107 protein-coding genes, 1 tRNA gene, 1 pseudogene and 1 riboswitch (2 of these 110 running past the window's edge) are annotated in these 115,343 nt (G+C 41.8%); of the genes and pseudogenes, 28 read left to right on the top strand and 81 right to left on the bottom strand.

Translation table 11 applies throughout. The features are described 5' to 3' along the window. The 4 genes in view from FNK51_RS02500 to mobA are tightly spaced (at most 24 nt apart) and all read right to left on the bottom strand, a layout consistent with a single transcriptional unit that may run on beyond the window. Positions 1 to 908, bottom strand: partial view of a MoeB/ThiF family adenylyltransferase gene (locus tag FNK51_RS02500; RefSeq protein WP_141992331.1) — the 5' portion only. It extends 112 nt beyond the left edge of the window; only the first 908 of its 1,020 coding nucleotides appear in the window; it begins with the start codon at positions 906 to 908; the stop codon falls past the left edge of the window. A 24-nt stretch (positions 909 to 932) separates the two neighbouring features. Next, positions 933 to 1,166, bottom strand: coding sequence for a molybdopterin converting factor subunit 1 (gene moaD, locus FNK51_RS02505; protein WP_141992332.1), 234 nt, complete (start codon positions 1,164 to 1,166; stop codon positions 933 to 935). Then, the gene (locus FNK51_RS02510) at positions 1,159 to 1,623 is read right to left on the bottom strand and encodes a molybdenum cofactor biosynthesis protein MoaE (protein WP_098370229.1); all 465 of its coding nucleotides are present in this window, start codon (positions 1,621 to 1,623) and stop codon (positions 1,159 to 1,161) included. The genes moaD and FNK51_RS02510 overlap by 8 nt, the downstream gene beginning before the upstream one ends. Beyond that, positions 1,613 to 2,248 carry a molybdenum cofactor guanylyltransferase gene (gene mobA, locus FNK51_RS02515; RefSeq protein ID WP_141992333.1) on the bottom strand — a complete coding sequence of 212 codons (636 nt, stop codon included), beginning with the start codon at positions 2,246 to 2,248 and terminating at the stop codon, positions 1,613 to 1,615. The genes FNK51_RS02510 and mobA overlap by 11 nt, the downstream gene beginning before the upstream one ends. Positions 2,249 to 2,621: 373 nt before the next feature. Between mobA and pdxK the strand changes: the two genes are divergently transcribed. The 3 genes from pdxK to bshB2 all read left to right on the top strand — a co-directional run bounded on the left by pdxK (position 2,622) and on the right by bshB2 (position 4,684). Then, a complete protein-coding gene (pdxK, locus tag FNK51_RS02520) occupies positions 2,622 to 3,449 on the top strand; it encodes a pyridoxine/pyridoxal/pyridoxamine kinase (RefSeq protein ID WP_181762157.1) in 828 nt (275 codons plus the stop codon). A 124-nt stretch (positions 3,450 to 3,573) separates the two neighbouring features. Next, the gene (locus tag FNK51_RS02525; RefSeq protein ID WP_076368396.1) at positions 3,574 to 3,921 is read left to right on the top strand and encodes a YojF family protein; all 348 of its coding nucleotides are present in this window, start codon (positions 3,574 to 3,576) and stop codon (positions 3,919 to 3,921) included. Between the two features lie 97 nt (positions 3,922 to 4,018). Then, entirely contained in the window at positions 4,019 to 4,684 is a 666-nt protein-coding gene (bshB2, locus tag FNK51_RS02530) for a bacillithiol biosynthesis deacetylase BshB2 (RefSeq protein ID WP_098370231.1), read from the top strand. A 149-nt stretch (positions 4,685 to 4,833) separates the two neighbouring features. Here bshB2 and FNK51_RS02535 read toward each other — a convergent pair whose 3' ends face one another. Together FNK51_RS02535 and FNK51_RS02540 are read right to left on the bottom strand one after the other, a co-directional pair. Further along, positions 4,834 to 6,039, bottom strand: a complete 1,206-nt coding sequence (locus FNK51_RS02535; protein ID WP_141992334.1) for an MFS transporter — start codon at positions 6,037 to 6,039, stop codon at positions 4,834 to 4,836. 15 nt (positions 6,040 to 6,054) lie between these two features. After that, positions 6,055 to 6,477, bottom strand: coding sequence for a MarR family winged helix-turn-helix transcriptional regulator (locus FNK51_RS02540; protein ID WP_141992335.1), 423 nt, complete (start codon positions 6,475 to 6,477; stop codon positions 6,055 to 6,057). 144 nt (positions 6,478 to 6,621) lie between these two features. Between FNK51_RS02540 and FNK51_RS02545 the strand changes: the two genes are divergently transcribed. Then, the gene (locus tag FNK51_RS02545) at positions 6,622 to 6,927 is read left to right on the top strand and encodes a hypothetical protein (RefSeq protein ID WP_141992336.1); all 306 of its coding nucleotides are present in this window, start codon (positions 6,622 to 6,624) and stop codon (positions 6,925 to 6,927) included. 180 nt (positions 6,928 to 7,107) lie between these two features. Here the strand turns inward: FNK51_RS02545 and FNK51_RS02550 are convergent, their stop codons facing one another. From FNK51_RS02550 to FNK51_RS02650, 21 genes and pseudogenes are all read right to left on the bottom strand, one after another. Further along, entirely contained in the window at positions 7,108 to 8,199 is a 1,092-nt protein-coding gene (locus tag FNK51_RS02550) for a PQQ-dependent sugar dehydrogenase (RefSeq protein ID WP_286178548.1), read from the bottom strand. A 26-nt stretch (positions 8,200 to 8,225) separates the two neighbouring features. Next, a complete protein-coding gene (locus FNK51_RS02555) occupies positions 8,226 to 9,092 on the bottom strand; it encodes a Cof-type HAD-IIB family hydrolase (RefSeq protein ID WP_098370235.1) in 867 nt (288 codons plus the stop codon). A gap of 166 nt (positions 9,093 to 9,258) precedes the next feature. Beyond that, positions 9,259 to 10,377, bottom strand: coding sequence for a PRK06851 family protein (locus tag FNK51_RS02560; RefSeq protein ID WP_141992337.1), 1,119 nt, complete (start codon positions 10,375 to 10,377; stop codon positions 9,259 to 9,261). A gap of 88 nt (positions 10,378 to 10,465) precedes the next feature. Further along, positions 10,466 to 10,942, bottom strand: a complete 477-nt coding sequence (ybaK, locus tag FNK51_RS02565; RefSeq protein ID WP_063234213.1) for a Cys-tRNA(Pro) deacylase — start codon at positions 10,940 to 10,942, stop codon at positions 10,466 to 10,468. Between the two features lie 97 nt (positions 10,943 to 11,039). Further along, on the bottom strand, positions 11,040 to 12,584 hold the full coding sequence (gntK, locus tag FNK51_RS02570; RefSeq protein WP_141992338.1) for a gluconokinase: 1,545 nt from the start codon (positions 12,582 to 12,584) through the stop codon (positions 11,040 to 11,042). A 22-nt stretch (positions 12,585 to 12,606) separates the two neighbouring features. After that, positions 12,607 to 12,726 carry a GntT/GntP/DsdX family permease gene (locus tag FNK51_RS27495; protein ID WP_141992339.1) on the bottom strand — a complete coding sequence of 40 codons (120 nt, stop codon included), beginning with the start codon at positions 12,724 to 12,726 and terminating at the stop codon, positions 12,607 to 12,609. A gap of 14 nt (positions 12,727 to 12,740) precedes the next feature. After that, complete coding sequence (locus FNK51_RS02580; protein WP_141992340.1) at positions 12,741 to 13,010, bottom strand: GntT/GntP/DsdX family permease; 270 nt, start codon at positions 13,008 to 13,010, stop codon at positions 12,741 to 12,743. Positions 13,011 to 13,202: 192 nt separating this feature from the next. After that, positions 13,203 to 13,367, bottom strand: a complete 165-nt coding sequence (locus tag FNK51_RS02585; protein WP_141992341.1) for a GntT/GntP/DsdX family permease — start codon at positions 13,365 to 13,367, stop codon at positions 13,203 to 13,205. 110 nt (positions 13,368 to 13,477) lie between these two features. Next, positions 13,478 to 14,176 carry an ATP-binding protein gene (locus tag FNK51_RS02590; RefSeq protein ID WP_141992342.1) on the bottom strand — a complete coding sequence of 233 codons (699 nt, stop codon included), beginning with the start codon at positions 14,174 to 14,176 and terminating at the stop codon, positions 13,478 to 13,480. Further along, complete coding sequence (locus tag FNK51_RS02595) at positions 14,173 to 14,667, bottom strand: ECF transporter S component (RefSeq protein WP_141992343.1); 495 nt, start codon at positions 14,665 to 14,667, stop codon at positions 14,173 to 14,175. Before FNK51_RS02595 ends, FNK51_RS02590 begins: the two co-directional genes overlap by 4 nt. A 2-nt stretch (positions 14,668 to 14,669) precedes the next feature. Beyond that, on the bottom strand, positions 14,670 to 15,254 hold the full coding sequence (locus FNK51_RS02600; RefSeq protein WP_098370242.1) for a cob(I)yrinic acid a,c-diamide adenosyltransferase: 585 nt from the start codon (positions 15,252 to 15,254) through the stop codon (positions 14,670 to 14,672). Positions 15,255 to 15,268: 14 nt separating this feature from the next. Next, positions 15,269 to 15,643 carry a bifunctional adenosylcobinamide kinase/adenosylcobinamide-phosphate guanylyltransferase gene (locus FNK51_RS02605; RefSeq protein ID WP_260397938.1) on the bottom strand — a complete coding sequence of 125 codons (375 nt, stop codon included), beginning with the start codon at positions 15,641 to 15,643 and terminating at the stop codon, positions 15,269 to 15,271. A gap of 5 nt (positions 15,644 to 15,648) precedes the next feature. Continuing rightward, positions 15,649 to 16,266, bottom strand: a complete 618-nt coding sequence (locus tag FNK51_RS02610; RefSeq protein WP_141992344.1) for a histidine phosphatase family protein — start codon at positions 16,264 to 16,266, stop codon at positions 15,649 to 15,651. Next, positions 16,224 to 17,015: an adenosylcobinamide-GDP ribazoletransferase gene (gene cobS, locus FNK51_RS02615; RefSeq protein WP_098370244.1), complete on the bottom strand. Its 792-nt coding sequence runs from the start codon at positions 17,013 to 17,015 to the stop codon at positions 16,224 to 16,226. Before cobS ends, FNK51_RS02610 begins: the two co-directional genes overlap by 43 nt. Beyond that, positions 17,012 to 17,587: a bifunctional adenosylcobinamide kinase/adenosylcobinamide-phosphate guanylyltransferase gene (locus tag FNK51_RS02620; RefSeq protein ID WP_141992345.1), complete on the bottom strand. Its 576-nt coding sequence runs from the start codon at positions 17,585 to 17,587 to the stop codon at positions 17,012 to 17,014. The genes cobS and FNK51_RS02620 overlap by 4 nt, the downstream gene beginning before the upstream one ends. Then, positions 17,560 to 18,633: a threonine-phosphate decarboxylase CobD gene (gene cobD, locus FNK51_RS02625; protein WP_141992346.1), complete on the bottom strand. Its 1,074-nt coding sequence runs from the start codon at positions 18,631 to 18,633 to the stop codon at positions 17,560 to 17,562. The genes FNK51_RS02620 and cobD overlap by 28 nt, the downstream gene beginning before the upstream one ends. Continuing rightward, positions 18,608 to 19,573 (bottom strand): adenosylcobinamide-phosphate synthase CbiB, encoded by a 966-nt coding sequence (gene cbiB / locus FNK51_RS02630; RefSeq protein ID WP_141992347.1) that lies wholly within the window; start codon positions 19,571 to 19,573, stop codon positions 18,608 to 18,610. The genes cobD and cbiB overlap by 26 nt, the downstream gene beginning before the upstream one ends. Continuing rightward, the gene (locus tag FNK51_RS02635; protein WP_141992348.1) at positions 19,570 to 21,042 is read right to left on the bottom strand and encodes a heme ABC transporter ATP-binding protein; all 1,473 of its coding nucleotides are present in this window, start codon (positions 21,040 to 21,042) and stop codon (positions 19,570 to 19,572) included. The genes cbiB and FNK51_RS02635 overlap by 4 nt, the downstream gene beginning before the upstream one ends. Before the next feature lie 6 nt (positions 21,043 to 21,048). Then, a complete protein-coding gene (locus FNK51_RS02640) occupies positions 21,049 to 22,104 on the bottom strand; it encodes a FecCD family ABC transporter permease (protein ID WP_286178549.1) in 1,056 nt (351 codons plus the stop codon). Further along, positions 22,067 to 23,032 (bottom strand): ABC transporter substrate-binding protein, encoded by a 966-nt coding sequence (locus tag FNK51_RS02645; protein WP_141992421.1) that lies wholly within the window; start codon positions 23,030 to 23,032, stop codon positions 22,067 to 22,069. The genes FNK51_RS02640 and FNK51_RS02645 overlap by 38 nt, the downstream gene beginning before the upstream one ends. Positions 23,033 to 23,212: 180 nt before the next feature. Continuing rightward, positions 23,213 to 23,387, bottom strand: a riboswitch (cobalamin riboswitch). A gap of 86 nt (positions 23,388 to 23,473) precedes the next feature. Beyond that, a pseudogene (locus FNK51_RS02650) lies at positions 23,474 to 24,351 on the bottom strand (polysaccharide deacetylase family protein). Positions 24,352 to 24,549: 198 nt separating this feature from the next. Here FNK51_RS02650 and FNK51_RS02655 point away from each other — a divergent pair. Continuing rightward, positions 24,550 to 24,623: transfer RNA gene (locus tag FNK51_RS02655), tRNA-Arg, on the top strand. Between the two features lie 284 nt (positions 24,624 to 24,907). Continuing rightward, the gene (locus tag FNK51_RS02660; protein WP_286178557.1) at positions 24,908 to 25,843 is read left to right on the top strand and encodes a tyrosine-type recombinase/integrase; all 936 of its coding nucleotides are present in this window, start codon (positions 24,908 to 24,910) and stop codon (positions 25,841 to 25,843) included. Positions 25,844 to 26,185: 342 nt separating this feature from the next. On the opposite strand, the gene FNK51_RS02665 is transcribed toward FNK51_RS02660, so the two are convergent. Together FNK51_RS02665 and FNK51_RS02670 are read right to left on the bottom strand one after the other, a co-directional pair. Further along, complete coding sequence (locus FNK51_RS02665) at positions 26,186 to 26,458, bottom strand: hypothetical protein (protein ID WP_141992350.1); 273 nt, start codon at positions 26,456 to 26,458, stop codon at positions 26,186 to 26,188. 618 nt (positions 26,459 to 27,076) lie between these two features. Next, entirely contained in the window at positions 27,077 to 29,065 is a 1,989-nt protein-coding gene (locus FNK51_RS02670; RefSeq protein ID WP_141992351.1) for an acyltransferase family protein, read from the bottom strand. A 616-nt stretch (positions 29,066 to 29,681) separates the two neighbouring features. Here FNK51_RS02670 and FNK51_RS26345 point away from each other — a divergent pair. Together FNK51_RS26345 and FNK51_RS26350 are read left to right on the top strand one after the other, a co-directional pair. Beyond that, positions 29,682 to 29,846 carry a hypothetical protein gene (locus tag FNK51_RS26345; RefSeq protein ID WP_179891000.1) on the top strand — a complete coding sequence of 55 codons (165 nt, stop codon included), beginning with the start codon at positions 29,682 to 29,684 and terminating at the stop codon, positions 29,844 to 29,846. A 13-nt stretch (positions 29,847 to 29,859) separates the two neighbouring features. Next, positions 29,860 to 30,009, top strand: a complete 150-nt coding sequence (locus FNK51_RS26350; RefSeq protein WP_181762158.1) for a hypothetical protein — start codon at positions 29,860 to 29,862, stop codon at positions 30,007 to 30,009. Between the two features lie 47 nt (positions 30,010 to 30,056). On the opposite strand, the gene FNK51_RS02675 is transcribed toward FNK51_RS26350, so the two are convergent. Beyond that, on the bottom strand, positions 30,057 to 32,249 hold the full coding sequence (locus FNK51_RS02675) for a DNA topoisomerase III (protein WP_141992352.1): 2,193 nt from the start codon (positions 32,247 to 32,249) through the stop codon (positions 30,057 to 30,059). 233 nt (positions 32,250 to 32,482) lie between these two features. Between FNK51_RS02675 and FNK51_RS02680 the strand changes: the two genes are divergently transcribed. Then, entirely contained in the window at positions 32,483 to 34,033 is a 1,551-nt protein-coding gene (locus FNK51_RS02680) for an ABC-F family ATP-binding cassette domain-containing protein (protein ID WP_141992353.1), read from the top strand. 111 nt (positions 34,034 to 34,144) lie between these two features. Here the strand turns inward: FNK51_RS02680 and FNK51_RS02685 are convergent, their stop codons facing one another. The 4 genes from FNK51_RS02685 to FNK51_RS02700 form a co-directional block, all read right to left on the bottom strand. After that, complete coding sequence (locus tag FNK51_RS02685) at positions 34,145 to 35,092, bottom strand: ATP-grasp domain-containing protein (RefSeq protein ID WP_063234229.1); 948 nt, start codon at positions 35,090 to 35,092, stop codon at positions 34,145 to 34,147. Positions 35,093 to 35,183: 91 nt separating this feature from the next. Next, positions 35,184 to 36,371 (bottom strand): class I SAM-dependent methyltransferase, encoded by a 1,188-nt coding sequence (locus FNK51_RS02690; protein ID WP_286178550.1) that lies wholly within the window; start codon positions 36,369 to 36,371, stop codon positions 35,184 to 35,186. Between the two features lie 33 nt (positions 36,372 to 36,404). Beyond that, on the bottom strand, positions 36,405 to 37,313 hold the full coding sequence (locus FNK51_RS02695; RefSeq protein ID WP_141992354.1) for a phosphotransferase: 909 nt from the start codon (positions 37,311 to 37,313) through the stop codon (positions 36,405 to 36,407). Between the two features lie 15 nt (positions 37,314 to 37,328). Beyond that, on the bottom strand, positions 37,329 to 39,026 hold the full coding sequence (locus FNK51_RS02700) for a DEAD/DEAH box helicase (protein ID WP_141992355.1): 1,698 nt from the start codon (positions 39,024 to 39,026) through the stop codon (positions 37,329 to 37,331). A gap of 296 nt (positions 39,027 to 39,322) precedes the next feature. Between FNK51_RS02700 and FNK51_RS02705 the strand changes: the two genes are divergently transcribed. Continuing rightward, the gene (locus FNK51_RS02705; RefSeq protein WP_141992356.1) at positions 39,323 to 40,615 is read left to right on the top strand and encodes an NCS2 family permease; all 1,293 of its coding nucleotides are present in this window, start codon (positions 39,323 to 39,325) and stop codon (positions 40,613 to 40,615) included. Positions 40,616 to 40,700: 85 nt separating this feature from the next. On the opposite strand, the gene FNK51_RS02710 is transcribed toward FNK51_RS02705, so the two are convergent. The 12 genes from FNK51_RS02710 to FNK51_RS02765 form a co-directional block, all read right to left on the bottom strand. After that, on the bottom strand, positions 40,701 to 41,237 hold the full coding sequence (locus FNK51_RS02710; protein WP_141992357.1) for a serine O-acetyltransferase: 537 nt from the start codon (positions 41,235 to 41,237) through the stop codon (positions 40,701 to 40,703). 10 nt (positions 41,238 to 41,247) lie between these two features. Next, positions 41,248 to 42,369 (bottom strand): glycosyltransferase, encoded by a 1,122-nt coding sequence (locus tag FNK51_RS02715; RefSeq protein WP_141992358.1) that lies wholly within the window; start codon positions 42,367 to 42,369, stop codon positions 41,248 to 41,250. Next, entirely contained in the window at positions 42,366 to 43,649 is a 1,284-nt protein-coding gene (locus tag FNK51_RS02720; protein ID WP_141992359.1) for an O-antigen polymerase, read from the bottom strand. The genes FNK51_RS02715 and FNK51_RS02720 overlap by 4 nt, the downstream gene beginning before the upstream one ends. Then, on the bottom strand, positions 43,646 to 44,923 hold the full coding sequence (locus tag FNK51_RS02725) for an oligosaccharide flippase family protein (RefSeq protein ID WP_141992360.1): 1,278 nt from the start codon (positions 44,921 to 44,923) through the stop codon (positions 43,646 to 43,648). The genes FNK51_RS02720 and FNK51_RS02725 overlap by 4 nt, the downstream gene beginning before the upstream one ends. Before the next feature lie 59 nt (positions 44,924 to 44,982). Beyond that, positions 44,983 to 45,693 carry a WbqC family protein gene (locus FNK51_RS02730; RefSeq protein ID WP_141992361.1) on the bottom strand — a complete coding sequence of 237 codons (711 nt, stop codon included), beginning with the start codon at positions 45,691 to 45,693 and terminating at the stop codon, positions 44,983 to 44,985. After that, positions 45,694 to 46,320 (bottom strand): PIG-L deacetylase family protein, encoded by a 627-nt coding sequence (locus FNK51_RS02735; protein WP_179891001.1) that lies wholly within the window; start codon positions 46,318 to 46,320, stop codon positions 45,694 to 45,696. It abuts the gene before it with no gap. Further along, the gene (locus FNK51_RS02740; RefSeq protein WP_141992362.1) at positions 46,320 to 47,297 is read right to left on the bottom strand and encodes a Gfo/Idh/MocA family protein; all 978 of its coding nucleotides are present in this window, start codon (positions 47,295 to 47,297) and stop codon (positions 46,320 to 46,322) included. The genes FNK51_RS02735 and FNK51_RS02740 overlap by 1 nt, the downstream gene beginning before the upstream one ends. Beyond that, positions 47,287 to 48,411: a DegT/DnrJ/EryC1/StrS family aminotransferase gene (locus FNK51_RS02745; RefSeq protein ID WP_181762159.1), complete on the bottom strand. Its 1,125-nt coding sequence runs from the start codon at positions 48,409 to 48,411 to the stop codon at positions 47,287 to 47,289. The genes FNK51_RS02740 and FNK51_RS02745 overlap by 11 nt, the downstream gene beginning before the upstream one ends. A gap of 93 nt (positions 48,412 to 48,504) precedes the next feature. Further along, positions 48,505 to 49,677, bottom strand: coding sequence for a glycosyltransferase family 4 protein (locus FNK51_RS02750; RefSeq protein ID WP_181762160.1), 1,173 nt, complete (start codon positions 49,675 to 49,677; stop codon positions 48,505 to 48,507). Between the two features lie 176 nt (positions 49,678 to 49,853). Next, positions 49,854 to 51,569 (bottom strand): right-handed parallel beta-helix repeat-containing protein, encoded by a 1,716-nt coding sequence (locus FNK51_RS02755; protein WP_141992365.1) that lies wholly within the window; start codon positions 51,567 to 51,569, stop codon positions 49,854 to 49,856. 465 nt (positions 51,570 to 52,034) lie between these two features. Next, positions 52,035 to 52,577 carry a hypothetical protein gene (locus tag FNK51_RS02760; protein WP_141992366.1) on the bottom strand — a complete coding sequence of 181 codons (543 nt, stop codon included), beginning with the start codon at positions 52,575 to 52,577 and terminating at the stop codon, positions 52,035 to 52,037. A gap of 8 nt (positions 52,578 to 52,585) precedes the next feature. Then, a complete protein-coding gene (locus FNK51_RS02765; RefSeq protein WP_141992367.1) occupies positions 52,586 to 53,782 on the bottom strand; it encodes a ParM/StbA family protein in 1,197 nt (398 codons plus the stop codon). A 1,215-nt stretch (positions 53,783 to 54,997) separates the two neighbouring features. Here FNK51_RS02765 and FNK51_RS02770 point away from each other — a divergent pair. From FNK51_RS02770 to FNK51_RS02780, 3 genes are all read left to right on the top strand, one after another. Then, complete coding sequence (locus FNK51_RS02770) at positions 54,998 to 56,518, top strand: FAD-dependent oxidoreductase (RefSeq protein ID WP_141992368.1); 1,521 nt, start codon at positions 54,998 to 55,000, stop codon at positions 56,516 to 56,518. 109 nt (positions 56,519 to 56,627) lie between these two features. Beyond that, positions 56,628 to 56,822, top strand: a complete 195-nt coding sequence (locus tag FNK51_RS02775; protein ID WP_076368446.1) for a YwbE family protein — start codon at positions 56,628 to 56,630, stop codon at positions 56,820 to 56,822. Between the two features lie 195 nt (positions 56,823 to 57,017). After that, positions 57,018 to 57,620: an SIMPL domain-containing protein gene (locus tag FNK51_RS02780; protein WP_181762161.1), complete on the top strand. Its 603-nt coding sequence runs from the start codon at positions 57,018 to 57,020 to the stop codon at positions 57,618 to 57,620. 56 nt (positions 57,621 to 57,676) lie between these two features. Here the strand turns inward: FNK51_RS02780 and purU are convergent, their stop codons facing one another. Next, entirely contained in the window at positions 57,677 to 58,579 is a 903-nt protein-coding gene (gene purU, locus FNK51_RS02785; RefSeq protein ID WP_141992370.1) for a formyltetrahydrofolate deformylase, read from the bottom strand. Between the two features lie 473 nt (positions 58,580 to 59,052). On the opposite strand from purU, the gene FNK51_RS02790 reads away from it, so the two are divergent. The 4 genes from FNK51_RS02790 to FNK51_RS02805 all read left to right on the top strand — a co-directional run bounded on the left by FNK51_RS02790 (position 59,053) and on the right by FNK51_RS02805 (position 63,214). After that, a complete protein-coding gene (locus FNK51_RS02790) occupies positions 59,053 to 59,832 on the top strand; it encodes a transporter substrate-binding domain-containing protein (RefSeq protein WP_098370270.1) in 780 nt (259 codons plus the stop codon). Between the two features lie 26 nt (positions 59,833 to 59,858). Then, positions 59,859 to 60,524 (top strand): amino acid ABC transporter permease, encoded by a 666-nt coding sequence (locus FNK51_RS02795; protein WP_098370271.1) that lies wholly within the window; start codon positions 59,859 to 59,861, stop codon positions 60,522 to 60,524. An 11-nt stretch (positions 60,525 to 60,535) separates the two neighbouring features. Then, a complete protein-coding gene (locus FNK51_RS02800) occupies positions 60,536 to 61,276 on the top strand; it encodes an amino acid ABC transporter ATP-binding protein (RefSeq protein WP_141992371.1) in 741 nt (246 codons plus the stop codon). Positions 61,277 to 61,561: 285 nt separating this feature from the next. Next, a complete protein-coding gene (locus FNK51_RS02805; RefSeq protein WP_098370273.1) occupies positions 61,562 to 63,214 on the top strand; it encodes a glutamine--tRNA ligase/YqeY domain fusion protein in 1,653 nt (550 codons plus the stop codon). A gap of 63 nt (positions 63,215 to 63,277) precedes the next feature. On the opposite strand, the gene FNK51_RS02810 is transcribed toward FNK51_RS02805, so the two are convergent. The 9 genes from FNK51_RS02810 to FNK51_RS02850 form a co-directional block, all read right to left on the bottom strand. Next, entirely contained in the window at positions 63,278 to 64,132 is an 855-nt protein-coding gene (locus FNK51_RS02810; protein WP_141992372.1) for an STAS domain-containing protein, read from the bottom strand. A gap of 22 nt (positions 64,133 to 64,154) precedes the next feature. Continuing rightward, the gene (gene msrB, locus FNK51_RS02815) at positions 64,155 to 65,114 is read right to left on the bottom strand and encodes a peptide-methionine (R)-S-oxide reductase MsrB (protein WP_141992373.1); all 960 of its coding nucleotides are present in this window, start codon (positions 65,112 to 65,114) and stop codon (positions 64,155 to 64,157) included. Between the two features lie 155 nt (positions 65,115 to 65,269). Next, positions 65,270 to 66,454 (bottom strand): NupC/NupG family nucleoside CNT transporter, encoded by a 1,185-nt coding sequence (locus FNK51_RS02820; RefSeq protein ID WP_098370276.1) that lies wholly within the window; start codon positions 66,452 to 66,454, stop codon positions 65,270 to 65,272. Positions 66,455 to 66,716: 262 nt separating this feature from the next. Beyond that, on the bottom strand, positions 66,717 to 67,181 hold the full coding sequence (locus FNK51_RS02825) for a hypothetical protein (RefSeq protein ID WP_181762162.1): 465 nt from the start codon (positions 67,179 to 67,181) through the stop codon (positions 66,717 to 66,719). Between the two features lie 127 nt (positions 67,182 to 67,308). Beyond that, positions 67,309 to 68,547 (bottom strand): sensor histidine kinase, encoded by a 1,239-nt coding sequence (locus FNK51_RS02830; RefSeq protein ID WP_141992375.1) that lies wholly within the window; start codon positions 68,545 to 68,547, stop codon positions 67,309 to 67,311. 10 nt (positions 68,548 to 68,557) lie between these two features. Beyond that, positions 68,558 to 69,229, bottom strand: coding sequence for a response regulator transcription factor (locus FNK51_RS02835; protein WP_034316054.1), 672 nt, complete (start codon positions 69,227 to 69,229; stop codon positions 68,558 to 68,560). Positions 69,230 to 69,339: 110 nt separating this feature from the next. After that, on the bottom strand, positions 69,340 to 70,509 hold the full coding sequence (locus FNK51_RS02840) for an ABC transporter permease (RefSeq protein ID WP_286178552.1): 1,170 nt from the start codon (positions 70,507 to 70,509) through the stop codon (positions 69,340 to 69,342). Next, positions 70,457 to 71,197 (bottom strand): ABC transporter ATP-binding protein, encoded by a 741-nt coding sequence (locus FNK51_RS02845; RefSeq protein WP_098370280.1) that lies wholly within the window; start codon positions 71,195 to 71,197, stop codon positions 70,457 to 70,459. The genes FNK51_RS02840 and FNK51_RS02845 overlap by 53 nt, the downstream gene beginning before the upstream one ends. A 1-nt stretch (position 71,198) precedes the next feature. Continuing rightward, complete coding sequence (locus tag FNK51_RS02850) at positions 71,199 to 72,167, bottom strand: efflux RND transporter periplasmic adaptor subunit (RefSeq protein ID WP_141992376.1); 969 nt, start codon at positions 72,165 to 72,167, stop codon at positions 71,199 to 71,201. Between the two features lie 268 nt (positions 72,168 to 72,435). Between FNK51_RS02850 and FNK51_RS02855 the strand changes: the two genes are divergently transcribed. Both FNK51_RS02855 and FNK51_RS02860 read left to right on the top strand, forming a co-directional pair. Further along, a complete protein-coding gene (locus FNK51_RS02855; protein ID WP_141992377.1) occupies positions 72,436 to 72,774 on the top strand; it encodes a DUF485 domain-containing protein in 339 nt (112 codons plus the stop codon). Positions 72,775 to 72,788: 14 nt separating this feature from the next. After that, entirely contained in the window at positions 72,789 to 74,327 is a 1,539-nt protein-coding gene (locus FNK51_RS02860) for a solute symporter family protein (RefSeq protein WP_141992378.1), read from the top strand. 118 nt (positions 74,328 to 74,445) lie between these two features. Here the strand turns inward: FNK51_RS02860 and FNK51_RS02865 are convergent, their stop codons facing one another. The 3 genes from FNK51_RS02865 to FNK51_RS02875 form a co-directional block, all read right to left on the bottom strand. Beyond that, positions 74,446 to 74,895 carry a threonine/serine exporter family protein gene (locus FNK51_RS02865; protein WP_174524181.1) on the bottom strand — a complete coding sequence of 150 codons (450 nt, stop codon included), beginning with the start codon at positions 74,893 to 74,895 and terminating at the stop codon, positions 74,446 to 74,448. A gap of 16 nt (positions 74,896 to 74,911) precedes the next feature. Further along, positions 74,912 to 75,667 (bottom strand): threonine/serine exporter family protein, encoded by a 756-nt coding sequence (locus FNK51_RS02870; protein WP_063234332.1) that lies wholly within the window; start codon positions 75,665 to 75,667, stop codon positions 74,912 to 74,914. A gap of 283 nt (positions 75,668 to 75,950) precedes the next feature. Continuing rightward, positions 75,951 to 76,757 carry an alpha/beta fold hydrolase gene (locus FNK51_RS02875; protein ID WP_141992379.1) on the bottom strand — a complete coding sequence of 269 codons (807 nt, stop codon included), beginning with the start codon at positions 76,755 to 76,757 and terminating at the stop codon, positions 75,951 to 75,953. A gap of 166 nt (positions 76,758 to 76,923) precedes the next feature. On the opposite strand from FNK51_RS02875, the gene FNK51_RS02880 reads away from it, so the two are divergent. Together FNK51_RS02880 and FNK51_RS02885 are read left to right on the top strand one after the other, a co-directional pair. Then, positions 76,924 to 78,186: a dicarboxylate/amino acid:cation symporter gene (locus FNK51_RS02880; RefSeq protein ID WP_141992380.1), complete on the top strand. Its 1,263-nt coding sequence runs from the start codon at positions 76,924 to 76,926 to the stop codon at positions 78,184 to 78,186. Positions 78,187 to 78,321: 135 nt separating this feature from the next. After that, complete coding sequence (locus tag FNK51_RS02885) at positions 78,322 to 78,993, top strand: lysoplasmalogenase (protein ID WP_141992381.1); 672 nt, start codon at positions 78,322 to 78,324, stop codon at positions 78,991 to 78,993. Between the two features lie 84 nt (positions 78,994 to 79,077). On the opposite strand, the gene FNK51_RS02890 is transcribed toward FNK51_RS02885, so the two are convergent. The 3 genes from FNK51_RS02890 to gltC form a co-directional block, all read right to left on the bottom strand. Next, on the bottom strand, positions 79,078 to 80,277 hold the full coding sequence (locus tag FNK51_RS02890) for a class I SAM-dependent rRNA methyltransferase (RefSeq protein ID WP_141992382.1): 1,200 nt from the start codon (positions 80,275 to 80,277) through the stop codon (positions 79,078 to 79,080). A gap of 110 nt (positions 80,278 to 80,387) precedes the next feature. Further along, positions 80,388 to 81,380, bottom strand: a complete 993-nt coding sequence (locus tag FNK51_RS02895; protein WP_141992424.1) for a PTS sugar transporter subunit IIC — start codon at positions 81,378 to 81,380, stop codon at positions 80,388 to 80,390. 409 nt (positions 81,381 to 81,789) lie between these two features. Next, positions 81,790 to 82,692 carry a glutamate biosynthesis transcriptional regulator GltC gene (gene gltC, locus FNK51_RS02900; RefSeq protein WP_141992383.1) on the bottom strand — a complete coding sequence of 301 codons (903 nt, stop codon included), beginning with the start codon at positions 82,690 to 82,692 and terminating at the stop codon, positions 81,790 to 81,792. A gap of 158 nt (positions 82,693 to 82,850) precedes the next feature. Here gltC and gdhA point away from each other — a divergent pair, with 158 nt between their 5' ends. Continuing rightward, positions 82,851 to 84,233, top strand: coding sequence for an NADP-specific glutamate dehydrogenase (gdhA, locus tag FNK51_RS02905; RefSeq protein ID WP_141992384.1), 1,383 nt, complete (start codon positions 82,851 to 82,853; stop codon positions 84,231 to 84,233). A gap of 203 nt (positions 84,234 to 84,436) precedes the next feature. Here gdhA and rbsB read toward each other — a convergent pair whose 3' ends face one another. The 12 genes from rbsB to FNK51_RS02965 all read right to left on the bottom strand — a co-directional run bounded on the left by rbsB (position 84,437) and on the right by FNK51_RS02965 (position 99,076). Beyond that, on the bottom strand, positions 84,437 to 85,357 hold the full coding sequence (rbsB, locus tag FNK51_RS02910; RefSeq protein ID WP_137017767.1) for a ribose ABC transporter substrate-binding protein RbsB: 921 nt from the start codon (positions 85,355 to 85,357) through the stop codon (positions 84,437 to 84,439). A 15-nt stretch (positions 85,358 to 85,372) separates the two neighbouring features. Then, a complete protein-coding gene (locus FNK51_RS02915; protein WP_141992385.1) occupies positions 85,373 to 86,317 on the bottom strand; it encodes an ABC transporter permease in 945 nt (314 codons plus the stop codon). Position 86,318: 1 nt separating this feature from the next. Further along, positions 86,319 to 87,800, bottom strand: coding sequence for a sugar ABC transporter ATP-binding protein (locus FNK51_RS02920; protein WP_141992386.1), 1,482 nt, complete (start codon positions 87,798 to 87,800; stop codon positions 86,319 to 86,321). Between the two features lie 18 nt (positions 87,801 to 87,818). After that, positions 87,819 to 88,211, bottom strand: a complete 393-nt coding sequence (gene rbsD / locus FNK51_RS02925; protein WP_034316088.1) for a D-ribose pyranase — start codon at positions 88,209 to 88,211, stop codon at positions 87,819 to 87,821. After that, positions 88,208 to 89,092 carry a ribokinase gene (gene rbsK / locus FNK51_RS02930; protein ID WP_141992387.1) on the bottom strand — a complete coding sequence of 295 codons (885 nt, stop codon included), beginning with the start codon at positions 89,090 to 89,092 and terminating at the stop codon, positions 88,208 to 88,210. The genes rbsD and rbsK overlap by 4 nt, the downstream gene beginning before the upstream one ends. Next, complete coding sequence (locus tag FNK51_RS02935) at positions 89,089 to 90,075, bottom strand: LacI family DNA-binding transcriptional regulator (RefSeq protein ID WP_098370295.1); 987 nt, start codon at positions 90,073 to 90,075, stop codon at positions 89,089 to 89,091. Before FNK51_RS02935 ends, rbsK begins: the two co-directional genes overlap by 4 nt. 616 nt (positions 90,076 to 90,691) lie before the next feature. After that, positions 90,692 to 92,503 carry an IucA/IucC family protein gene (locus FNK51_RS02940; protein WP_141992388.1) on the bottom strand — a complete coding sequence of 604 codons (1,812 nt, stop codon included), beginning with the start codon at positions 92,501 to 92,503 and terminating at the stop codon, positions 90,692 to 90,694. Positions 92,504 to 92,525: 22 nt separating this feature from the next. Beyond that, entirely contained in the window at positions 92,526 to 93,854 is a 1,329-nt protein-coding gene (locus FNK51_RS02945; RefSeq protein WP_141992389.1) for a lysine N(6)-hydroxylase/L-ornithine N(5)-oxygenase family protein, read from the bottom strand. Next, on the bottom strand, positions 93,829 to 94,413 hold the full coding sequence (locus FNK51_RS02950) for a GNAT family N-acetyltransferase (RefSeq protein ID WP_286178554.1): 585 nt from the start codon (positions 94,411 to 94,413) through the stop codon (positions 93,829 to 93,831). Before FNK51_RS02950 ends, FNK51_RS02945 begins: the two co-directional genes overlap by 26 nt. Beyond that, positions 94,403 to 96,205: an IucA/IucC family protein gene (locus tag FNK51_RS02955; RefSeq protein ID WP_141992390.1), complete on the bottom strand. Its 1,803-nt coding sequence runs from the start codon at positions 96,203 to 96,205 to the stop codon at positions 94,403 to 94,405. The genes FNK51_RS02950 and FNK51_RS02955 overlap by 11 nt, the downstream gene beginning before the upstream one ends. A 2-nt stretch (positions 96,206 to 96,207) precedes the next feature. Further along, entirely contained in the window at positions 96,208 to 97,716 is a 1,509-nt protein-coding gene (locus FNK51_RS02960; protein ID WP_260398161.1) for a pyridoxal phosphate-dependent decarboxylase family protein, read from the bottom strand. Positions 97,717 to 97,723: 7 nt separating this feature from the next. Next, on the bottom strand, positions 97,724 to 99,076 hold the full coding sequence (locus FNK51_RS02965) for an aspartate aminotransferase family protein (RefSeq protein WP_141992391.1): 1,353 nt from the start codon (positions 99,074 to 99,076) through the stop codon (positions 97,724 to 97,726). 257 nt (positions 99,077 to 99,333) lie between these two features. On the opposite strand from FNK51_RS02965, the gene FNK51_RS02970 reads away from it, so the two are divergent. The 5 genes from FNK51_RS02970 (at position 99,334) to pepT (ending at position 105,996) form a co-directional block, all read left to right on the top strand. After that, positions 99,334 to 100,017, top strand: a complete 684-nt coding sequence (locus tag FNK51_RS02970; RefSeq protein ID WP_141992392.1) for a polyphosphate polymerase domain-containing protein — start codon at positions 99,334 to 99,336, stop codon at positions 100,015 to 100,017. 35 nt (positions 100,018 to 100,052) lie between these two features. Then, the gene (locus FNK51_RS02975; protein WP_141992393.1) at positions 100,053 to 100,748 is read left to right on the top strand and encodes a DUF4956 domain-containing protein; all 696 of its coding nucleotides are present in this window, start codon (positions 100,053 to 100,055) and stop codon (positions 100,746 to 100,748) included. Between the two features lie 69 nt (positions 100,749 to 100,817). After that, complete coding sequence (locus FNK51_RS02980) at positions 100,818 to 102,554, top strand: CotH kinase family protein (RefSeq protein ID WP_141992394.1); 1,737 nt, start codon at positions 100,818 to 100,820, stop codon at positions 102,552 to 102,554. Positions 102,555 to 103,132: 578 nt separating this feature from the next. Then, positions 103,133 to 104,596: an alpha-amylase gene (locus tag FNK51_RS02985; protein ID WP_098370303.1), complete on the top strand. Its 1,464-nt coding sequence runs from the start codon at positions 103,133 to 103,135 to the stop codon at positions 104,594 to 104,596. A gap of 164 nt (positions 104,597 to 104,760) precedes the next feature. Further along, positions 104,761 to 105,996 carry a peptidase T gene (pepT, locus tag FNK51_RS02990; protein ID WP_141992395.1) on the top strand — a complete coding sequence of 412 codons (1,236 nt, stop codon included), beginning with the start codon at positions 104,761 to 104,763 and terminating at the stop codon, positions 105,994 to 105,996. 65 nt (positions 105,997 to 106,061) lie between these two features. Here pepT and FNK51_RS02995 read toward each other — a convergent pair whose 3' ends face one another. Continuing rightward, the gene (locus FNK51_RS02995; protein WP_141992396.1) at positions 106,062 to 108,131 is read right to left on the bottom strand and encodes a catalase; all 2,070 of its coding nucleotides are present in this window, start codon (positions 108,129 to 108,131) and stop codon (positions 106,062 to 106,064) included. An 873-nt stretch (positions 108,132 to 109,004) separates the two neighbouring features. After that, a complete protein-coding gene (locus FNK51_RS03000; RefSeq protein WP_141992397.1) occupies positions 109,005 to 110,453 on the bottom strand; it encodes a DEAD/DEAH box helicase in 1,449 nt (482 codons plus the stop codon). Between the two features lie 296 nt (positions 110,454 to 110,749). On the opposite strand from FNK51_RS03000, the gene FNK51_RS03005 reads away from it, so the two are divergent. Then, entirely contained in the window at positions 110,750 to 111,082 is a 333-nt protein-coding gene (locus FNK51_RS03005; protein ID WP_063234288.1) for a heme oxygenase, read from the top strand. A 61-nt stretch (positions 111,083 to 111,143) separates the two neighbouring features. Here FNK51_RS03005 and rlmN read toward each other — a convergent pair whose 3' ends face one another. The 5 genes from rlmN to FNK51_RS03030 all read right to left on the bottom strand — a co-directional run. After that, positions 111,144 to 112,211: a dual-specificity RNA methyltransferase RlmN gene (gene rlmN / locus FNK51_RS03010; protein ID WP_098370308.1), complete on the bottom strand. Its 1,068-nt coding sequence runs from the start codon at positions 112,209 to 112,211 to the stop codon at positions 111,144 to 111,146. An 81-nt stretch (positions 112,212 to 112,292) separates the two neighbouring features. Continuing rightward, positions 112,293 to 112,772, bottom strand: coding sequence for a 23S rRNA (pseudouridine(1915)-N(3))-methyltransferase RlmH (gene rlmH / locus FNK51_RS03015; RefSeq protein ID WP_098370309.1), 480 nt, complete (start codon positions 112,770 to 112,772; stop codon positions 112,293 to 112,295). Positions 112,773 to 113,161: 389 nt separating this feature from the next. Further along, positions 113,162 to 113,323, bottom strand: a complete 162-nt coding sequence (locus tag FNK51_RS03020) for a CxxH/CxxC protein (RefSeq protein WP_065310847.1) — start codon at positions 113,321 to 113,323, stop codon at positions 113,162 to 113,164. A 176-nt stretch (positions 113,324 to 113,499) separates the two neighbouring features. Beyond that, positions 113,500 to 114,711, bottom strand: a complete 1,212-nt coding sequence (locus tag FNK51_RS03025; RefSeq protein ID WP_098370310.1) for a S1C family serine protease — start codon at positions 114,709 to 114,711, stop codon at positions 113,500 to 113,502. A gap of 286 nt (positions 114,712 to 114,997) precedes the next feature. After that, positions 114,998 to 115,343, bottom strand: the end of a protein-coding gene (locus tag FNK51_RS03030; protein WP_141992398.1) for an MBL fold metallo-hydrolase. Its footprint extends 449 nt past the window's final position; 346 of the gene's 795 nt are visible here — the last part of the coding sequence; the start codon falls outside the window, past its right edge; it ends in the stop codon at positions 114,998 to 115,000.

The following is a 115,343-nucleotide window of genomic DNA, read 5'->3' on the forward strand; positions in this document are numbered from 1 at the left end:
GAGAGAAGAAATGGATTGAATTTCACCAAATAGCCGCTGCCGTCCAGATCTTTGGCTAGTTTCTCGAGTTGCAGTTCCAAAGGATTTGGCGGTCTTACCTGTACAGTATCCCTCCCGCAAAGAACAGCCGTTTTCGTTGCATTTTCCTGTGTTAAAAAGGGGTATGTCCTCTGCTCCCCGCATGAGAGACAATCTTTCTTTTTCGCTTTTGTCAATTTAACGGTTTGGTATTGATTTCTCCACAGATCAAAAGAAACAAGTGCAGGACGTACCGATTCCCAATCCTCAACAAGGATTTTCAAAGCTTCGGCAGTTTGGTGTGCCACTACCATCGTTACAGCCGGTGATATGATTCCTCCTGTGTCACAGGTCATTCCTTGAATGGGGATTGCTTTAAGCAAACAGTGCAAACATGGAGTCTGTCCGGGAAGGATCGTCAAAGTCATGCCAACACTCCCCACACATGCCCCATAAATCCACGGTATATGAAGCTTTTGTGATAAATCATTAATGATCATCCGTGTCTCAAAGTTATCGGTTGCATCCAATATCAAATCAACATCACCAAGCAGCTGTTCGAGGTTCTGGGCAGTTGCGTCCATGATGATGGCATTCACTTCAACTTCATGATTGATATCAAATAAATGACGCTTTGCCGCTTCTGCTTTTGGCAGTTTCTCCTCGACATCCCGTTCCGTATACAATTGTTGGCGCTGTAAATTACTGGTCTCGACATAATCCCTGTCGACAATGGTAAGCTTCCCTACTCCTGCCCGAGTAAGGGCCTCGGCATTAGCAGATCCCAAAGCACCCGCACCAAGAAGCAAGACATGCTTCTTCATAATTTTCAATTGGCCCCCTTCACCAATGGGGGCGAATAAAGTCTGCCTTGAATATCGCTCTTTCACCGTGAACCCTCCCTTCCGAACGCTTTAGCCCCCACTTACTGGTGGAATGAAAGCAACTGTATCTCCATCAGATAGTAGCGTGTCATCATCGGCAAATTCTTCATTGACCGCCGTCATGACGGTTTCTAGACCTCCCAATTGAAAATCCACCTTCATTTTTCCTTTTAGCTCCGCCACACTCATTCCATTTCCTTCTATAGAAAGGGTCTCTTTGCCTAGCTCATCTTTCAATTGGGCAAATAAAAGTACATTAATCATCAATATCCCCCTCTTCCGGTTTCCCCGATGGATATGGAACGGTTTCCAACTGGTTTCCTACCCATGTCTCCCCATCTTCCCAGTGTTCTTTTTTCCAGATCGGGACGATTTCTTTAATTCTTTCAATCGCATACCTATTCGCCTCATATGCATCATTTCGATGTGGCGTACTAACGGCAATAACCACTGCGATATCCGTGATTTCAAGTTTACCTACACGATGGGTGATCGCCGTTTCTGCATCAGGCCAACGTTCCTTGATCTCAGATCCGATTTGCTCCAATTTCTTGATGGCCATCGGTTCATACGCTTCGTAAATTAAGAAGAGAGTCTTTTTTCCTTTCGTCATTTCCCTCACTGTACCAATAAAGGTCGTGACGGCACCTGCATTCCGCTTGACTACTTTATCAAACACTTCCTGGATGACAATCGGCTCTTTTGAAATATTATAATTCATGTCTACCATCCTTTATATATAATTCAGTTTGATCAATATAACCTGCCTCTTGATAATCTTCCATCGTATTCATATTGAAAAAAAGATATTGAAAATGTTCAGGATTCTCGCAATATAACTTAAAGTCGGTTTCTTTCATGACTTTCACCGAAATCTTTTCCAAAAATAGACTCATTTTTAATTCATGTTTTAATAAACACTCCGTCAGTACAGGAAGACACCTTTTATGGTAAACAGCAAAAAGCGGCTGGAGCCTGCCATTTATTTCTGGAACGACAGCATCGAATTCAGGTTCATAATGGGAAATGATATCCTTTATGGCATCTGCACTCACAAATGGCATATCACAGGCTGCAATGAATTGAAGCTCCGTTTTCGATGAGGTCAACCCTGCATGCAATCCGCCAAGTGGTCCTTGACCTTTATGTAAATCCGGAATTAGCGGAAGTTGCAGAAAATGATATTCTTCAAATGTATTCGTAATGACCATGATGTTTTCTGACACCTTTTTCAATTCGGATGCCACTCTTGAAATGTTCACAACGCCACCTATGGTCAACAGGGCCTTATTCACTCCCATACGGCTTGATTTCCCACCAGCTAAAAGCAACATTGTCCATTCCACAAGAATCTCCCTCCCTTTTTTGGGTTTAATCCAGCATCGAACGGTAAAGCTATACTAAATGTGTCCACTATATTTAAATATTATTTTAAATCAACTTTGAAAATAATGACACCTTCTCAAACTTTGCTTTATATTTCAAAAGATGGAAAGTAGGGTCCAAAGCAAAAAAAGCAGGCTACCCGTCCATCCGATTTCCTGAATTCCAGGTCCGAAAAATGACTTATGCAAGGCCATTGCACTTCTTTCTCTAAGACACTCATATTAGGGTGAAAACTAAGTTTTACATAAAAGAAATTTTGGTATATTCTAAAAATAGGATATTAACTGGTATGCTGATAATATCGATATCTAATTCTCCTGAGGAGGTCACATAATGACTATGAAAAGAGCTATGACAGTTGCCGGATCTGATTCGAGCGGCGGCGCGGGTCTTCAAGCAGATTTAAAGACATTCCAAGAATTCGGGGTTTACGGTATGTCCGCTTTAACGACAATCGTGACGATGGATCCGAAGAATGGCTGGTCCCATAATGTATTCCCTACACCGGTAGAAGTTTTGGAAGCCCAAATCGAAACGATTTTATCAATCGGCATTGACGCAATGAAAACGGGAATGCTTGGATCAGTGGAAATCATTGAACTTGTTGCCCGTAAAATAGACGAGTTGAAGCTGGACAAAGTCGTAATCGATCCAGTTATGGTATGTAAAGGTGAAGATGAAGTATTGCACCCTGAAACGGCCGTAGCTCTGCGTGAACTGCTTGTTCCACGTGCAACTGTAGTCACGCCAAACCTGTTCGAGGCCGCTCAGTTAGCGGGAACTGCGCCTATCAAGACGATTGATGACATGAGGGCTGCAGCTGAAAAGATTCATGCACTTGGTGCAAAATATGTCTTGATCAAAGGCGGTAATAAGCTGGATCTTGATAAAGCCATCGACCTTTTATATGATGGAAAAGAATTTGAAATCCTTGAATCAGAAAAAATCGAAACGACCAATACACATGGTGCCGGCTGTTCTTCTTCCGCAGCTATTGCAGCTCAATTGGCTGAAGGGAAAAGCCCGCGTGAGGCTATCCTCATTGCTAAAGACTTCATTACCGAGGCGGTTCGCCATTCTTGGAAGATGAATGACTATGTTGGACCTGTCAATCATGGTGCATACCATAAATATGGAATTGCGGAAAAAACACAAAAATAAAACATCAAGATTAATGGCTGCTCAAATTCATCGAGCGGCCTTTTTCGCTTTTTTTGCTTTTATTTAGTAAAATAGAAAGAAGGAAAAGCTTATCTAGCCGCCCAGTTAAGGAGGAAATTATAGAATGAAACCTATAGACCGTACAGAGGTGCAAAATGCCATTGATTCTTTCGCCGGACAAGATGTATATCTTCACCTTGAAACGACAAATGGCGCCTATGCCACTCATGTAGATGAAGCTTTCTTTTCGGCAGGTGCTTATATTCGTAATGCTTTTATACAGTATGAACATGGGAAGATTGTTGGGGATGGACCCTACCGCATCGGCTTGAAGCTCAATATTGGCTGGGTATATGCAGAAGGCGTTAACCACTTCGAATTGGATGAACAGGGGAGATTGCTATTGGCAGGCCTTGATTTTTCCGGAAAGCTTGCTGTCTCCATGCAGCTCAGTCCCACTCCCTTTGAATGATGACAACTTGCTTGATATATATCATATAATTCCGATGAAAACTCCCATTCACCGATAACCATACTCACTGTAAGTAGAACGGAAGGAGAAATATACCTTGGAAAAAGAACGCCATGTATTAGTTATATTCCCACATCCCGATGATGAAGCCTTCTCGGTCTCCGGAACGCTTGCCCTTCATAGAGAAGCGGGCACTCCTGTCACCTATTTATGCTTAACTTTAGGAGAAATGGGACGTAATTTAGGAAACCCTCCATTTGCAACAAGGGAATCGCTCCCTAAAATTCGTAAAAAGGAATTAATCGATGCAGCAAATGCGATTGGCATCCAAGATTTACGCATGCTTGGATTGCGCGATAAGACGATTGAATTCGAAGATGATGAAAAGCTGACATCATTATTTACCGATGCCATCAATGAATTGAATCCTTCATTGATCATTACGTTTTACCCAGGATACAGTGTCCATCCAGACCATGAAGCGACGGCACGGGCTGTGGTTCGAGCCGTGGAAAGAATGGAAGAGAAAGAGAGACCTAAACTTCATTGTGTCGCCTTCTCAAATAACTGCATTGACGAATTGGGACAGCCTGACATCATCCAGGATATCTCTGCCGTCGAAGAAAAAAAGGTAGCTGCATTCACTGCCCACCGTTCGCAAACACAGGCAATGGTGATCGATTGGAAAGAGAAATTCGAAAATCAGGATGCGGATTTTCTAGACTGGATTCGCAAAGAACGATTATGGACCTATAAATTTTAAAGAAACCGCCAATAGGCGGTTTTTTTGTTTATGGCATAAAAAAAAAACGCCTGTGGATTACAGGCGGAGAAAAGGGGGATACTTTGGAAAATCAATCATAATATTAGCATCCCCAAATTTTTTCATTTTATACAATCATATTCAAAAAATTAGGCAGACAAGCGTTCCTCATGCTGCATTTTCGTTCTTGCCGAGGCTTTTTTTCCATGTGCCAAGAAATAAATGCCAATAAGTACGAATGCAAAGATCGACATTCCTATGAATAACCCTTTGAACCCTGTAAATGGAATAAGGAATCCCAATAGGAATGGGCCAACACCAATACCGAAGTCATACATTGTAAAAAACGTGGATGTGGCTAATCCCATCCGATTTGATGAGGCTTCCTTAATCGAAATCGCTTGACAGCTTGATTGGAACGTACCATACCCCACTCCGATAAAGGCGCCGGCAATCAGAAGCGTGATACCATGATGGGATTGGCTGAGGATGACCATACCGACGGCAAATAGTAAGAGCGATGGGTAAATAACTGCATTTTCCCCCTTCACATCAAACATCCGTCCTGTAAACGGACGGGACGCCAAAAGGAACACAGCAAATACGACGAAGAAAAAACTTGCCGCATCCATTAAATCCATTTCCTTTGCAAAAGACGTTAAATAGGACAAGATGCTCGAATAGGTAAATCCGGCAAACCCGATAAAAATGGAAATGGGCAGTGCCCTTTTCTCAAAGTAATCACTGATTTTAAATCCTTTTTGTGGTGAAACTCCGCTCTGTTCCCCTTCAGGCACATTCATGAATAATGAGGCAACTAAAGAAAATGCGGCAAATAAGGAGGCTGCATAGAAAATGATGGAATAACTGAAATGCTGTGTTATCAGCAATCCAATAAACGGACCGAATGCCATTGCCAAGTTTGTACTCATGGCAAAGTAACCAGTACCTTCCCCGCGTCTCTCATTCGGAATGATATCTGCAGCAATCGTTCCAGTTGCGGTAGTGGCAAGGCCAAAAGCAAAACCGTGAATAAGCCGGTCGATCAATAAGAGGGATAAACTGTTCACCAGGAAATAGCCTATGGATGCAACCAGGAATAGAACCAATGATCCAAGCAACATCTTTCTGCGGCCGATCTTGTCAATTTTTTTCCCTGCAATCGGTCTGACAAGCACAGCCCCGAGAACAAAAATACTTGAAGCAAGTCCCGCTTGTGCTTGCGACGCATGAAAGTTATCCATCGTGTAAATGGTCAATGTCACCATCAAGACATAAAAAGTTAAAAATAAAAAAAAGTTCGCAGACGAAACAATCAGGAAATCTTTCGTCCACAATTTCGGTTTTTGATTCATTTCAATCCTTCTTCCTTACTCTTGTTTTAATTTCTCCTTCAGGAAAATCAACGTTCGTAACGTTGCCTCTCGATCCTCTTCAGCCAAACCGCTCATTAATTGAAGTTCAAATTCTTCAACTACCTTTTTGGCCTCGTGATAAGTCCTTAAACCTGAATCCGTTAACTGTATTCTCCGTTCCCGCTTATCTTTTCCTGGGACTTGTTCAATCAAATCAAGTTCTTCCAACCGATTTACCGTCCTGGTTACCGTCGGTTTCTCAACATCTAGATATGTGCTTATTTCAACAAGTGTAGAACAGCCAAACTGACTCAGATAATATACAATCGACCATTGGGAATGATAAAGATCAACCTTGGCCAATTGTTCATTTAACTTTTTGGTAAATGACCTCGAAAATTGTAAGTTATGATGAAAAAAACCATTATTAAAGGACAAAGGTATTCCTCCTACAAAGTAGTTACCTAGGTAACTATACACCTATTCATTAGAAATGTCTAGCTTTCGGCTGTACGAAAATAATCGTATGCACACCGCTTCCTCAGCTTCTCCATTGCTTCCGGGACAAAATTCAGGAGGTTCATGCTTTTAATTGGAAGTTTGGAGCGAATACTCGTGAATTCCGCGCTTTTACTCGTGAGTTTCGAGCAAATACTCGTGAATTGCACGCTTTTACTCGTGAGTTTGGGCGTTACTCGTGAATTTCATGCTTTTGCTCGTGAGTTTCGAGCGAATACTCGTGAATTCCGCGCTTTTTCTCGTGAGTTTCGAGCAAATACTCGTGAATTGCACGCTTTTTCTCGTGAATTTCGAGCGAATACTCGCGAATTTCATGCTTTTACTCATGAATTTGGAGCGAATACTTGTGAGTTTGGCGAAACGGTATAGTCAAATCGGGGCCATGCCATGCTCTTCGTGGTCGATGCTTCGAGGCTATAAACAAAAAGGAAACCCCGCTATTAAAAAGCGAGGCTTCCGATATTTGATCTTTGCGTTGCGGAATGATTTCATTCGAAAACTATTTTGAATCACACAAATACCACATCTCCGAGCTTCTCATTGATAACTTCAGGGCATATTCCCTTTTAGGCTAGATAGTGGCAACCGATAAAGTTTATCATCCTTTTCATCAGGATTTCCTCGGCCGTCCGTATTATTGCTTATGAAATAAAGAAATCCTTCATCAACGAATACATCACGTATCCTTCCTGAGCCCGTAATGATATCAGTCAGTTTTCCGCTTTTTACATCATAACTCTTAAGCGCTTCACCCCTTAAGGCTGCAAAATAGAGCTTTCCGTCAAAATAGGCCATGCCAGATGGAGCCCATGTATTTTCACCGGAATGAACCAATGGTGTTACCATATCAGGTTTTTGCTCATCGCCCTCTATATCTGGCCAGCCATAGTTCTTACCCGGATCAATTTTATTTAATTCATCGTGTGCCGAATCTCCGTGTTCACTTTCATATAACTGTCCTGCTTCATCCCAGGCGAGACCTTGTGGATTGCGGTGACCATATGAATAGACGTATGAATTCCCGAAAGGATTATCTTTCGGAATGGTGCCATCCAGGTTCATGCGCAGAATTTTCCCGCCTAAGGAATCTAGGTCCTGTGCGATTTCAGCCTTTCTTGCATCGCCTGTTGTTGCGTATAGCTTATCGTCCGGTCCAATCTTGATCCTGCCGCCATGGTGGTAGTCCCCGCTTGGTATTCCGTCGATTAAGGTCTCCATCTCCTGCCATTTATCATCATTTTTTTCTAAAATGACGATTCGATTGATGGGATCCCCGCCTTCTTCATAGGTATAGTAGGCGAAAGCTTGCCCGCTTTTAGAGAAATCGGGAGCTAGCAAAAATCCAAGCAACCCAGCTTCCGCTTTAGCTGACAATGTCTTTTTAAGGTTGACCTTTTGCCGTGTCATCTTATCCTTGTCCCACTCAACGATGGTTCCTGCCCGCTCTGACACATACATTGTGTCCCCATTCTTCTGGATCGACCATGGGGCCTGCAGGTTCGTTATCAGAACATCCGGATCCTCCCCTAAAGTGCCCGTCACTTCTTTGTCAGGATTCGGCTGGGTTTTGCTGTCGCCATTCATGTTACAACCAGTTAAAATCAATGTAGCCATAAGGAAAAAAAAGAACAATTTTTTCAAATTCTTTCCCCCTTCGATTCATGAGTTTAATAGGCTGACTGTTTAAGTACCTTTAAAATGGCCTCCGCGACACCGGCTTCATCATTCTTGCCTGTTACTTCATCACACAGTTTTTTAATTTCGAGCGGGGCATTTCCCATTGCGACAGACAAACCTACCCGTTCAAACATGGATACATCATTATAATTATCCCCAATAGCCATCGTTTCCTGCATCGAGCCGGATTTTCCATTCACATATGTTTCAAGTGCCGTACCTTTTTGTGCTGTTTCACTCATGATTTCCACATTTTCACGCCCCGATGAAGTGACTGTAACTCCATGTCCTTTCAATTTCGAAGCAATTTGATTTAATAAAGTTAAATCCTTTGAGAAGCTGAGAATTTTATAATATTCCTCATTCGAACGGCTGAATAACTCGGAATAATCGGAAATGGAAGTTACCTGTCCAAGCTGTAAACGTTGCTCCGCATATTTCCGCATACTCTCAGGGTCAATGTCAGGATTCGCTGTAACGAATACATCAACCAAAACAGATATTGCGTTTTCATAGTCTTTGGAATAAATTCCTTGACTCGTATATATTTCGAAATAAATCCCTTGTTCTTCGAGGAATCCAGCGACCATTTTAGCAGTGGCAGCCGACATTGGATTGGAAGCGGCAATTTTTCCTTCCTCCGTGAAGAGGGCAGCACCATTTACACAGATGACAGGGCAAACGATGCCTGCTTCATCCAAGGCAAACCTAGCTTCCACATAAGATCTTCCAGTAGCAATGATCACTTCCACACCCTCGCTTTGCGCCTTCTGGATGGCATGTTTATTTTCCTCACTGACCTTTTGCATTTTGTTAAGCAATGTTCCGTCCATATCAATCGCAATCGTCTTTATCAATTCAATCGGCCCCTTTTTTCAATATAATCCCTATTTTAACCGAAAGATCGCGGATAAACACGTTTAACAAACCCGTATATATTCTTGGTGTGACTTCAGTCATTAAAAAATTCTATTATGTATATAAATAAACTGCACCTAATTAAGATAGGTGCAGTTTGTTTTCTTAATGTAGAATCGTTTTTCTATCGACATCTTGGGCCCGTTCAACAATCTGTTCGTGGATGTCTTTTTGAATGTCATCGATGGCTGTAAAATCCATTGCTTTTACATAAATCTTTTCGAGTTCATCATGCAGATCTTTTGCCTTAGCGAGATTTGCTGTCGCTTCATTCATTTTCGTCCGGTACCTAGTGGAAACATCCTTTAACTGTTCGGCATATATTTCATCTGTTCCTGGCAGGATGGCCGTTTTATATATATCAATGATTTCATCCCCTCCACTACTAGGGAAATATTCATGAGGGGATGTGCTGTCAAATATGGCGATCCCAACCTCCCGGACGATTACCATGTCCAAGCTATGCGGATCGAAACCACAATGATATATTTCCACATCAAAGCCTCTTTGCTCCGCAGCCTTTGCAATCTTCTTCAGCATCGTTGATTTACCGGAACCTGGACGTCCCTTTAAAAAGTACCGTTTTTGTATTCCCTCAGTAATATTGGGGATGAAATCAACTGCACCCGTTGGTGTAGCTGCACCTAAGAATCGGTGACGAACATCCGACTTCTTATTAAGGACGATATCTCTATAAAAGCCTTCTATCAATTTATTGGTCAACCCATTCAATTTTGCGAAATCAATATTTGCCTTATAAATGTCTTCCCATTCATCATGAATCTTCAATGCTTCAGCGAATAGGGCATATGCCTTCTCGAAACTCTTGCTTCTCGCATTCGTCAACTTTATGATGGCCGCTCTTTCAGAAGCCAGCTGCTGGGAGTTCCAGGCAGCTCCTAGATTGACATATTCCTCAATGGCCCCTGGTGCCTTCGGTTCAATCACATGCGGCGCAGTCCCATCCACGATCCCGATTTTCAAAGCCGGTATGATTACTCCATCAATGGAATTATTATCGGACGAACAATGTAAATACTCGATGTCATAGCCTTTATCCAGCCATTCTTGGCCGATTTTTTTCATAATGGTCGATTTACCGGAACCAGGTCCGCCTTTTAATATGAATAATCTTTCCAGACCTTTTAAATTGGAATCATATAAACTATAAAAACCTTTAGCCGTATTGCCTCCAGCAAAATAATTCATCACTTTTCCTGTCACTTTCACACTCTCCCTCACAATACAGATGTAACTTCAAGACAGCGTATGAAGAAAAGGCCCAATAGGTGAATACCTAAAGGCAAACAGTTTATTTTATTAGGGCTACAGATTCCGCTTGTGTGACTTCCAGGAATTCTGACGGTTTTAATACGATCTGTGTACCGATTTTCCCTCCACTTACGATGATTTCAGGCAGGTTTGTTGCACTTTCATCAATAAAAGTCGGGTATTGCCTTTTCATTCCGATCGGGGAACAGCCTCCCCGAATGTACCCTGTGTATTTTTGCAGATCTTTAACCGCAAGCATTTCAATTTTTTTTGCACCTGCGGCCTTCGCTGCTTTTTTCAAATCCAGTTCGGTTGCGACAGGGATGACAAATACGTAAAGCTGCTGCGGTCCGTTATGGGTAACAAGCGTTTTGAAAACGGTTTCCGGCGCTTTTCCAATCTTGTCCGCAACAGTGATCCCGTCGATTTTTCCATCGCGGGCATCATAACTCATCATGCCATACTCTATACGTTTGTTATCAAGAATTCGCATTGCATTCGTTTTACTGGCTCCCATAAGAAAATTCCCCTTATCGTTTTCTACCATCTTACCATTTTAAATACCGGGCAAAAAGAAAAGCACAGTGCTTATTCATCTGTGCTTTCCCTAAAAATTATTCTAAATGGCGTCTTTGGAAATCAGCGATCCTCTTGTAGTCACCTTCCAATTGCCTGCTCACGGATAAATAAATCGACATTAATTCTTCATACACTTTAACGTTCTCTTCGATCGGGACAAGTTCATTCGTTTCACCAACCATACCCTCAACCTCATCAAGGCTTTCGATTTCGCCTAAAGCGTATAATCCAAGAACGGCGGCACCTAAGCTCGAACTCTCAAAGCTTTCAGGAATTGTCACGTTTTGATTGAATATATCAGCCATGATTTGGCGCCAGAGCTTCGAGCGGACAAATCCGCCGCTTGCATGAATCTTCTCGGGGGCACCAGTCAACTCCTTTACAGCAATAAGGACACTGTACAAGTTATACATCACACCCTCCAGCACTGCCCGGACCATATGGTCACGAGTGTGATGAAGCGCCAATCCAAAGAAGGAGCCCCTTGCATCGGCACTCCATAATGGTGCCCGTTCCCCTGCCATATACGGGTGGAATATCAACCCATCAGAACCAGGTGCAATATTAGAAGCCATATCCGTCAGAATTTCATAGGAGTCCTGTCCCGAAGCCTTCGCTTTTTCGATTTCCACACGGCCCAATTGATCGCGAGCCCATCGGAAAGTGATTCCCCCGTTGTTGACCGGTCCGCCGATTACCCAATGATTCTCAGTAAGGGCATAGCAGAATGTCCTGCCTTTGGGATCGGTAAGCGGCCGGTCACTGACGGTCCTTACCGCACCGCTCGTTCCGATTGTCACTGCCAGAACGCCTGGCTTGATTGCGTTTTGCCCTAAGTTGGCAAGCACGCCGTCACTCGCGCCAATCACAAACGGGGTACCAGCATGAATGTTCATTTTTGCGGCTAATTCCTCACTTAAGCCTGAGAGGATATGCGTTGTAGGGACAAGCGTCGGCAGCTTGTCAGCCCCAATTCCAGCAATGGCAAGTGCCTCTTCATCCCACTTCAGGTCATTCAAGTTGAACATGCCCGTTGCAGAAGCGAGCGAATAATCCATCACATACTCATTGAAAAATTTATAGATGATGTATTCTTTAATTCCTATAAATTTTTCCGTTTCGTTAAAAATCCCGGGATGCTCATTTCTTAACCACATTACTTTCGTGATTGGCGACATTGGGTGAATGGGTGTTCCCGTTCTGTGATACAATTGCATCCCCTGTTCCGAAGCCTTCAAACTCTCCGCATAGGCAACACTTCGATTATCTGCCCATGTAATGCTATTCGTCAGCGGGTTGCCGTCTTTACCAATTGCGATCAAGCTATGCATCGCCGAACTGAACGATATGAAGCCCAGTTCTTGCTTTTCTATTCCGCTTGCAATCATGACCTCGCCTATTGCAATGATTACCGCTTTATAAATTTCCTCGGGATTTTGTTCCGCAACGGAAGGAGTTGGACTGTGAAGAGGATATCCCCTCGAACAAGATTGGACAACCTCCCCCCCTTTTGAAAAAAGAACGACCTTCGTACTCGTCGTACCAATATCGATTCCCATCATATAACCTGATTGTCCCATATTTACATCAAGCTCCTTTCTCTTAAACAATTGAATTCAATAGTAAGATTAGGATAAGTGAAACGACTGATATAATCGTATCCATAACCGTCCAAGACTTTAAAATTTGCGCGCCTGTTAAATTAAAAAGCACTTTGATCATCCAAAATCCTGGCTTCACCCCAATTCATTTTCAAATGCACCGCCGGCTCCAATAATCAAGATGATGGATGCAGTTGGGGCGGGGCAGGCGGCCCTGAATTGGTTTAGTTCTACTTTATTAAAACCTCTAGCGTAACCTAATGTAAAGAATGAAGCCACCACAGAAACCATGAAGGCGATGATTGGTTTTCCAATGAAGGCAATCCAATCATTCAATATAGTATCTTCACCAAACACAGCACTGAAAGCTCCTATTAATAAGACCGGCATTAAAACCGCGATCAAGGTTAGCCGAAACCTGGGTGCTCACGGTTATGTATATTGGAGAATTGATCCGCTAGCCCCGCGGGTGCTTGTACATCTATTCTTTTAAATATGCAGGAACCAAAAGCAGGTCCAGCTATCATAGGAATTCCGATTTTCACCGACTCGCATCGCCTTTCCAAGCATGGTACCTAAACTGACAATGAGTGCTATCTAACCAAAAATATTACCTGCCCCTGTCTGAACAGCATCTGCAACATCCGGAATATCCATACGTGCGATGATCCCTAAAATGACGGAGGCGAGAAGTAACGCAATAAATGGGTGCCACTTTACTTTGGCATGATAATGATCAAGAAAACTAAACATCTTATTCATTAATACACGCTAAATCAGGAAAGGAATCCATAAAGGTAAGCTCTCAAAGAAAAAGGCATCGAACCAGTTCATTGTGAACTAAACTCGATACCTGATCCAGTCATGAAATATCATTCACCAATAAAAAGAGGACCGGATCGTTGCTTGATTTCTTCCTCCAGTTGTTCAGGATAAGCAATGAGGAAGCAGGTGGACGGTCCTGATGATTTTGCAATATCGACTTTATTACTGATATGCACAGATACACCTTCACCACATTGATCCAGATGCTCCCATTCATATGCTATCCCTTTGGAGCCGACTGGAAGTGCCTGAACATCTTCCATTTCACATAAGCTTTTATATAAAGATAACGGCGCGACCCAATCTTGCTGTTCCATTACTTCTTCTCCAACGAGCGGCCTGCCGATCAGAGCTATTTTCCGTAAAGGATGCTGCTTTTTAACGGATTCATTCGCTCGTTTACCAATCACCATAAGTCCAAGTGCTGATTGAAGAAGCGGCATGTTACTTTCAGTGCTGCCTGTAATGGGGAGATCCTCCATTCCCAGTTCATTCAGCCCTTTCCTGACACCCCTGGTCAAGTCCTCCCAGGCTTGATCACCGCAGAAATTATTTAGAACGACGGATACTGGACTCCCGCCAACGCCCAAACATTCCATGACGGCAACCCGAAAGGAATAATATCCAACGACCTCATAAGGGACATGGACAAGATCTTTTTCCTTCAGGCCGATCCCGCCGCTATTATCACTTGAAATAATCAATGAATCTGATTCGGAGAATGGCAAAATCAATGAATCACTCATTCTGCGAGTCCATCTTTAAAAATCATTTTTTTCAAGACAGGCTCCAAGCGTGGCAGTAAAAGGGCAGCCAATACTACATTTACCGCCGTCGCTGCCGTCAATCCCGGAACCAATAACGTGTAAAAACCAGGGCTGATCAGAAATGCGAAAGGCAGGGCTAAAACGAAGGCATTACCGATAAAGAAGAGGAAAAATGCGCCTATTTTTTTTCCGTTTGTATATAAAATGCTAAACATCCATGTCAGGACTGCCATCTCGACCATGATCAAAAAGTGGAATGGCCCTAGTGGCATGCCGCCGAATAACGCTGAAATGATATGACCAAGCCCAGCTACAATAGCCCCCGATACCGGGCCAAGTATGACAGCCGCCAAAAGGGCCGGAAAACTATCCAAAGCGATACTCCCGATCGGGGAAGGGATTTTAATCATTGCCCCTACAGCCGATAAGGCAATGAATATAGCAATTGCACTAATTTTTCTTACATCCATGTTTACTCTTTTTCCTTTCTTTTCCCTCCACGGAATACATTTGCGCTGCGGATATATTCCACATCTTTCACACCAAGACGGAAGTTGATCACACGTGCAACAGCAAAGAAGTAATCCGACAAACGATTTAAATATTGAAGTGATAATGGTGAAACGGCCGCACCAGACTTGATCAATGAAACGACCAAACGTTCCGCCCTTCTTGTAACGGTACGGGCGATATGAATGGTTGCAGCCGCTTTTGAGCCGCCAGGCAGGATAAACTTTTCCAATTCCGGCGCTTCAAGTATGAAGGCATCTATTCGTTCTTCCAAATAGGTAATGGCCTCCTCCGTCAGCTTTTGTGGGGCCTTCTCGGAAACGGTTGCCAAATCACCGCCGCAGTCAAACAACTCATGCTGGATCTTTTCTAGATCGGCCAGTACATCCTTAAATATCGCTGAATCCAATTCTGTCACCGCAAGACCGATATAGCTATTCACTTCATCCACCGTTCCATAAGATTCAACACGGATATCATCCTTATCAAGCCGACCTCCGATTACGCTTGTTTGTCCCTTATCCCCTGTACGTGTATAAATTTTCATCCCAATTGCCTCCTCTACTTTATTCGCTGGTTAATTCCATACCAGATGATATCAACGCGACTGGATATGGATGCTACATCTTGAAAGACCCATCCGCAGGCATCGCGCCATCTGCGATCTTTTGCTTCGATCGGGACAATGCCTTTGGAAATATCAGAACCGATCACAATGCATTTGTGTTCATCCTTTTCTTTCTCCCATATTCGCCAATCAGCCATGATTTCCTTCCATCTTTTTCGAATCGAATCTGAATCCATCTTTTCTGCATCTTGTTGAATCCATGCATCCAATCCTTGCAATACAACAGTCTTGCCTTGAAAATCAATCAATTCCGGCTGTTCTTTTCGATAACCGGATAGCCAAAGGACATCATTTTCCAAACCATACAATTGCTTTACCCATTTAGTTTTCCCATTATAGGCGCCTCCTGTAACAAAGTGCAGCGTTCTCCCCTCCTTAAGCTTTCCCGATCTTCCCATATCAGCTCATATCCCCTGCCATGGGAAATTCCCCAATCAAAAAAGGACTTTTCCTTCGGGGCATAGCGGACCAATAAATCACGAATTACCCCTCCATGTGTCATTAGGGCAATTCGGTTCTCCTTACAGGCAGTCAACTGGTTCCAGCCATTATTCACTCGCTCGGAAAATGCCGGATAGCTTTCACCCCCGGGCACAAGGGCTTCCATGGGACGTTCCAGCCAATTAAGATAATCTCGATCTGTCTTCAACTCATGATACGTCCGACCTTCCCAACTGCCGAAGTTCATTTCACGGAACAAAGGGTCTTTGACCGGAACTGCATTTGGAAACAGCAGTCGTGCAGTTTCCACACAGCGGAGCAAATCACTGCTGTGAATTTTTTCATACATTGGATAAGAGCCTCTCAATTCCAGTATTTCCTTTTCTCCTTTGACGCTTAATGGGGAATCCGTCCAGCCTAAATAGGCCTTTCGCTCATTTGCTTCCGTCAGCCCATGGCGAAGTAGTGTAATAGCCACAATATCAGCCATAACCAAAGCTCAACCCCTTCCACGGATGCCCCCAGTACATCCCCCGTTATCCCACCGAACCACCTGACGATTTTACGTTTTATATAAACCAGGAAAAACACCGCAGCCAGACACATGATGAAAAATAAGGTGACAAGCTTAAAATCGATGATCCAGGCAATCGCCAGACTTAATAGGAGGTACAGCCAATAAATGGGCAAACTGCTTTTCTTTACTGCACTTTGAAAAAAAGCACCGAGCCCCTCTTTTTTAGCCAGTGGCATCCGGATGAGTAAATAACCCATCACACATTTGCTTAAGAGTGGAAGGGCAATGATCAAGAAGTATGTCCATTCATTTACCCTTTCGACAATTTCATAGATAAATAGAAACCGGGCGGCCAATAGGACTATGACGGAGATGACACCGAATGCACCTGTCCTGGAATCCTTCATGATTTCCAATCGCCGCTCTTTATCCTGATAGGAAAAAAAAGCATCACTTGCATCGATCCAGCCATCGAGATGCAAACCTCCCGTTAATGCCATCGTCAAAAACCAAAGGAAAAAGGCAATCGCAAGCGATGACAACGGGGTCCATTCCACGAGCGCATACAAAACACCGCCCAATATCAAACCTAGCAAAAGGCCTACTAATGGAAAGGTTTGAATGGCACGGTGAATATATTTCTTCTCCATCGGAAGCTGCTTCTTTATTGGAAAAACCGTAAAGAACTGCAGGTTAATTAAAAATCCGATCACTCCGCTCATTCCTGCATGCACCCTTTCTTTTGCAACGGAATTCCCGCTTCTACAAGATAGGCCTCATCGGCCTGCCCGACGATCGTTTGATGAAGCTGGCCCAGTGTTTTTCCGTATATATGAAGGAAATCATCCTGGAAAATCGGTTCCTGCACCAGTTCATTGCTCACGACTATTAAACAGCTGGATTGTTTTCTTATCTCATTGATTCCGGTTATTATTTTTGAAAAAACGCTATCTAAAAATTCTTCTTCAAGCGGAATACCTGGGCCAAATAGTTCGTTATCAAGCAGGGTTGTCAGACAATCGAGCAGAATGATGGAATCCTGATCAATGTCCTCCCCTATTCTTGTAATATCGGTTGCGTATTCGGAAGTTTTCCAAGCAATCGGGCTGCTTTCTCTATCTTTCCGGTGCCTAAGGATGCGTTCACCCATCTCTACATCACTGATACGGCCACAGGCGAGGTAATGCAAGTTCCCATCCGATTGGAGTGCATACTCCAGGGCTTTTCTTTCTGCGAAGCTGCTTTTTCCGGAACGGACACCCCCGGTTATAAAACAGAGCCTTGCTTTCTCCACTGTCTTACCCCCTCCATCAGTGCTTCGTTATCATGTTCACTCTTCACTGCAAACCGAAGCCACCTTCCATCCAAACCGGGAAAATTATAGGTATGGCGCGGTACGATTCCTTTTTTCAGCAAAAAGGGGAAAAGGGATAAGGATTCATCTTTCACCAAATAAAAATTGACTGTGCTATCGGAGACATGCAACCCTTGCTCCTCATAAAACCGGAATAGTTTTTGCTTTTGCAATGCAATATAGTCTCTTGTCTTTCTCATATAGGCTTCTTCCGCAAGACAGATTTTCCCTACTTCAAGTGCCACATGGTTGACGCTCCAATGCGGTTTATAATTTCTTACCCGTTTTATGATGTCAGGTGCCGCAAGCAAATAGCCCAGTCTCAAACCCGGAATTGCAAAGATTTTAGTCATTGATCTTAGAATGAGTAAATGTGGAAATACATTGATTAAAGAAGCATAACTAAAGGCATCCTCCGTAAAATCATAAAAAGCCTCATCCAGGACTACCAGGCAATCCGCTTTTTGGCATTCAATGATCAATTCCCTAACTGTATCCCGCTTAAATGAAACACCCGTCGGATTATTAGGCGTACATAAGAAAATTGCATCATATTCGGGTAATCGGGGAATCAATCGATCCAAGTCCAATTGCCACTCAGGAGCATCAAGCTGGTGAAAATCGACCTTACTTCCAGCTGCCAAACACGCTTCTGCATATTCCGCAAATGCCGGCTGAATGATTAGCACCCTTTGATTGGCTAATCCGTTCGCTACCAGCATGATTATTTCAGCACCACCGTTCCCCATCAAAACGGATTGCTCAGGAAGTGCTTCTTTTTTTGCAATTGATTTTGTCAGTTCAATGGCATGCGGATCTGGGTATTGAAGGATTCCTTCGAAAAGCCCAGACCACTGTTCCTTTATGCGTAAAGGCGGACCCAATGGGTTGATGTTAGCACTGAAGTCGGTAACCGATTCAGGCATTTCGATTTCCAGCGCTTCGTAAAGATAATGAGGATTAGAGCCATGAGAAGGTAATGTCAAGAATAAGTCCCCCTAGCCATAGCATCAGTAGAAATAGAAAAGATGACCGATGCATGATGGTAATCGTTTTTGGTATATGTTTTGCTTCCAATCGAACAAGCGGAACTCCCATCCTCGCACGGTCGGAAACAATCCCTTTGTACATATTCAGGCCTCCAAGCTGTATTCCCAAAATGGCAGCAACACCTGCTTCACACCACCCGCTATTCGGGCTTGGATGTTTTTTTGCGTCATTGAATAATATCTTCCATCTGGCACCAAATCCATGATGGCTGGATTTCGAGCTCAGCAACATCAGGAATCCGGTGAGGCGGCTTGGAATCCAGTTGACGATATCATCGAGCTTGGCTGAAGCCCAGCCGAATTGTCCATATTTATCATTTTTGTACCCTACCATGGAATCGCAGGTATTAATCGCCCTGTACACCATCGCGAGCGGCGCACCGCCAAATGCTGCCCAAAACATCGGTGCTGTAATCCCATCACTAGTATTTTCCGCTACGGTTTCCACGGTTCCCCTGACTATTTCGGATTCATCAAGATCAGCAGTATCACGGCCCACGATATAGGAAAGCTTAAGTCTCGCTTCAGGAAAATCCCGTTCATTAAGCGGAAGGCAAACATCCATCCCAGCTTGCTTCAAGCCCTTCTGAGCTATCGTAGTAGAAATGACAACAGCTTCCCAAAGGATACCTGCAAGCGGATGGATCCGATAAGCCAAATAGACGGTAAGACCAGTAATCAATAACACCACCGATAAGACGATGATCAACATGAAGAGTCCATTCCGTTTCTTATATGCCCCTCTATTGAATGCCAGATCCAACTTGCTTATCATCGTTCCTATCCATTTGACTGGATGCGGCCAATTTGGCGGATCACCAATTAATAGATCAAGGAAAAACGCCAGCGTAACTGCAAAAAGATGCTGATAAATCATAAATTCTCAATCCGTTTCCGAGTATTCTTTACTGCTTCCACTGTACAATCATAAACACCGCGACTGATCAGCTTCCCTAACGGAGTGATGGTGCCTGCATATTGAAGCTTTGCACCTCTTTGAGTTGCTGCAATCAAAATGCTGTCTGTCGATGTTCCTGTTGCACATGTATTTGTCACCTTATCCATGACATGCAAATCATGAAGGGCTTTTACTTTTGCCTCGGTCGCAGTAACTATGCTGTGGATGAAAGCCTCTTCTGCCAAATGCCCATTTACGAATATCCAAGTATTTATCGTTCCTGGAGCGGAACTCCAAGAATGCCGGTCTGCTAAAGAAGCGTCGATGGCATTGCCTACACCAGCCGTCACGATAATAAAAACCGAGAAATCTTCAGCTCTTAGTAGCTTGAAAGCAACCGTATCGAGATAGACGGCTGTCATCATCCCTACCGTTTCCTGAGGTTCAAAACCATGAGTCTTTAAATAGTCGGCCATTTCAACATGATGGTCCTCGCAATCATAGCCATGATGGACGTGCCTATTCACAAAATATTTATGCCAGCCCGTCCCTGAACCAGTCACTCCAGAAGACATCGTTCTAAGCGGGATCGGAGAATCCAATTGAATCATCTCAGGACCGACTGTCAAATAAGAACCATCGATTTCCAATGGGATAGTATCATGGCCATGCTTTTCCGGAACGATGAACATCTGCGGTTTCGGAAGGGCGGGATGTGGATGTTTTTCGATTGTCGTATGATATACATCCTGAATCCGTTCCTGTTGGAGCACTTCGTTCGGCACATCAACAACCTGAATCTGCCCTTTCTCAAGCAACATAAGCCGATCACAATATAATCCTGCCAAATTCAAATCATGAAAAATTGAAATAACGGTCAACTTCTGCTCTTTTGCCATTTTCCTCATTAGATCAAGAAGATCTTTTTGATAGGAAAGATCCAAGTGGTTCGTAGGTTCATCCAAAAAAAGGATTTCCGGCTCTTGGGCAAGTGCCTGTGCCAGCAAGACCCTTTGTCTCTCCCCTCCTGATAATCGTTCAAAATGAAGATCCTGAAAATCAGCTACTCCCGTTTGTTCCATAACTCGTTGGACAATCGATTCATCTTCTGCGGACCAACTATGGAACCAACCTGATTGATGGGCATATCGCCCAAGTGAGACCGTCTCTTTTACTGTATAGGAGAAAGCTAATGAGGAATGTTGAGGGAGCACAGCAATGACCTGTGCAAGTTGCTTTGACGAATAATCCTTCAAATCCCTACCTCTTATCCGTACGCTTCCGCCTTTATAATCGAGCACCCCGCTAAGCATGCTTAAAAGCGTCGTTTTCCCGCTGCCATTTGGACCAAGAATCCCGAATAATTCCCCTTTATGTACATCAAAAGAGACAGAGTCCAAAACAGCTTTGTTATGATATCCACCTGTTAACCCTCTTACTTCAAGCATCCGTTTTTACCCTTCTCTCCGTCTCTTTAATAAAATCAGCGCAAATGCAGGTGCCCCGATAAGTGAGGTGATCACCCCGATCGGCAGTTCCGATGGGGCAATGATCGTTCGTGCCACAAAATCCGCCAATATTAAGAATCCGCTTCCTATCAACAATGACAACGGAAGTAAATGTTTATGGTCAGGCCCCCAAATCTTTCGGACAAAATGAGGAATGACCAATCCTACAAAGCCAATCGCCCCCGAAACAGCAACGGCTGCCCCTGTCAATGTCGAACCGGCTATCAAGATCCACATTTTCCGCCGCTTAACATTCACACCTAAGTGCTTTGCCCGGTTTTCCCCGAAAGTCATCGCATTCAATTCACTTGTATTCATGATCAAGATCAATGAACCAATGATAAAAAACGGCAAAATGATTGCAATGTAATTCCATCCGCGCATTGAAACGCTTCCCATCAGCCAGCCGATGATTTGTCTTAATTCATCACCCGTCAGCGCAATCATCAATGAAATGAAGGCACTTAAAAACGAGCTAAAAATGATCCCCGTTAAAATGATCGTTTCCACTTTCATCGATCGATCCATTTTTTTTGCAAACGTCAGTACACAAAGCATCGTGAGCACTGAGCATGAGATGCTCAGTGCCGGAAGAGTATATAATCCGATGAACGGCAGTGAAATATTCAAGAATATTGTCAATACGGCGCCGACCGATGCTCCTGATGAAATACCCAATGTGTAAGGATCAGCGAGCGGGTTCCGGAGCAGTCCCTGAAAAGCCGCACCCGCAATCGCAAGTGATGCCCCGACCAAACCCGCAAGCAATACGCGCGGCAAGCGGATGTTCATCACGATATTCGTAAGCATAATATCCGGATCAGCAGAAATCGGCAAATGGAAAATCTCCTTGCCGATTATTTGCATAAGTACGGGAACCGGTACTGGCACCGAACCAAAGGAAATGCCTATCGTCATTGCGAATAACAAAATTAACAACGCAATCAAATAAGCAAACGCCCATTTAGTTGTCAAATTGGTTCGGATAGACTGATTTGGCAAGTTCCTCTACTCCCTCTATTAAACGTGGACCGGAACGGGTCACCAAGTCTGAATGGACATCAAAGACTTGGCCATTCTTAATAGCATTTACGTCTTGCCATCCTTTTCGGCCCTTCACTTCACTTACTGAATCTTTCGTATAGTAACCATACGTTGTAATGATGACATCCGGATTTGCAGCAATCATCGACTCTTCATCAATTTTTGCCCATCCGTCCAATTCTGCAGCAGCATTATCCGCTGAAATAATAGTAAGCATCTCATTCATGAAAGTATTTTTACCAGGTGTGTATATTTCCGGTGAAGGCGAAACTTCCACTAAAACGGTCTTCCTATCCTCTTCCTTTACGGATTTGGCCTTTTCCTGGATATCCTTGAGCTTCGTTTTCATATCCGTAACAATTTCTTCTGCCTTATCATGTTCTCCCGTTGCCTGTCCAATCATTTCAATAGACTCATAGACTTGGTCAAAGCTTTGTGCATCATTGACTACGAGGACATCTATTCCAGCATCCTTAAGTTGCTGTAAACCCTCATTTGAATTATGGGCACTTGATGCATGCGCAAGAACAAGATCAGGCTTCATGGAGACAATCAGCTCCGTGTTCATTTCCATTCCGCCAACTTTTTCAATTTCTTTCGTTTCTTCCGGGTAATTATCATTGTCGGATACACCAACGACCTTTTTGCCCAAACCAAGTGCAAAGACCACTTCCGTATTACTTGGTATCAACGAAACAATTTTCTTCGGTTTTTGTTCTATCGTTACTTTTTCCCCAGTTGCATCTTTAATCGTAATCGGGAAAGCTTCGTGTTGAGCATGATTCGTTTGCTGCTTTTCTTTTCCTTCATCCTTAGCGTCACTGCAGCCAACCATCAAGCCTGCAGTAAGCAACATCAACAGTATCAGACCAAAAATCTTCTTCATTTTCATTCCCCACAATCTTTTCATTTAATTTCTTCCCACCTAAATAAAGAAAACGCATTCCTGAAAGATGCCCCCAAAACAAAAAGCACCTCCCGTTAAACGGAAGGTGCTTGCATGGCAACAATATCATTACGGACTCTTTCTTAGGGTCTGCCACACACCTTCCCATCCGCGTAGGTTACAGGTGTACGAATTCTGGCAGGTCTCCTGGCTCATGGTCATCGTCAACGGCACCTTCCCATATCTCATACAGTGGTACACAGCCGTCAGCTCCCATATACAGTGGCGGGACCGCGTTGGCATTTCACCAACTTCCCTTTTAAGTCATTAAGACACCAAATCGTTCATATGTATATAATTTTCACTGCCTTCATTATACACCATGTAAGAATCGATTATTATATGATTTTTCTGAACAAGTACGAAATGACCCTTCCACCTTCAATGCTTTGAAGCATTTTCAATCAGTGACGCAAACCCATCGACTGATAACCCGGGTGAAATCCGAACTCGATGCAGGGCATGCATCCCTTGGTCCCTTGAAGCTCCCCCAGGTTCGGTAGTGACTGCCATCTTGTATCCAGCTTCTTCTGACAGCCTTAGACTCTCTTCATTATACCGGCCAACCGGATAGGAAAGCACTGTCGTGTCCTGGCCGAGGATACGGTCGAATAGCTCCTTCGACTGAACCATTTCCGCTTCTTGCTGCACTGCAGTCATGCGGTTCAGCTCCAAATGGTTGATGGTATGGCTTCGATCGAAATCCCATTCCTGCTCATCTCCAACATTTGATCTTCAGTCAGGTGATGACCTTTATCAATGGACTTACCGATCATGAAGACAGTTGCTTTCATATCATTTTCTTTTAATATCGGAAAAGCCTCCGTGTAGTTATCTGTATAGCCATCATCAAAAGTAAGCCAGACGCACTTCTCACTTGGCATCCGATTCTCGGTTAAAACAAGGTATGCTTCTTCAGGGGATAATGTATAGTAACCATTCTCCCTAAGCCAAGCCATCTGTGCTCGGAATTCCTCACTTGGAACCCGAAGGCCATTACCTTCAGAAATGCTGTGATACATCAAGATTGGAAGCTGGACAGCAGACTCGGCCGTTACCCAGTTTCCCGTATCGATTTGGCCTTCCAAACCCTGCCCTGCCCCATTCTCAGCCGCTTCGACCACTTCAATGTCTTCTTCCGCAATCGGTGCAGCCGTCTTTATGCCTATACCCTCTAAAATCCCTTGTGAACATCCAGGTAAAATTAAAATCCCCAGCAATGCCACCATCCATAAAACTCTATATCTTTTCACTATCATTCCCCTAATTTTTTCCAGTATAATAGTACCAGAAAGCTAGCGGATAATAAAGTATTCCATTTAATGAATTAATAGGAAAACACGAGAGCATAGTGACCTGCTGAGCATTTATGAATATTTTTTTCATAAGTATGTGCTATAAGCTTGAAAAGTTTGCCTATAAGAAATATAATAAATAAGTCGTCGACTTATATATATGTCCCAGTAGCTCAGCAGGATAGAGCGACAGCCTCCTAAGCTGTAGGTCGTAGGTTCGACTCCTATCTGGGACGCTAATTAAAAACCCTGTTACAACGCGGTTCTTCCGTGTAGTAACAGGGTTTTTTCTGTTGGTATGACCGTTAAAAGCCGTAAATTGTATGTAGGATAAAAGCATTTCTGTACGTAGGAAACAGTGATATTCCATTTCACTATTATTTTCTATGTCTGGAGGTGCTTTTTTTCATGAAGAAACACGTTATTAAACAGCGTGGAACTGCGTTAAAGGAACGGAAATTGAACAGTAAGGCTACTGAAAAATTTCACGATTGAATATACACTGCAAGAAGCCTTAGATATTTTTCTACGTGCAAAAGTTGCTGAAGGTGTCCGACAGCGAACATTAGGCGAATATGTACGGCACATTAGGTATTTAACGGAATACTTATCTGTTTATCACCCCTCTTTTAATTACGTTAGCGATCTATCACCTTCTTTAATAAGAGAATATATCACTTTTTCAAAGAATAAGAGGGCTTATGCAGGCGATGAACAGCGTGAGAAAACCACTACTTTAACAGTAAATACAATCAATATCAGGTTACGAACATTGCGAACCATGTGTAAATTCTGGTTTGAAGAAGACATAACACCCGATAATCCTATGAAGAATATCAAGAACCTTAAACAAAATGCTGAAGAAGAAGTAAAAGGTTTTTCAGATGATGAAGTTACATTGATATTAAATTACTTTAATGAAAGGAATTTTGGGGAATGGCGAGATAAGCTTCTAGTTTTGCTGTTGCTTGATACTGGGATGCGAATTAACGAAGCTATTTCAACCAAGATTTCTAATATGGATTTTAAAGAATCATCAATCTTTATACCACCAGAAATAAATAAGAATAGCAAAGGTCGTCACATCCCTGTAAGCCGTGAAGTAATGCGAGAACTTAGAAAGCTACATGATGAATGTATCGGGTATTTCGGAGAAGACCATGAAACACTATTTATGAACGCTTACGGTGAACCATTGACTGGTGACACAATCAGAAGAAGGTTATACAAAGTTGGGACTGCATTAGGAATACCTAAAGTACATCCACATAGATTTCGACATACTTTTATCCGAAATTACATTCTAAACGGCGGAGACTTATTCACCTTACAGAAGATCGTTGACCACTCTAATATCACAACAACAAGAAAATATGTGCAATTGGATGACGTACACATCAAAGATCAGCACAATAAGTTTTCACCAGTGAGAAAGTATATGAAGCGTATTAGATAAATTGAAATAAAAAGAAAGCCACCTTAAAAAAGATGGCTTTACCTCTTACGTCTAATAATAAGGATTAACATGGTAAAAGTAAGGATTAACATGGTAAGGATTAACATGGTAAAAGTAAGGATTAACATGATAAGGATTATCATGGTAAAGGAAAGGACTAAAATGGTAAAGGTAAACATGATGAGGAGGATTACGGAAACCAAATTCATTTAGACGCCAATCACGGCCCATAGTCTAACACACCTTTTTTCCATATCTTATGAATGGGTAAATGTGAATGATTGGGTCTTTATTTATTATTATATTCCTCATACGCTTTCTTCTGGCGATCATTGAAAGCTTTTACCCCTCTTTTTTAAAGTGGTCTTTAATTAGACCTGGATTTAATCCTAACTCTTTAGCAATCTGAGAAGTTGGAATTATGCCTTCGGTTTTAATATAGAACCAATTAAACCCTTGAATCAAAAAAATGACTATTACTGTACTTATAGGGATTAAAGCGACAAAGAAAAGAGTATCCATGATTTTCATATATTTTGTTTTGTTAGTAAATTTTTTTAATCCCTTTTTTAGCGGGTTTGGTGTTCTGGTTCTGGGTGGTAACATTGGTTCCATAATACTTTCTCCTTTATGAAAATTCATTTGTACAATTTCAAACCCATTTATTATATTTATTGGAAACAACCTTTATGTAAATTCAAATCAACAAATTTTACCAACAATACTTTCATAAGCAATATTAACATATTTTTCTTCACATCAAATCAAATATCCTTATGCCATGTCCATATACTTTTAAAATAATGCCTTGAATAAAAGTGATTAAAGATTATATAATAAAAGTCGGAAACATTGTTTCGGAAACGTCAGACACTTTTATTTAGTATTTACGCATGGTATACGGTAAAAGCATGGAAATTGCCGTTATAATACGATTTATAAACAGTCCAAGCCTACTTGTTAAGGAAACTGTAAAAAACAGTACCTCCTAAGCTGTAGGTCGTAGGTTCGACTCCTATCTGGGACGCTAATTAAAAACCCTGTTACAACGCGGTTCTTCCGTGTAGTAACAGGGTTTTTTCTGTGATTTATGTGGCGGTTGGACAAAGTAAACACTACTTCATCAATCCCTATAGATATAAAAAAATCTGAGCCCTGTAAAACACAGAACTCAGATTTTTTATATCAAGATAAGCAATATTATACTTGAAACAAATTACCCTTTAGCTATACTTACTTTTCAACTAAACCTATCTCGTTGATTTTTTCTTCAAAAATAGGTCCGAAACTTTCAGAATAAGTATTCGTTAAATGTCTATTATCACGGTAAATTATAACATTACCAATAATGGGCTGAAATTTACCGTTTACCTTGAAGTAATCTGTTAAGTCAATTTTATGCAATGATTTATTCTCTTTTTCAAATTGTCTCCAAAAGCTTTCGTCTTTCTGATTATCTACTGAATTCATTTTTTTTGTAGTTTCTTCTAGTCCATCTGTTTCTAATGATTCCAGTACATTAAAACTATATCTTGGATCATCACGAATCGCTAACACTTCAATACCATATTCATCTTTAACATACTGCAGCTGATCAACCATTTGTTGTTGTATTTTATTATTAGGCGTATCAGAAGCTGTGGCATGAGAAATGACAAGATCTACATCTGAATCCTTTAGATAATCGAGAACATTATTGACCCAGATACCTTTCAAATCATCATCCGCATAACCTGTTGAAAAACGTGTACCTGAACGAGTCATATTCAATACACGATAATTGTCATCTTTTGTTGCTTCTAAAATGGCACCTAACCAATGCTCTGAATGGGAACTGCCGATCAGGGCAATTGTAGCATCGTAATTTTCAGTTTCGCCATATTCCCCAATTTTCAAGTCACTTTCCTTTAACCCTTGGTTACTGCCGTCCAAATGCGCTTTTGGTAAATCATCAAAGACTTCAGAATATGATGGAATTGGTTCTTGATCAGGTATATCGTCAGGGTTTTTGACAGCTAACGCTCCTGGATAATTTTTATCGTTTATATTATTTTCCAGCTTATTTTGATCTATATATACCCCAATTAAAAGAGATGCAATCAAGAGTACATTCACACTGCCCATTATCCCGATTCTCTTGAATGAGAATTTATTATCTTTTGAGCTTCGGATTGGCTCTTCTATATATCGAGTCATTAAAAATGAAAGGGCAATTGATGAAATGATAATAAGAGTTCCGACGATGAATCCTGGAGTTTCCTGGACATTATAACGATAGAACTCCAATAATACCCAATGCCACAAGTAGATTCCAAATGCAATTCCACCTAGCTTCACCATTACAGGTGAACCTAAAAAGCGTTTGACACCAAATTTCGTATCGCTTGTGCCAGACAAAACAATGAATAATGCGCAGGTCATTGGCCATAAGGCAATATACCCCGGAAACATTTCAGATACATTGAATACTATTCCGGTTAAAATTAAACCGATTAATCCGAGCCACCCTATCACGGTAGCAATATATTTATTCACCTTGATTGATGATAAATTGATACAGAGCAAACTGCCTAAAGCAAATTCCCAAACACGTGTCATCGTAATGAAATAAGCCCATGGCTGATTGACAGAGGTTAAATATATTGAGTATATAAAAGAAGAAACAAATAATATCCCTAAAATAGTATTGATTAATGTTTTAACTTTAGTTAATTTATATTTTTTTATTAAAAATAAAATTAAAGTGAATATTAAAAACCAGATTATATAAAATTGTCCTTGTATGGACAAAGCCCAAAAGTGTTCAACCGGTGTTTTCATTTGGCTGGAATCTAAATAATCCGTGCTCGAAATAGCCAGTTGCCAGTTTTGGTAAAAAAACATTGAGGCAAATACTTCATGTATAGTTTTATCTAAAATTGATTTTGGTAATAAAAACCAACTTAAAGCCAGAACAATTGCAAGAATAAAAAATACAGAAGGAAGTAATCTTTTCATTAACTTTGTGACATATGGCCTAAAACGATATTCCCCTGTTCGATTAATTGTGGAAACAATTGAAGTGGTAATAAGAAAACCTGAAATTACAAAGAATACATCAACCCCGCCAGAAACACGATTTAACCATATATGATATACCGCTACCAGCAGTGCCGCAACAACGCGTAGCCCTTCGATCTCAGGTCTGAATTTACTCTCAATATTAATTAATGGTTGATTCATTTGATTCTATCTCCTACTTTTTCGTCATGCATACAATTTAAAATTATATCACTTTACAATAATGATTTGTCAATATAGTAGAAAAGGTTCTTTAATTTTCACGAGTTCGGAGCTTTTCCCAACTTATCAACCAGGCCCCCCTTACAGAAATTGTACGTTGCCTGGGTACGAAGCCCACTCGCTTTTACATTCATTGAAATAGAACGTTACTTTATAAGTCAGTCCACCAGGGGCAACGAAAACGTGGCATGCTCCAACTGACCGGGTTTGTTAAACTGTCAAACATAAGAACATCCCCGCACAAAAACGAACAATACAATTCAAACTGTTTAATAGTAAAAGGAAGTTTGATTTATTACATGGATTTCTGAATAAAATCATGTTTTTTTAAAAAATATATGTTTTAACCTGTCCCATCCGGGTATACAAATACTGTAAGACATTCTCACCAAAGGAGATGATGTGCATGATGAGTACAATCAGAAGCCAATGGAACAAAGAGAATGACGCAGCGGTGTTTAGTCCCGGTGATCAGCGTTAGAGTCAATTGAAGCGTTAGATGATAATCAAGTATGGGAATTACTAGTCTTCTCATCCAAAGGAGGAGGATACGATCATGAGTATTTACAGCCTATGGAATCCAGAGAATGATGAAGCAATTTTCAGTCCGGGTGATCAGAAGCCATTCAGTACACTCACACGAGTAGATTCGGATAAACACACACACACTGACAAAACACTTGAATATGAATTACATGGCACCGTACTGAATGAAATTTAACAGAAGCAGATATATGGAAAGGGATGGAGCACTCGCTCCATCCCTTTCTGCCGTCTTTTTCTTTTATATGAATTTCGCCACTTCATCAAGCGGCAACCTTGTTGTGATGGGCCTGCCGACAAGAAAAATTGCCCACACCTGCTCCTTGCAAATAAGCCCATAAAAAAGAGCCCTTTCACCATCGAGCTAAAGGTGAAGGACTCTTTTCTTTTATTTATCGAATTTCAGTTTGGCTAAGGCATCGGCCAATGCAGTATTGATCGGCTCTTCTTTATTTTGCTTTTTCATATAATTGGAGACTTCATTTTTGGATACTTTTTGATTTTTATTTTGCCCTCTTCGTTTATTGTAAGAAGAAAGTTTTTCGTGAAAACCGCATTTACAGGTGAATGTCTGTGCTTCTCCTTGACCGCGCATTTCCATCTTTTTGTGACATTGTGGGCATCTGGCATTTGTTACACGTGAAACACCTTTTTTGTGGCCACATTCACGATCTTGGCAGACAAGCATTTTTCCCTTTTTACTATTCACTTCAAGCATCAGCTTGCCACAATCGGGACATTTCGTACCTGACACGTTATCATGCTTGAATTTTTGGTCACTATTTTTGATTTCATGGACGATATTTTTGGCGTAAGCGCGCATATCGCCGATGAAAGCCTGTTTTGGCAGCTTTCCTTTTGCAATCGCGGTTAACTTTTGCTCCCATTGAGCTGTCAAAGCTGGAGATCGCAAGTCTTCAGGTGCCAATTGAAGAAGTTGTTTTCCTTTCGAGGTAACGTGAAGGCCCTTTCCCCTCTTCTCGATCAGGAAGCTATTGAACAGTTTTTCAATAACGTCAGCACGCGTTGCAACAGTACCGATCCCGCCAGTTTCACCCAGAGTCTTGATGAGTTCTTTGCTTTCCCCTGCCATGAAGCGAGCGGGATTCTCCATTGCCGAAAGAAGCGACCCTTCATTGAATGGTTCCGGCGGTTTCGTTTCACCTTCTGTTTGTTTCACAGCCGAAATAGTTAAACTGTCACCTTTTTGAACATTCGGAAGCAGTTGCTCAGCAAGGCCATCTTTAGCTTCTTCCTCATCGAATTGGTGATCATAGACTTCCTTCCATCCTGATTTCAGGACGACCTTCCCTTTTGCCATGAACGTCTCCTGCCCCATTTTTGCGGTGATGGTCGTTTGTTCATATTCAAAAGGTGGCATTAATACAGCAAGGAACCTTTTAACGACCAAATCATAGATTTTCGATTCTTTGTCGCTCAGTTTTCCCGGCAGCGGCGTTTGCTCAGTGGGGATGATTGCATGGTGATCAGTGACCTTGCTATCGTCCACGAACGATTTATTGGCCTTAATTGGGCTGCGCAGGATCCTTGATGCATACTGGGCATATGGTTTAATGCTGACAGCCTGTAATCTTTCTTTTAGCGTATCAACCAAATCCGTTGATAAAAAGCGTGAATCCGTTCTTGGATACGTCAAGACTTTATGGCTTTCATATAAGCGCTGCATGATCGATAACGTCTCTTTCGCCGAATAACCGAATTTCTTATTGGCGTCCCGTTGAAGTTCCGTTAAATCATATAAAGAAGGAGCAAAACTTTTCTTATGGGCTTTGTTCACTTCCACCACTTCTGCCTTTTTCCCCTTCACGGCTGAAAGAACCTTTTCTGCCTTGGCTTTATCAAATGTGCGGATATCTTTAGATTGGGCATCTTGCCAGATTAGGCGCAAATTGGATTCTGCAATTGCCGAAACGCCATAATATTTCTTAGGCTGGAATTGTTTTATTTCTTCTTCTTTTTTTGCAATCATCGCAAGTGTCGGCGTTTGGACGCGGCCGCAGGATAACTGGGCATTGTGCTTCGTAGTTAGAGCCCTTGTCGCGTTCATCCCAACGATCCAGTCCGCTTCTGCCCTTGCAACAGCAGAGGCAAATAGGTTTTCATACTCCTTGCCATCCTTCAGCTTTTTAAATCCATCTTTGATCGCTTTATCCGTTACAGAGGAAATCCAAAGCCTTTTAATCGGCTTCTTTACATTCGCTTTTTCGAGAATCCAGCGTGCAACGAGCTCCCCTTCGCGGCCTGCATCTGTTGCAATAATGACATCCTTGACATCATTGCGGTTCAATTGTGTTTTAACCGATTGGAACTGTTTGCCTGATTGCTTGATCACGACCAATTTCAAAGTAGGCGGCAACATGGGCAGGTCCTCAAGGCGCCAAGTTTTATATTTTTCATCATAAGATTCCGGATCTGCATGGGTGACCAAATGACCTAGTGCCCAAGTGACGATATACTGTTCGCCTTCAAAAAAGCCATTACCCTTTTTCCCGCAATTCAGGACTTTTGCTATATCTCTGCCGACCGAAGGTTTCTCGGCCAGTACGACTGTTTTACTCATAATAACATCCTTTCGCTTTTAAACTGGTTCCTCTATTATCTCATATAATTTATGACAGGGCGATAATGCACAGCATGGCATTGGATCCATTGGTTCAAATTAAAGGATTTCCCTTCGAGGGGCTCCCCGTACCCACATATATGTAAATTAATAGATTAGATAGCAATCCCGTGCAGTTTTTAGTATGATGAAACGTAGGGATTTTTTCAAATTAATTGGGAGGTTCAATATAAATGAGCTTACTTTCTATAGATAAATTAGCACACAGCTTTGGCGACCGTACCTTATTCAAGGATGTTTCCTTCCGCCTGATGGCCGGCGAACATGTTGGTCTAGTCGGGGCAAATGGTGTCGGGAAATCAACGATGATGAATATCATTACAGGGCAACTTATCCATGATGATGGCCGGGTGGAATGGACACCTGGTGTCGAATATGGCTATCTTGATCAACATACGATACTTTCAAAAGGTAAATCGATTCGCGACGTCTTAAGAGATGCATACTTACCTTTATTCGAGCAGGAAAAAGCACTGAATGAAGTAACAGAGAAAATGGGGGCGGCCACTCCAGAAGAACTTGAAGAACTCTTGGAACAAATGGGTGAGATTCAGGACAAGCTGGAAGCCGGCGGTTTTTACAATCTGGATATTAAAATTGAAGAAGCGGCACGCGGTTTAGGGTTGGATGCAATCGGTTTGGACCGTGATGTCTCTGCCCTAAGCGGTGGACAACGGACAAAGGTTTTACTAGCCAAGTTACTTTTGGAACAGCCTGAAGTACTGCTCCTTGATGAACCGACGAACTACTTGGATGTAGAGCATATCCGCTGGCTGAGCAGCTACTTAAAGGAATATCCTAATGCATTCTTATTAATTTCGCATGACACTGAGTTCATGAACGGCGTCGTCGATGTCATTTTCCATCTTGAATTTTCTAAACTGACCCGTTACACGGCAACTTATGAAAAATTCCTTGAGCTCGCTGAATTAAATAAAAACCAACATATTAACGCATATGAAAAACAGCGCGAATTCATTAAAAAGCAGGAAGATTTCATTGCAAAAAATAAAGCCCGCTACTCAACGACCGGTCGCGCAAAGAGCCGTCAAAAGCAATTGAATCGCATGGAACGTATAGATCGTCCAGAAACTGCAATGAAACCTACATTCGACTTTAAAGAATCACGTGCGAGCAGCCGTTATGTCTTTGAAGGTGAAGATATGGAAATCGGATATGACCGCCCATTGCTTCCGAAGTTGTCCATGACCATCGAACGGGGAGAAAAAATTGCCGTGGTCGGCTGTAATGGAGTTGGTAAATCCACTCTTTTAAAAACGATTTTAGGTAAAATTGATCCTCTAGGCGGCAAAAGATCACTTGGCGATTTCCTTTTTTCTTCTTATTTTGAACAGGAAGTGAAAGCAGGCAATACGACGCCGATAGATGAAGTATGGAATGCATTTCCGCATCTGGACCAACCCCAGGTACGTGCCATTCTTGCCCGTGTCGGTTTGAAAAACGAGCACATTACACGTCCGATGAGCCATTTAAGCGGTGGTGAACAATCAAAAGTACGCCTGTGCAAACTTATGCTTACCGAAAGCAATTGGCTGTTATTCGATGAGCCGACAAACCATTTGGATGTCGTTGCAAAAGAAGAACTAAAACGTGCATTGAAAGAGTATAAAGGAACGATTGTCCTCGTATGCCATGAACCTGATTTCTATGAAGATTGGGTTACCAAAGTATGGGATGTTGAGGAATGGTCGAACAATAATTAACTTGGTCTATTTAGAGGGTGCCCGCTTGAGACGGGGCACCTTCTTTTTATGTCAAAAAAGACTGAAATGGTTATAAAATCCCCCTTTCAGTCAGCATCACTTTTTATTATTTTATTTGTTCAAGTTTTGTTTCGCCAATTCGGATCCTAGAAACTTCGCTAATTCAAGCATGCCATATTGGCCTGCTGCTTCCTCAGCGTCACTGTTATAATTCGTATTGGTATTAATGTCATACGTGTAGATTTCACCATCGCTGTTACGAATGAATTCAATTCCTGCAATCGAAATTTCATTCGCTTTTAAAAACGCTTCATATTTTTCAATAATCGGATCATGAAAATCTTGCACAATTTGAAATTTTGGTTTTTCTTCTACCTCTTCACCGATCGGGCAGAACAAGTCACCAATTTGGCATGCATCTGCCGGACAAAGCTCGAAACCTTCGGATGTATCAACCTCTACCGCATAAATAAACTTGCCACCCACGAATTCACAACGGGTGATGAATGGCTCCGGTGCTTTTATGTATTCCTGAATTAATGTAATCCCATCAACTGGCTCATCGAATTCTGGACCTTCCACATAATGTTTCAATGCTTCTACTGAGTGAAATAATTGAACACCGAGTCCTTTACCTGCACGGTTATGTTTCGTGATAAACGAAGCTACATTTAATTTCTCTGCTGCCTTCATGATATTTTCCTTACCTACAGCTGCGATCGTTTTCGGAGTCTTAATTCCAGCCTTTGTCAGTGCCGTATATTGATTGACTTTGCTGACCTCTAAACGAAGCGCTCGTGACCCATTGAAGACTGTACGATTATGCTGTTCAAGCCACGCTAGCACAGATTCTGTCATTTCAGGCGCAAATCGGTGCCCACGAGTATGTGAGCTTGCACTCATACGGCTATAAAAAACGCCCTCTGGCGGTTCCTCTGTTAAATCCACCACACCCTGATCAAGATGCCATTCTTCATAGGGAAGTTCTAACTCATTCATTCTTTTGGTTAAATGGGCAGTCCATTCCTCATTTTCATGAATGATATAAATTTTACTCATAAAAGGTTCCTCCTGATTGTTTAAAATTTTATGTTTTTATCTGAGGCATAGAGACATCCTTTTTATATGCATAACACTTTTGACTGCATCCTTACACTCGTTCCGCCACCAAGGTAAAAGTTTTCGGAAGCCCAATATCATGGATTTTATGATTCGGTTCTTCCTCGAGCACTTTAATAACAAGCCCTGATTGACCTATTGACGTTATCAGTTCCCCAATTGTCCATTTACGCTGTACAACTCTTGAAAGGCTCCCTTTTTCCTCATCCGGCATATGCTTCGAAAAAGCGACCTCATTGTTTTCGATTGCCGGAGCGAAATAGTTGCCTGTTATTTTATGTTTTTTACCATTTGAAGTAATGAGCTTTGTTGAAATCGGGTGAAATTCATGCAGGACGAATCGGCCTCCAGGTTTCAGCATCTTTTTAATTTTTTCAAATAAAGGCTGCAGATCTATTAAGTAGTGAAGTACACCGAGCTCCATTAAAACCAAATCCTGATTCCCTAATTCATGCTCGGATGATAGTGAAAGGACATCCGAAACGATATACTCGATGGAGACATCGGCCCCACTTGCCAGCTCATTTGCAAACGTTGCATTTTCCTGGGAAAAATCAACGACTTTCACTTCAGCTCCCAATAGGGCGAGGGCAACTGCTTTAACACCGTTCGATCCCATCAAATGAGTGATTTTTTTACCTGATATTTCTCCCATATATTTATAAAAAGGGTGCAGTCTCCATTTGGGGTTTTGCTTGATTTTTGATGCCAATTCCACGGGATCTCCATAACGATTGACCAGCGCTAAATAATTATTCTGGTTCCACGCCTGTTCATTTTCCGCTGTGAACCCCTTCTGCTTGGCAGATAAGTAAGCATGTATCTCGGAACTGCACTTTCTCATTTCTTCGTCGTATAAATAACTGTATAACGACCTGCACCAAACCTCCATATCCCCCATCTTAATGGACAAACGATAAGGGTCCGTTTTAATGGTCGTATTAAACCGGCAGCGCACAGTGGCAGAAACCCCCTCGACATCCATTAGAAAGGAGGCAGTCTCAGGACTTCTTTCAGGCTTTGTTGGTGCGTATTCGGAAAAAAGATCTAAAGCCTCATTAAAGACATCCCATTGTACATCAATATCGATTTTCTTATACTCATCGATGTCCACTCCTTGCACGAACAGAGCGGATCGACCTGTATATTGGTATGGGATATTAGCTTGATCCAACATGTTCGCAATTAATGTGATTGAATGATAATAACTTACCTTCATATGAACCTCCTAAACATCAAAAGAACATGACAATTATTCTTCTATAGCAAATTTCAAACCCGTATTCGTAATGGCAACCAGCTCTTCATCATGGCGGTCTATGCCATAAACGAGTAATGTAACAAGCATGTATATTGCTCTGAACCGGGCTAAATTCTCTGTTTCCTTTTCGATTTCACCATAGATATCAAAAAAAACCCTGCGCACTTCTTTGGGGAAATAACTGTATAAAAAGGAGAAATCAATGGCTGGATTCCCGACATGAACATCTCCCCAATCAATGATACCCGCGAGAGCGCCTTCTTCATCGAGTAAAACATTCCGGATATGAATGTCTCCGTGAACGAGTGAAATCGGGTGCTGAACATCGAATTCACCTAAGGTTTCAACAAAATCCTTAACCGCATGCGCCTGTTCAAAGAATCCTAGCTTTAATAGATTCGAGACATTTTCCATTAGCGATTTCTTACGATAGGATACATCAAGCCTCATCATCCCATCAGGCTGCACACCTAAACGCATAGCCCTTTCCACAGGGAAACTGTGAAGGGCTTTCAAAAAATGAGCAAACCTTTTTGCCGATTCGGCCTTATTTGCCACTGATCCTGCTACAGGCAAGTGTCCCTTTACCATTTTATAACCGGTAAAAGGATACGGATACAGTGTACTTGGTTTCCCAAAAAAGATCGGTTCAGGGATAGCAAGCGGAAAAGTGCCTGCAATGGAAGGCAAAAGCTGACTTTCCACCTGAATCAACGTAACCGCAATAGGGCGGCGGGGGAAACGGAATACAAATTGCCCATTGATTTGTATGACCGTGTTATCGAAGCCCTCCCCAAGTTGCTTGATCTCTTTCAACTCAATTTCCGGAAACTGCAGCATGATCAATTTCCCCGCTAGCTCCAGCGAAACCGGATATTCTGCCAACCAAGGCTTTTCCACTCCCGTCTCCCCCTTTTACCGGTTTCTCCCTCTATTGGGGCTGCTGCCAGATCCACCTCTAAGATTACTTGGCCCTTGTGTACTGTTTGCTCTACGGCTGTCTCTTTGATCTCCTCGCGGATTGTCACGCTTTGGTCCACGGCTGTCTTCCGACCGGCCTACCCGCGGATTCTCTCGCTTTGGTCCGCGACTGTTTTCCATCCGGCCTCCCCGTGAATCCTCACGTTTAGGTCCGCGGCTGTTTTCCATCCGGCCTCCCCGTGAATCCTCACGCTTTGGTCCGCGGCTGTTTTCCATCCGGCCTCCCCGTGAATCCTCACGTTTAGGTCCGCGGCTGTTTTCCATCCGACCTCCCCGTGAATCCTCACGCTTTGGCCCGCGGCTGTTTTCCATCCGGCCTCCCCGTGGTTTCTCCCTCTCGAATTCACGATTATCCGCTTGATTTACAGAACGGTGACTGCCTCGATTCGGTCCTCTCGTATCTATCCGTTCCCGGTGTTTCCTTCCCCCGCCCGAACGCGGTCGGCGGGTACCCTCATCAGAAGAGTCTTCATAGCGTTTCCCTTTTTGCCTCACCTCATCGGGTTGGAACATTTTCACGCCTTCAATCGTCCTTCTTTCGATTTTCATGGAAATCCCTTTTTCAATCTCGCTTAAAAGCTGTAAATCCTTCGTTGCTATGAAAGTTACAGCCAAGCCATTCTCACCCGCCCGGCCCGTACGGCCAATTCGGTGGATGTAACTTTCTGCATCCTCGGGAACATCATAATTAAACACATGTGTCACGCCTTCTACATCGAGTCCTCGTGCGGCAACGTCCGTCGCCACTAAATATTGAAGCTTCGCGTCTCTGAAGTTTTTCATGACACGTTCCCGCTTTGCCTGTGAAAGGTCACCATGAAGCTCTTCAGAATTGAATCCAGCTGCTTTCAGGGCATCATTCAAAACCGAAACGCGACGTTTTGTACGGCAAAATATGATCGCAAGGTATGGCTGTTCTTCTTTGATCATGTTGATTAATGAAGACTGTTTGGCACGATCCGTGGTCTCGATGACAAGCTGCCTGATTTTCTCGACCGTTACTTGCTCAGCCTTCACAGCGGCAGTTAATGGTTTAGTCATATAGCGTTTGGCCAATTGATGCACCTGTTCAGGCATCGTCGCTGAAAAGAGCAGCGTTTGGCGCTCCTCTGGAAGCTGTCCCATGATTTCTTCGACCTCTGGTAAAAATCCAATATGTAGCATTTGATCAGCTTCGTCCAGCACGAGTGTTCCAGTTTGTGATAGATCGATGGTGCCTCTTCGTAAATGATCTAATAGCCTGCCTGGCGTGGCGACCACCACGGAGATGTTTCTTGTCAGCTTTTTCATTTGCTGCTCGACATCCTGTCCGCCATAAACTGCAAGCACTTGGAGTCCTTCAATTTCATTAGCGAATTTCTTCAGTTCAGCAGTGATTTGCAAAGCCAATTCCCTGGTTGGCGTAACGATCAGGGATTGTATGTGGGATGCAGCGGGATCTACTTTTTCCAGGATTGGCAGCAAAAATGCCAAAGTCTTTCCCGTCCCCGTTTGAGCCTTCGCGATGACATCCCTTCCAGCAAGGATATCTGGTATCGATTTCTCCTGGATCGGGGTAGGGGCGGTTATTCCTATTTGCTTTAATATCATGTTAATCGCCGGGCTGACGCCAAGGTCGATGAATTCTGTCATGTATGGGCCTACTTTCTGAATTTCTTCATTTAATTGACTGATAAATCCACTGAAATGGTAACAGCTTCCTTCAGTTAATGTCATATTCCTTAGTCTAAGCTAATTGTTAGTATATCATTATCTATTTTCGAGAAAACCTGTACCTTGAAATTTTTCATCCTATTGTACTTTAGTTGTTTTTCTAATATAATTTATAAGATTATCCAATCGAGCTACTTACTTTAAAATAAAGGGTAAGCATCTCATCCTTGTAGATTTGTGCAAGGATTTTTTGTATATAAAAAAGGAGTGACCGCATGTTTAAATTAAAAGAACGAAATTCAAATATTAAGACGGAAGTACTTGCGGGGCTTACAACTTTTTTAACTCTGGCTTATATCATCGTTGTAAACCCAATGATCCTTTCTGATGCCGGTGTTCCATTCGACCAGGCATTTACGGCAACCATAATCGCAATAATAATCGGTACCCTAAGCATGGCCCTATTAGCCAATTACCCTATTGTCATAGCACCGGCAATGGGATTGAATGCTTATTTTGCATACTCGGTATTGGGAACCCATGATATTTCATACACAGTTGCCTTCTCTGCAGTCTTTGTTACCGGTATCATCTTTATCCTTTTATCCCTAACCTCTTTCCGCTCTAAATTGATCGAGGCCATCCCTAATAACTTGAAGCATGCAATCAGTGCCGGAATCGGACTTTTCATCACCTTCATCGGACTTCGCTTGTCAGGTGTCGTAACACAGCATGAATCCAACCTGGTTACCCTTGGAAGCTTCAGGGATCCTAATGTGGCGCTTACATTGATTGGTTTGGTCATAACAATCGTGCTGATCGTTCGCAATGTGCAGGGAGCGATATTCATCGGAATGATCGTGACTGCCATAATCGCTTTCTTTACAGGCCAATTGGAAATTAACGGTCTGGTTTCCACCCCTTCATTACCTGAAGGGATTATCGTCGCCAATCCAATCACATCTATCGCCGATGTCATTAACTACGGCCTTTATGGCGTCGTCTTCTCCATTTTGCTTGTAATGCTTTTCGATACGACCGGTGCTTTATTAGGCATAGTCCGTCAAGCTGGATTGCTGAAGGATAATAAGCTTGAAAAATCCGGCAGTGCCTTCTTTGCAGATTCCATCGGCACTACTGTTGGTGCCATGTTCGGTACAAGCCCGACCGCTGCCTCAGTTGAATCATCAGCTGGTGTAGGAGCCGGCGGCAAGACAGGTTTAACCGCGTTGGTTGTGGCCATCCTTTTCTTAATGACCGCCTTCTTCAGCCCACTGATAGGAGCTGTCTCAAATGTAGCGGCAATCACGGCACCTAGCTTGATCATCGTCGGAAGCATGATGATTAAAAGCATTAATGAAATTGACTGGACACACTTTGACGAATCATTCCCAGCCTTTTTGGTCATTGTCGCCATGCCTTTAACATCAAGCATCGCCAACGGGATAGCACTCGGATTCATCTCCTATCCCATTTTAAAAATGGCAAGGGGCAAATTCCGGGAAGTGCATCCGTTCGTGTACATGTTTGCCGTTTTATTCCTTTACCAACTGATTTTCCTGGCTTGATCATTTCGTGAAGGACATCATGGGATAATAAAAAGGAGTGTTCAATTCATGTTAATTGAACACTCCTTTATTCGTTTACGTGCAATTAATTTATAACGCCATCCATCTTTTTACCTTTAATCACACTTGGTACTCCAACTGCCGTGCAATTATCGGGAACGGATGTCAAAACAACTGCATTTGCCCCCACTTTCGAATTCGTGCCAATTCGGATGCCACCGTGTATTTTAGCGCCATTTCCTATATACGCATAATCACAAACCTCAGGTGCCTTTTTACTTTCTTTATTTTGTCCTAAACTTACTTGATGCATAATCGTAACATGATCTCCTATTTTGCAATATGGGTTGATAAGAACGCCTTTAGCTCCATGGGGCAGACGTAAACCCTTGCCAATTTGACATTGCCCAGGAAATTCGCAATTCAGGAAAAGTCTTATGATTAACAAATCTACCATGCGGTACATAATCCATAATACTTGTTTTAAGATTGGAATGTTCACTTTATAGTAAATTATATTGCCTATCCGGTAAACAAACATGACGATTATTCCATGGATTCCGCCCAGTCTCCCCCAGTTATTAATAAATGACAATTTATTGAACCATTTAAATAAACCCATGATATGCCTCCTAAGAACATGATTTTAATTTATCGAACAGTGATCGCAGCTTTTCCTCTTCATTCTCCCAATTATATTCTTGTCCATATGCGGCCTTCCCCAGTTCACCCATTTTTGCGGCCTCCTCAGGGGATTCCATTAAATAAACAGCATTTTGAACGATTTCATCCATGTTTGCTACATCGACAGACACTCCACAGCGCCATTTATCCAGTACATCTTGAATAAGGAAATCAGAAACCATAAATGGGATGCCAGCAGCCATATATTCAAAGCACTTTGTTGTTTTACCACCAATGAAATTAGGATCAGGAACTAAAAATGCCATGCCTGCATGTGCTTTCTGGATGGATTCAAATGCTTTATCAAAAGCCATTACACCCTCTAGACTGATATAATCTTCTAAGCCGTTGTCAACTATGAACGTTTTCAATTTTTCGATGTATGCTTCACCGCCCGTTCCAATGATCTTCATGTGAAATACTTTCTTTAATTCTACTAATCTTTTTGCAAGATGAAGCATGGTTTCCCCGCCACGTATATCAGAGATGCTTCCTAAATAGATAAAGGTAAATACATCTTCTTTTTCTGTATTTTCTATCATTGAAAGAATTTTCGGGTAATTATAAACATCAACTGTTGGACAAGTTAAGAATCGATAATCATCTTTATACGTCATTTCTGCAAACACGACCCCGCTGCATGCCCTTAGCAATTGTTTCTCCGAATAACGATACATACTCAATGCAATTTCGGGGATTTTTTTTCTCATAAGGACCTTAGTTACGTTTTCATGCATGTCATAAACAATGACCGGATGATAACGGGGAATCCTTCTAATAATATTCATTAAAATCAGCAGCTCTGGATCATGAAACTGAATCACATCAGGTTTATCCTTCTTAATCTTCCGGTACAGAGCAATCCAATTTAATATACGTCCTTTTCTAGATCGCTTAGTTAACAGTTCAACTTCAATATTGTCTGGTATATTATCTGGGATCAGATTATTTTTAATAGCTATATGCTTCACCTTGTACTTTCCTGTTTCCCCGAGAGAAAAGGCTTGCCGAAAATAAATCCTGGTGTCATTCCATGGATGCACCGAACTGATATTATAAAATAACTTCATCTGTTATCTCCCTTTTGTGAATCTGACCCTAACATTAAATACATGATAACGAAAGTAAAAACCATCCCGCCTGTCACAAACGTTGTTGTAAGCGCAGTATCCGCTAAACACCATGCAGGTACAACAAACAGGATTATGCCAACGCCTTGCCACTTTTCATTTTGCGTCAGGCTATCATAAAGCCATAATATCGCCGCTAAGATCACTGTATAAATCAAGAATCCAAAATAACCGAAATTAGCAAAAGCATCGGCGAACATATTGGCATTGGCTGCCATTTCAGGTCGGCCAAAGTACTCTGTACCGATAATGTATGGCGGACTCTTGTCATAAACAGGATCTATGAATTTTTCAAAAATACTGTACGACAGCAAGGCTTTTGGATGGATTGAAAAGAAGTCTACATAATAGGTTGTCAGCAACCCCGGCGTGACGATCATCCTTCTGGCAAATAAATTGGATAAATATGCCTGACCAAGGATAACATCCAGAATAATGCTGATGCCCAACAACAAGCAAAGACTTACACAAAAAAGGATGGAGAAGTTCCTTCCCTTCTTCCGAAAAGCAATAAATACAACAATTAATAATCCAGTTGATAACAGAGTGGACTTCAATCCATTGACGGTGTATAAAAGGTATTGCAGCGCTAGTCCGATAAACACATAGGTATATTTTTTTTTGCATAAGCCAATGGTCACGATAAATGGATTACATACTTTTGCAAGCCACTGTATAATATAGCCTGCAAGAGGGGTCAATTTTGTTCGAAAGGTTAATCTCTTATCATAGATATCCTCGGAGTTTATGGGAGGCTTTAGACTAATTCCACCCGAAACCTTGAAGATGTAAAGAAAAAAAATGAATAATGTTATAACGAAAATAACTTTTAATAGACCGATATTAATACTAGGAGGGTTAACCTTCATGGCTGGCAATCTATTAACATTTCCGATGATAAGTAAACAAAAAAACAAAAGGACATTCGTATATATATAATCAGGCTTTAGCGAAAATAAATAATTCGGGACCCATACTACCGGTATATAGACAATAAAATACAAAATCCAGAAAACGAGTTCCGACGGCTTATCCAGATCCTTTTTTATGAATATGGCTGGCAATATAATAAAAAACATGGAAATTACTATCATGATTGCACTTGGATGTTGTCGATATATAAATCCCATATAAGCATATTCAGGGGAAATAAAGTAAACGTAGGAAATATCCAATAAGCAGACGTATATTCCTATCAGACCCATTTGAATCAGCTTCATTTTTTTAGGTTATCCTCTCGATCTATGGAATGTATCGCCCTATAGCCAAGGAGAGCAAAAAAGTAGTAACTGGCCCCCATACAAATGCTAAAGTATAAAATGGCTGTTTCAGCCGATCCCCCTGAAATGAAAATGACCAGTACTCCAATGGTTGACAGTAACAGCCTTGAAACATCCCATAAAAGCTGAGTCTGTTGTTTTTTGATTATATACAGTATTTGGGAAATCGGCATGACATTCACTTGGCCTATAAACATGATTGACATCAACGTCACATATTCACCGGAAACACGCCACTCTTCCCCAAAAACAAAACTGAAGAGCCCTGGGGCAATCCAAGCTAACAGTATCAATGACGGTATGCCTATCATCGCTAACTTAGTAAGAATGCTTCTATATAATTTCAAAACCCTTCCAGGATCATTTGTAATGCTTTTTACCACTTCGGCATAGAATACCGCTGAAATACTTGCTCCCACCAACGTAATGGGCATACCTACCGTTTTTGAAGCCATGGAAAAATGACCCGTCACTTCTGGTCCGTATAGACGCATTAATAACAAAAATATGATTTGCATAGATAAAGAGCTTAATAGTGTTGACCACGTGGAGTATTTGGCGAAATCCTCATACTTTTTAAACAAATACCGGATTCTTCTATAGTTCACTTTTGGCCAATGCATTTGCTTTAAGAAAAATCGCCAAATGTACGCAAAGGTTATTCCCCGTCCAATTATATCTCCTGCAGTTAAACCCATTCCTGGAGAAAGGTGATTAATGGACGTAAGCGAGAACTGACTAATAACATTGCTAATCGATTGAAGTAGTTTAGAATGGAATATTCCTTTAAACTTATCTTCTTTCACCAACCAGTGAATCAACACTTGGTATATCCCTGCAAAAAATAGACCACTTGAAAGCAAAAGGTCATTCATAATAGTCGTCTTAATCCCGTAAAGATGAAATAACGACAGATTAAAAAGGCTCAAAATCAAATTCAGCATACAAACAACGGCAATCGTAAACATGCTAATGTAAATCAAGTGAAACGTATTCTTATGGTTTTTTTCTAAAGGAATCGCCTTTTCTAAACAAAGAGATGAAAATGACATGAGAATGGCCAAAAGGGACGTATAGGTTGAAAACACACCAAAATCTTCTGGTTTATATATTCTTGTCAGTATGGGAGAACTTGCAAATAGAATAAGCTGTGCAATTGAATTGCCTGTTAATAATAAAAGGATTTTATTTATAAATTCATTTTTTATTTTCATATTCTCAAACCACGCCGCATCTCTATTTTTCTATACTCATTTACATTTTTCAGATTAGCCTAATTTATTCGTTCAGTTAACGTTTCTTTTATATGATCCGCCGGATAGTGCATGATCCAGTCAAGAATCGATAAATTTTTTACACATTCTGTCTCATTTTTCACATAATAGACAGGATGAATGAAATTTTGATAGACGAGATCGATTCCTTCTTTACGAAACAATTCTTCTTCCAAGTAATCCTTTCCGCTTTTCCCGCTTAAATAGCATGTACCATCGGTTTGCTTAAGCAGGCTGACTAATCTCTCTGTTTTTCCAAAGGATGTATTAAAATCAGTGGAAAGGTGTGTTTCTCCTTCATAGTTTAAGTAATTTAAGATCAATTCAATTAAATGAATATTTAAATCGACTAATAAAGCGTGTTGTTTTTGATATGCTTCTTCCAACAGCGGGAAAAAATCTTGAAAGTGGCGAGTTTTTTTATAAACTTGCGAAATTTGCTTCAAATGATTCCTTTTCCATTTTTGATTTGGGGAATGATAACTGATTAATTTTTCATGTAACATTTCAGGTTTTTTTTGAAGCGGTACAGTTAGCCTTGACTTTTTTCCATCAGCACCTAGAATATATGTCTTATTTTGAAAATTACTTGAAGAGTATTTCACATCAGACAAATATATAAAAACATCCGATTGGAAAACCTTATGAATCAAACCAATCCAGGGCAAGTAATTAGGCTGGTGAATTGCGACTATCTTCTTTTTTTCCACCTACAAAACCTCTTTTGAAAAAATTAATAGGAATGTCTCCGCGTATTTACAATTCACTTGGGAGCCCCTCCAACTGCCGATATGCTCCGCATTCACTAAATAGTGCCCCATATAACCGGTTAGCTGTGATTGGAACATGGTAATCATTTGTTTTTTATCTTCCATGAACTCTGTAATATCACTATAAATATTCGGGAGAAATTGATTGGCAGCGATGTTATTGTTTTGGTTGATTTGTTCGAATTCATATAGGGTAAATTGTTTTTTCCTAAAACAGCTTCTTACCACCTTTGATAATTTTTGATGATCTTGGTGACTGTCATTCATCCAATGTGTATAGACTTCGTCTGGATTCATCTTTTCAATGATATTGTCGAGCTCTTTTATTAATTTATGAAGAGGAATATCCTCAACGTTATTACCCTCACAGTAATTAGAAAACTGTACCTCATATCCGAAATTCTTTGATGACTCTATTGCCTCTTGTTTCCTGACCTCGATATTCGAAGGGATGGAAAATATGATGTTGATAATGTAATGTCCTTGGTTCAATAGCTTACGAATGGTACCGCCCATACTAATTTCCGCATCATCCGGATGTGCTGTTACTAGCAATATTTTTTTCATCATGTTCCTCCATTTAAAGCTTGTTCAATGATAGATATCGCTTTAAGTGTAATGCTCTTTTGTTCCCTGTAAGCTGTTTCATTTTTCATTAAAATCCATTCTGAAAATTCAGTGATTTCATAAAGCAAACTATTATCACTAATAGGTTCACTAATCATTTCTTCAATGTCATTAATGATACTGCGGTAACTGATGGTGCGGATATCGTATAACGAGTGAAAACGCAAAGTTCCGTTCTCTCCGTAAATTTCCGATATTGAATCATTCGTTAAGTTAATTTTCGAAATCAACATGGTTACTTTATAATCTTTATATTCAAAAATGCACGTGCCGCCTAAATCAATGTTTTTTACGATCAGCTGTTTAAAATAAAAACTTTTAAGGGGAGCACCAAATAATTGAATGGCCGCATAAATAGGATAAATTCCAATTGTTCTTAATGTGCCGCCACCATGATTTTCATCGAAAAGTGGAGCTTTTTCTCCTTTCAATAAGGCCGAATACTGCTTGGAATAGTTTTGGTACTTTAGGGTTGCCCCATGAATTTTCCCTATTTTTTTTATGGCATTCTTTAAAATTTGAAAGTTGGGTTCATAAATAGATCTCACCGCCTCAAACACAAAAACATTTTGTTTTTCTGCAGCATCGAAAACTCGATTGGCTTGATCGGCTGTCATGAATGCCGTTTTCTCCACAATGACGTTCTTTCCATGCTCAATGGCTGCCATCGCTTGTTCATAATGGGAAGCATTTGGAGTGGCTATATAAACAGTATCCAGCTCATCATCTTCAAAAACTTCATTCAGTGATCCATAAACTTTAGAAACTCCTTTTTCTTTTGCAAGCTCCTTGGCAAAATGGAATCTTCTCCCCCAAATTCCCATCACCTCTCCATTTGAACTTTCATTAATGGCATCAATCATTGCACAACCTATTGGACCTGACCCCACCACTCCAATCCTATTTTTAACAACCATGTTCCACTGCCTGTTTACATTTCGCTACAATGTATTTCAGATCCTCATCAGACAAATCCAAGTGACATGGTAACGTGAAATGAGATTCACGAAATCTATCGGCATTCGGGAGAGATGCAAGGGGATATTCCTCTAGCAATGTGGGCTGTAAATGTAATGGGACCCCATAACAATGCCCGGTGCTTATATGACCCTCTTTTAAATGCTTTTTAAATGTTTCGCATTGCTCTTTGCTTTTAGACATGACGATAATTTTATAAAATGAAGATTCATTGTGGTCAGATGAAGCTTGGAAGTAAAGACCGTGTACTTGAAAAGTATCATTCAATTGTTCTTTATAGAAACTGAAGATTTCCTGCCTGACCCGGATCATGCCATAAGCTTCCTGAACTTGCAGATAACCCAGCAATGCATTGAATTCGCTGAGAAGCATGTCACCGGATAATACTTGATTGACTGCACCATTTTCATTCCCATGGTGCCTTAACAACTCACAGTATTTGATTAACTCTATATCATCCGATGTAATGACACCGCCTGTGGCACTTGTAACAATTTTAGTGGGGTACATTGAAAAAACCCCGGCAAACCCAATTGTCCCGGCATTATATCCATTTATAGCGGCACCAAAAGCATGTGAAGCATCTTCGATTAGATAAAGATCATTCTCATCACAAAACTCTTTAATCTCAAAGATGTTATCAGGGATCTTTCCAGCAATATACGTAATTAGGACAACTTTCGTTTTGGGAGTCACGGCGCTCTTCAGGCTATTTAAATCCAAATTGAAATCCTCTAAATTGATGTCACAAAGAACGACCCTTCCTTTCGCATTTTTCACCGCATATACTGGGGAAATAAACGTATTGCTTGGCATGATCACTTCTTTGCCTTCAACATCTAGATACTTTAAAATGATTTCAATGGCTGCCGTTGCACTGGAAAGTGCGACAGCATACTTAGAATTACTGTATTGTCTGACGCTTTCTTCAAATTTCCGGGTATAATCACCTAAAATTAACCTGCCAGAATCCAAAATGTGCTCAATGTTCTTGAGGTATTCCCGTTTTACCCAACCTGTTATCACTGGCTTTGTATTTACGATAGTCTCCATAGAACTCCATCCTTTTTCCAAAATCAGATCTTTCATTACACGTTAAGTAAGAGGCATACAAATAAATCAAATTTTTGAAAGACCCATGACTATTCAATGATTATTAACAACCAAATCCGACAGTGTTCTCTCTAGCTTTGAAATCAATTTGGTTTTCTCATAATTTAGGGTTAAACGCTTTATATTTCCTTGTATTTTCAGATACATTTGTTTGTCACTTTTCATTGATTTTACATACTCTATCATCTTTGATCGTTCACTATATTCAAAACCGTGACCTGCATCATATTTTGTCATAACCCCATGTTGCCAGCCTTTATAGTTTATTAATGTCGGTTTCCCGGCTGCCCAAAAATCAAAAAGTTTATTTTGACTATTCCTATCCAATATTTCATTATTCCGTACAAAACACAGACCTATATGAGATACGGCCATTAATAAGTACGCTTCTTTTTTAGATACCTGATCCAAGAAAATGACGTTGTTTAATTTTTTGCTCTCTTTCACTTGAATTAAGCGCTCTTTTTCCTTTCCATCCCCTACAATTAGATAGACGATATCGGGGTCATCAGTCTTTCCGGCAAGCTGTAAAATATAATCGATATTATTGATAAATCCTAATGTACCCGCATATAAACAGATAAACTTCGCTTTCAAACCTAATTTTTCCAATGCTTCTTCTTTATCCTTGGAACAAATCCGTGAAAAATAGTCTATATCCGCAAAGTTAGTAACCGTCGAAATCTTTTCTTGTTTAACTCCTTTTTTCAATAAATCTTCTTTCATTCCAGGCGAAAGCACGATGATTTTATCAGCTGCAGAATAAATCATGCTTTCCAGCTTCAATAAAATTCTCTTTAACCATTCATGTCTGATGATTCCCAGCTCAATAGGTATATCTGGCCATAAATCCCTTACTTCAAACACAAATTCGCTGCGCTTCACCTTAGCAAGAAGCATACCTATCAACCCAATCGTCAAAGGGGTCGAGGAAGCATAAACAACGTCTACCCCTTTCTCCTTCACCCCAATAAAAAAACTCTTATACATATAATGAATAAACGATAATAATCTTTTGAGGTAACTATACTCTTGTTTATATTTAGTTTTGGTTGATATGATCTTTATTCCCTCACGCGAATCTATTGTATTTCCGGTGATGATGGTGACTTTATTATTTTTAGAGACTAAAAATTTAGCTATTTCATAAGATCTGGTACTGCCTTTATCGGTATTGAAATATTGATGCAAATAAAGAACCTTCACTTTATCACCTCCTCTTTTACCCAATATGATTCAATTGGATTTACAGCTGAATGCTGTGCCTATTGCTTTCCCCAGAAAACAAATGTAACACTTAATATAGGTGTGACCTGTCCCTTTTTTAGAATGGGCCGTTTTAACTTTGAAACCCACTAGAGATTTGTCCTTCCCCTTGTTTTTCAGTGCATCAAATGGATTTCTTGCATGATTTTTTTCCTCACATTAGGTTTGTTCCAGTCAAGGAAGGCCGAGATGGCAATCCAGTCATCCAGGCGGTTGTAAACCGTCTTGTCCTGTACATGGATTTCATGCCCGACATCGGTAAATATATTATCCCTTTCAATCCCCTTATTTTTCATGTTCATAGAGGTAATGGCATAGTCATTTGTAGGGCTGCCGTTATTATGCGACCCTCTGATGCCGATGCCCGCTGAACTGAACTTTTCGTCGGATTCATGAATTTGGTTTATGATGTTTCCTTTGAGTTTGGTGAACTTGTTGGAACTAAGGATCACAATCCCATTGTTGAAGCAATTTTCAATGATATTGCCTTCAATAAGGGCATTTTTGGTCACATGAATGCTGATGCCTCCCCATTCCTCGACATTAGCCTGGACATTATTCACATAATTGCCTTTAATCACGACCGTTTGCAGGAATCCCATCTCTTTTTCAGTAAGATCATGGAATTGCGTTCCGTTGACCGCAATGCCTCGTTCGCTGACTATGGCATTTTTATCTATATCGTAATACGCATAATCATTAAAGGATTCACCATTGATCCTATTCCCTGCAATCGTAATATTGCCGGGTGGGTAAGCTGAGATATCCCCTCCCATGTAATCCATTCCCCCGACAATGATTGGAAAACGCGTGTTTAAGATGACATTATTCGTAAAGGAAACATTATGGCCTGAATGGGTGTCAATCCCTTCCCATCCAGGGTTGTTCGCCACCACATTCCCATCGACTGCGATAGTGTCACTTCGCGGGAACTTTGATTGAGTCATGGCATCTCCCGCATTGTCTTTCCGGTGGCTAAAGGCGATGCCATAGCTTTGTTTGGTATTGCCCACCGTTTCCCCTGGCCCAAGATCTCTCACTGTCGCATGCCTTACAGTCACGTTACTCGCAGAATAACCGCCGATGCCTGCATATCCAATATCTTTTATGATCATTTTGTTTCTTTTTCTCGAATCGGACCCTTTAATCGTGACTCCATTCACATGTTCTAAGTAAATGCCAAATCCCTCATACCCGGTGATTTGAACATCTTCGATCAGGATATTTTGAAGCCTCTGCAAATCACTTACAGTCGAATAGACAGACACCAAATCCACCGTGGATTTGGATTGATCGATTGCGGTAACCTCAATGCCCCTGTTCCGTGCCGCATAATAGTTCCTCGGTTCCCCAGTTTGGGGATCTTCCGTCCGTCGTTTCCCATCGAGTATCAGGTTTTTGACGCCCGTATGGCTCACCATGATTTTTATGGTGACAGAATCGCTCGAGGGCTGGGTACACATTGTCGTGACGGGTCTTCCATTCTCCATCGTCCCTTCTAATGTGACCCCTGCTTTCATCATAATAAAGGCACTCGCCGTGAACTGGCCTTTTGACAAACGAACCGTTCCCCTTTTCCCATTCGATACATCTTGCGGGTAGTCGGAAACCCTCGTAATGGCCTCATTAACGATTGCCCGGATCGTTGTGGTGGAATAGTTCGCCTCTAGTGACAGCGTTTGTTTTACCTTCCCTTTATTGTCCAATAACTGAATCAACGTTCCCGTTGTGGGTCCGCACACTTCGTTTGCCCCGACGGCCGTTGACTGGAGGGAGATGAACGCCATGGTGAACACGGTAAATATTCCTGCAATTTTATATAATCGTTTCATCTAAAACTCCCATGTCTTTTTTTATTCTTTGACAGTTTTTTACGTATTCCGAAGACTGATGACAAAGACACCATATTCGACCTAAAAAAGAGGGGGCGCACATCTAATGTTACATGGGAAGTGAAATGTGCATTTCTCAAAATCAACATAACATGTGTTAATTTTGGAACAGTCGCTTAAACTTACGGCTAATCTGTATGGAATAAAGGGGTAGCCGGATTGTGATTCGGGGAAACAACCTTCTTCCGTCGCCATTGAAAAGTGAAGGGCCGGTTGATGCGTGTTTATTCAAAGAAGGGATGTGTCTGTCCATGACAAGGGGGGGTTACATCCGTCACGAAAAAAAGCCTTTCCCCGGTTGTTTACGGGAAAAGGCTGATGTCTAGTTCAAAGGGGTTTGTGTCATTAACCCCCGCAAAAGAAAAAGGAGGATATTCAACTTATCGTCAAATATCCTCCAAAAGTTCACTGGTTCATTTGATCAAGAAAATCACCCAGGAGATCGTCGAGATTTTCCTCTTCCGGTTCGGAATCTTCCACTTGTTGTTCTGGTTCATTCAAACTCCAATCAAAGTCATCCAGGTTCTTCTTAGGCAGGTATTTTGGGGCCTCCTCGGCTTCCTTATCTTCAGGCTCGGCCTGGACATACAGTTCCTCATTCAGTTCATTATTGTTCAAAGAGGCAAGCAGGGCCGTAGCGCGTAAAGGATCGGATAAAAGGTGGTACATAATCGTTCCAAGCATAGCTTCTGAGTGGGAATGCTTGAGCCAATCACGCTGAGATTTGCTTAGTTTGTTCGGCATGGGCAGGGCAATCATTTCCCGATCCTGATGGGAGGATTGCCCGACTCCATCGAGAACATACTCGGCAATTTTACTGGAAAAATTCCTTCTTTCCGTTTCCTTCAATTTCTGCAGCTGTCTTAACGTATAGTCTGATACATCCGAAGGGATACGAAAAGTGATGGCTTGTCCTCTTTTAATTTCAGAAGAAGCTGTTTTTTTCATTCTCTCACCTATTTAATGGAGCCCGTTCTTTGTTCTTTCTTCTTTTGCTGTGACTGATTCTGTTCCTTTGTATTCCGGCGGCGATTAAAATCCGAAATCAATTTATAATAGGCGTTTGCCATCATCCAAACGCTTTCCCGCTCATCTTCGAAAAAGTCTATATTGTAGCCATCGAAATTTTGATTCAATGTTTTCAAGTAATCTTTCAGGACAATCGATCCCCCGCCTACAAAATAGCAGATTTCCGTTTGGGAATTTTTTTGCCATACGTTGCGCAGGTGACGATATTGCTTTTTGGCCAGTTCACCTAAAATGCGGTCGACGATATCATGGACGCTTGTCCTGCTTCCGCGAACCATAATATGATTGCGATCATTTTTCTTCGTGATGATTTCGACGACGTCGCGCCTGCTATCCAGCTCGACACCATGTTTCTTCCTGATTTCTTCACGAATCGATTCAAGGGCTTCAGCTACTCCCAAATTAAATCCTTGTGCTTTGTCATCGTCAACTTTACGATTTTTAATGACAGCGATATCCGTCGATAATCCACCGATATCCTGGATGAGTATTCTTCTATCTATTAATTCACGGTTAATAATATTCAAATCTTTATCCATGACCAAATTTATGTATGCAGCAAAGCCCTCTGGATAGACTTTCACTTCATCAAATTTGATATTAACCTTTATGCCTTGGTATTTAGGAGTAATTAAAAATTCCACCTGGTGGACTGAACCAAGTAATTTCGAGCGGTATCCGACGTCTTTCCCTTCTTTAACCTCCCGAAGTGGCAACCCTGTTCCAAGCGTATAGTTGGCTTCCACAACGTTATTCACTTTTTTGAATGTATCGTTGTCCCCCAACTTGGCAGCGTCTAATGCAAGAGCCGCAAAAAGCATGACTAATGTTTGATCTTCTTCCGATTTACTGCTTCCTAAATCCAATTCAGTAGGATTATCACTTTTTGTCGCCAAGTTCCCAACGCGATAAATCGCATTATTATCTTGAAGGGCTGGTGAATGGACCCTAATATGAATCCCTTCCAATGGGTTTTTTTCATCAAGTTCCTCAATCCCAATGACCGGACGGTCCTCTATGTCTTTTGCAATGACATTTGGTATATATAGTTCAGACTCTAGCTTTCCAAAAATAGCCTTGATAGCATCATTTCCTACGTCTACTGCTGCGATTCTAGAACTCATCTAAAAACATCCCCTTTTTTATAGAAAAAAATTTTAAGTGAAGCTTTCCCTTTAAGGATAGAAAAAGTTGCCTCGATAGTCAATCCTTCATAAGTTGTAGCTATATTTGTCGAATTGTTTTCAAATTGTTTACAATAGGAACAAGTATGTATACACCTTATATATAGCAATGTGTACGTTTTTGTAAACATGTATACTTATTTGTGTACATTACATCTATTTTTGTTTACATGTATACATTTTTGTAAACAAACCAAATAATGTATTTTTTTACTCTTTCTTCTTACAAAAATAAGCGTATAAATAGCGAATTTGGATATGGTAATAAATGGACAATTTACAAATGAACTGTTTGGAGGTATTCAAATGACTGAAAAAAATCAGACCTTCCCCGGTTTCCGGAACCCTATTGGCGCAGTGCGTTAACTTTCCCATCTTTTTCTAAACTAGAAATAGATATAAACTCTGATGTCTTAATAGTAGGCGATGGAATTACAGGGATTACTCAGTTTAACAAGGTATTAAAGTTACACTGATAGAGGCTGGCGAAATCCTTAACGGATCAACGGGACACACCACAGCATGGCCTGATTTACGATTTGTTTGTTCACTAAAACATGGTGAAAAGAAAGCCAAACTATATTATGTAGCCAATGCAGAAGGAATTGGCTTATCAAAGACTTGGTAGAAGAACATTCCATTGAATGTAATTTGACTGCAATGGATACCTATATTCACGCAAATACTGATGAATATAAAAGTGAAATTCCAAAAGAACTAAAAGCCTATCGAAACTAGCCATTCGCGGGATTATGCAGAAGAAATCCCTTTCTCCATTCCTTGTAAATCTTCCATGATCCAAGCACAGTTTCACCCCTTTAAAATATTTAACGGCCCTCCTCTCCACGATTCTGGAAGCTGAAAAAGTTTCCACGATAGTCAATGCTTCATTAATAGTAGCTATAATTTCCGAATTGTTTACAATAGGAACAAATATGTGTACGCCTGATATATAGCCATGTGTACGTGTTCGTAAACATGTATGCGTTTTTGTTTACAATACATCTATTTTCGTTTACATGTATACGTAATCGTAAACAAACCAAATAATGTATTTTTTTAATATTTCTTCTTACAAAAATAAGCGTATAAATAGCGGATTTGGGTATGGTAATAAATGGACAATTTACTAATGAACTGTATGGAGGTATTCAAATGACTGAAAAAAATACAGACCTTCCCCGATTTCCGGAACCCTATTGGCGCAGTGCGTTAACTTTCCCATCTTTTTCTAAACTAGAAACAGATATAAACTCTGATGTCTTAATAGTAGGCGGCGGAATTACTGGCATCACTTCTGCTTATCTACTAGCTAAACAAGGTGTTAAAGTCACACTGATTGATGCAGGCGAAATCCTAACTGGAACGACAGGACACACTACAGCAAAAATCACGGCCCAGCATGGCTTGATTTATGATCAATTGATCACTGACCATGGCGAAGAGAAGGCCAAACTTTATTATGAAGCCAATGCAGAGGGAATGAAGCTGATCAAAGACTTGGTAGAAGAACATTCCATTGAATGTAATTTGACTGCACAGGATGCCTATGTCTACGCAAATACAGATGAATATAAAATCAAAATTCAAAATGAACTGAAAGCCTATCAAAAACTCGGCATTCGGGGGGATTATTCAGAGAATATCCCTTTCTCCATCCCTTCTAAAGCTGCCGTGATAATGAAAGATCAAGCACAGTTTCACCCGTTAAAATACTTAACTGCCCTCATTTCGACAATTCTCGAAAGTGGAGGCAAAATTTATGAACGGACAACGGCTATGAAGATTGAAGACGGCGATCCACCTACCGTTCTGACCGATACTGGACATACAATCAAAAGCAATCAGGTAATCGTTGCCTCCCACTTCCCTTTTAATGATGAAAAGGGCTTATACTTTGCCCGTGTCCATGTAGATAGGTCCTATGTACTTGGAATCAGGACTGAACAGGAATATCCCGGTGGGATGTATTACAGTGCAGACAGCCCTACCCGCTCCCTTCGCTATACGGAATTGGACAATGGGGAAAAACTTATACTAGTCGGCGGGGATGGTCATAAAACAGGCCAGGGAGTCTCGATGATCGAGCATTATGAAGCACTGAAGGACTTCAGTTCCCAATATTTCGATGTGAAGGACATTCCCTACCGCTGGTCGGCACAAGATATTGTGACACCGGATAATATCCCCTTCGTCGGACCAGTGACATCCAATAATCCAAATGTTCTGATAGCTACCGGCTATGCGAAATGGGGAATGACGAATGGGTCGATTGCGGCCAAGATCTTAACTGACCGGGTTTTGCAAAGGGATAACCGCTATGCAGACTTGTATGACCCCGCCCGTTTAAAAGGCATGAAGAATATAGTCCAAGATAATGCTGATGTAGCGAAGCATTTGATCAAAAGCAAATTGGCCGTCATTCATAAAACGCCGGAAGACATAGGAATTGATGAAGGAGCAATCGTGAAGGTGAATGGAGACAAGGCAGGGTGTTACCGAGATCATGATGGCCAGCTTCATATTGTCGATTCCACTTGTACGCACATGGGGTGTGAAGTTGCCTGGAATAGCGGCGACCGTACTTGGGATTGCCCATGCCATGGCTCCCGCTACTCCATCGCTGGTGAAGTGTTGAATGGCCCTGCTGTCGAACCATTGAAAAAAATACGCTGATGGTCACAGTGATTTTATCTAATAGTCGACTGGGTCCGATGTTTTCCTTATACTGAAGTTACTGCACGGTTGAATGGTTGCAAATAACTCTGAAAAGGATTGAATTGAAATGAACGGTAAAAATCGGAAGGACATTACCCCAGGTGCCTCTGTGGACATTGTACTTAAAGCAGATCAACGCAGCGGAAAACTGACAAGCGGCACTGTAAAGGATATTTTGACTAACTCCAGCACTCACCCTCATGGAATTAAAGTAAGATTGACTGATGGCCAGGTCGGCAGGGTTCAAGTCATTCATAAGTAACGCGCACTCGGTTCAGGCCGAGTGTTTTTTTGTGATCATTCGACCGAATTAATGACAATGGGATATTTCAATCATGTTTCCCGTTCATAATTCGTACAATAGGGGTGAGATTATCTCTTTTAAAAAAAGGCTGGTGTCAAAATGAAAGAATACAATACCCCTGATAGGGTTCATTACCGCAACGAGGAACATACAATGAAAGTTTCCGGCTCAGAGACGCTATCTGCCGCTCCGGATCAAGCCACAATCACCCTAGGAGTCATAACAGAGGATAAGGACCCGCAAAAGGCCCAGCAAGCCAATTCCCAAGCAATCGCAAATGTCATCGCATCACTCAAATCCGCAGGCATTCCCGAAGAGCAATTGAAAACGAGTGATTACAGAATCGATCCGCAATATGATTATATTGACGGAAAGGAATTGTTCAAGAACTACAAAGTCCAGCATATCATCCAAGCCCAAACGACCGACATCGAGAAAATAGGAAGCATAATCGACACGGCCGTCAGAAGCGGCGCCAATTCAATCACCAGCATCCGCTTCTCTTTATCCAACCCAGATGCATACTATAACCAGGCACTTTCTCTCGCTTTAAAAAATGCATACGAAAAAGCACTCTCCATGGCCCGAACACTAGGAATCTCATTGAACCCAGTCCCTAATAAGGTTGAAGAGCTATCTGAAACTGCAACACCGATGCTTTACCAAACAAGTACCTTTTCAAAAATGGCGACTACCCCGATTCAGCCTGGTGAATTGAACATCACTGCCTCAGTAAGGGTGGAGTACACGTACTAGCACTCACTAAATTCCATCCTAAAAACCCCCCTTGGTGAACAAAGGGGGGTTTCACTTTAAAAGACTACCGTCTTATTTTCATGAACAAGGACGCGGTCCTCCAAATGCCATTTAACGGCACGTGCCAGCACCCTGCGTTCAGCTGAACGACCGATTTTCTTCATATCCCCAGCAGAATCACGATGGTCCACACGTTCAATATCCTGCTCGATGATTGGACCTTCATCCAAATCATTCGTCACATAATGGGAAGTCGCCCCAATCAGCTTAACACCTCTGTCATAAGCTCTTTCATAAGGCCGTGCTCCAATGAATGCAGGTAAAAATGAATGATGTATATTGATGATCTTGTTTGGATGGGCCGCTACGAAGTCCGGCGTCAATATCTGCATATACCTAGCTAAGACAATAAGGTCCACTTTGAATTCTTCCAGAAGTCCAAGCTGTTTTGTCTCCACTTCCCTACGTATATCCTTATTTGCAGGAATGTAATAAAATGGGATGCCCATTGATTCGACAATTTGCCTTGTATCTTCATGATTACTGATGACTAGCGCAATATCAGCTAATAAATCCCCGCTTTGCCACTCCCATAGCAATTCCAGAAGACAATGCGGTTCCTTGGAAACGAAGATTGCCGTCCGCTTCAGATCACTCACATGGTTAAATGTCCATTGCATCGAGAATGCTGTCGAAACTTCCTGGAATGCCAGTTGCATATCCGCTGCCCTATCCTTCAATCCCGGACAATCGAATTCGATCCTGGTGAAAAAGGTACCGCCCTCAGGATTCATCGAATACTGACTCAATTCAACAATATTTGCATCATATTCTTTTAGAAAGGCAGTAACTGTCGAAACAATTCCTGGCCGGTCCGGACACTTTATAATCAAACGGCCTCTATCTTGATTCTTTTCGCGAAACTCCTGTAACTGTTCTTGCACAAAGTTGCTAACCATTTTCCCAACTGCCCTTCTTCTATTTTGCTATATTATACTTCAATTCATGGGCAAAATTAAAGTCAGTCAATTCAATACGGGATTTTGTTGGCAGACAACGAGGTCCCTTTTTGAAATCCTCCAGTTTTACCCCATCCCATTCATTAGATATGGTTTCGATAGAGTCTAAAACAACATCATGAATTGTTTCAAATTCATCTCTAGCGCTGAATCTAACTGAAATTTCTTACTCCACCAAATAATAATTGTCATTATTTCAGGAAATTACCGGTAATTTGGAAGGAAATGAAGGCAAAGGTCGAGAACCTTTATGAAATGCATAGTGAAGGGGATTCTTGAATGAAATGTCGGCATGTTCTGGACACCCTTTTTTATTTCAGTTTTAATTTCCCTAGTTAATGAGGTTATTACACTGCCTCATAAGGGTATAGACCATTCTATTAGTTTTTTTCAAAGGGGGAAATGAAATTATCATGAAATCATCAGTTACATTCATTGTATCCATTCTGGCTGTTCTCGGTCTTCTGTCCGGCTGTGCTGAAAAGGACCAGCTGGAGGATGGAAGCAAGCTGATCAATAAGGACCAGTTTGTTTTCGCTGCCTCAGGCGAATTCAAGCCATTCAGTTATGTCAATGATGACATGACCGTAACCGGATTCGATATTGAGGTCGGCGATGCAATAGCAAAGGAACTGGACCTGGAGCCAGTACCTAAACGGATAAAATTCAAAGGTATTGTGGAAGGTGTCAAAACCGGTCGGGCAGATGCCGCGGTTGCCAGTCATACAATCAATGAACAAAGAAGTAAACATGTTGCCTTCTCGACCCCTTATTACTACTCAGGTCCTCAAATTTTCGTCCGCTCAGATAGTGATATTAAAACGGTCGAAGATTTAAAGGGAAAGGAAGTTGCGGCTTCTAAAGGCTCCACGTACGCAACCACAGCAGAAAAGTATACAACCAATGTAAAAACCTATGACAGTGATATCACAGCCCTGAAAGCATTGAGCGGAGGACGTCATGATGCCGTCATCACCGACTTCGTAACCGGCAAGGAAGCGGCCAAGGAAGGTTTCGACGTCGAAGGAAGGCAATTGATCGAACGAAGCGAGCAGGCCATCGTACTGCCTAACGACAACCCTCAGCTGCTTGCACGTATCAACGAAGCACTTGAAAACCTCCGGGAAGATGGAACGCTTGCGGAAATCAGCAAAAAATACTTTGGTGAGGACATCACAACCAAGCCTGAATAAAGATTGATAGAAAGGGAGTCATTACATTGCCAAGTTTTTCACATTTTTTTGATACATTATTTAACTCCTCGGACGTATTCATCCGAGCCATGCTCCTCACATTGGAACTGACGGTAGTCTCCATATTGGTAGGAATCGTCATCGGATTGCTATTTGCACTTTTAAAAATTTCCAATATAAAAATTCTTGCATGGATTTCAGATACATATGTATTCCTGGTACGGGGAACACCCCTAATCGTACAGATATTCATACTCTATTTCGGTATCAGCAATCTCTTCTTACTGCCGGACTTCTGGGCGGCGTCACTTGCCTTGGCCTTCCATAATGGAGCTTATATCTCTGAAATTTTACGTGGTACGATCCAATCCATCGATAAAGGCCAAATGGAAGCCGGGCGCTCCCTTGGCATGAGCAACTCTCTCACATTAAGAAGAATCATCTTACCTCAAGCCTTCCGTCGCGCATTGCCGCCGCTAGGCAACCAATTCATCATCGGACTGAAAGATTCATCACTGGCAGCCTTCATCTCCATGAATGAGCTGTTTAACGTGGCGACTACGTTAGGTTCGAATAATTTCGATGAAATGACTTATTTACTGATTGTAGCGGTCTACTACTTGATTCTAGTGGCATTCCTGACCATTATCGTCAATTTATTCGAAAAGAAACTTTCCATTAGTGATCGATAGGGGGAATTGAAATGGAACAAAAAGAAATGATTCGCATTAGGAATTTAAATAAATCGTATGGAAGCCTGCATGTACTCAAAGATATTGATATGAAGGTACTGGATAGCGATGTTGTCTGTCTGATCGGGCCAAGCGGTTCCGGAAAAAGCACCCTGCTTCGCTGTTTGAATTATTTAGAGAAAAAAGACAGCGGGCAAATCCTCATTGAAGGAACTGAAATCCAACCGGGTACCCATGATATTAATAAAATCCGCGAGAAAGTCGGAATGGTTTTTCAGCATTTCTACCTCTTCCCGCATATGACCGTGCTTGAAAATGTCATCGAAGCACCGACTCACGTCAAAAAGGTCCCTAAGGCCAAGGTAATCGAGGAAGCAAGAGCATTGCTTGCCAAAGTCGGCTTATCAGATAAAGCGGATGTCTATCCAAGCAAGCTCTCAGGTGGGCAGAAACAGCGTGTGGCCATAGCCCGTGCCCTTGCCATGAAGCCTGATATCCTACTCTTTGATGAGCCTACCTCGGCTCTGGATCCCGAACTTGTCGGGGAAGTTCTTGCCACGATGAAGGAACTTGCATTGGAAGGGATGACAATGGTAGTCGTTACACATGAAATGAGCTTTGCACGTGAAGTAGGAGATTGGATTGTCTTCATGCATAATGGGAGGGTTGTCGAAAGCGGCCCGCCAAAAGAATTCTTCACCAATCCAAAAGAAGAGCGGACAAAAGAATTTTTGCAAACGACAGTCTTTTGATTTCCATCCTAAAATCTGTCTATTAGCGAGAATAATTTGTCATAGAGCCTAAATCACTAAAATAAGCAATACAGGCGTGACTTCCTGTATTGCTTATTTTGGGTTCCCTAAATTACATGATCAAAGTTTCAGGGATATTTTCTCTCTGATTGTACAAACTAAATACTTGATGAATTGTTTCAGATAAACCCTGATTCCGGCTCGAACATGGAAAAATATCTGTATTTATGGTATATATACAGGTAAAATTAAAAGAAGTATATAAATGAAAGAGGTCGAATTCAGTTGGAAAATAACTCTTCGAATTTTATTAAAAATATTATAAAAGATGATCTAGAGTCCGGAAAACATGATCATGTCATCACCCGCTTCCCTCCTGAGCCGAACGGATATTTACATATCGGGCACGCCAAATCAATCATTTTGAATTTTGGGGTGGCTGATGATTTCAATGGGAAAACTAACCTTCGTTTCGATGATACGAATCCATTGAAAGAGGATATTGAGTTTGTCAACTCCATTAAGGAAGATGTAAAATGGCTCGGTTACGACTGGGATAACCTTTTCTTCGCTTCCGACTATTTTGATGAAATGTATAAAAGAGCTGTGCTGCTCATCAATAAAGGACTGGCATATGTGGACGACCTTAATGCCGACCAAATCCGTGAATATCGCGGAACGCTGACTGAGCCGGGAAAAGATAGCCCCTACCGCAATAGAACTGTCGAGGAAAATCTTGAACTATTTGAAAAGATGCGCAGCGGTGAATTCGAAAACGGTGCAAAAGTATTGCGTGCCAAGATCGATATGAGCTCGCCTAACATCAATTTGCGTGATCCCGTCATATACCGTATCTCCCATACTGAACACCATAATACCGGCAACAAATGGTGCATCTACCCAATGTATGCCTTTGCCCACCCAATTGAAGATGCCATCGAGGGAGTCACACACTCCATTTGTACGCTAGAGTTCGAAGATCAACGCCCTCTTTATGACTGGATCGTTGAAAATTGTGAAATGGAAAGCAAGCCAAAACAATATGAATTTGGCCGTCTTAACCTGACCAATACAGTAATGAGCAAGCGAAAACTGAAGCAGCTTGTCGATGAGGGCTTCGTGGACGGCTGGGACGACCCACGGATGCCTACCGTTTCAGGCTTGCGGAGACGCGGATATACACCCGAAGCAATTCGTGCATTCTGCCAAGAGATTGGTGTCGCAAAAACAAGCGGTGTCGTAGACTCTCAAATGCTTGATCATTTCGTGCGGGAAGACTTAAAGCTGAAGGCTCCACGGACTATGGGTATCCTAAATCCGCTTAAAGTGGTCATCACCAACTATCCGGAAGGCGAGGTAGAATGGCTGGATGCTGAGGTCAATCCGGAAGTTCCTGAAATGGGCACACGGCAAATCCCGTTTTCACGTGAAATATATATCGAACAGGACGATTTCATGGAAAACCCGCCGAAAAAGTATTTCCGACTTTTCCCGGGCAATGAAGTCCGTTTGAAACATGCTTATTTCATTAAATGTGAAGAAGTGATAAAAGACGAAGCCGGTAACGTAATTGAACTTCGCTGCACATACGACATTGAAACGAAAAGCGGATCGGGCTTCACTGGCCGTAAAGTAAAAGGTACATTGCACTGGGTCGAAGCTTCACAAGCAGTTTCAGCAGAATTCCGCAACTACCAGCCTTTAATCTTGGATAAAGAAAATGATGAAGAGGAAGAAAAATCATTCCTGGACCGGGTAAACCCTGAATCTGTAGAAATTTTACAAGGATTTGTTGAGCCGAACATGAAAGATGTTAAGCCTCAGGATAAATTCCAATTCTTCAGGCATGGCTATTATAATGTCGATTCAAAACTCACTGCGGCCGATCACTTGGTCTTCAACCAAATCGTTGGGTTGAAAAGTTCATTCAAGTTATAGAATCACAGAAAAGAACCAGATTCCTAGCGGGATCTGGTTCTTTTCATTCTCTGCACCCTTATATCATTTTTTCTCGTAAAGTTTGATCCCTTGCTTGGAAAGGGCCTGTTTAAGAGTACTATGTGTCGAAACCAGACTAAAATCAAGACCTAACTGAATCGATGCCCGGGCCACTTCAGGACGAATCCCGGAAATGGTCGATTGAATGCCTAACAGGTTCAGGGTACTTATCAATTGATAGATCTGTTGGGCAACCATCGTATCTAAAAGGGAGACTCCCGATAAATCGATGAATAAGTGAGTGACATTTTTGCTAATGCATTTGCTTGGAGTCTCATTCAAAATTTCCTTTGCCCGATAGGTATCGATTTCACCAATTAACGGCAATACCGCAATGGCATCAACAATGGGAATGACAGGGGCGCCCAGTTCATTGATCAGCTCCTGTTGAGCTAGTAAACGTTCTTTTGTCAAAAGGTAATACTGCTCTGTGAACTCACGGTTCAACTGGTCGAATGCACGATTAATAAGCCGGCTCCACCGGATGATTATATCCTTCGTTATCCCCGTATCCTTTAGCATATAATCAGTGATAAAGGCCCAATATGTTTCACGAACCTTATTAAGCGCTTCCAACACTTCGTAAATGGGGGTGTCCGATTCAACCCTGCTCTTCGCGACAAGTGTGGCCCACTGCTCCATCGTTTCGATAAAAGCAGTTTTATCTTCAAGTAAAGCACTTGTCACTAACTTGATGGTCAGTGTATTCTGTTCTCTAAGAAGCTTTTCAATTTCCTCATTGGAGTCCATTGAATAGATGGACCCAGACTGCTTTTCCCTCAAAGCCAGCCAGTTTTCCGTAATCTTAGATGAATTATCAAGGATATATCGATATAAATTTTCATCTATTTTATCCATTTGCGTTCCCCTATCTCACTAGTTATTTCATTTTAAAAAGTATTAATAAGTCTCCATATCCCTCTCTCTCCATTTCATTTCTAGGAATGAATCGAAGGGCTGCAGAGTTTATGCAATATCTCGTGCCTTTAGGACTTGGACCATCAGGAAAAACATGTCCAAGGTGTGAATCGGCTTCCCTGCTGCGCACCTCGGTCCGGGTCATTCGGTGGCTGAGATCCATTTTTTCATTGACACTTGCGGACATGACTGGCTTGGTGAAGCTTGGCCACCCACAACCGCTATCATACTTATCCCGAGAGCTGAATAGAGGCTCCCCAGAAACGACATCCACATAAATGCCTTCTTCAAAGTGATCCCAATAAGCATTATCGAAAGGCGGCTCCGTGCCATTTTCCTGGGTGACATGAAACTGACTCTCCGTTAAGGTCTTTCTAAGATATGCATTATCCTTAGGCCAATTTTCTTTAATGAAAGCATCCCGGCCTGAACCTTTACGATACAATGCATAGCGGAACTGATTTTTCCGATAGAATTCTTGATGATATTCCTCAGCCTCGTAAAATTTCTCCGAGGGTAGAATACCCGTAACAATAGGTTTCTTAAACCGCCCGCTCATCATTAAATCTTCCTTCGATTGTTCTGCTTCCCTTTTCTGACGTTCATTAAGATAGAAAATGGCTGCCCTGTATTGCTTTCCCCTATCCGAGAACTGTCCTTCGTCATCCGTAGGATCGACTTGGCGCCAGAATATCTCCAATAACGTTTTATAGGAAATGATTGATGGATCGAATACCACTTGAACCGCTTCAACATGATCAGTCGAACCGGTAATCACTTGTTTATAACTAGGCGCGGCAAATTTACCGCCTGTATAACCTGATGTCACTGAAATAATACCATCCATTTCATCAAAGGGAGCAACCATGCACCAAAAACAGCCTCCTGCAAAGATAGCCGTTTCTTTTCCAGCCATCGTCATCCTAAAACTCCCCTTTCATGCCTGTCATTTTATGTATTATATACCAGCAAGCCAAACGCCTTCAAATTCAAAAATCGTTTTCTATTTTTGCTGTACAAATATAAAAGAGGCACTTAGGAGTAAACCCAAGTGCCCTTTTGTGTTAGATCCGTTAATTAAAGTATCACACTTACAATGATCGCTGATAAGATGCTGACAAGAGTCGCACCGTATAACAGCTTCAAGCCGAAACGGGCTACAACATTTCCCTGTTTTTCATGAAGTCCTTTGACTGCACCGGCAATGATTCCAATAGATGAGAAATTAGCGAATGAAACCAAGAAAACCGAAACGATCCCTATCGTCCTATCGCTCAAGGCTGCTGATGCTTCCCCTAGGCTCAGCATGGCAACGAATTCATTGGTTACCAGCTTCGTCGCCATGATTCCGCCAGCAGTCACGGTTTCTGATATCGGTACACCCATGATAAAGGCAAACGGTGCAAAGATATACCCCATGATGTCTTGGAAGCTGATTCCGAAGATCATGTCGAATATGCTGTTGATTCCTGCGATTAAAGCAACGAAACCAATTAACATCGCTGCTACAGTGATAGCAACCTTAAATCCATCCATGATATATTCCCCAAGCATTTCGAAGAAAGACTGCTTCTCTGCCCCTTCTTCAACAGGGAGAATATCCTCTTCATCCGTTACTGTATAAGGATTGATAATGGATGCAATGATAAATCCACCGAACATGTTAATAACAATTGCCGTCACAACGTACTTTGGTTCAATCATCGTCATATATGCACCGACGATCGACATCGATACAGTTGACATGGCTGATGCACAAAGCGTATACATGCGAGATGGCGGAATGGCACCGAGTTGTTTTTTCAAGGTTATGAAAACCTCGGATTGGCCCACTATTGCTGATGCAACCGCATTGTAAGATTCCAATTTACCCATCCCATTCACCTTACTTAGAAGGAATCCAATCCACTTCATGATGAACGGAAGGATCTTGAAGTGCTGTAAAATCCCGATTAATGCCGAGATGAAGACGATTGGAAGAAGGACATTTAAAAAGAATGGCGATGCTCCTTCGTTTACAATCCCGCCAAATACAAATGTGATCCCTTCATTTGCCCATTCTAAAAGTTTTCCGAAACCATCGGCAATCGAATTGATGATCACTAAACCAAACTTCGTATTCAATAATAAATAAGTTAAAATAAGCTGAATGACCACCATGAGGATAATCGGTTTAATTTTAACTTTCTTCCGGTCACTGCTGGCTAATAAAGCTAGTCCAAAAACAATAAGCAGCCCTAAAATTGCAATCAGAAATTTCATATATTCTGCCTCCACTAAGGGTGAATTTTATGATCGTGCATTACTAGTAGGTTACCCTCAAAAAAATTATGCAAACGTTTTCTCTTTTATCCAAAAAACATGTACGTACCTCTCTAGAAGTCTATATTAAACTAATATTTTTTTAAGTGCAATTATTATTTCCCTTTTTTAAAATAACAATTAGTGACAATAATGTTCATGAATTAAAAAAGAAGGCTCCCCTTCGAAAGGAACCTTCTCTTTCTTTAAATATTATTGACTTTTAGGCTGCTTTTTTTCTGGATATCACCGATGTGACTAATCCAAAGCCTCCAATGACAAAGATGATGATGGATGTAGCCAAGCCGCCTGCCCCTTGATAAAAGTTGATAAATTTAGCTGCAAAAGAGTCTCTGCCTTGGAAACCGCCACCGCTTGGCATCTCTCCTTGCGTTCCAGAACCATTAGGCCCGCCTTGGGGAGTTGTCCCCATATTGCCCTGTGTATCAATAGATGCCGTTTCCGCAGTTGAATCATCGGTCGCCGCACTGCTATTAGCCGGTTTTTCATTATCATTCGATTCTGTAGTGTTGCGGTCGGCAGGCTGACCCATCATCGCCTGTCGATTCACGGGTTCATTGCCGCTGCCATCCACATACATCATGATCCCGATGACTGCTTGGGCCATTAAAAGAACCGAAGCCAATATTCCAACCAAAAAGTGTATCTTACCAAGTCTTTTCATCAATGGTTTTCTCCTCCCGAAAATTAATGTATTTATATAAGATGATTATCTAAAAAGACCCTTAATTTTTCCTTAAGCAACAAGGAAAAAAGTAGGGTCTTTTTCGTATGGGATGGCATCTGAAGGCGGATTAATTTTTCCTTTGATTTCTCGGAAAAGTGATTTCAAAACGGGTGCGTTCATTCTGTTCACTTGTAACCTTGATGTTCCCTTGATGTGTGTTTACAATCCATTGGGCTATGGATAAACCTAAACCGGAGCCTTCATTTGCTGAACGGGATTGCTCGACTTGATAAAAACGGTTAAAAATCAAGGGGAGATCTTCCTGCGGAATGCCTTTTCCATTATCCTCTACTGTAAGAATGATGGATGAAGCATTCTTGATGCAGGATAGGGAAATCTCCCCGCCTTCCTCGGTAAATTTCATGGCATTATCCACCAAGATCACCAATAGCTGATGAATTCTCTCTTTATCGCCATGAAACACCAACTGTTCGGGAGCATGGCTAATAATTGATTTCTCTTGAAAAGAAGCTATATCCGTATACTGTTCCACGATATCCAAAAGTAAGTCATCAAGGAAAAAGTTCGATTTCTTAACTTCCATTTGATTCGAATCCGTTCTGGTCAAGGTTAAAAGTCCGTTAACAAGCTTATTCAATCGCCGGACTTCTTTCGAAATGATGGATATATCAACGGCTTTTTCCTCGATTGTCGCGTTCGGTGATTGAAATAGCAAATCAGCCCGCGATTGAATGACAGCAAGCGGCGTTCGAATTTCATGCGAAGCATCCGAGACAAACTGCTGCTGCTGATCCCAGGATTTCTTGACCGGAATCAGGGCCCGTCCTGCCAGAAGATAGCCAGCGCCTACCGCCACTAGACTTCCAATTCCCCCACCAACAAACAATATGAGCAGCAAGCGATCGAGCATTTCTTTTTCTGTATCCACATTCCTGATGAATTGTACCGTCATCTCTCCATACTCTGTATCGACCTTGGTGGAAAGTGCACGATGCGTCTGCCCATTTACCGATATTTCTTCAATCTCATCAAATCTTTTAGGGTAAAATTCCGATTCATTAACCTTAATAAAATTGTCTACACTCAGTCTTGGCTCAATGATCGTCTCATCCGGTCCCCAAACGATGACGCTTGGCCCAGGTCCTAAAAGAAACTCACCTTGAGGACGTCCGCCTCGCATGCCGCCATTATTGAAATCCCTGTAATCCTGTTTAAGTGAATCATTGACATCCATATAGATCTGATTTTCCGTATAGAAATAAATCGTTCTGCTTAATATGGCTATTAAGACAATAAAGACGATAGAATTCAATAATGTTAGTTGAAGTCGTGTTTTTTGGAACATAATGATCCCCTTATGGTTGTTTTAGCATATAACCAATACCCCGAACGGTTTGAATATCTTTATGGTAATTGAAAGGTTCCAGTTTTTTTCTAAGGTGATGGATGAACACTTCAACAATGGCAATCGTCGTATCTGAATCAAACCCCCAAATACGGTCGAAAATCTGCTCACGGGTCAGTATTTTCCCATTATTTTGAATTAGGTATTCCAGTAATTCAAACTGTTTCAAGGTCATTTTAATGACCTTTCCATCAACCAAAATATCCTTTTCTTTTTCCAACAGTTCAATATTGCGGTATTTCACATGCTGCTCAAGCGATATAATGCCACTCCTTCGAAGCAGGGCACGAATCCTGGCCTTAAGTTCCGGTGCCTGAAACGGCTTGACTAAATAATCATCGCCACCCATTTCCAATCCCCTGACACGATCCTCAAGTGCATCTTTTGCCGTCAAAAACAAGACACTTGTATCTATTTTTGCTTCCCTGATTTTCCGTACGATTTCAAATCCATCGATTCCCGGAAGCATTACATCCAAAATGATGATATCGTATATACTCTGCTGAGCCATGAATAACCCATCTTCCCCATTATCCGCTGTATCCACTTCATATTCATCTGTCAAAATTTGTCGGATCGATTCTAATAATGAAACATTATCTTCTACCACCAAAACCTTCATGCAGGGTACCTCCCAACCGCCTCAATTGTGATATATATGTTGATTTTATCCTTTTTCATAAGCAAAAGAAAGCGGGCTTTTAATCGCCTGCTTTCTCTCAAATTGTATGTTCATTCGTGACGCAGTGCCTGGATTGGATTTAACTTGGATGCCTTATTGGCAGGAAATACGCCAAACATTATCCCGATTAAAATGGAGAATAAGAAGGCAAACAGTGTTACCGACCATGAATAACTGATCGTTAAACTTGAAAAAACTGAAATCAATTTTGCGATTCCCAATCCAATTCCAACTCCCAATAGTCCCCCTAAGCAGCTCAGGACCATCGCTTCAATTAAAAACTGAAGAAGAATCGATTTCCGATTTGCCCCAATTGCTTTTCTAATCCCGATTTCCTTCGTTCTCTCTGAGACGGAAACCAACATGATATTCATGATTCCAATTCCGCCCACCAGTAACGAAATACTGGCAATACCGCCAAGCATGAGTGTGAACGTATCCGACACAGAGCTCATTGTATCCATCAGATCTTCTTGATTGGACACCGAATAGTTATCACTTTGTTCTGGGAATGATGTGGTCATCGCACCCTGGACCTGGTACATCACCCTATCTATGATATTCTCGTTCTCCGCTTTTAAATATACGGTTCCGATTGTCGTGCTGCCTGTAACCCTTTCGGCAGTGGTGATCGGGGCAATGATTACATCATCCCCGCTCGATCCCATTGAGGTGCCTACCGATTTCAGCACACCGATCACGCGATAGGAAACACCGCCGATAAGCACGTTCTGGTCCACAGCTTTTTGATTTTCAAAAAGCGTGTTGGCTGTATCCGACCCCAGGACAACGACCTTGGAGCGTAATTCCGTTTCCATATCCGTCAAAAACCGACCTTGGCTGAGCTCCAGATCCCTAACTGATAAGTAGGATGAAGTTGCACCGGTCATTGAAACCTGTGCCGTAGCTTCTCCATTTTTTGCATAAACGCGTCCGGTGACCACAGGCGCCACTTCCGATATCCCGTTCAGCTCTTTAAACTGTTCAATTGTATCATCCGTCAGCTCCACGGAGTCAGTATCCGTGACACTTACCGTTATCAGATTCGTTCCCAGGCTATTGATCTCATCCTGAACGGACTGTGAGGAACCCTGCCCGATCGAAACCAGAACGATTACGGAGGCAACTCCAATTATGATCCCAAGCATGGTTAAAAATGCTCTGACTTTATTGGTTTTGATACTGCGTATAGCCATCTTCATTGATTCGCTCAGATTCAATCCAATCACCTCCGTTTTCAAATAGCTGACCATCCTGTATCCGGACGACACGAGTCGCTTCTTTTGCCACTTCCAAGTCATGGGTTATAAGAATGATTGTTTGTCCCTTTTCGTTCAATTCTTTCAGCATCTGCAGCACTTCTTTACTCGTTTTACTATCCAGGGCCCCCGTCGGCTCATCCGCCAATAAAACGGGAGGGTTACCGGCAAGTGCCCTTGCAATCGCAACTCTTTGCTGCTGTCCGCCCGACAGTTGGGTCGGCAGATGATTCTTCCGGTCACTCAGGCCTACCATATCAAGGCATGCATTGGCCACTTCTCTTCTTTCCTTCACGCTTGCCCCTCTATAAACCAGGGGAAGTTCGACATTCTCCAACGCTGTCAGTTTTGCCAACAGGTTAAAATTTTGAAAGATAAATCCTATTTTAATATTACGAATGGCAGCTAACTCATTATCCTTCATCTTTTCCACTTCTTTTCCATCAAGAAGATATTCACCTATGTCAGGCTTGTCAAGGCAGCCAATCATATTCATGAACGTCGATTTCCCTGACCCAGAAGGACCGATGATCGAAATGAAATCGCCTTTATCGATTGTAAGACATACATCTTGAAGTGCCTTAACCGTTTCGCCGCCCAATTCATATGATTTAGACATGTTCTTAATTTTTATGATGGGTTTCGCCATTTTACTGACCTCCCTTGCCGCTTGGCATTCCGCCACCGTTTGGCATTCCGCTGCTCGGCATTCCGCTGCCGCTCGGCATTCGTATTTCGCCTCCTTGGCCTCCCCTCATTCCATCGCCGCCACTTCCAGTCGAGCTTTCATTGATGGTAATTGGCAAGGAAACAGACTGGCCCTCTTCAAGACCCGAAGTTATTTCAATATACCTATCATTGCTGATCCCAGTCTCAACCGCTGTCTTTGTACTAGCAGTTCCTTCAGTTGTACCGGATTGTTGTATATTTACATATTTCTCTTCACCGTCCATTTGGACTGCTTCAATCGGAACATATAAAGCATCTTTTACACTATTCGTCAAAATGCTCACTTCAGTCGACATCCCAATTTTTATATCGCCGGGTTTGTCAATTTTGATAGTGACATCGAACGAAGAAACTCCATTCTCATATGTACCTTCCTTTGCTACACTGGTCACTTCCCCCGTAAATGTTTCATCTTCAAAAGCACTGGCTTTAATTTCAACTGTTTGTCCTTTTTTAACATTTGGAACATCCAATTCATCAACACTGATCGTGGTTTTCAATTTTTTATAATCCGTAACATGTGCCAACACTTCACTGCTTGATACACGATCCCCTTCTTCTACATCCATCGTTGTAACCGTACCATCGAATGGGGCCGTTATCGGGTCACTTCCATCCGTGAAGGTAATAAGTTCATCACCTTTCTCAACCAATTCATTCTTCTCTACAAGGACTTCATCCACTTCACCCGTTACAGAGGAAGTGATGTCCTCACTATTGATAGCGGCGACCGATCCGGAACCGCTTATTTGAACTTCAAGATCTCCCTTTTCAACTGTTGCGGTCACCGACTTTGCAATGACAGGCTCAGCATTGTCCCTCATGAAAAACCAAGCGCATCCCCCAATCGCCAGCACTAAAACCGTACATATCATTATCATCTTTTTCATTACTTTTCTCCTTTCAGATTTCCTTCGTTGAAACCAGTATCGTGAAAGAAGCTTAACTTTTCCTTAATGGTCATGTGTTTGATTTCCATGATCTTTCGTTTATATAGCACACTCCCTTGCTTGTACGAAATAATTAAAACGATGTCGAACGAAAAAAGATTTAATTTCAGCATTTAAATTTACAATATATTCTGAAAATTATATACTGATACTGTTATCGGAAATTGGTAATGAAATCCAAATCAATGATGATGAAGGGGGAACCAACTTGGCATCAAACGATTCAATCGCTAAGGAAACCGAGGTAAGCGCTTCCACAGACTACACCAAGATTGTCCAATCACAATCTTTTCAAGAACTCTTAAGGAAAAAACGCAATTTCATCGTCCCGCTATCCATCTTTTTCATGGTCTTTTATTTCACCTTACCCATACTAACATCCTATTCTAAAGTTCTTAACTCAATTGCTTTCGGGACAATCAGCTGGGCCTGGATTTTTGCCTTCGCCCAATTTATCATGACCTGGACATTATGCATCCTCTATTCCAAAAAAGCTGCGACATTTGACCGATTAGTGGAAAAAATCGTTAAAGAAGCGAAAGGATAAAAGGTGAATTCATAATGAATATACTTGCTTTTATATTATTCCTAATCATTGTCGGACTAACATTGGTCATTACCTATTTTGCTTCACGGCGCACCAAAACGACCGCGGACTTTTATACGGCGGACAGCAGCCTTACCGGTTGGCAGAATGGCTGGGCCATTGCGGGAGATTATATGTCCGCTGCCTCATTTTTGGGGATAGCCGGCATGGTCGCACTCTCTGGATTTGATGGTTTTTTCTATAGCATAGGTTTTCTGGTTGCGTATCTGGTCGTTCTTTATATCGTGGCCGAACCGCTCCGTAACCTTGGCAAGTATACATTGGCGGACATGATCGCTGCCCGTTTCAATGAAAAGAAAGTACGCGGGGTCGCTGCCCTTAACACCATTTCCATTTCAACCTTTTATATGATCGCCCAATTAGTCGGTGCAGGTGCCCTTATAAAACTCTTACTTGGAATTGATTATCTTTACTCCGTCATCATTGTAGGCATTTTAATGACCGTATACGTCGTATTCGGCGGCATGACGGCCACTAGTTGGGTTCAAATCGTTAAAGCCGTTTTATTGATGGCAGGTACATTCATCATCTCCATCATCGTGTTGGCGAAATTCGACTTTAGCGTGATCGAGATGTTCAAGCAGATGAAAACGGCCACTCCTTTGGGCGGGGATTTCCTCAACCCCGGTAACAAATTCAAGGATCCATTGGACACTTTATCCCTTAATTTAGCGCTTGTACTCGGTACAGCTGGACTTCCTCACATTCTCATCCGTTTCTTTACGGTGAAAGATGCCATCACAGCCCGAAAGTCCGTTGTATATGCCACTTGGATCATTGGCATCTTTTATATAATGACCATTTTCCTGGGATTTGGAGCGGCAGCTTTTGTTGGATACGACAAAATCATTGGCGCGAATGCGGCCGGGAATATGGCTGCTCCGCTGCTTGCCGAAGCCATTGGGGGTGACTTCCTGTTCGCCTTTGTCTCTGCAGTTGCTTTCGCTACCATTTTAGCGGTTGTCGCAGGCCTCGTTCTATCGGCAGCATCTGCCTTTGCCCATGACTTCTATGGCCACATCATCCGGAAGGGCCAAGCCACTGACAAGGAACAAGTCGTTGCTGCTCGTTGGGCATCCATCGGAGTATCCGTCCTCTCCATCATCCTTGCCTTATTTGCCCAAAACATGAATGTCGCCTTCCTTGTTTCACTTGCCTTTGCCGTCGCTGCCAGTGCCAATCTGCCCATCATTGTCTTCACGGTATTCTGGAAACGTTTTAACACAGCTGGGGCTGTCACGGGCATGATAGTTGGACTGGTCAGTTCTTTATTGCTTGTGTTCCTAAGTCCCAATGTCTGGTCACCTGTAGAGGGAGCGGCAATATTCGTTGGGGAGCCATTATTCCCGCTTGCCAATCCAGGCATCATCTCCATCCCGATTGGTTTTATCGCAGCCATCGTCGGAACACTTCTGTCAAGCAAGAAAGCTGATGCCAAAAAATTCGACGAGATTTTGGTTACTGCTAATACTGGGATGAAAGATCCTATATAAGCTAGATTTATTATTATTTTAAAATATTAAAAAGAGAAAGGAGATCAGGGTGTTCGACCTGCTCTCCTTTCTCTTTATTTAGAAACATATTTATCAGGAAGGTTTTAAAATAATCACTCTAACTTCTCAATCTTAACTTCCTTTTATTGTACTTAGTTACTAACTGATTCATGACTTCTGCAAAGATCAGCCCCATCGCAATGGCACCAGCCAGCATAAAGACCTTGGCGGCCAACTGAACGGCGACATAAAAATCATTTCCGACAAAGTGCTTCATCGCATCATACGACAAACCTCCAGGCACGAGGGGGATGATTCCCGATACATTGAAAATCGTGATCGGCGTTTTATACCTTTTAGCAAAATACTGGCTGATAACAGCAACGATAAATGCAGCCGATAATGTTGCAATGATGCTGTTTATCTCATTTTCAACCAGAACAAAGTATAATATCCACCCTAACATCCCTACGAAACCACATTGAAACAATGAATTCTTTGGTACATTGAAGATGACTCCAAAGGCGGCTGAGGCAATGAAACTTGTAATAAGCTGTGCAATCATCATTCTTCCTCCCCTAAAATCATAAGAAAACAAACGCAGCCGATATTCCTGCCCCAATGGCTAAAGCAGTCAAACCTGCATCCGCACCCTTGGATAGACCTGAAACCAAATGTCCTGCAATTAAATCTCTGGCAGCATTAGTAATTAACAGCCCTGGCACAAGCGGCATCACCGCTCCAATGATTATCGTGTCCAAATGACTCCCGACTCCAATCTGGACAAAGAACATAGCTACTAAACCTACGACTAAAGAGGCGATGAATTCAGCAAAAAAGCGAACTTCCAGTAACCAGTGCAAATAAAGCAGGCAAGTGAATCCCATTCCTCCAGCTATACAGGACCAGATGAAATCATTCCACTGTCCTTGGAACATGATTAAAAAGCAGCCGCTTGCTATAAACGCAGCAAAGACCTGTACCCACATGGGATACCCCATCCCGGCCTTTTCGATTTGTTTTAACCTTAGATAAGCTTCCTCCGGTGTCATTTCCTTGCTGGAAATGCTTCGGGATATACTGTTAACCAGCGTCACCTTATGTAAATCTGTAGATCGTTGGGAAACTCGAATTAATTTTGAAGCTGGGTGCATACCATCCAGCGAAAAAATAATTCCTGTAGGGGTCGAAAAACTATGTGACTCACCGCATCCAAACGCTGCAGCGATTCTTACCATCGTATCTTCCACCCGCGAAGTTTCCGCTCCGTTCTGAAGCATGATTTTTCCTGCAAGTAAACATACATCTATAATTTCATTGTATGGTAAACGATCATCCATTTTATCCTCACCATCACTTCCTGCATGAGTTTCTCTCAATAACAGATAACGATCATACCAATTTAAATCCACCTCATAATAGCCCAATTCCTGTGAAAAGGATATAAAAATATTACCTATTTAATTTATCAATTCCATTAACCTGCACTACTGACTCCCTTAGTACCAGTATTCCCTTTATTTCTTGCCGAAACCGTTTAGTTAGTAGAAAAATTCATTAATAACCATAAAGAAAAGGAATGCGGGCACGAACCCTGCATCCCCTTTTTCATATCCTGTACGACTATACTCCCTTTTGAATAAAGCAATCCACTGTTTCATTAAACAAATCGCTTTCTTCCATAAATGGACAATGGCAACTATCTTCAAAGACTACTAGTTTGGAATTCGGAATGTTTTTATGCAAATGTTCCCCTGCAGCTACTGGAATGACTTTTTCATGCCTTCCAAAACAGAGAAGTGTCGGAATATTGATTTCTGGCAAGAATTCACGATAGTCCACAATCGATTGGTCAAATAGAATGCTACTGGCAATGGATTCCGGCATCTTGGTCACTTCCCCAAGCATCCAGCTTGCATCCTCTGCAGACAATTCATTGTTGAACATGGAGGTAAGGAAGCTTTGTAAAAATGGGGAACGATTCGTTTGAATTTCAGTCATGAAGGCAATCAACGTGTCCATATCAAATGCACCGATATTAAAATCGGGCCACTTAAAATCAGAGGCCAATTCGTCCACAATCACGGTTGAATGTATATTTCCTTCACCGAATTGCTTAAGATAGTCCCAGACGACAAATGCCCCCATGGACCAGCCTACAAGTATGACATCCTTTAATCCCAGTTTACCTATGAATGCATGAAGATCTTTTGCATAAACGGAGACCGTATTTCCGTAATGTACATGATTTGACTGGCCATGACTTCTTAAATCAAGTAAGATCGTTCTATATTTTTCTGAAAAGTACGGAAGCTGCCTTTTAAAGAACCGGCTGCTCATCCACACACCATGGATAAAAATAACCGGTCTTCCCTGGCCCTTATCTTCATAAAACAACTGAACGCCCTCTCCCACCTCAATAAATGCCATTATATCCCTTCTTCACTATTTTTTAACAACCCATTCCCTATTATTATTTATTGCATTTCTCCTTTTAACATTCCTTCCTATAAAAAAATATTGTCAAACCTGATTTTAGAGTTGATAATGAAGTATATTTTTATTGATATCTTCATCCTGAAAGGACGGAAATTTAATGAAGAGCTTTATCAAAAACTATCGATCCTCTTTAATATTACTCACTGCCATTATTATCGGTGGGATAGCGGGCGTTGTCTTCGGGGAGAAAACCTCGGTCATACAGCCGCTAGGGGACTTATTCTTAAATCTGATGTTCACGATCATCGTGCCATTGGTATTTTTTAGCATTGCTTCAGCAATTGCCAATATGAGCGGAATGAAGCGTCTTGGCAAAATCATGGGCAGTATTGTAATCGTTTTCCTGACAACTGCCGCTTTGGCTGCGGTCATTGGATTTATTGGGACAACCATCATCAATCCCTTGGAAGGCACAGATACGACAGCCATTAAAGAACTGATGGAAAACAGTTCCACTGAAGAGCCGATCGAAGAAGTTTCCTTCTTCAGTCAACTGGTCAACACAGTAACTGTGTCCGATTTTCCAGAACTGTTCTCCAGAAGCAATATGCTTCAGCTTATCGTTTTCTCAGTATTAATCGGACTTTCCACTGCACTGGCCGGTGAGAAAGCAAGACCGATTACCGAGTTTTTGACAGCAGGTACAACTGTCATGATGAAGGTCGTCAAAATCGTCATGTACTATGCTCCAATTGGGCTTGGTGCTTATTTTGCGGCGATAATCGGGCAGCTTGGGCCGCAGATTTTAGAAGGCTATGCCCGCACTTTCATTCTTTATCTATTCTTGGCCTTGATTTATTATTTCGGCTTCTTCACTTTGTATGCCTTTATCGCAGGCGGGAAAGATGGAGTTAAACTATTTTGGAAAAATGCCCTGACACCATCCATTACAGCCATTGCAACTTGTTCTAGTGCCGCATCCATTCCAGTCAATCTGGAATCTGTCAAGAAAATGGGCGTGCCTAAGGATATAGCGGAGACTGTCATCCCACTCGGAGCCAACACTCATAAAGATGGTTCGGTATTCGGCGGGGTATTGAAAATCGTTTTCCTATTCAGCTTATTTGGAAAGGATATGACAAGCATATCAAGCATTTTAAGTATACTTGCTGTTGCCTTTTTGGTTGGAGCCGTTATGGGTGCCATTCCTGGGGGCGGCATGATTGGGGAAATGCTGATTCTTAGTGTATTCGGCTTCCCTGTTGAAGTCCTGCCGATCATTGCCGTTATATCCACGATTATCGATGCTCCTGCTACACTGCTTAACTCAACAGGAAACACGGTTTGTGCCATGCTTGTCACAAGGCTTGTTGAGGGGAAAAACTGGTTAAAACAAGCATTCGTTAAAGAAGCTGTATGATTCTATAACTGAACTGACTCCTGGTTAATCGGGAGTCAGTTTTTTTCATTTTGACGACTTTCTTTCAAACAATACTTTAATTGACAAGGGGTTCCTATCCCTTACATAGAATTAAAGATTGAAGGAGGAATTTGAATGTTAATGAAATGCTTACCTGCCGCAATCCTTATCACGGGACTATTATATATTTTTTTTATACCGGAAGAGCCTTTAATCATTAAAATCATGTTCAAGGTAATCCCCATGTTATTGATTTTGCTCTACGCCTGCACAAATGTGGGAAGACGGGATCGTTACCAATCCTTCATACTTCTTGGTTTATTCTTTTGCATGCTTGGAGATGGATTGTTAATCTGGTTCGTCATCGGGCTTTGTGCCTTCTTGATCGGCCACCTTTTCTATATTTCGGCATTCTTTAGACTGTGGACCTTTTCATGGCTTCGATTTGCGACGATTCTTCCGATTAGCATTTACTCCACTTGGATTGGCCGTGAAATTGTACGTTCTTTAATTGAAAAAGGTGAACATGACCTTATCATCCCTGTAATCTGTTATGTAACGGTCATCTCCCTCATGGGCTGGGCGGCATTCATGACCGGAAATGCGGCTGCAATCATCGGTGGGGTCCTGTTTGTGATTTCCGACTCCATTTTATCTTGGAACAAATTCATCGATGATGTTGCCTATTCTGGTCCACTGATCATGCTTACCTACTATGCAGCCCAGTTTTGCATCGCTAACAGCATTCGCAGGAAACCATCTTTCCATTTATCGAAAGGTTTGAAAAGTGAACGGCCAAACCTTTGAATTCCGAATATCCGTTCGTTTCACATGAAACAATTTTTCAAAAAAAGGCATCCTCAGCTCTAATGGAACTGTGGACGCCCTTTTTCAACCTTTAATTTTCTTAATGAAGACTACTTTTAGATAATCGCCTTCCTTATATTCCCTGCTTGTTTTAAAATCAGCCGGTAATGAGAATTGTTCCACGATCTCGTATTTTCCATTTATTTCTTTGAAAGCAACATCAATGAAGCTCTTGAATTTTTTCATGTCAAACGTACTGCAATTAGTTGAGGCGATAATGACCCCATTATCTTCCGTAATGGAAATGGTATCCTTCAAAAGATTCGTATAGTCTTTCCCGGCACTGAAAGTGAACTTCTTCGATTTGGCAAAGCTGGGCGGATCGAGGATGACCATTTCAAATTTCAAGGCCTTCTTCACTGCATATTTAAAATAATTAAAAACATCCATTACCACGATATTGTGAGCTTCGGGATCTATTCCATTCACACTGAACTGCTCGATCGTCTTTGGTAAACTGCGATTCGCCAGGTCGACACTAGTTGTTTTAACAGCACCGCCTAAAGCGGCAAACACGGAGAATGCCCCAGTATAGGAGAACATATTCAACACAGTTTTCCCTTTTGCGTATTCATCCCGGATTTTCCTTCTGACATCGCGTTGATCAAGGAAGACACCGACCATTGCCCCATCATTCAGATAAACAGCGAAATGTACTCCATTCTCCTTTACAAGAAGCGGAAATGCAGGCTGTTCACCCATGACAAAATCGTCTTCATCCACGTACTGACCCTTTGTATCAAAGCGTTTCTTCTGATAAATCGATTTAACCTCGACCGTTTCCTGCAATGCCTTAATGATGTAGTCTTTAAAGGAATAAATTCCTTTGCTATACCAGCTAATGACATAGTGACCATCGTAATGATCAATGATTAAACCGCCAATTCCATCACCTTCCCCATTAAACAAGCGGAAAGCTGTAGTCTCCTCATCTTCAAAAAATGACTTTCGGAATTCGGATGCTGCCTGGATTTTGCCGTTAAAGAAGGCTTGATCGATCTGTTCATCTTCTCTTTGGGTCAACACCCAGCCATAGCCCTTATTCTGTTTACCATAGTATCCTTTTGCCAGAAAGCGGTTGTTTTCATCCACCAAACGCACCAAGGACCCCTCTTCCTTAAGATCATTAAGGTTGGCTATCGACTCTTTAACAATCAAGGGAAAACCCTTGCCGATTTTACTCACGAACTTAGCTTTCACTTTTATATCTATTTCTTTTCCCATATATATCATCCTATCTATGCAAATGCTTTCCTCCCCATTTTACCCTAATCCCTTTATAAATAAAAACCAGCCCGGTTCCTTAACCAGGCTGGTTTCTAAGAAAACTTTGATTATGAAACTTCCAAATGAAGATCACCTGGCTTAACTTTACCCATCATCTTCAATACCCGATGCAATGCAAGTGTGATCAAAGCTGGCAATACCATACCCACTGCCACATAAACCAAGAACGTGTACAACCCCTGACCAGTTATGATGGCAATCGGGGCAATCATTGAACTTAACCCCATGCCTCCAAGCTCATACGGCACTTGAAAATCGAATGCCAAGGTAGCGATAGGCGCACAGATGATTGCCGCCACAAAAGGCGGAACGACATATAATGGTTTCTTGATTAAGTTAGGAAATTGAACTTTTGGCGTAACAACCATCTGTGCCAGGAACCCGCCCATATCATTATCTTTATAAGACATGACAGTGAACCCGACAAACTGAACGGTACATCCGATTAGAGCTGCAGCACTGGAAACGGGATCTAATTGCAGAGCGATCGCCAGTGCAGCGGAAGACGCCGGTGTCATCAATAAAATGCTCCATACCAAGGCTATGACCATTGAACCGATTAAAGGAGAACCTGCGACCGCGGCGGTGGTTTGACTGCTTATCCACGTCAGTAGCGGGGTGGTGACAAGAGCCAGGCCATATCCCGAAACTCCACCGACAAGAACTGCTCCCATTGAGATGGCCATGATGTCCAACTTCGTTTTGCCGATTAGGCGCTTACCTATATATGTTGCAATTACTGCTGCCAAGACAGCACTTAGCGGCTGACCCGTAACAATCGTGAAGGCACCCTCAGCAGTTCTATGAATGGCAGCACCCCCAACAGCACTTGAAGCCATGGCGCTAAAGATAATTAATGAATTTCCACCTAGCTGATATGCGATGCCTGCTCCTAAAGCCGGTGCCAGCAAGACCTTTGCGGCCCCGCCTATTGCCAGGAAGACCTCCCAACCTAAATATCCCCCTATGGATTCAAACAATAACCCGATCCCTAATGTAACCAAAACAGCGTTGGCTATCCCTGTCGATGCCTTGTACATTCGATCGCTGATGTATTCTTTCCTGCTCACTTTATCTCCACTCCTTATCAATTATCAGAATATTCAATTTCGTAAAAACGAAAAAAAAATTAAGGTCTTCATTTAAAAAAGCCTATTAAGTATATCGCACCGCTACCTATAATGTCTGCTCGTATAATAACATGAATTTTCTGATAATGTAAGAAGTATTTTTATTCTAATAAAATAAAAGCGTTTTCAAAAATAAAGGTTTAACACATTCTTATACAAGAAAAAACTAATATTGTATTATTTCAGAATAGATTACCCCTTTTAAGGATGTGTTAAAATGAAGATATTTCGATACATTTGCGACAAAAAAAAGAACCCGATTCAAGGATTCTCTCACTAGCTGGATTTATGACTTTTCTAATAGAGACGCAACTTATTCCTATTGAAAACCTTCCAATGTTGCAAAAGTGTCCTTCAAAAATTGGTAAAACAACTTCTCCGTTGGCATCAGTTCCCTATCAGTTGGAACGATGACCCCTACAGTCCTGGTAACAGACGGTTCCTCCAGCGGCAATTTAACCGTAAAACGTGGCAAGCTATCAATCAAGGAAATCTCAGGTACCAAGGTTATACCCAACCCTGCCCCCACCAGGCCTTTTATAGCATCAGTATCTTTTCCTTCAAATGCCACTTCCGGTTCAAAGCCATGCAGTTTGCAAGCCTTCATAACGATATCCCTTAAAACATAGCCCTTTGGAGATAGGATGAACGGATTTCCTTTAAGCTCATCCAAGCATAGTGATTTCTTCAAGGCCAAAGGATGACTTTCTGGTAAAAGGGCAACTAAGTTCTCAATAAATAGCGTTTCACCTTTGATTTTCTTTTCATTCATCGGCAGAGGACCGATCAAGGCCATGTTAATATTACCTTTTATTACCGAATCTATCAGGTATCGATATGAACCTTGTTTCAAAGTGAACTTTGCCTGCGGATAACTTTCCCTGAAGTCGGAAATGACCCTTGGCAATACATAAGAAGCCAAACTGCTGGGAAAGCCAATGCGAATTGTCCCTTTTTCTGGATTCAGACTTTCAGCCATCTCACGCTTGGCACGATCGATTATATTCATAGCTTGTTCCATATTCGCTAAAAATGTATGTCCTATAGGCGTCAATCTAATTTTTCGGCCTTCCCGGATAAATAGGGGCACACCTAATTCTTCTTCTAAATTGTAGATTTGACGACTGACAGCTGACTGGGCAACATGCAAGTTCACTGCCGCTTCCGTCATATGTTCACGCTTTGCCACTTCAATGAAATATTCGATTTGCCTTAATTCCACTCTAAGCTCCCTCTTCCATATCAAAACAGCATGTTACTTATCTAATATTCAGATTGTTTGTTTTATTTTTAAATTATATCATGAAAGTATCATATAAAGACTGATATCTTATTCAATTGTATTTTAAGACTATATTACCTTAAGGGAGAGAGAGAACAATGACCACTTCACAAGAAGTCGAGCATGAGGAATTACAAGTTGCCAGAGAGTTCGTAAGTCAAGTATACGCACAGGTAAAGGAGCGTAATCCCCACGAAAGTGAGTTCCATCAAGCCGTAAAGGAGATATTCCTTTCATTGGTCCCCGTTTTTGCAAAACATCCTGAATATATGAAAAGCGGGATATTGGAGAGGTTGGTTGAGCCTGAAAGAATGATCACCTTCCGCGTTTCATGGGTTGATGACCTGGGAAATGTCCAAGTCAACCGTGGTTTTCGTGTACAATTCAACAGTGCAATCGGGCCATTCAAAGGCGGCCTTCGATTCCATCCTACTGTCAATTCCAGTATCATTAAGTTTCTTGGTTTCGAGCAAATCTTTAAAAACTCTCTTACTGGCCAGCCGATCGGTGGGGGAAAAGGCGGATCGGACTTCGATCCAAAAGGAAAATCGGACGCGGAAATCATGCGTTTTTGCCAAAGTTTCATGGCAGAACTAGCTCGCTATATCGGACCTGATACAGATGTACCGGCTGGTGATATCGGAGTCGGTGCAAGGGAGATCGGTTATCTGTTCGGTCAGTATAAAAAGATGCAAGGCAGTTACCATGCTGGTGTTTTAACCGGTAAAGGCATAAGTTACGGCGGAAGCTTGGCCCGTACAGAAGCGACTGGATATGGAACCGTTTACTTTGTCGAAGAAATGCTAAAAGACAAAGGGTTACAATTCCATGGCAGCACTGTCGTTATCTCCGGATCTGGTAATGTATCCATTTATGCCATTGAAAAAGCTACACAGCTAGGCGCAAAAGTTGTTGCATGCAGCGACTCCAATGGCTATATATATGATGAAAATGGTCTGAACCTTGACACAGTTCGACGTCTAAAAGAAGTGGAACGAAAACGTTTGAGCGAGTATGTCGATGCGCACCCGGAAGCTGTATACCATGAAGGAAGCTATGGCATTTGGTCTGTACCATGTGACATCGCACTGCCTTGTGCCACACAAAATGAAATCGATGAAGAAGCAGCAAAATTACTGGTCAAAAACAATGTGAAGGCAGTCGGTGAGGGCGCTAATATGCCTTCAACCCTCGAGGCCATTGATGTATTCCTTAATAACGGCATCCTTTTTGGACCAGCAAAAGCGGCCAATGCAGGCGGCGTAGCCGTGTCTGCACTTGAAATGGCCCAAAACAGTGCCAGAATGCCTTGGACTTTTGAAGATGTCGATGCCAAGCTGCATGAGATCATGAAAAACATCTATAAAAACAGTGTAGAGGCTGCAGAGGCATATGGTGCGCCTGGCAACTTAGTTGTCGGGGCCAATATTGCCGGATTCCTTAAAGTGGCGGATGCGATGCTGACTCAAGGTATACTCTAGCAATCAGTTGATTTAGGAGGCGGTTCCGACAAGGGCCGCCTTACTTTTGCAGAAGAGCGTTATCACTTTCTTATACCACTCATTCATACCAATTCAAGCTGGGTATCCACAATCAGATAACATCAATTGGATTAAAAACATTTATTTGTTACGACAAAAAAGAGTGCCGGAAAAGTTCCGGCACTCTTTTTGTTGAAAGACAATCATTCTTTTGTGACCAATTTCAATGGAACGGATATTGTGTCATCCACTTTGTCACCTTTTAAGATTTTTTCAGCCGCATTAACCGCTTCTTCACCGATAAGTGCCGGTTGTTGGGCGATTGTAGCTTTTAGTTCACCGTTTTCAACTGCTTTCAATGCATCATCATTTCCGTCAAAACCAACCACGATGATGTCTTTTCCTGCTGCCTTGATTGCTTCAATGGCTCCTAGTGCCATTTCATCATTATGGGCGAATACCGCTTGGATGTCTTTATTGCCTTGCAGGATATTTTCCATGACGTTAAGCCCTTTTGTCCGGTCGAATTCCGCCGTTTGGCTTGTAAGGACATCTAACTGCTTGTCCGCAATATTGTGGAAACCTTTTCCGCGTTCACGAGTTGCGGATGCTCCGGATACCCCTTCAAGTTCCACTACTTTCGCTTTTTCGCCAAGCTCTTTAACTAGATATTCTGCAGCCATTTCCCCGCCAGCCACATTGTCGGAAGCGATGAATGTTTCAATGTCACCTTCGTCTGAAGAGCGGTCAATCGTGATAACTGGAATACCCGCTTCATTTGCTGATTGAACGGCTGAAGATATTGCAGCAGAGTCAGTTGGATTCACAAGAAGGACATCAACCTTTTGAAGGATTAAATCTTCAATTCCGCTAATTTGTTTTGCCGTATCATCTTGAGCGTCAACAACTGTGACTTTCATGCCTTTTTCTTTTGCTTCTTTTTCAATGCCATCTTTTAAGGAAACGAAGAATGGGTTGTTTAAAGTAGAGATGCTGACTCCGACTTTCACGTCTTTCATGGAGTCTTTCTTTTCTTTTTTATCATCTGTTAGACCAGAGTCCATTGAACAGGCAGCCAAGACCATTAAAGAAAGAACCATGATGATCGATACTATTTTTTTCATTGATTACACCTCTTCTTATGATTTTTTACGGTCAAGTAAGACCGCGATTAATATAACTGCACCCTTTACCACTTGCTGGTAGAAAGAGGATACACCAAGTAAATTCATGCCGTTATTCAAGGTACCGATGATCAGGACACCCACCAGCGTACCGAACAACCGCCCTTTACCGCCTGAAAGGCTCGTTCCGCCTAGCACCACGGCTGCGATCGCATCCATTTCATAGGATTGGCCTGCAGTCGGCTGTGCCGAATTCAGACGGGATGTTAAAATGGCACCAGCGATTGCAGCCATCGTACCGGCCAGACCATATATGGCCACCTTGACTCGGTCAACTTTAATCCCTGAAATACGGGAAGCCCTTTCATTTCCGCCAATGGCATATGTTTTACGGCCAAAGGATGTTTTATGAAGCAGGAACCATAGGATGAAGAAAGCGATGACCATCACCACGGCCGGTACTGGCAGTCCCAGGAAGTAACCTCTCCCAAGCATCTGGAACATTTCAGAATCGCCGATTCCAGTAATCGGCTTTCCATCCGTATACACAAGCGTTAATCCCCGGAAAATCGTCATGGTTGCCAGTGTCACGATGAAAGGGGCCATTTTTCCCTTTGAAACGAGAATCCCATTGATTACACCCATTATTGCACCTAGTAGAATTCCTACTAATATAGCTAAAATCGGATCTAATCCCGAGACCATCATACCAGCCATAAGTGCGCTGGATAGAGCTAAAATGGAACCGACGGATAAGTCGATGCCACCTGTCAATATAATAAAGGTCATTCCAAATGCAATAAGTGCATTGATGGAGGTTTGACGCAATAAATTCAAAATATTATTCGGTTCCATGAATGATGGATTTAAAACGGTTATTACGATAAATAAAAGTACCAGGGCGAGTAACGGACCAAATTTCTGCCAAATCCCGCTTTTCCCTGTAGCCTCAAGTTTCATCCTAGTTCCCTCCTGTCGCCAATGCCATAATTTTTTCTTGCGTCGCTTCCTGCTTTAACAATTCCCCAGCAATCTCACCTTCGTGAACCACAAGGATTCTATCACTCATTCCAATGATTTCGGGAAGTTCTGACGAAACCATGATGATGGCGATGCCCCGCTCCGTCAATTCATTCATCAATTCGTAAATTTCACGTTTTGCACCAACATCTATGCCCCGGGTCGGTTCATCCATAATTAAAACTTTAGGGGAAGTGCCTATCCACTTGGCTATTACCACCTTCTGTTGATTTCCTCCGGATAGATTGCCGATGACCGTTTCTGCAGAAGATGTCTTCACGTGAAGTCGCTTAATCATCATTTCGGCAAAGTTCATCTCATCTTCGGTTTTTACGATTCCGCCTGGAGCAAAACTCTTGAGATTCGGCAAACCGATATTTTCCCTTACAGAAAAGTCCAGGATCAACCCCTCTTCTTTACGATTTTCCGTAATGAAAGCCAGGCCGTGCCGAACTGCATCAGTTGGTTTCCGTATGAAAACTTTTTTGCCTTCAATGGTAATTTCACCGCTGTCTATTTGGTCGACACCAAAAAGGGCGCGCATTATTTCTGTTCTGCCTGCTCCCATTAATCCTGCTACACCAACAATCTCACCTTGCCGAACCGAGAAATGGATATCTTCAAAAAGCCCCTTTTTAGTTAAACCTTTTACATCAAGGACTATGTCGCCAGCATTCGCTTCACGATGAGGAAAACGATCCTCCAGCTCCCGCCCGACCATTTTCTGAACGACTTCATCGAAATTTGTATCTGCAATTCTTTTCGTATCGACTGTTTTTCCGTCACGCATTACGGTGATCCTGTCACAAATGGCAAATATCTCTTCCATTCGGTGAGAAATATAAACAAGCGATACTCCCTTTTTGGTAAGTCCCTTCATCACTTCAAAGAGCTTCTCTATTTCTCTATCAGTTAAAGCGGCTGTGGGCTCGTCCATGATGATGACTTCGGCATCCGTCATGAGCGCCTTGGCAATTTCAATCATTTGCTGTTCCCCGACAGAACAAAATCCGGCTTCCTTATCAAAAGGAAGAGAAATATTAAGTGTTTTAAAAATCTCGTTTGCACGCGCTTTCATTTGTTTCGTCTTCAGGACACCGAAGGCATTCACCATTTCCCTGCCGATAAATAGATTCTCCAGCACGGTCATTTCCGGCCAAATATTCAATTCCTGACGGATAAAGGCCATTCCCGCCTCTTCTGCTTCCTTTGAATCTTTGAATGAGGTTTCTTTACCGTTAATCTCAATCGTTCCTTGATCTTGTTTATGCAGCCCGGTCAAAATGTTCATCAAGGTTGATTTCCCAGCTCCATTTTCCCCCATTAGTGCATGTACTTCCCCAGCCTCTAAAGAAAAATGAACACCTTCCAATACCTTGTTTTGACCAAATGCTTTATAAATATTGTGCATTTCGATTTGCATGCTCATCATCTCATTTCTTTAAAAGAATACTCCAGACTGCAATATGCAATTTGAATATGGCGTCGTCTCCCCGGTCCGGATTATTGCTTTCGCATTACTTGTCAGCCTTTTAAAATCCTCATGGGAAACATATTCAATCGCTGCTCCGAATTGCTGCTCCATGTATTGATGCTGTTCCGGGTTTTTAACCTTCACTTCTGTGGCAGCGATAACTTTTTCAACAACCATATCTTCGTGAACCGCCCGGACGACATCTTGAAATGATGGTGTTCCAGGCGTCAATGCTAAATCTATCTTGCAAACTCCCGGTGGCACCGGAAGCCCGGCATCACCTACGACAATATAATCGGTATGACCAAGGTCAACCAGGACCTTGGCTATTGAACTATTGATGATTCCTTGACGTTTCATGCTTCAAAGCCCCTCTCGACCTCTAACCTTTGCGGCATGCCACCTTGGGCGCCTAACTTCGTCACGGAAATGGAGGCTGCCCGGTTCGCGAATAACAAACATTCGTCAAAACTTTTTCCTTCTGCAACAGCCACGGCAAAGGCAGCATTGAATGTATCCCCTGCGCCTGTTGTATCCACCGCTTCCACGACAAAGCTTGGAACGACCTTTTCTTCATGTCCGTCAAAATAACGGACGCCATTTTTTCCTTCGGTAATGAATAATTTATTTGGATACTCAGTCAAGACTTTCGTTCTATCTCTCCCATTGAATAGTATCTCGAATTCATGTTCATTCGGTGTAAGGAATGATGCCTGTTGAATGACAGCCTCGCTTAGCTTGCGGGCAGGAGCTGGGTTCAATAGTAATCTCTTTTGAAGCATGTTGCACAATTCAGCCAGATATTCCACGGTTTCCTCAGGTATTTCCTGCTGAACCATCACGATGTCCGATTCCTCTATCACTTTTTTCGCCTTTTGTACATATTCGGGAGTAATGAAATCATTCGCACCTTTTACGACAATAATGCTGTTATCACCTTCCGAAAGGGTAATGTGTGCTGTCCCGGAAGCAGAACCTGTAACCGGTTCCACATACTCCGTATTTACATGATTTTTTTTCAGGTTTTCCAAGATGATCTCTCCATAGACATCATCCCCTACACATCCAACCATTGACACTTCTGCACCAAGACGTGCCGCTGCAACAGCCTGATTAGCGCCCTTTCCTCCAGGAACCGTGATAAATGACTCTCCTAACACCGTTTCCCCGGCCATTGGCCGCTTAGCTGATGTCACCACTAAATCCATTGAAGAACTTCCCACTACTGCAATTCTTATCATGTCTTCTCCGCCTTCCTTCTCGTTGTTTGTCTCTCCACAAAAGAAACAGGGAGCTTTTTATGTGTTACTTCCATTTTTTCTTGATTGATCTTTTTAATTAGCATTTCCGCCGCTTGTGCCCCCATCTCATAGGCTGGCTGCCGAATTGTCGATAACGGTGGGTGCAATAACGCCGTGAAGGAGATATCATCATAGCCGATCAATTGTATGTCTTCCGGTATCCGTATTCCCCGTTTTAAAATCTCTTGAAGTGCGGCAGCTGCAACAATATCATTACAAGCAATAATTCCATCCGTTTCCGGATATTGCTCGAACAGCTGCTTCACGCAAGTTTGGCCGCCCTGAAGTGTTAGGGATGAATCCATGACTTGCACGTTCACTTTTGCTTGTTTCAATTCCTCCAGTGCTGCCATGTACCGTTCATATACAGGCTTTATTTCGACTGGCCCCCTAATGAGGACGATATTCGTACTGCCTCTATCCAGCAATACGCGTGCTGCTAGCTTACCGCCTGTCTTTTGATCGGAATAAACAGCTGGTAATTTCTCTGCTGTACGGTCGAGAAGGACAACTGGAATTTCCAGGTTATCGAAATTTTCATTGGCCTCTTCACTAGTTGAAGCAATCATGCCCACTACATTATTCTGCAGAAACGTGTCAATATATTCTATTTCTTTATCTCTCTTTTCATCGCTATTTCCAAAAATTAACCGATATCCAAATTGCTGCAGATAATCCTCTACACCTCTTGCCATTTCCGGGAAGAAGGGATTCGTAATGTCCGGCAAAATCAAACCAACCAATTTGGATTTACGTTTGTAGAGGGATCTTGCCACTTCATTCGGTTTATAATTTAATTTTTCAACAGCTGCCATGACCGCCTTTTTTGTGTCCTCATGTGCATAACCACTGCCATTCATAACTCTGGAAACCGTTGCCACAGAAACCCCAGCTTCCTTTGCCACATCCCGAATCGTTGCCAATATATCACCCTCAATAATTTTGTGTAACCGTTTACACAATAGCTTATCACCAATTTATATGAACGGCAAGCCCTATTCCAAAGATAATTTTTGAGAAATTTGGACCAAAAAGGATAAAATAATCCTTTTGTTAACTATTAACGCTCTATAAACTTTTTAACAAAGATGATTGGAACGGGTGTACGAGACTCCTGCGGGAAAAGCGCGTCTAGGGGAGACCCCGCAGGCGCAAGCCGAGGAGACTCCCTGACCGCCCGCGGAAAGCGAGTGCCTGGAGCGGAAATCAACCGTCTAATTGTAAGCCATAAAAAAACTGCGGAAAGGGGTCGGAACACATATTAACACCTTCAACTCCTTAGATATGGTTTCTATCCAAATTTAATAACAAAGTTGATTGGAGTGGAAGGTACGGGACTCCTGCGGGAAAAGCCAGTCTTAGGGAGACCCCGCAGGCGCAAGCCGAGGAGGCTCCCTGACCGCCCGCGGAAAGCGAGTGCCTGGAGCGTAAATCAACGGTCTAATTGTAAAAGCCATAAAAAAAACAGTAGACAAACTCGATTTTCAACGAGTTTGTCTACTGTCTGAAACTGGCCCAAAAGTCTGAGCCAGTTTAACTTTATAGCGTTTTTGCAGGTAACTTTTCATAAAGGGCATTATTCACATGCCCAAACTCAGATGCATGCGGGCGATCTTCACCATCGCTATAACCATATTGAAGCATCCGATTTCTATTCAGGCAGAGTTTCGTTAATTTTGGCGCAAAGAAATTGAATGTATCGAAACGATCCTGTAACATAGGGAACCTTTTCTGATGTGTAAGGATTGTTTGAGCGACGCCTTCCCAAAAAGCATTCTCATCCAAAAGGGACCTCTTCATCAAAAGGGTTGACAAGTATCGGAAATGACAGATGAATAGTCCCGTGAAAATGAATTGAACCAGCCCCTCGGGAGTCTCACTTCTTAGTACTTTCCTTAAATCATCAGGAAGGCTGCTTAATTCAGGAAGCGGCTGATCACTGACGTTCACATCATCTACAAAATCCTTGATGGCCAAACGGTGAGGCTTGTAATCCTTCAAAACTAAAATGGTATTTTGACCATGCGGTGAGAAGACCAATCCATATTGATAGATAAAATGTAGTAATGGTGATAGGATGACGTCGAATAATTGAGCTGTCCAGGCTTCTGCAGTCAATCCCGATTTTTCAATAAGGCTTTCTACATATGGTTTCCCTTTGCTGTCCACATGTAAAAGGGACGCAAGCGTAATGGGCTTTTCGCCATCTTCCATATAACTGTAGATGCTTTCTCTCCAAATTCCACCCAGCATCTCTAAATATTGATAGGGTACATTCTCTAATTTGGAATAATACGGGTGATCAACATTTAAACTGGCGACTTCACCAGGAAGCACTACTTTGCATTGTTCTTTCAAGAATGAATCATTTTCATAAATGTTCTTTATATACGTTGTGATTTTTGGGGCAATGACCGTGCGTTCAGCTGGCAATCCACGGTAGACCAGCGTATTTAAAATGCTCATCGGCAGCTTGACGTGGTGTTTATCCTTACTCGATACATTAACAAATGTCCGGATGGATTGTTGCGGCAGATACTTATCAGGACCATTTCCCAAAGCTACGATCAGCCCTTTGGCCAAGTCATCGGTAAAGTTCTGGATGATTACATTCTTCCACTGCCATTCATGGACTGGGAGGTAGTAATAGCTTTCTGCGTTCAGCCCTTTTTCCGTCAATATCTTTGCAAAAGATTTTTGGGTTTCCCCATCCAGTTCATTCTCCATCAATTGCTTATAGGATAACGTTTCGACTGAATTGAACTCACCCCTCGTTTTATGGACGGCAATCCAAGATAACTGAACTTCCTTCTGGTTTTCTGGAGCGAACTTCAAATAATCATCATAACCGAAACCGATTCTTCCCTTGTTATAAGCAATCCAAGGGTGACCGCTCATTTCACCTTCAAGTAATGCATAATCCAGTTCGACTAAATCATCTGCATCTTGTTCAGGTTTGGATAGCAATTGGAGATCCGCAAGCAGCGTATGATGGAATTCTTTGATTAAATGTCCTGTTGTTTCTGCAGTCATCCCAATTAATGGCTGGATGTCTAAAATGAATTGAATGGCATCATTGGCCTGTGTAAAGCCTTCCTTTTCACATACCTGGATCGACTCGGCCTGTACTTCATAGCTGTCAAAAAGACGGGACGATGCCAAAAATTGATAAGATTTCCCCTCATTTATCTTTAACTCATATAGGTTTCCCGCTGCATTTTCGTTCAGAACAGCTGGATGGATCATATCTTCATACATATACTCAGAAATCATCTTTGCCAGCAGGTTTTGGTTTACTATCGACCAATTGTTTTCTGAAACCGCCTGTTCCACTTCATTTATGAACTGCATATAATTCTCCCCTTCCTTTCTCTTAGTAAGCCATGATGGGTGTTTTTACACGGAATGACTGAAAGGCACCCTTTGGCTCGGATGGATAAACTTCTTTACCTGCCAATTGATTGATGATAATCGAATTTCGGAATGCCCCTAAGCCTAAATCCGGAGCACCCACACCATGTGTATGTATCTCGCCATTTTGAATGAAAAGGTGATTCGGTGTAGGGATGGCCGTTCCTACCCGATAGTCTTTCGTTATTGTAAGACGTCCCAAATCATCGCGGACTAAATGGTCCTCCATGGTTTCAAGGAATGCCGGAAGGGTTGATTTATAGCCCGTTCCAAAAACGATCGCCTCTGTGTCCACATCAAATTCGCTATCTTCTACCCACTGGCAGCATTTCAATCTCCAGCCATTTTCGGCGGGGGTAACTGCCGCAACTTCCGTCATGGCCCGAAGTTCAATGGAAAGTTCGGCATTTCCAATCGATTTTTCATACATCTTGTCAAAAATTGCTGCAATTGTCGTAGCACTGATCCCTTTATACAATAAATCCTGTTTCGGAAGGATTTCATCCTTCTTTTCCTGTGGCAGCCGATAAAAGAAATCAAGGTAATCCGGAGTGAAGTATTCCAACCCGAGTTTTGAATATTCCATAGGGAAAAACCCCTTGGATCTTGTATACCAGTTTAGCTGGTAGCCATTTTCCTCCTGCTCATTAAGCAGATCCAGAAAAACCTCTGCTGCACTCTGTCCAGACCCGACAACCGTTACGGATTTTTTCTTTAAGACATTTTCTTTATTCCGTAAATAGTCGGCCGAATGCAGGATGCTCTCTCCCATATATGGATGAAAGGCCGATGGAACAGTCGGGGCGCTGCCAATTCCCATGACTATATGACGGCTATAAAAGACTTCGATCTTTTGTGTTTGTGCATCCCTTACACTGATTTGATAGCAGGGGTCACCTTGATCCCCTATATATTCAACCGCCTCCACTGCTTTTCCAAAACGGCAGCTATCAAGTTGATGGGCAGTCCAGCGGCAATAGTCGTTATATTCTTTTCGTGGAATCAAGAATTTTTCAAGAAAGTAGAAATGATAAAGCCGATCATGCTGCTGTAAATAATTCAGGTAACTATATGGGCTTGTCACATCTGCCATGCTAACTAGATCAGCAAAGAACGGTACCTGCAAAGTCGTCCCTTCCAACAGCATCCCTTCATGCCAATTAAATTCCTGCTTTTTCTCAAAAAAGACGGCATTCAACTCCGGGGTTTTCTCCAAAAGGGCCGCAAGCCCAAGGTTAAACGGACCTATCCCTATTCCTACCAAGTCATAGATAGATTGTTGCTTCTCCATACTTCCACTTCCTCTCGAAGTTCTCCCGTGTACATGACATAAGTAATGCTGTTTTATCAGGGAGCTCAATTTCTTTAATTGGGGTAAACCCGCACTTTTCAAATAAGTAAATCATCTTTGCATTTCGAATATCCGGTTCAGCCATCACTTTTTTTGTTTTCGCAGAAAGCAGTTGGAATTTCACCATTGCACGTAAAAACGGCAAAGCCAGTCCTTTTCCTAGATAATCCGGATCACCAATGAGTAAATGAATACCTTGATCTCCCTCTTCGGATTCATAATAATCTTCAATGATATCGCCTTTTACCCAATACGATTCCCAATAGCTCATGGGAATGGAGTCCAGACAGCCTAAATAGAGTGTTTGGTGTGCATCAGCCAATGCCTTATTCAAATGGACAGCAAATTTTTCTTTTGTGAAATTTAAATTCCAGTAGGGTATCACATGTTCCTCATGCATCCATCCATGCAGGGTATCAATATCCCTCTCAAATTCAACTTTGACAAATGAAAGCTGTTGATTATGGTCCTTCAACATTTCTTCATAACTATTTTTCATAGACGGCCATAACCCCCTGCGCGAACGGATTTTCAATCGTTGTATAAACGGATTGTGTCTCAAGTGAGCCAACAAGTTCATCCATATCATGAAATCGCGTCAGTAAATTAGCCTTACAAGATAATTCCCGGGCATGAAGCAACTTTGAAACAACTCGATTCAACCCTTCATCTTCGCTCTCCCTACTGCTTGTTTCCAGCTGTTCCTGAACGAGCTGTAACAGGTTTTTTTCTGATACTAATCCTTCCGTACCAAAATTATTGATCAAGCCTAATAAGTGATTAAAAAAGAAATAATATTGCAATCTTTCTTCAGCGACTTCATCAGAACAAATCGTGAAGCTTTTTTCACTTAGTTCAGGCAAGATCTTCAGCAGCCTGTCCACTTTGGACTCACAATAGTAATACCCTTGATTATCACGATAATAAAAAGTGGATGGATACCCATCTTGAAGTTGGATGATGGAATTCTGCTGATGGGCTTCTAAAACAATTCCATACTCTTCAAATAGCCAAAGCATCGGTTTTAATGTCATTGACAGATAGGTTTTGAACCAATCCATACTTACATCTTCGGTACTGCGGTTTTCTTCAGCTGATAATTTGCGGATGATCGCTCCAAGCCTTGACGGTGCACCATAGGCATTATCCTGACATAAACCGGCAATCAGGCTTGCTTGTTTATTATTTTCATAAAAAGGGTTTTCCCGAATATCAACATCGAATCCTGATTCCTGCTCAGTCGTTTTGATTGTTAGATAAGCAGGGTCCTTTATAATTCGGAAGGAAGGGTGCCGTTCTTTTAGTTCGTCGCCCGCTTTAGAATCTATTAATTTTGCAATTTCCACACCACGATCTAATTCTTTTTGCAGATTTGCACGTAAAGAATTCGTGATTTTAACCGGAACGGAAAATTTGTACATATATCTCGATGTGGCACTATATACCGTTCTAAAGGAAGAGGTTGCCGTAAATTTTTTCCCAAGAGGCCCCGCATAAACTAGTGTTCCTTGCTCGATTAGCCTCTTGACCTCTTCTTTTTCGATAAGCACTTTTGCCTGAAGCGGGTGTGCCGGGATGATGATAAATTTGCTTTCCTGTTGGCAATACGTTCCTCTGAATTCACTTGAAATTTCCAAGTCACCAGCTAATTCCTGTTTAATGATCTCACTTGCCGATCGGACTTCACTAGAATCTTGGATGACAATCGAAGGTTCCGCCAGGAAGTAGTGCAGCTGAAACTCCCCTTTTAATTCGGGTGAATATATCCATTCATCTTTTTCAGAAATGCCCTGCTTACTTTTCGGTGTCGGGTGGAACAGGTGCCCGAATAAAAGCGACTGCTCTGCTTCAATGTAGGTAAAATCAGGACTTTGAAGTGCATCAATATCTTCTGTCCTGGCTTCAACATATCGTTGAATATTTTGGCTGCTTAGGATGACACGCAGCATCAATTCATCTTCACTATCCGTTCGGCCCTGCTCATTCAATAATTCTTTGGAAACAATCGAGACCATTGTCACGTAATCTAATTCATGCACTTGTTTGGATGCCGTTTGGTAGTATATTGGGAAATTGAAAATATGACGCCCCGTTTCAGACCAATATTCAAGCGGAACAAGCAAAGCAATATCTTGGGATATGAGCTTACTGACCACTAATGAATCCTGTATGGATCCCTCCAAATTTGGCCAATTTTTCATTTCTTCTAAACTGTAATTTCCGGTTTCCCGGAAATAACAATTCAGAAAGCTTTGCATTGTCGCCCTTTCAGCTATTTGCTTACCATTCATCTTCATTCCTCCATTATCTTGAACATTTCACCTAATACTCGGATTTCGTCTAAAATTCCCTCTATGTGTTCAAGGCTTGTCATTGGATTCAATAGTGTCATTTTTAAATATACCTGTCCGTCAAAACGCGTTTTTGCTAAAAATGCCCGTCCGCTTTTCAGCAATTCTTGCTGAATCTGTTTATTTAATAGATTTACTAACTGATCACTTTCTCCCTCGGGATTATAACGGAATACAACCGCATTCAATTCAGGTTCTTTATTTAATACTGTGAATCCTTCCTCCTTATCGATCTTCGCTGCCACTTCACGTGCAAGATGACAAGTATAGTCGATCATTTCAGCAAAGGTATCCAGTCCAACGACCTTCAATGACATCCAGAGTTTCAGTGCGTCGAACCTTCTAGTCGTTTGAACCGATTTATTGACTAAATGAACCATGCCCTCGGCTTCATCTTCCTGAGGATTCAAGTAATCGGCGTGATGCTGGATATATTGAAATGAGTTGCTGTCAGAGACAAGAAAAGCACCACAACTGATGGGTTGATAGAATAATTTGTGAAAATCAACCGTTATCGAGTCGGCCCGTTCAATTCCGCTGATTAACTCTTTGTAATCCTTACTTAAAATCATCGCGCCTCCATATGCGGCGTCCACATGCAGCCATATCCCATTTTTCCTTGCAGCTTCGGACAATTCGTGTAATGGATCGATTGAACCGAAATCCGTTGTTCCACAAGTTGCAACGATGGCAAATGGCAGTAAACCCTGTTCCTCTAAAATCGACATTTGATGATTTAATTCATCTATGGACAGACGGTGATTTGAATCCGTTTTAATCGTGACTACAGCCTGTTCACCAAGCCCCAGCTGTGCCGCTGATTTACGGACCGTAAAGTGGGCAGCCTCGGAGCATAAGATCCGCAACTTTTTCGCCTCGGCTGGCAAACCTTGCTGCTGAACATCTACACCCCAGAAACGCTTACAATAAGCGTCCCTCGCCAATAGCAGTCCCATATAATTAGATTGGGTTCCACCGCTTGTGAAAATCCCATCCGCTTGTTCAGGTAACCCCACCTGGCTGCACAGCCAATCTATTAAACGCTCTTCAACGAAGGTGGCCGCCGAGCTTTGGTCCCATGAATCCATGGATTGATTCAACGTACCTATAATCATTTCGGCAGCCACGGCAGGTATTAATGTCGGGCAATGCAAATGTCCTATACAAGTAGGGCTGTGTACATTGATGCTGTCGTTAATAACAAACTCTGCCAGCTCATCCGCTACTGCTTCCATTGTCTTCCCTTTTAGAGAAGCAATGGACAGCTCGTTTAATCTTGCCTCGATTTCATACGGTTTTTTCCCAGAGTATGGTGAATCGTTCCCCTTTAAAAAGTCCGTCAGCTTTTTTTCAATGATTTTTAATGACTGGCTGTAGTTATTGAAACCTTCTTCGTTATTCAAGAACAATCGAGAATAAGCAAAATCCGTTTTATTTATCATTTCGATCATTGATCATTCACCCTCTTGCAACAGCTGCACGAACAGCTTGTTCAAAAATTGCAGTGGCTTCGCGAAGCTGGGATTCCGTTACGATCAATGGAGGCAAGAACCTCACAACACTTCCATGTCTGCCGCCAACCTCCAGAATCAACCCTCTTTGAAAGCATTCCTGTTGAATGGCACTGGCAAGTTGCGAATTAGCAGGATGGCTTCCATTCGCATTTTGCGGTTCTTCATGATTGATCATTTCCACACCGACCATTAATCCCCGGCCCCTGACATCACCGATCTGCTTAATATCTTTTTGCAAATCTTTAAGAATATCCTTTAATATTTCTCCCATTTTAGCGGCATGCTCCACAAGATTCGTCTCTTTCATGTATTTTAAAGTAGCCGTTCCTGCTGCCATTGCCATTTGATTTCCGCGGAACGTACCGATATGTGCACCTGGTGACCATAGGTCAAGCTCTTTGTTATAAATCACCACCGATAATGGAAGACTTCCGCCTATTGCTTTGGATAGTACAAGAACATCCGGAATGATTCCTGCATGTTCAAAGGCAAACATTTTCCCTGTACGGCCGATACCTGATTGAACTTCGTCGATAATTAGCGGAATGCCCTTCTCTTTCGTTATTCTCCGGATTTCCTTAAGCCATGGAATTGGAGCTGGAATGGAGCCTCCCTCACCTTGTACTGCCTCTAAAATCATTCCTGCTGGCGGCAATAATCCGGATTCAGGATCGTTCAATAGATTCTCGATATACTGGCTGCTGATTTTATGGCTTTCTTCTCCGCCTATTCCAAAAGGACAGCGATATTGGTAAGGATACGGCAGGAATTGTACATCTGGGATTAACCCTTGTATTTTTTCCTTTGGTTTTGTATTGCCGCTGATTGACATGGTTGCATGCGTTGCCCCGTGGTAAGCTCCTTGGAAGGATAAAATGCTTCTATTGCCTGTCGCTGTTTTTACCAGTTTAAGTGCTGCCTCAATGGCGTCTCCGCCAGTAGGACCACAGAATTGAATTTTTGCATTTTTCCTGAATTCCTCAGGCAGGCATTCAAAAATTTCATCGACGAACTGCTCTTTGATCGGCGTTGTAAAGTCCAATGTATGCAAAGGACGCTTGTCCTTAAGAATTTTTTCCATTGCTTCAAGCACTGCCGGATGATTGTGTCCAAGCGCTAATGTTCCAGCCCCCGCAAGAAAATCAATATATCGTTTTCCATCCATGTCTGTTAAGTAAATTCCCTCCGCTTGATCGATCGCCATGGGTAATCTTCTAGGATATGATCGCGCATTTGATTCCCTTGTATTTTGTTGTTCCAAAAGTTGATCATTTTTTGTAAGCGTGTTCGTTACCATAGTGAACCTCCATGTATTGAATTAATTGAGAATAATTATCATTATCATGAAATTCATTTTACTGATAATGATAATTATTCTCAATGAGTAAATTCACTCATTTTTCTGCTATTAAATTCCAATAAAATTAAGAAAAGGTTAAAACTGGGGCCTATTCTCTATTTATCTATTGAATATAAAAAATGTTCTTAAGGTTTTATTAAGATTCCATTTATAAGCTGAACGCAGTCAAAAATCATGGAAAAGGAGGAACGACAATGAACGGTTTAAAGGGAAGGCGGGAACTCAAACATGCAATCACCAAAGCAGATTGTCATTTATTAAGAAAAAATCTGCAAAACTTCATGAAGCTTGATCCCCATGGGCTTGATGGGAAATATTTAATTCGAAGTGTTTATTTCGACAACTTTGACAATAAAATCCTGCGGCAAAAAACAGAGGGGTTCTATCACAGGGATAAGTTCAGGGCTAGACTTTATGATCATAATGCGAATTTCATCAATCTAGAAAAAAAGAGTAAGCGGAATAACCTTACCTATAAACAGAAGTGCAGGCTTTCTGCTAGAGAATACGAACGGATTCGTTCAGGGGATATAGAATGGATGTCCGAGGATTCAAGGGATATCCTCAGGGACTTATACATTCAAATGACCCTTTTCCAAATCAAGCCTACAACCGTCGTTGACTATGAAAGGGAGGTATTCATCTATGAGTACGGAAATGTGCGGGTCACCTTTGACAGTAATGTGAAAACGAGCTATCGGAATACGGATTTCCTGAATCCCGAATTAATCGTGGTCGATGCTTTAGACCCAGATTATGTAATCCTGGAAATAAAGTTTGACGAATTTCTTCCGGATATCATCAAACAATTGTTATCCATCATCGATACTAGAAAAACAGCTTTTTCAAAATACCAACTAAGCAGAAGATTCGGCTGATTGCAACAAACACAAAAAATTTGGAGGAATAGAAAATGGATACGACGACAACCAATACCACTTTTAATGATATTTTCAAATCAAGCTTTTTGGACAAGACTGAGAGTTTTTCAATCATTGACTCCCTAATTGGATTACTGTTGGCATTTGCCATCGGATTGTTCATTTACGTCATTTATAAGAAGACCTTTTCCGGTGTGATGTACTCACACAATTTCAATATATCCCTCATCGTCATGACAATGGCCACGGCCTTGATCATCATGGGCATATCAACTAATATCGTTATCTCCCTTGGTATGGTCGGTGCCCTCTCCATCGTACGATTCAGAACGCCCATCAAAGATCCCATGGACTTGGTCTTCCTATTCTGGGCAGCGGCATCCGGGATTTTATGCGGGGCAGGACTAATTCCGCTGGTTATCATAGGTGCCATTTTAATAGGTATCGTGATGCTCATATTTGCCAATTGGATCACTGTTGAAAATCCATTTTTATTAATCGTTAAATATTCAGATGCATCAATTGAAAAAACGTTAGAAGAAATGATATCCAACAAGGTGAAAAAGCATTCCGTCAAATCGAAATCCGTCATGGCGGATAATAACCTCGAAGTGACATATGAAATTCGATTAAAAGATAATAATGCGGAATTCATAAATCAAGTCAAGGACATGAACAGCGTTCACTCTGCCATCATGTTAAGTTATGATGGCAACTTCACAGCCTAAGATAGATGGCGGACATAAAAATCCATGCCCACCCCTCTATATAAGACAACAGGAGGAAGGAGCCTTGACATGTTAAAAACAAGATATGTTGTAGCGACCAGTGGATTATTGATAATAATTTTTATAGCAGTGATGTTTTTCCTTCCCAATCTTCAAGTTGAAAAAGCTACTAAAGGAAATACTTATACAGAATCTGTTTTTGACCAAAGTAAGGTGACAACCGTGGATATAACATTGGCTGATGAGGATTTGGAATCCATCCTGGATAACCCCTCCGAAAAGGAAGTTGTTGCATCCGATGTGACCATTAATGGGGAAAAAGTTGAAAATGTAGGGTTTCGAACCAAAGGGAACCTTTCCTTAAACTCTGTTGTCCAAATGGAAGATTCGGAACGCTACAGCTGGAATATAGATTTTAATTACTATCAGACAGATCAAAATTTACACGGCCTGAAAGAATTCGATTTAAATAATAATTATAGTGATCCCACGTATATGAGGGAGTACCTTTCATATGAGCTTATGGAAAAGATGGGCATAGCAACTCCCGGACATTCCTATATGTACGTGACCATCAACGGAAAAGAATGGGGCTTGTATTTAGGCGTTGAATCTATTAATGAAACATTTTTGAATAATAACTTTCCATCTGGCAACGGTGACCTTTATTATCCTGATGGCACCGGAAGTGATTTAAAATGGATTAGTGATGATATTGATGATTATACAGGGTTGAACTTAAAAACAAATGAAAATTCTGATCAATCTGCCATGATCAAGATGCTTGATGCTATCAATAATGGCGGGGATTTGGAAGAAGTCTTGAATGTAGATGAAACATTACGCTACTTTGCAGCAAATACGGCCCTCGTCAACCTCGATCATTATCAAGGCACATTAAAGCATAACTACTATCTATATGAAGAGAATGGAATCTTTTCAATGCTTCCCTGGGACTATAATATGTCATTTGGAGGCTTTTCCGGCGGCGGGCGACAGGCGGGCGCCTCCGATCAAGAAAATAAAAATGAAGTGACCGCTGACCAAAAAAATGGAGCGACGGCTGAGAGTAACGACGATGCTGATAAGCAGGATGACACGGAACTCCTTGGGGAAGCACCGAATATGAACGGTGGCGGAATGATGGATATGAGTTCGAATTTCATGAATGAAAATAATATCAACTTCAGCATTACCGAGCCTGTTTCAGGTACGGCCCTTGAAGATCGCCCTTTATTGAATGCCCTGCTTTCCAACGACGGGTATCGTGAAAAATATTATGATTATCTGGACGACATTGCTACAGATTTTTTCTCTGAAGAAAATATGACAGCAATGACCACTGAAATTTCCACATTAATCACACCATATGTGAAAAAGGATCCGACCAAGTTTTATACAATGGACGAGTATACAGAAGCAACGTCAGGCGAGGAAACCCTGGTTGACTTCGCTGTCCAACGTGCTGAATCCATCTTGGCGCAGCTTTCTGGAGACCTGGTTGTGGAAGCCGAGACAGAAAGCGGTATGGGCGGCGGAGCTCCTAATATGGGCGATGACGCAAATGCAGGCCAGCAACCACCAAACATGGGCGGCGGCGAGAATGGGGCTGCCATGCGGGCCCCTGACATGGACCGCGGCGGGAATGGTGCACCTCCAGGTATAAACGGGAACATGGGCCAAAAGGGGGCAAGTAACATTAGCTCCTCCAAAGATATGATCATTCTATCTTCCGTGCTACTAATCTTATTATTAGGTGCAATGGCTTTCGCCCACTTCTTTAAACGAAGAGGTAAAAAAGGATAATAGACTATCCCCCTTCCATTCTAGAAAAAGGTGCAAAAGGGGGTTAGGAATGGTTCCATCCCTAAACATGATTAATACTAGGGTATACTAATGTTTTTTTACTGTTTTTTGAAACCCCTACTAGATTGAAGAAATTTGCGGCACTACTGCCGAATAACTGGCCAGCAAAGATCCCGCAGGCGCTTGCCGTGAGGAGGCTTGGCAGACAGTCGGCGGAAAGGAAGCGGATTTCTGAAAACACCTTGAAGTTTTTAAAGAAAACTGTAGGCAAACGTTTTTCTTCGAATTATCTATAGTCTGAGGTATCCCAAAATATTCGGGATACCTTTTTTATTGAATTGGCGCATGGTATTTTCCGGGTTATTCCTCCACGTTTGATTAATTTTTAACTGCTAATTAATATAAAATACCCTTATTTGGTATAAAATAGTAAAATAGAGAGGTAAATGAACCTCAATCAAGAGGATTGTTCACTTGTTTATCAATTTAATTTAGGGGGTAAAGATTTTCATTATTACTTTATCCGATCGTACAGTTTCACTTTTGTTAAAAACGGGTCGGTGTCAGGGGGGAAACGGATGAAAAGAAATCATACGATGATGCAATTTTTTGAGTGGCATCTTGAGGCAGATGGTTCTCATTGGGAGAGATTGAAATTTGCAGCCTCCAAGTTGAAGGATATAGGAATTGACTGCGTTTGGCTTCCGCCAGTTACGAAAGGGCAATCCGTTGGGGATAATGGATATGGAATATACGACGGATACGATTTGGGGGAATTTGACCAAAAAGGAACAGTCCGTACCAAATACGGGACCAAAGATGAATTGCTGCAAGCAATAGACACCTGTCATAACTACGGGCTTTGCGTTTATATCGACTTAGTCATGAACCATAAAGCAGGAGCCGATGGAACCGAAAAATTTGAAGTGATTGAAGTCAATCCAGAAAACCGTATGGAAGATATCTCAGAACCATTTGAAATGGAAGGCTGGACAAAATTTGATTTTCCAGGCCGTAATAATAAATACTCTGATTTTAAGTGGAACCATACTCATTTTAATGGTACAGACTATGATGCCGAAAACGACAAAATGGGTGTATATCGAATCACAGGCGAAAACAAGCACTGGAATCAGCATGTCATCGATGAATTCGGAAACTATGATTATTTAATGTTTGCCAACATCGATTACAGCCTGCCGGAAGTTCGTCAGGAAATGATTAGCTGGGGAAAATGGATGGTTGATACGTTAAAGTGTGATGGTTTTCGTTTGGACGCCGTTAAACATATCGATTATGAATTCATCAATGAATTTCTCCAAGAACTCATTCCTTATACAAAGGAACATTTCTTCATGGTCGGCGAATTTTGGAAGGCGGATGTTAAAGCTTGTCAAACTTACTTAGAGCAAACCAAGCATGACCTCAACTTGTTCGATGTTTCCCTGCATTATAAATTTCATGAGGCCTCAAACGCAGGAACTGACTTCGACCTCTCAACCATCTTTGATGATACCCTCGTCCAAACCAATCCGGCACAGGCCGTCACTTTTGTCGACAACCATGACTCCCAGCCTCATGAATCACTGGAATCTTGGGTAAAGGACTGGTTCAAACCATCGGCATATGCACTCACCTTGCTTAGACTTTGCGGTTATCCATGTGTCTTTTACGGGGACTATTATGGAATCGGCGGGCCTTCTCCGGTGCCTGGGAAAAAGGACATTCTAGATCGCCTCTTATATGCTAGGTATGAAAAAGCATACGGGGAACAGACCGACTACTTTGATGATCCGAATACGATAGGCTGGGTCCGGCACGGAGTTGAAGAGCTAGATGGCTCGGGGTGCGCCGTCATAATCTCGAATGGAGATCACAACAGTGAAAAAAGGATGTTCGTCGGTGAACATCGTGCCGGTGAAATCTGGAGTGATTTAACTTGTCATAGAGATGACCACATCACCATTGAAGAAGATGGTTTCGCGACCTTTCCCGTTCATGGGAAAAGCGTATCGGTTTGGGCCTTGAATAATCCACTCTAAAAAGGGAAAGCAAAGAACGGCATGTCATTTGCGGATATGCTGTTCTTTGCTGATGACACCACCCTTGAAGATTTGGAAATAAGTCTGTATGTCACATAGGTAAAGATAATTTTTCCATTTCAATTAATCATGGTAAGATAAGGGAAAAAGGAGTTGAAGGAAAAGTGAAAAATGAAATCATTGAAAGATTCACTTCTTATGTGAAAGTGGATACCCAATCGAATGAGGAAAATCCATCATGCCCCTCTACACCCGGACAGTTGACCTTGGCAAATGCATTGGTCAAGGAACTTCAATCCATTGGGATGAAGGAAGTGACAATTGATCAGAACGGATATGTCATGGCAACATTGCCAGCCAATTCAAATAAGGATGTCCCGACAATCGGTTTCTTGGCCCATGTCGATACAGCAACGGATTTCACTGGAAAAGATGTAAAACCGCAAGTCATTGACAACTATGATGGCAAAGATCTTACTTTACATGAAAAATTGGATGTCATTCTTTCACCTGATGATTTTCCTTCGCTTAAGAACTATATAGGGCATACCTTGATTACAACGGATGGGACAACCCTGTTGGGAGCAGATAATAAGGCTGGAATTGCTGAAATCATGACTGCCATGGATTATTTGATCCAGCATCCGGAAATCAAGCATGGAAAAATCCGTGTTGCTTTTACTCCCGATGAGGAAATCGGCAGGGGACCCCATAAGTTTGATGTAGATGCTTTTGATGCCCAATTTGCCTACACCGTGGACGGTGGACCACTTGGAGAACTTGAATATGAGAGCTTCAATGCAGCATCGGCCAAAATCCTGATCAAAGGGACGAATATTCACCCTGGTACGGCTAAAGGAAAAATGGTCAACTCGGCCAAAATCGCCATGGAATTCCATAATAAACTCCCAGTGGCAGAAGCACCGGAATATACGGAAGATTACGAAGGATTTTATCATCTGATTTCATTTCACGGTGATGTGGAAGAGACCAAGCTTTCTTATATCATCAGGGATTTCGACCGCCAAAAATTCAATGAACGCAAGGAATTTATAACAAAAGTAATCGAAGATTTAAAAGAAAAATATGGGCAAAACCGTATCCAGCTTGAATTACACGACCAATACTTCAACATGAAGGAAAAAATTGAGCCCGTGAAGGAAATCGTGGATATTGCCCACGAAGCAATGGAGAAACTCGATATAAAACCAAAAATTTCGCCAATACGCGGTGGTACGGACGGTTCTCAATTATCGTATATGGGCCTGCCAACACCCAACATCTTTACGGGCGGGGAGAACTTCCATGGCAAATATGAATTTATTTCCGTCGATAATATGATCCTGGCCACTAAGGTGATCGTTGGCATTGCATCGCTTTTTGAAGAAAAAGCAAAGTAGCTTGATACGAAATGTCTTTATTGAAAAACCCCCCGACTCCAAGTCTGGGGGTTTTTCATCCAATATTAAGCGCGACTCCAGTGACGGTGCTTGGCAATTGCCTCGATAAAGGCAGTACCACTATTATTATCCGTAACAGCTACAATGCCTGAGGCTGGATCATTGGAAACGATGCCTGCCTTCGATAAGATCTCGGCTCCTTCTTTTCCTGCACCAATCGCTTTGAAATGATTGTAGGCTTCATCAACAAAGTATATTGGTTCCTTGGATGCCTTTAGGGCATCGACACTCTCCTGGCCTCCTGCCACATATACAGCATCGAAAAGTACCGAATCGGCTGTCAGGAATGTCTGATTCACCTCAACCTGCTGTCCTTCAGAACTTGTAATCACTCCACGATTATGACTGATGATTTCAGCCGTTATCCCTGCCGATTTAAATGATTCCAAAACTTGATTAACCTCTGACCCGTTGAAACCATCTGCAGCCAAGATTGCCACTTTTCTTGTTGCGGCCGTGTTCACTTTCATTTGCTCCTGGCTTAAAGCCGGAGAAGCCAAATCCATTTTGACCTCACTTTTGTTGGCTGGAGGATTCACGCCCACTCCAATAGCGATCGTTTTGGCCAGTTCGTCATCTACATTGCTGAACATCTCGACAATTTGCTGCTGAACGTCCTTACTTTTCACTTTTCCCACTTCAAAGTGGAAAGCCTGAATAATATGCTCTTTCTCCACTTCCGTCATGCTATTCCAAAATAATTTAGCCTGGCTGTAATGATCCTTGAAGCTTTCACTGCGTTGTCGGACCTTCCTGCCATCGACTTTTTCCTGGTAATGTGCATAGCCGCCTTCCTCTTCCGAAGAAGGTTCGGGAGAGTTGCCTGCAAGCGAATTTTTGTGGTAGCTGACCTGCCCTGGATTTATTGACATTCGGTGCATGCCATCGCGTTGATTATTATGAACGGGGGCAACCGTCCTATTAATCGGAAGCTCATGGAAATTCGGTCCTCCCAATCGGGATAGCTGGGTATCTGTGTAGGAGAATAAACGTCCCTGAAGCAGCGGATCATTTGAAAAATCAATACCCGGTACGACATGCCCCGGATGGAATGCTATCTGTTCCGTCTCTGCAAAAAAGTTATCCGTATTTTGATTCAATACCATTTTTCCGATTATTTTCACCGGAATCTGTTCTTCCGGCCATAGTTTAGTAGGATCAAGGATATCAAAGTCGAATTTGAATTCATCTGCCTCCTTAATCATTTGCACGCCAAATTCAAATTCAGGATAATTTCCGGTATCTATCGCTTCCCACAGATCTTGGCGGTGAAAGTCAGGATTCTTCCCTGCAATTTTCTGTGCCTCATCCCAGACAAGGGATTTAACTCCAAGTACAGGCTTCCAATGGAATTTAACGAAATGGGCCACGCCTTGTTCATTTACAAAACGGAATGTGTGGACACCAAACCCTTCCATCATCCGGAAACTCCTCGGTATGGCCCTATCAGAAAGATGCCACATGACCATATGAGCCGTTTCTTCATTGTTGGCGACGAAGTCCCAAAAAGTATCATGGGCAGACGCAGCCTGAGGTATTTCGTTATGAGGCTCCGGTTTAACCGCATGAATTAAATCCGGGAACTTAATGGCATCCTGGATAAAAAATACTGGAATATTATTTCCGACCAAATCATAGTTTCCTTCCTCGGTATAAAACTTTGTAGAAAATCCCCTTACATCACGGACCGAGTCTGCCGATCCGCGTGAACCTGCCACCGTGGAGTAACGAACGAATACTGGTGTCTTGACTGAAGGGTCTTGAAGAAACTTGGCTTTTGTAAATTCGGCCATCGGTTCATATACCTGAAAATATCCATGAGCACCAGATCCACGGGCATGGACAATCCGCTCAGGAATACGCTCATGGTCAAAATGAGTCATTTTTTCCCGGAAATGAAAGTCCTCCATCAAAGTTGGACCACGTGTTCCCGCTTTCAAAGAATGCTCATCCTCAGAAATACGCAAACCTTGGTTAGTCGTCATCTTTTTCCCATTATCGTCCACTCGATATTGATCCAACTGCCGCCGCTTACTTTGCTCATCGATTCTTCCGTTTTCATTTGCTTTTGTCATCCCACTCATTCCCCTCCATGTCTAAGAATTCAGATTAGATCGTGTTGTATGTATTTATTTGATTCGAAATAATTGCGTTATCCTTCCTCATATACCACTCTATTTTGACGAATAAACAGAATTCAGAAAAAGAAACTTCACATTCTCAAAACAAAAAATCATTCCAGTGAGGACGTATTATTTCAGGTGGAGGTCGAATTATCAATGTGGAAGTCAAATTATTCATGGATGAGTCGAAATATTTTGGGGTATGTCGAATTATTTCTAAGTGTGTAGAATTATCCTGGCGTAGTTTGGATTATTTCCGAGTGAGTTATTAAAACATATAAAAAAGTAAGTCTATCTAAGAGTTTTCCTATTATCATATAAACTGAATACTTAATATTAATAATTTTTCTTCATATTTTTGCTGTAAATATAAGTTCAGGACCATTTGTTTGTTCAAATGGGTTAACATAGTTATAATTCAGCAGAATATTTTGGAAAACCTTTTGAGAATGAGGCTTTTTTAGATTTTGGATTGGTAAAAAAATGAATGGATTGATATAACAAAATGAAGTATTTAAGATATTTATTATATTTAATTATTACGAGTGTAGCGTTCTATTATGTATCCATGTCCATAACTCAGGATAAAAGTTTGGTAGGAATCATAATAGGTTTTATAATAATGCTTGTAATTGTTTTCCCAATGATGTATTTAGAATTTATAAAATTTCAAAAAAAATAAAAGAAGCTTTTTTAGCAATAAAAAAGTGGTGGAAGTTTACTCTCAAAACTTCCACCACTTTTTTTGTTCCAGGTATAGAAGTTAACCAATTTTAATTGGTTAACCGTGTTTAGATAAGCTTCCGCTTCTTTCCATTCAACACCTTACTTCTTAAAAGCCTCTGAAACCTTCAAAAGTTTCCCTTTTACTTTCGTATTTTTCATCACTTTCAAGACAAGCGGTCCCTTTTCATTCAATATTTCCACATAAGAAACATTATCCTGAATCGTAATGATCCCGATGTCCTCTGCATTCACTCCATCAATCTTTGCGATGGTGCCGACAAAATCCACAGCCCTGAGTTTCTTTTTCTTGCCGCCATTAAAATACAGCTTCATGATTTGTTTATTCAATTGTTCACTTTTATCTTTTTTGATTTTTGGACGAGCTTCCAGTTTCGCTTCGAATTCCATTTTTTTATTGGAGACTTCCTCTTTTGAAGGAACAGTCATCTTAGGGATTTCAAAACCGATATATCCTTGAATCTCAGTAAGGAATTTGTCTTCGTACGGCGTCACAAATGTAATGGCTTTTCCTTTTTTACCGGCACGGCCCGTTCTTCCAGTTCGATGTACGTAACTTTCCTTTTCCATTGGCAGGTCATAGTTAATCACATGGGTTATATTGTCGATGTCAATTCCGCGTGCAGCAACATCTGTCGCAACCAAATAGCGGAATTCACCTCTTCTGAATTCATTCATCACTGCAAGGCGATCTTCCTGAAGCATGCCGCCGTGTATCATATCACACGGATATTCCAGTTCCAGCAGCTGTTCACATACTTGGTCTACCCTATCTTTCGTCCGGCAGAAGATGATGCAGCTATCGGGGTTTTCCGTGATGGTGACGTCTCTAAGCAGGGAAAACTTGTCGTCTTCCTTCACTTCTATAAGAGCATGTTCAATCTTCTCCGTCGTTACACCCTTTGCTTTGATTTCAATATCCAAAGGATCCTTCATATATTGCTTGCATAGCTTTTTTATACTCTCAGGTAACGTAGCAGAGAACAGCATGGTTACTCTATCTTTCGGAAGCTCTTTAATAATGGCTTCCACTTGTTCAATGAAGCCCATATTCAGCATTTCATCGGCTTCATCAATAACCAAATGGGTTAAGCGTTCCAAGGCAAATGTCCCTTTCTCGATATGATCCAGGACACGCCCCGGGGTTCCGACGACTACATGGCTTTTTTGTTTCAATTCCGCTTTTTGCAGTGCGAATGGATGCTTTCCATAAACCGCAGTAGCCTTTATCCTTTTAAATCTGCCTATATTCGTAATATCCTCTTTTACTTGTACAGCCAGCTCACGTGTCGGTGTTAAAATAAGCGCCTGAGGCTTATTCTCTTCCCAATCGACCATTTCGCAGATCGGTATGCCAAATGAAGCGGTCTTTCCACTTCCCGTTTGGGATTTAACGACAAGATCCCTCTTTTCCAGCGCCACTGGTATCACCTCACGCTGTACTTCTGTTGGACGCTGATATCCCAAGCTTTCTAATGCCCTTACAATTTCATCGCTTAATGTATAATCAGTAAAACTCAATTCATTCATATGACAGCCTCTTTTGTTGTTTAGTATGTTGCTTTATTGTTTCCATAATCGTAATTTCCTTATACAAGGTTCTATTATACGCGATATGCATCGATAAACCTTGTAATAACCAAATTCAATTGCCTTATTTCAATATAATGAAACATCCGTCTTCACTAAAACAATGGTCATCAGGATATCATGATCTGAGTTAATCAAAATGGACCCTGCTTCTTTCAATATGCTAAAATATGTATGATATAAAAGCCTAAATAGGGTGTAGTTTCTAAACCGATGTCCAAAAGGAGTGCTGATTTATGATAATCGTAACGAATAGAATCAGAGTCAAAAAAGGGATGGGTGCAGTCATGGCCCCAGGATTTACTGCACCAGGTCCACTTGATACTACGGAAGGCTTCGTAAAAGTAGAAGTACTATTAACGCAGAATTTGTCGGACCACGATGAACTGAGCGTAAATATGTACTGGGAAAACCTTGATAACTTTACTGCTTGGAGAAATAGCGATGCATTCAAAGCTGCACATAAACGGCCTGAACCAGGTTCCGGTGAAGCAAAAAAAGAATCTCCAATTCTAGGCAGCGAGCTTACAACGTATGAAGTCGCCTCGGTAAAGGAAATAGCTAAATAATAAAATCATGCCAAAGAGGCCGCGAAATATGCGGCCTCTTTTTGTTGTTTTCTCTTAGTGATTACTGGGCTTCGGCTTTCTTGATTTGCTTGCTTCTAAGCTGGCCGCAAGCTGCATCAATATCCGTTCCATGTTCTTGGCGGATTTTACAATTTACGCCTCTCTTTTTCAGCGTATCATAAAACGAGAGAACGGACTCTTTTTCACTTCTTTGGTATTGACTATGCTCATCTACAGGATTGTATGGAATCAGGTTGACATAGAGCCGATGTTTTTTGTCCTCAAGAAGATTGGCGAGTTGTTCGGCTTCTTCTTGGTGGTCATTGACATCTTTCAATAGGATATATTCAATCGTAATTCTCCTATTCGTTTTCTCTAAATAATAATCAAGAGATTTCATCAATTTTTCTATCGGAATAGCTCGGTTTATTTTCATGATCCGTGTCCTGAGTTCATTATTCGGTGCATGCAATGAGATGGCCAGATTCACCTGTAATTGGGTATCAGTGAAATCATAAATCTTATTGGCAAGACCGCTCGTCGAAACAGTAATACGCCTAGCAGCGATAGCAAGACCCTTATGGTCCATGAGTACCTTCAAAAAGTCTATCATATTTTCAAAGTTATCAAACGGCTCACCAATACCCATTACAACAACATGGCTAACAACATCCCCTTGTTCCAATTTATCCAGATGCAGTTGAACGTTCATGATTTGTTCCACTATTTCGCCGCTGGATAAATCGCGGCTTTTGGCCAATAATCCACTGGCACAGAAACTGCAGCCAATATTGCAGCCCACTTGGGTGGTGACACAAACCGAAATTCCGTATTTATGCCTCATCATGACGGTTTCGATAAGGTTTCCATCCTGTAATTTAAACAAGAACTTGATCGTTCCATCCGCTGATTCTTGCTTAACGTGCTCAGTCAAAGTCTGGATGACAAAGTGCTCTTCAAGTAATTTTATGCACTCTTTATTAACATCCGTCATTTCAGAGAAATTCGTCACACGTGTTCTATAAAGCCACTCCCAGACTTGGGAAGCTCTGAATTTTTTATGGCCATGGTCCGAAAGCCATGATGTCAATTGTTCGAATGTTAAACCATAAATGGACTCTTTATTCATTCGTTACCCTCTTTTCATTACATTAAGATTTAATATTTTAACCCATTAACCTTACGGGGAATTCCCCCGGAATTAATTCCATCATTTATGATATGGTTCATTTCTATTTATCCGAAAAGCCCGATATATTTGCTCCACTAGAACCAATTTCATTAATTGATGCGGAAAGGTCATTTTCGAGAAGGAAAGGGCATAATCACTTCTTGATAACACCTCAGTGCCAAGCCCAAGCGACCCGCCAATAATAAAGGCAATTTTGCTCTTTCCATAGGTGGCGAGCTGATCCAAATGAGTGGCCAGCTGCTCTGAAGTAAGCTGTTTTCCATTGATTTCAAGCGTTATTACGTAGGTGTCCGGGCTGACTTTCGCCAGGATTCGTTCACCCTCCTTTTGCTTTACAATGTCCATGTCCGCTGCACTCAGGTTCTCCGGAGCTTTTTCATCCGGTACTTCGACAAGTTCTATATTAGCATAGGCGCTTAACCTTTTTGTATATTCAGCAATTCCTTGCTTTAAGTATTTTTCCTTTAGCTTGCCAACAGTAATAATCGTTATTTTCATATATATCCTCTAGCTTTCATTATGTTTTTACTATCAATTGTTGGATTTGCCTACCTATTATCATACCTTACAGTGACCTATAAGCAAAACAAGCATATCCTTTCCAATTTTTAATGCTTTTAAAATAAAAACCGCTGCCCCTGAAAGCGGCAACGGTAACTTTCATTATTTTTTAATGTGTATTGAAGAAATTGGGCTGGACTTAGTTCAGATCCGATAAAGAATTATGTTGCTTATTCGTACAACCAAAAGCTTGAATCTAAACCATTCCACCCGCCGCTTCATTCTTCGGAAAATGTTAAGAACAGGTTAAGAACATGTTACGAACATGTTATCCACAAGAGTTATCCACATATCCACAAAATCTATCCACATCTTGTATGGGAATATTAGTTCCCTACTAGATATATTGCCACGTTTCGACAATATTCACAGGTTGTTGATAACTGATTTTCTTCGGGAACCAGCGTTAAAACAGGATAGGTTTCACATTCGTATACCACTTCATCCAGCGCCATGTCCACGTGTTCCTGACAGCAATATAATTTCATCCTTCATATCTCCTTTCCCACTCATTATTCCCAGTACTTCTATTCCCAATTATCCACAAGTTACTTGAGATCTTTAATTTAAGTATATATCCACAGGTAATCGTAACAAAAAATAAGAAAATCGCAAGGAAATAGAAAGGACAGGAGGCATTTTTTCCCCCTGTCCTTTTGTGCTTTTAAATTTCGCTGCTTGAAAGTTTGACTTCCGTAGTTTCTTTCTTTCCGTCACGGTAATAAATGATTTTAACTTTATCACCGATTTTCTTTTCGTTGTAAAGGTATTTTCGTAATTCCACAACGTCATGAATTTTTTCATTATCCATTCCAACAATGACGTCAAATTCCTTCAATCCTGCTTTGGATGCTGGAGAGTTGCTTTGAACGCCTGTTATTGCAACGCCAAATGTAACTTTTCTTGGTAACTTTAATGTATTTTGTTGATGGTATTGGGAAATCTCTTCTACAGATGCCAAATTCACACCCAAGAAGGCACGTTTCACTTCACCAAATTCCTCTATATCATTAATAATCGGTATAACTGAATCGATCGGAATGGAAAGACCGATTCCTTCCACTGCATTTTCCGCAATCTTCATCGAATTTATTCCGATGACCTGCCCTGACATATTAACGAGTGCCCCCCCGCTGTTACCTGGGTTAATCGCCGCATCGGTCTGGATGACCTCCGCATTCCAATCCACTTGTCCGTCCTCATTGATATCCACCTCTATTGTACGCTCCAATCCGGAGATGATCCCTTGTGTGATCGATCCAGAGAATTGGAGGCCTAATGGATTACCAATGGCAATTACGGGCTCACCAGGTTTCAATTTGCCGGATTTTCCGAATTCAGCAATGGTTTTGATTTTATCGCCATTCACGACAATGACAGCTAAATCTGTCCATGGGTCACTACCTTGTAGTTCAGCTGGCAATTTAGTGCCATCACTTAATGTCACTTCCAGTTCATTAGCGCCTTCAATGACGTGATTATTCGTGACGATATAGGCTTTGCCCCCATCTTTTTTGTAGACGACTCCAGAACCAGTGCCGGCTTCTGCCGAACTGTCCTCGGCGTTGGTCCCTTGACTCCAGAAGTTCGTTTCCTGAATGTTAGTGATCCCGACCACTGCGTCGCTGGCCTTATCAACAGCATTGGTGACAGCACTTGTTACATCAAGAGTAAGGTTTTGCTGGGACTGCTCCGCGGGCTCATTCTCCGTTGATTTCCCCGTTGTAATTTCGTTATCATCGTTATTTAACAGCCCACTTCCCGGTAAAATAAGTAAGGCCCCGATGATGACACCCCCCAAACCTGCTAGAAAATAGCCCGTATAGCCTCTTTTCCGTTTATTTTGGTTCTCATCATTCTGATCATAATAACCCAAGACCGCCCCATCCTCTCATTTTAGGAATAAATTATAGCAATTCTATTGTTTGGTATCCTCCCTCAATTATACTCAATTACCGAATTTTTTCTAAAAAAATGAATGCTTTTATTTAAGGGGAAACGTAAAATTGACTAGTATACAGCCATTTTCCTTTTACCTATACAGTTCTAACCAAACGGTACCCCTTTTAATCCGATTCGTAACTTACGAACTGAAATTTTTAAAAATAAAATTAAAAATAAAAAAGGAATGAACAAGGATATCCCTCATCCATTCCTTTTATTTATAACGTAACAAGTTCCGTTGGTCTTTTCGGGTCTGTATCATATAAGGAAAATTGTTCGCCAACGATGATCCCCTTTGTCTTTAACGTCTGTTCCACCGACATTCTTGCTAGATCCTTCATATTGTTATCAAGGCTTAAGTGGGCCAAGTAAATCCGCTTGGTCTTATCACCGGCCACTTCACTCATTGCAAGGGCAGCGTCTTCATTACAAACATGTCCGACATCGCTTAAAATCCGGCGCTTGATGCTCCATGGATATTTTCCCATCCTCAGCATGGACACATCATGGTTACTTTCAAATACGTAAGCATCGGCATTCGAGATGATTCCCTTCATCCGATCA

It is taken from the genome of Bacillus sp. B4EP4a (assembly GCF_006680105.1).
Lineage (GTDB): Bacteria > Bacillota > Bacilli > Bacillales > DSM-1321 > Peribacillus > Peribacillus simplex_E.

What these genes read in the sequence shown, in the direction of transcription:
- moaD (WP_141992332.1), bottom strand. Translation starts at nt 1,166, where the DNA reads ATGATTAATGTACTTTTATTTGCCCAATTGAAAGATGAGCTAGGCAAA.
- FNK51_RS02510 (WP_098370229.1), bottom strand. Translation starts at nt 1,623, where the DNA reads ATGAATTATAATATTTCAAAAGAGCCGATTGTCATCCAGGAAGTGTTT.
- pdxK (WP_181762157.1), top strand. Translation starts at nt 2,622, where the DNA reads ATGACTATGAAAAGAGCTATGACAGTTGCCGGATCTGATTCGAGCGGC.
- FNK51_RS02525 (WP_076368396.1), top strand. Translation starts at nt 3,574, where the DNA reads ATGAAACCTATAGACCGTACAGAGGTGCAAAATGCCATTGATTCTTTC.
- FNK51_RS02535 (WP_141992334.1), bottom strand. Translation starts at nt 6,039, where the DNA reads ATGAATCAAAAACCGAAATTGTGGACGAAAGATTTCCTGATTGTTTCG.
- FNK51_RS02545 (WP_141992336.1), top strand. Translation starts at nt 6,622, where the DNA reads ATGCTTTTAATTGGAAGTTTGGAGCGAATACTCGTGAATTCCGCGCTT.
- ybaK (WP_063234213.1), bottom strand. Translation starts at nt 10,942, where the DNA reads ATGGGAGCCAGTAAAACGAATGCAATGCGAATTCTTGATAACAAACGT.
- gntK (WP_141992338.1), bottom strand. Translation starts at nt 12,584, where the DNA reads ATGGGACAATCAGGTTATATGATGGGAATCGATATTGGTACGACGAGT.
- FNK51_RS27495 (WP_141992339.1), bottom strand. Translation starts at nt 12,726, where the DNA reads ATGATCAAAGTGCTTTTTAATTTAACAGGCGCGCAAATTTTAAAGTCT.
- FNK51_RS02585 (WP_141992341.1), bottom strand. Translation starts at nt 13,367, where the DNA reads ATGAATAAGATGTTTAGTTTTCTTGATCATTATCATGCCAAAGTAAAG.
- FNK51_RS02590 (WP_141992342.1), bottom strand. Translation starts at nt 14,176, where the DNA reads ATGAGTGATTCATTGATTTTGCCATTCTCCGAATCAGATTCATTGATT.
- FNK51_RS02595 (WP_141992343.1), bottom strand. Translation starts at nt 14,667, where the DNA reads ATGGATGTAAGAAAAATTAGTGCAATTGCTATATTCATTGCCTTATCG.
- FNK51_RS02600 (WP_098370242.1), bottom strand. Translation starts at nt 15,254, where the DNA reads ATGAAAATTTATACACGTACAGGGGATAAGGGACAAACAAGCGTAATC.
- FNK51_RS02610 (WP_141992344.1), bottom strand. Translation starts at nt 16,266, where the DNA reads ATGGCTGATATTGTGGCTATTACACTACTTCGCCATGGGCTGACGGAA.
- cobS (WP_098370244.1), bottom strand. Translation starts at nt 17,015, where the DNA reads ATGAGCGGAGTGATCGGATTTTTAATTAACCTGCAGTTCTTTACGGTT.
- cbiB (WP_141992347.1), bottom strand. Translation starts at nt 19,573, where the DNA reads ATGATTTATCAGCATCTTTTTGCAGTTACGCTGGCGTTTTTCCTTGAT.
- FNK51_RS02635 (WP_141992348.1), bottom strand. Translation starts at nt 21,042, where the DNA reads ATGCTTGAAGTAAGAGGGTTAACAGGTGGATATCATAACAAAGCTGTT.
- FNK51_RS02645 (WP_141992421.1), bottom strand. Translation starts at nt 23,032, where the DNA reads ATGAAGAAGATTTTTGGTCTGATACTGTTGATGTTGCTTACTGCAGGC.
- FNK51_RS02665 (WP_141992350.1), bottom strand. Translation starts at nt 26,458, where the DNA reads ATGGAACCAATGTTACCACCCAGAACCAGAACACCAAACCCGCTAAAA.
- FNK51_RS02670 (WP_141992351.1), bottom strand. Translation starts at nt 29,065, where the DNA reads ATGAATCAACCATTAATTAATATTGAGAGTAAATTCAGACCTGAGATC.
- FNK51_RS26345 (WP_179891000.1), top strand. Translation starts at nt 29,682, where the DNA reads ATGAGTATTTACAGCCTATGGAATCCAGAGAATGATGAAGCAATTTTC.
- FNK51_RS26350 (WP_181762158.1), top strand. Translation starts at nt 29,860, where the DNA reads ATGGAAAGGGATGGAGCACTCGCTCCATCCCTTTCTGCCGTCTTTTTC.
- FNK51_RS02675 (WP_141992352.1), bottom strand. Translation starts at nt 32,249, where the DNA reads ATGAGTAAAACAGTCGTACTGGCCGAGAAACCTTCGGTCGGCAGAGAT.
- FNK51_RS02680 (WP_141992353.1), top strand. Translation starts at nt 32,483, where the DNA reads ATGAGCTTACTTTCTATAGATAAATTAGCACACAGCTTTGGCGACCGT.
- FNK51_RS02685 (WP_063234229.1), bottom strand. Translation starts at nt 35,092, where the DNA reads ATGAGTAAAATTTATATCATTCATGAAAATGAGGAATGGACTGCCCAT.
- FNK51_RS02690 (WP_286178550.1), bottom strand. Translation starts at nt 36,371, where the DNA reads ATGAAGGTAAGTTATTATCATTCAATCACATTAATTGCGAACATGTTG.
- FNK51_RS02700 (WP_141992355.1), bottom strand. Translation starts at nt 39,026, where the DNA reads ATGACAGAATTCATCGACCTTGGCGTCAGCCCGGCGATTAACATGATA.
- FNK51_RS02705 (WP_141992356.1), top strand. Translation starts at nt 39,323, where the DNA reads ATGTTTAAATTAAAAGAACGAAATTCAAATATTAAGACGGAAGTACTT.
- FNK51_RS02710 (WP_141992357.1), bottom strand. Translation starts at nt 41,237, where the DNA reads ATGGGTTTATTTAAATGGTTCAATAAATTGTCATTTATTAATAACTGG.
- FNK51_RS02715 (WP_141992358.1), bottom strand. Translation starts at nt 42,369, where the DNA reads ATGAAGTTATTTTATAATATCAGTTCGGTGCATCCATGGAATGACACC.
- FNK51_RS02720 (WP_141992359.1), bottom strand. Translation starts at nt 43,649, where the DNA reads ATGAAGCTGATTCAAATGGGTCTGATAGGAATATACGTCTGCTTATTG.
- FNK51_RS02725 (WP_141992360.1), bottom strand. Translation starts at nt 44,923, where the DNA reads ATGAAAATAAAAAATGAATTTATAAATAAAATCCTTTTATTATTAACA.
- FNK51_RS02735 (WP_179891001.1), bottom strand. Translation starts at nt 46,320, where the DNA reads ATGAAAAAAATATTGCTAGTAACAGCACATCCGGATGATGCGGAAATT.
- FNK51_RS02740 (WP_141992362.1), bottom strand. Translation starts at nt 47,297, where the DNA reads ATGGTTGTTAAAAATAGGATTGGAGTGGTGGGGTCAGGTCCAATAGGT.
- FNK51_RS02745 (WP_181762159.1), bottom strand. Translation starts at nt 48,411, where the DNA reads ATGGAGACTATCGTAAATACAAAGCCAGTGATAACAGGTTGGGTAAAA.
- FNK51_RS02755 (WP_141992365.1), bottom strand. Translation starts at nt 51,569, where the DNA reads ATGAAACGATTATATAAAATTGCAGGAATATTTACCGTGTTCACCATG.
- FNK51_RS02760 (WP_141992366.1), bottom strand. Translation starts at nt 52,577, where the DNA reads ATGAAAAAAACAGCTTCTTCTGAAATTAAAAGAGGACAAGCCATCACT.
- FNK51_RS02765 (WP_141992367.1), bottom strand. Translation starts at nt 53,782, where the DNA reads ATGAGTTCTAGAATCGCAGCAGTAGACGTAGGAAATGATGCTATCAAG.
- FNK51_RS02770 (WP_141992368.1), top strand. Translation starts at nt 54,998, where the DNA reads ATGACTGAAAAAAATACAGACCTTCCCCGATTTCCGGAACCCTATTGG.
- FNK51_RS02775 (WP_076368446.1), top strand. Translation starts at nt 56,628, where the DNA reads ATGAACGGTAAAAATCGGAAGGACATTACCCCAGGTGCCTCTGTGGAC.
- FNK51_RS02780 (WP_181762161.1), top strand. Translation starts at nt 57,018, where the DNA reads ATGAAAGTTTCCGGCTCAGAGACGCTATCTGCCGCTCCGGATCAAGCC.
- purU (WP_141992370.1), bottom strand. Translation starts at nt 58,579, where the DNA reads ATGGTTAGCAACTTTGTGCAAGAACAGTTACAGGAGTTTCGCGAAAAG.
- FNK51_RS02790 (WP_098370270.1), top strand. Translation starts at nt 59,053, where the DNA reads ATGAAATCATCAGTTACATTCATTGTATCCATTCTGGCTGTTCTCGGT.
- FNK51_RS02800 (WP_141992371.1), top strand. Translation starts at nt 60,536, where the DNA reads ATGGAACAAAAAGAAATGATTCGCATTAGGAATTTAAATAAATCGTAT.
- FNK51_RS02810 (WP_141992372.1), bottom strand. Translation starts at nt 64,132, where the DNA reads ATGGATAAAATAGATGAAAATTTATATCGATATATCCTTGATAATTCA.
- msrB (WP_141992373.1), bottom strand. Translation starts at nt 65,114, where the DNA reads ATGACGATGGCTGGAAAAGAAACGGCTATCTTTGCAGGAGGCTGTTTT.
- FNK51_RS02820 (WP_098370276.1), bottom strand. Translation starts at nt 66,454, where the DNA reads ATGAAATTTCTGATTGCAATTTTAGGGCTGCTTATTGTTTTTGGACTA.
- FNK51_RS02830 (WP_141992375.1), bottom strand. Translation starts at nt 68,547, where the DNA reads ATGTTCCAAAAAACACGACTTCAACTAACATTATTGAATTCTATCGTC.
- FNK51_RS02835 (WP_034316054.1), bottom strand. Translation starts at nt 69,229, where the DNA reads ATGAAGGTTTTGGTGGTAGAAGATAATGTTTCATTATTAGAATCGATC.
- FNK51_RS02845 (WP_098370280.1), bottom strand. Translation starts at nt 71,197, where the DNA reads ATGGCGAAACCCATCATAAAAATTAAGAACATGTCTAAATCATATGAA.
- FNK51_RS02850 (WP_141992376.1), bottom strand. Translation starts at nt 72,167, where the DNA reads ATGAAAAAGATGATAATGATATGTACGGTTTTAGTGCTGGCGATTGGG.
- FNK51_RS02860 (WP_141992378.1), top strand. Translation starts at nt 72,789, where the DNA reads ATGAATATACTTGCTTTTATATTATTCCTAATCATTGTCGGACTAACA.
- FNK51_RS02865 (WP_174524181.1), bottom strand. Translation starts at nt 74,895, where the DNA reads ATGATGATTGCACAGCTTATTACAAGTTTCATTGCCTCAGCCGCCTTT.
- FNK51_RS02870 (WP_063234332.1), bottom strand. Translation starts at nt 75,667, where the DNA reads ATGGATGATCGTTTACCATACAATGAAATTATAGATGTATGTTTACTT.
- FNK51_RS02875 (WP_141992379.1), bottom strand. Translation starts at nt 76,757, where the DNA reads ATGGCATTTATTGAGGTGGGAGAGGGCGTTCAGTTGTTTTATGAAGAT.
- FNK51_RS02880 (WP_141992380.1), top strand. Translation starts at nt 76,924, where the DNA reads ATGAAGAGCTTTATCAAAAACTATCGATCCTCTTTAATATTACTCACT.
- FNK51_RS02885 (WP_141992381.1), top strand. Translation starts at nt 78,322, where the DNA reads ATGTTAATGAAATGCTTACCTGCCGCAATCCTTATCACGGGACTATTA.
- FNK51_RS02890 (WP_141992382.1), bottom strand. Translation starts at nt 80,277, where the DNA reads ATGGGAAAAGAAATAGATATAAAAGTGAAAGCTAAGTTCGTGAGTAAA.
- FNK51_RS02895 (WP_141992424.1), bottom strand. Translation starts at nt 81,380, where the DNA reads ATGTACAAGGCATCGACAGGGATAGCCAACGCTGTTTTGGTTACATTA.
- gdhA (WP_141992384.1), top strand. Translation starts at nt 82,851, where the DNA reads ATGACCACTTCACAAGAAGTCGAGCATGAGGAATTACAAGTTGCCAGA.
- rbsB (WP_137017767.1), bottom strand. Translation starts at nt 85,357, where the DNA reads ATGAAAAAAATAGTATCGATCATCATGGTTCTTTCTTTAATGGTCTTG.
- FNK51_RS02915 (WP_141992385.1), bottom strand. Translation starts at nt 86,317, where the DNA reads ATGAAACTTGAGGCTACAGGGAAAAGCGGGATTTGGCAGAAATTTGGT.
- FNK51_RS02920 (WP_141992386.1), bottom strand. Translation starts at nt 87,800, where the DNA reads ATGCAAATCGAAATGCACAATATTTATAAAGCATTTGGTCAAAACAAG.
- rbsD (WP_034316088.1), bottom strand. Translation starts at nt 88,211, where the DNA reads ATGAAACGTCAAGGAATCATCAATAGTTCAATAGCCAAGGTCCTGGTT.
- rbsK (WP_141992387.1), bottom strand. Translation starts at nt 89,092, where the DNA reads ATGATAAGAATTGCAGTAGTGGGAAGTTCTTCAATGGATTTAGTGGTG.
- FNK51_RS02940 (WP_141992388.1), bottom strand. Translation starts at nt 92,503, where the DNA reads ATGCAGTTCATAAATGAAGTGGAACAGGCGGTTTCAGAAAACAATTGG.
- FNK51_RS02945 (WP_141992389.1), bottom strand. Translation starts at nt 93,854, where the DNA reads ATGGAGAAGCAACAATCTATCTATGACTTGGTAGGAATAGGGATAGGT.
- FNK51_RS02950 (WP_286178554.1), bottom strand. Translation starts at nt 94,413, where the DNA reads ATGAAAAATAGTTATGAAGAAATGTTGAAGGACCATAATCAACAGCTT.
- FNK51_RS02955 (WP_141992390.1), bottom strand. Translation starts at nt 96,205, where the DNA reads ATGAATGGTAAGCAAATAGCTGAAAGGGCGACAATGCAAAGCTTTCTG.
- FNK51_RS02960 (WP_260398161.1), bottom strand. Translation starts at nt 97,716, where the DNA reads ATGATCGAAATGATAAATAAAACGGATTTTGCTTATTCTCGATTGTTC.
- FNK51_RS02965 (WP_141992391.1), bottom strand. Translation starts at nt 99,076, where the DNA reads ATGGTAACGAACACGCTTACAAAAAATGATCAACTTTTGGAACAACAA.
- FNK51_RS02970 (WP_141992392.1), top strand. Translation starts at nt 99,334, where the DNA reads ATGAACGGTTTAAAGGGAAGGCGGGAACTCAAACATGCAATCACCAAA.
- FNK51_RS02975 (WP_141992393.1), top strand. Translation starts at nt 100,053, where the DNA reads ATGGATACGACGACAACCAATACCACTTTTAATGATATTTTCAAATCA.
- FNK51_RS02980 (WP_141992394.1), top strand. Translation starts at nt 100,818, where the DNA reads ATGTTAAAAACAAGATATGTTGTAGCGACCAGTGGATTATTGATAATA.
- FNK51_RS02985 (WP_098370303.1), top strand. Translation starts at nt 103,133, where the DNA reads ATGAAAAGAAATCATACGATGATGCAATTTTTTGAGTGGCATCTTGAG.
- FNK51_RS02995 (WP_141992396.1), bottom strand. Translation starts at nt 108,131, where the DNA reads ATGACAAAAGCAAATGAAAACGGAAGAATCGATGAGCAAAGTAAGCGG.
- FNK51_RS03000 (WP_141992397.1), bottom strand. Translation starts at nt 110,453, where the DNA reads ATGAATGAATTGAGTTTTACTGATTATACATTAAGCGATGAAATTGTA.
- FNK51_RS03005 (WP_063234288.1), top strand. Translation starts at nt 110,750, where the DNA reads ATGATAATCGTAACGAATAGAATCAGAGTCAAAAAAGGGATGGGTGCA.
- rlmN (WP_098370308.1), bottom strand. Translation starts at nt 112,211, where the DNA reads ATGAATAAAGAGTCCATTTATGGTTTAACATTCGAACAATTGACATCA.
- rlmH (WP_098370309.1), bottom strand. Translation starts at nt 112,772, where the DNA reads ATGAAAATAACGATTATTACTGTTGGCAAGCTAAAGGAAAAATACTTA.
- FNK51_RS03020 (WP_065310847.1), bottom strand. Translation starts at nt 113,323, where the DNA reads ATGAAATTATATTGCTGTCAGGAACACGTGGACATGGCGCTGGATGAA.